Origin of the sequence: Chromohalobacter nigrandesensis (assembly GCF_023061285.1) — a bacterium.
Lineage (GTDB): Bacteria > Pseudomonadota > Gammaproteobacteria > Pseudomonadales > Halomonadaceae > Chromohalobacter > Chromohalobacter nigrandesensis.
Map to the genome: position 1 here is coordinate 1 of NZ_JAKGAM010000013.1, position 113,578 is coordinate 113,578.

Sequence of the window (113,578 nt, forward strand, 5' to 3'; positions counted from 1 at the left end):
AGGCACCGCGCAAGCTGGTGCAGGCCTTGAGGCCGGGCTAAATATCACATACGAGAGGGGCAAGTTCAGATTCATGGCCAAGGCCGGCTTCTGCTGGGGCGTGGGTGCCAAGGGAAAGGTGTCGGGAGAGATAGATGCAAGTCTGGTGGTGGAGTTTATCAAGTGGGTCGCTTATCAGCTTCGCCACGTGAACTATCAACGACTGGACTTTATTGGTGCAGATGCATTTCAAGCAATATCTGACATCATCTATACGGTAGTACTGACCGGAGAAAAAATAGAAAACTTCTTAGCCAGATCTACGGCCGCAATCTCTATATTAGCCCAAGAGAAATACCAAAAAATAAAAAACGATATTGAAGACAGCTTTGAACGGGGAAAGCTAACAGCGCGCATCAATAGTAATTCCAGTATTTTAAAATATGCAACTCCCGAGGCGAAAGGTGCGCTTCTCTACTTGTTGACGGAAAATGGCATAGTGGATGACCTTGACCCAAGGAATGCAACCTCGCCTATTAGTCCCGACGCTTGGCGGCTTGGAGGACTCCCTAACAGAAAACAGGCTATTATCCGAGTGTTCGAGTGGGTCCAATCGAAAGCGGAGTTCAACTGCGTGATGCAGCGGGTTACGCCAACCATCAGCGTAGTAGAAATCCCCTTCGGAGATAAAGCGGCGCGTACGGCCGAGGGTAAAGCCAGGGTCTATGGTTTTCTTGATGCAGGCGAAATTGATCGTGACTCATTGCTCGGCAATCGTTTCACAACCAGCGACTACGATAACGACCTCCAGCGGATCTATGAACAGCTTCCCGACAAAGCGCCAAAAGGTGGACGTTTAGTGAGAAATCGCGTAGATGAATATTTTAGCCAAGTGCGCCAAAGCGTGGCACCCGAATTTTACAAACCTTGCAACAATCCAACCAACATTATCTGCTCACCCGATGATAATGACATAAAATCTATTGCCTGAAAGCAACCTGCGGGAGGCGCGGCGATGCGCCTCCCGGCTGATTATCGATCAATGTTATCAACATTAACTACACATCGAGCAGTATACGTAATTGAGGTGTCATTCTTTTCAATCTTTGACGGGGCATGATAACGTTGCATAGTTAGCCCCGCTCCCCAACCATCACCGTGAGGTAATCCTCGAACAACCTTTTCGTCACCTTCATCCGGTCCCTGAGGATTATGCTCAGGTGAATTCTGGTAATAATCAGCTTGGTACCAATCAGAGACCCACTCGTACCCATTGTCCCCCATTTGGTACAACCCAATCTTGTTGGGCGGGTAAAGCTTTACTGGATAAGGAGCAAGATTACTTCTCATCCCCGTCTGGGTTGCCTTATCCACATCATCACTGGTTGGAATACTTTTGCCCTTCTCAAGTGTGCCCGTGCTAGTGCCGTAAGGTATAAATTTCCCACCCGAACGAGCCGCATATTCCCACTGCGCCTCTGTCGGCAAGGCAAAGGGAAGTGAGGTTTCCTTGGCGAGCCAGTCGCAGTAATCCTTGGCCTGATACCAGTCAACACCAGCAGGCACGTTATCCTGACGAAACTGCATCTCGAACTCGTTGGTGCTGTTGATCTTGTCTTTTCCCGTGGCCTGAGTATAGACATCGTAATCGGCGTAGGTCACCTTGGTCGGCAACATGTAGAAAGTATCCAGCGTGACCTTATGCAGCGGCTTATTGTCCTGATCGGCACTGTAGGGCAATCCTTTGTCGCTGCCTGTCAGATTGGGATCGATCGGCCCGAAATCCCCCATCTGGAAGGTACCGCCCTCGACGCGAACGAGCTCGTCTTTCGTCTTCTTGATCAGCGCATCGACCGCCTGTTGGTTGTTCGAGTCAGCCTGACCATTGTCACAGGCAGCCAAGCTAAAGGTCGATAGCACCACCAGAACGAACAGTGGTTTCATGGAAAATTCCTTTTTCAACGTTCCGACTAGCACGAAATGCTATAGAGTAGAGAGGTAGCTTCACTATCCATGACTCTACCAGAAGCAATTTTTGCATGCACACTCCACAGAGCCACTTCTAACGTCAAAGTCAAAAAAGCTTTAAATCACCCTAGTTGATCAGCACTCACTACACAGCGAAAGCCAGTTGGCCGCCTTTTTGCGTATTTTGCCCTGCACTACTTTGACCGCAGGCCGTCAGAGCAAGCGATAATATTGCCGCTAACATCAAAAAAGGTTTCATAACTACTCCACAACGTGCAATTTTCTAGATGTCAGGCCCCGAGTGATTGACTAATCGCTTGGTAAAGAGCTCTGCCCGTTTGTCCTGCTATTCTTTCATCACGGCTATCAGTGATTGATGGTGCAGTGCCTTCTGCGAGATATGGTGATTATACAGCCAACAGGCACCGTCCGAGCCGTTGACCCTGGCGGGCTGGGGCGAGCGTTTATGACTGTGTACTTCTGGCCGGCTACTTGATCATGTTCCCTACTTTCAGGGGCTAAAAGGACGGCCACACCGTCGCCCGCGCAAGCTGCACACCGATAAGGCCTATTGACCATCATCGTTGTCGCCGCTAATGCCGTAGGCGAAACATTCAGCTCCGCATTACCCGGCGATGAGTGGAAAACAGCCGACGTCGGGCGTCACCGATGGGTAGTGGAGCGCACTTTCTCATGGTTGATTGACTTCAGGCATCTGGTAACACGATAGAAGCGCCAAGCTGATACCCCTTATGCGCTGACCTTGATCGGATGCTCGTTGATCTGTTTTAACCGCTTACGAGATAGGGTTTGAACCACCCTCTTATACCGACGAGCCGACAACAGGATCGGGCATGAACTCGACAGGATCGCGCATTTTATCTGCCGTCATAGGGTCCATACTGATAAGAGCCGCTTCATCACGAATGTCTGCTCAACCGCTCGAAGGATGATAGCGGTTCTCTTCGAGGGTCGTATTCGTCACCGTCAGGAGTTTTTCATGCGTTATCAACCATTCGGCAATACCGGTTTGTTCGTCTCCGAGCTGTGCCTTGGCACCATGACCTTCGGCGGCCAGGGCGAGCTATGGGGCCAGATCGGCGATCTACAGCAAAGCGATGCCGAGCGCCTGATCGGCCGCGCACTGGATGCCGGCATCAATTTCATCGACACCGCCGATGTGTATTCCCAGGGCCATTCCGAGATCATCACCGGCCAGGCACTCAAGAATCTCGACGTCCCGCGCGACGAGATCGTCGTCGCCTCCAAGGTATTCGGCGAAACCGGCCACGGCGGCGTCAATGCCCGTGGCATGTCGCGCTATCACATCATGGAGGGCATCAAGGCCAGCCTGCAGCGACTGCAGCTCGATCATCTCGATGTCTACCAGATTCACGGCTTCGATCCCGCCACCCCCATCGAGGAAGCCGTGCGCGCGCTCGACACCCTCGTACAGCACGGCCACGTGCGCTACGTCGGGGTTTCCAACTGGGCGGCCTGGCAGATCATGAAGGCACTGGGCATCGCCGAGCGTCACGGTCTGGCGCGCTTCGAATCGCTGCAGGCGTATTACACCCTCGCCGGGCGCGATCTCGAGCGCGAGCTGATCCCCATGCTGCAGAGCGAAAATCTCGGGTTGATGGTCTGGAGCCCGCTCGCGGGCGGTTTCCTGAGCGGCAAATACACGCGCGACGGCCAGGGCGAGGCAGGCAGCCGGCGCCTCAATTTCGACTTCCCGCCGGTCGACAAGGAGCGTGCCTTCGACTGCATCGACGTGATGGGCAAGATCGCCAAGGCGCACGGCGTCTCCGTGGCCCAGATAGCGCTGGCATGGCTGTTGTATCAGCCGGCGGTGACGAGTGTCATCGTCGGGGCCAAACGCGTCGACCAGCTCGACGATAATATCGCCGCCACGCAGGTCGCATTGAGCCACGAAGAACTCTCCGAGCTCGATGCCGTCAGCGCGCTGCCCGCCGAGTATCCCGGCTGGATGTTCGAGCGCCAGGGTGACTATCGCCGTCAGCAACTGGCCAACGCCAAGCGCTGAACCGATACCTCTCACGTCCCCATCTCAGGACTAACTCACGCACTCACCTGAGTACTAAAAGCACGGCCCGCTTCCCTGAAGAGAAGCGGGCCGTGTGGTAGGTAAAGGCTGAAGCGGACCGTGTGTTACAGCCCCCTGTTTGCCTTCACACCTTCTTCGATACGCCGACCGATCTCGGCATCGATGTTCTTCCAGTACTCGAACACACGCGACAGTACCGGCTCCTCGACACCGCCTGAGACATGCCCGACCACATTGTTGACCAAGCGATCACGCGCGGCATCGTCCATGACCTTGTTGATCAGTTCATTGGCCTGACTGTAGTCATCGTCGTCCTTGCGCAGGGCATAGGGCGCGCGCACCATCTGACCGTTGGCTTCCCAGGTGGAGTCGGTGGGATAATGCTCGCCATCCGCCGCCGGACCGCCCTTGGAGTTGGGCGCGTAGACCGGGTCAGAGACCTTGTCGATGCGCATCGCCCCGTCCTTGCTGTAACTGTGCACGGGAGCCTTGGGCGCGTTGACCGGGATCTGCTTGTAGTTGACACCCAGACGCGCACGGTGTGCATCGGCGTAGGAGAACACACGCCCGATGAGCATCTTGTCCGGGCTAATACCGATGCCGGGTACGAGGTTGTTAGGCTCGAAGGCCGCCTGTTCGATCTCGGAATGGTTGTCAGTCGGGTTACGGTTCAACTGCAGCTTGCCGACCTTGATCAGCGGATAATCGTCGTGCGGCCAGACCTTGGTCAGATCGAACGGATTGATGCGGTATGTATCGGCATCCGCAAACGGCATGATCTGCATGTAGAGCGTCCAGCTCGGGTAATCGCCCTGCTGGATGGCGTTATACAGATCGCGAGTATGGTAGTCACCGTCCTCACCGGCCAATTGGTCGGCTTCTTCCTGGGTCAGGCATTCAATGCCCTGGTCGGTCTTGAAGTGGTACTTGACCCAGAATTTCTCGCCCTGAGCGTTGGCCCACATATAAGTATGGCTGGAATAGCCATTCATATGGCGCCAGGTCTTGGGAATGCCGCGATCCCCCATCAGCCAGGTCACCTGATGAGCGGACTCCGGCGACAGCGTCCAGAAATCCCACTGCATGTCATTATCGCGCAGGTTAGTATCGGCACGCCGCTTCTGGCTGCGGATGAAGTGCTGGAACTTCATCGGGTCACGGATGAAGAACACCGGCGTGTTGTTCCCCACCATGTCGTAGTTGCCTTCACTGGTGTAGAACTTGATCGAGAACCCGCGCGGATCGCGCCACGTGTCGGGGCTCCCGCGTTCACCGGCCACCGTGGAGAAACGAATCAACACATCGGTCTTGGTGCCAGGCTGGAACACGGCCGCTTTAGTGTACTTGCTGACGTCTTCAGTCACCTCGAAATGACCGAAGGCACCACTGCCCTTGGCGTGCGGTTGACGCTCGGGAATCCGCTCGCGGTTGAAGTTCGCCATCTGCTCGATGAGATAGTGATCGTGCATTACGATCGGACCGTCAGGCCCCACGGACAGCGAATGCTCGTCACTGGCCACTGGAATTCCGGCGTCTGTCGTCGTTGGCTTGCGATTGTCTTGCGTCACGATGATCTCTCCCCATCATTTTCATATGTGGCACAGCATACCGCCACGCCCTTTCCCTGGGATCGAGCCACTGGCCTTGTGATCGAACCACTGGCGCGATAGTGCAATCTGGCTAGGGAACTTCCCGTTTCCCTCTTCATGTATAGGAAATAACCGCAATGACTGTCTACCCAGATTCTGACGGCTCAGTCGACTCAGAAGCGGCTGGCAGCACCTGTCGACAGGTCACCGGATAAGGCCGATTCGCGTCAGCCCCCCGTGCGGCAAGGAATCGCCATGCATGACATTCAATCAGAATGTTTCATGCGATAGCCTGACGCAATACTGATCATCAAGAAATTTCATGGCGCTTGACGCCGTCAGTCCCGACCGCCGGCCGCGCCATGGGTGCCATGTCGTCCCCGGCAGGTTAAAATGGTATGCAGTTCCAATATCACCAGCAAAGCCCCTCGCCTATATGAACGCACCTCGCCATGCTAGCGCTCGCGAGCAGGAAGCGACGCACCTCGAGACCATCCAGTCACGTCTGACCAACGCCATCGACGATGCCGAAGCACGTCTGAGCGATTACAGACAGGACATTCAGGAGCAGAAAACATACCTGTCGGAAAATCGCGACGAGATGGATCATATCGAGAAGATATCCTCCCGCGAGTCCATCGATCAGATGGTCAGAACCGGCGATGCGTTGCTAGCGCAGAAGGGGCGTCTGGAGAAACTACAGCGTGCCCCCTATTTCGGGCGTTTCGACTTCCGCCGCGAGAGCGAGAGCGAAGCTTCGCCCATCTACATCGGCATTCATCACTTCCAGGATCACGCGACCAACCGCACGCATGTCTACGATTGGCGCGCACCGATCGCCTCGCTCTTTTACGACTATGAAACCGGGCCCGTGCGCTTCACGGCACCGGAGGGCGACATCGAAGGCCAGATTTCGCTGAAACGCCAGTTCCGCATTCAGCACGACACCATCGAGCTGATGATCGACAGTGAGGTCAACGTCGTCGACGAAGTCCTGCAGGATGAGCTGGGACGCGCATCCGACGCCAACATGAAAAACATCGTGGCGACCATTCAGCGCGATCAGAACGCCATCATCCGTAACGACGAGGCACCGGTATTGATCATTCAGGGGGTCGCGGGCTCGGGGAAGACCTCCATCGCCTTGCATCGCATCGCCTTTCTGCTCTACCGCTTCAAGGACACGTTGAGCTCCGACGACATACTGATCGTCTCGCCCAACAGCGTGTTCGCCGACTACATCTCCACGGTGCTGCCCGAACTCGGCGAGGAATCGGTCAACGAGGTCAGCATGGAGAACCTGGCCGATACGTTGCTGGAGGGTGAGTTCCGCTTCCAGGGATTCTTCGAGCAAACCCGCGCCCTGCTGGAAAAACAGACCCCTGAATTGCAGCGCCGCGTAGCCTTCAAGGCCTCCGCCGCCATGCTGGAGCATCTGGACGCCTACCTGAAGCATGTCGAGAATCAGCGTTTCGCCGCGCGAGATGTCTGGATCGAGGGACGCTTGATTCCCGCCTGGTTGATCGAGGAAGCCTTTCATCGCCATGCCAGCCTCGCCCAACGCGATCGCCTCGAACGTGTCATTCGCGATCTCGAGGCCAGTATGCTGCAGGAATATCGCTATGCCCTGACGCCTGACGATCGCCAGCAACTGCAGAAACAACTCGGCACCATGGCCAAGACGCGTCGACGCACGCTGCGTCAAACGTACAAAGGCTTCTACGAATGGCTGGGAGAACCGGCACTGTTCAAGCCCGGCAGCCACGGTCGGCTGGAATACAACGATCTTTTTCCGCTCATCTATCTCAAGATGAAACTCGAACGCATCAGCTCGCCCTATGCACGGATCAAACATCTGCTGATCGATGAAATGCAGGACTACACGCCGGTCCAGTACGCAGTGCTCAATCGCTTGTTTTCATGCAAGAAAACGATCCTCGGCGACGCGCGCCAATCCGTCGACCCCTATAGTGCCTCGAGCCTGACGCAAATTCGACAGACCTTTCCCGGCAGTATCTGCATGACCCTCAACAAGAGCTACCGCTCCAGCTACGAGATCATGCAATTCACACAGCGGATATCTCACAACCCCGATCTCGTCGCCATCGAGCGCCACGACGAAGCACCGCGCGTCCTGCGCTTCACCTCGCGCCAGCAAGAGGCGTGTGGCATCGTCGACGAAGCGCATGCATTTCTCGACTCGTCGCATCACACCCTGGCCGTGATCTGCAAGACTCAGCGTCAGGCCGCCTATTATCACGAACAGCTCGCCACTGCTGGGGTCGATGCCGTGTTGCTCGATGAACGCAGCCAAGCCCTGAGCCGCGGCATCATCGTTTGCACTGCGCACCTGGCCAAGGGATTGGAGTTCGACCGTGTCATCGTGCCGAGTGCAGAGGACAAGACGTACCACAACGATATGGACCGTAACCTGCTGTATGTGGCCTGCACCCGTGCGATGCATCGCTTGACTCTGACATACACTGGGCAGTTGTCTACCCTGATCGAAGAAGCCAGCGATACGAACAGCGCGTCATGATAGTCATAGGAGCAATAGCGGGCGACAGTATCGACGCTAGCCTCTAAGCCCGAAGTACGATTCGACGCCTTGCCGGTTTCGCTCACGGCATCTCCTCGTTATCGTTGGAAGCATGCGCCTTGCCGAACGTGGCGATGACATGGTGCAGCACCTTGCGTTGCTCGCTAGGCAGGCTACGGTAGATTTTCAGCACTTCGGCCTCGTCTCCGCAGACCGGTACGATACCCCATTCATTGGGCGTGGCATAAAGAAGTGCCCGCTCCCTCTCGTCTCCATAGCGCAATACGTGCGGTTCGATACGCAGCCACTCGGCAAGCACCTGGAGTTTATCCTGTGCTGGAATGGAGTCACCACGAAGCCAACGCCGTACCGCTTGGAATGTAATTGGCTTTCCCCAGTAGCGGAGGTTGAACTCGCGTTCGAGTACCGAGGGGCGAGGCTCATAGCCTGCGGCAACAAGGGCCTTTTGAAGGCGTTCGGCGAACATGGTTTTTTCATTCATACGCTGAATTTGAATCAATGATTCAATTCGCGTTGAATCGTAGTTCACTTTAATATTGAATTATCCATTCAGTGCGCTGATTGGACGGTTCATGATCAAGCCCTAAGCGCCCTGGTACTCTTGGGTGGACCAGCCATGATACAGGGGGAAGGTGAATCGGCTAAGCGCCTCGTGCGACGTCTCACTGAATTCAAGCAAACGGTTGCGTATCATAAACATCGGGGGGGGATGGCATTGTGACGCCAAAACGACAAGAGCAACGTCGGCTTCATGCACTGCACGAAATCGGACTTCTAGATACACCCCCGGAAGAACGCTTCGACCGCCTGACGCGTATTGCCAAGCAGCACTATCAAGTCAATACCACGCTCTTCACGCTCATCGATGCCAAGCGCCAATGGTTCAAATCCAAACAAAATCTTGGCATGGACGCGACTCCCCGGCGGCATGCCTTCTGTGATCATACTATTCAACAAAATAGTATTTATGTCGTTGAAGACGCGGCTAACGATCCTCTTTTCCATAAGAATCCGCTCGTTACCGGCACGCCTTTCATCCGCTTCTATGCCGGCATCCCCATACGCGACCCCATGGGCTTCAAGGTCGGCACCTTATGCCTCATTGACTCGGCGCCACGTGATGCGTCTCGCATGGACTTCAGCATCTTGCGCAGCCTAGCGGCGATATTGGAAGAGGAGCTCGAGCGCGAACGCCTCAACGCTGTCGATCACGAGAAAAAGCAGTGGCTGCATGAGGCCGTCAATATCGATGGTCTTACGGGCCTTCCCAACCGCCGTCTTCTCAGTGAACTGTTCCAGGATGAACTCAACGCCACAAGACACCGGCGCGGATCAGTTTCGGTATGCTTTCTCGACTTGGATGGCTTCAAGGCGATCAACGACCTTCAGGGCCACGCAGTCGGTGACGAGGTGCTCAGATGCGTTGCGGATCGACTCCGCAGCGCCGTGCGTCATCATGATGTCATCGCCCGCCTGAGTGGCGATGAGTTCGTGATCATTCTACGTGACGTCGAACATCCAAGAACCTACCGCCATATCCTCGATCAATTGCGCCACCCCATGCACCTTCAAGGGCATGTTATCGAGTTGTCCGCCAGCATGGGAATAACACGCTTTCCAAGCGATAACTCGGATAGCGACTTGCTGCTACGGCATGCCGACCAAGCCATGTATACCGCCAAGGAGACGGGAAAGAATTGTTATCATTTTTTCGATCTCGAGAGCCATCATTCCCAGCAAGAGCGCTTTGCCATCGGTGAGCAAGTGCAGCACGCCCTGGACAACGATCAGCTCGAACTTTTCTATCAACCCCAGTTACATTACAAGACCGGTATCGTATCGGGATTCGAGTGCTTGATACGCTGGCACCATCCCTCCGGCAAGCTCGTGTATCCAGGGCGTTTCCTGCCCTATATCGAGCATACCAAGCTCGATATCGAGCTTGGCAAACAGGTCATCAACCAGGCAGTATCGACCCTCGAAACGTTCCAGGTACGGGATCTTCCCTACACCATCAGCATCAATCTAAGCCCATCCCACTTTCTCAACGACGAGTTTCTCGATCATCTCAACAACACGCTAAGCCGGTATGACATGGCGTTTCGCAAGCGTCTGACACTCGAGATCCTCGAAAGCACGGCACTCGACGATGCGGGCCTCGCAGCGTCGAATATCAAGGCATGTCAGGCGCTGGGGGTGCAACTCTCCCTTGATGACTTTGGAACCGGCTATGCCTCGTTGAGCTACCTGCGCAAGTTTTCCACCAACGAAATCAAGATCGACCGCTCATTCATCCTCGGCATGCTGGACGACCCTGAGGATGAAATGATCGTCGAGGCAATCGTCGCGCTGTCCAAGAGCTTCAATCGCCGTGTGATCGCCGAGGGCATCGAAGATCGTGCCACCGAGGAGAAGCTCATTGCCATGGGCTGCGACATAGGCCAGGGCTTCTTGTACAGTCCCGCCCTGCCGCTCGATGAAGCGCTGGACTGGGCGGACTGTTACGCGCGCCCCTGACGTCGCTCAGTTGTCGCCGCCCTGCGTAGCAAAGCGCCATACCGTGCGCGATTCATAAGTGTCGCCAGGCTTGAGAATCGTCGATGGGAAATCCGCCTGGTTGGGAGAGTCCGGAAAGTGCTGGGTTTCCAGCGCGAACCCGCCGCGCTTTTCATAGACCTCGCCTCCCTTGCCGGTCAGCGTGCCATCGAGAAAATTCCCCGAGTAGAACTGCACTCCTGGCTCGGTGGTAGCGACCTCCAGCACACGACCACTATCCGGCGCGACAACGCGAGCAGCCGTTACCAGTGTGTCTGCAGCCGCTTCGTCACGCGCCAGCACGAAATTGTGATCGTAGCCCTGGCCGTACTCGAGCTGAGTATTGTCGTCATTGATGCGTGAGCCGATCGCCGTCGCCTCGCGGAAATCGAACGGCGTGCCCGCTACGTCGCGACTCTCTCCGATCGGAATCAATGTTTCCCCGACCGGCGTGAAAGTATCGGCATTGAGCATCAAACGGTGGTCGGTGATCGGCCCGCTGCCTTCGCCCTCGAGATTGAAGTAGCTGTGCTGAGTCAAATTGACCGGCGTCGCCTTGTCGGTGGTGGCGTGATAGTCGATGATCATTTTATCGTCAGTGGTCAGCGTATACCGCACGCGAGTCTCGAGCGTTCCGGGATAGCCTTCTTCGCCATCTTCACTGGTATAACACAGTTCGACGCCGACACCGGTGTCGTTCTCGAAGGAATGCGCCTGCCAAAGCCGCTTGTCGAAGCCTTGATCGCCCCCGTGGAGATGATTGGGGCCGTCGTTGGTTGCCAGCTCGTAGGCCGTACCGTCGAGCGTGAAGCGTCCCTCGGCGATACGATTGCCGTAACGCCCGATCAAGGCGCCGAAATAGGGGTTCAACTTGCGATATGCCTCGGAACGGTAGTCTTCCAGGGAATCGAAGCCCAGCACGATGTCGTCGACATTTCCCTGTGCATCCGGGGTACGCAGGGACGTGATGATGCCGCCATAGGTGATCACCTGCATGTCGATGCCATGGCCGTTGCGCAGGCGGTACGCCTCGACCTCGCGGCCATCGGGGAGTTGGCCGAAGCTTTGCTTTTCGATGGAAGGAGTCTGTGTGGTCATCTCGTCTGCCTGTGCCGTGTTTAGCGCCAGCCTATCAAGCCGTCGCTATCGAACGCCCCTTGCGTCCGGCCACCTTCATGCCCATGTCATGTATACACGCCCGCCCATCCGCGTGGGCAGCATGACACATATCAGTCATCACAGCGGGAGACATCATGGAATCACGCTATTTCACCATTCATTCTCATCCTCAGGGCCTCCCCTCCAGAGATTTTTTCGCGCTGGAGTCGCAGGCACTCCCCGACCTGGCAGCGGGCGAGGTCCGCTTGCGGAACCTCTGGCTATCGGTCGACCCCTACATGCGCGGGCGCATGGACGGCGTGACGACTTACGTTCCGCCCTTCACGCTGGGCGAGCCGCTCGAAGGCGCCGCCATCGGCGAAGTGCTCGAATCGCGCGACGAACGCTTCGCCCCCGGAGATCGCGTCGTCCATATGGGCGGCTGGCGTGATATCGCTCAGCTTCCCGGCGACAGCCTCCAGGCATTGCCCGATCTCGACGTGCCACCGCAGGCCTTCCTCGGGGTGCTGGGCATGCCGGGCATGACCGCCTGGACCGGGCTCAACCGCATTGCCCAACTCAAGGAAGGCGAGCGCGTGCTGGTCAGCGCAGCGAGCGGCGCCGTCGGCTCCCTCGCCGTGCAATTGGCCAAGGCGAAAGGCTGTCATGTCGTGGGGATCGCCGGCGCGCCGGAAAAACTCGAATGGCTGGAATCGCTCGGCGTGAGCGCGGTCAGCTATCGCGGCAAGGATGCGCAACAGCTCAGTGCCGACCTCAAGGCGGCCAGCCCCGACGGGGTCGATGTCTACTACGAGAACGTCGGCGGCGACTGCCTCGAGGCCGCGCTCGACAACATTCGCGTCGGCGCACGCATCGCGGTCTGTGGCCTGATCGACAGCTATAATGCGGAAACGCCCACACCCGGCCCCAGCAATATGTCCCAAGTGCTGATCCGTCGCGCACGGATCGAAGGGTTCATCATCCTCGACGCCGAAAACTGGGAACACTACCCCGAGTTCCTGCAAGAGATCGGCCCACTCGTGGCGCGCGGCGAGATCGACTACCGGGAAACCATCGAGGATGGCCTCGAACGCACACCCGACGCTTTCCTCAAGCTCTTCGAAGGTGGCAACACCGGCAAGATGCTGGTCCGGCTGTAAATACCGGGAGTTAATCCCCACCCAGCGTCTCGGCGATCCGCTCGCCGAGACGCCGTCCGTTTTCCAGACAATCCCCCACCGCAATGCCATCCCGCCAATTGCCGAGTAGCGAGAGCCCGGCGTGACGCTCGAGCGCCTCGTCGAGGGCGGCAATACGTTCGAGATGACCCAGCTCATACTGAGGAATCGCCTGCGGCCAGCGGCTGACGCTCTGCCACACCGGCTCACCGCTAATGCCCAGTAAATCACGCAGATCGGCGACGACCTGCGCCACCTGGGCATCGTCATCGCTGGCAGCCGCCTCGGGCTGACGACGGCCACCGAGAAATGCGGTCAGCAATACATGCTCGGAAGGCGCACGCCCGGGAAACAGCGTCGAGGAAAATAGCGCGCCCAGGGTCTGGCGATGCTCGACCCCGGGAATCAGCATGCCGAAGCCATCCAGCGGATGGGCGATATCGGCACAGCGAAACCCCAGCGACACGGCGTTGACCGGCGGATAGGCGATCTCATTCAGCGGTACGACCAACTGCGGGTCGAGGGGGGCCAGTAGCGCAGCCGCCGTGGGCGCCGGCACCGCCAACACGAGTTCGCGCGCCCGAAAATCCTGTCCCGATGCTGTCTCCACACGCCAGTATTCACCCTCGCGATACACGCTGCTCACCTCGCACTCACAGTGGATCGTCGCATCGGGCTGCGCGGTGATGTCCTCGGCCAAACGTCCGGCGAGACGCTGCAGACCGGTGGGAAAGCTCACCAGTTGACCACGCCACTCACGCGGCAGGGCAGGCGGCGCACGCCGCGCCTGACGTAACCGCACCAGCCCCCCGCGAACCAGCGAGCCATACTCGCGCTCCAACGCTACCAGTCGGGGCATCGCCGCCTGCGCCGAGAGCCGTTCGGGATCGCCGGCATAGACACCGGACACGAAGGGATCGACCAGATGATTGAGCGCGCGACGTCCCAAGCGCCGCGTGACGAAATCGGCCAGGCTTTCTTCGGCCTGCGGCGCACGCCGCCGAAACGGTTCGCACAGCAACGCGCCCATGCCGCGCGGGCCGATCAGCGAATTGATGGGCGCCTTGAGCCAATGGGACGGCAGCGTCACCGGCATGCCCCGATAGGCGATGTAACGCCGTCGTGCATCCGGGTTAGCGGGCTGCGCCTCGTCGAGCAGGCCGAGCTCTTCGAGCAGCGCATGCAGCGGCGGTTTCATCATCAGGGTGTTGGGGCCGAGCTCGATCTGCCAGTCGCCATCGCGATGAGTACGCAGGTTGCCACCGACCTGTGCCGTGCGTTCCAGCAAGGCCACACTCAGTCCGCGCCTGGCCGCTGCGCGCGCGGCCATCAGGCCACTGGCCCCACCGCCGACGACGACCACATCGCGCGTTTCTCGCGTGTCTTGCCGGTCGGAGGCCTCGGATTGTGCTTCACGCTGCATGACATCTCCCGTGACAAGGCACGCCGGCGCGTGCCATTAGGTCAAGCGCTCAGGGTGCATTCAGGTATTCAGCATAACGGGCAATGCCGCCGCCGCGCGCTTTCACGAGCGCGACGCATCGACGCAGGCATCGCGGTGTCCGTCTTCTTCGCTGCGGTCGATGATCGAAGCACCGACCATATCGCCGGTGACATTGAGCGCCGTGCAGCCCATGCCCACCAGAGCGTCGATGGCAGTCAACAGCGCCACCGTCTCGATAGGCAGACCTACTTGTGCGAACACCGTGGCGATCATGATGATACCGGCACCCGGCACGCCCGCCGTGCCGATGGACACCAGTGTACCGATCAGCACGATCTCCAGCATGCTGGTGAAATCCAGCGGCGCGCCGATCACATTGGCCGCGAACACCGCCGAAATCGCGATGCGAATCGCCGCGCCATCCATGTTGATGGTCGCTCCCAACGGCAGGCTGAAACCGTAGGTGCTCCGTGACAGCCCCATGCGTCGCGCGGCGTCCAGCGTCAGCGGCAAGGTGCCGGAGCTACTCTGGGTCGCAAACGCCGTCGCCATCGGCGTGCGCGCCTCGCGGAAGAAGGCCATCAGCTTAACGCCAAAGGCCCCCATCAAGACGCAATAGAGCAGCAGATGCACGCCCAGGGCGATATACAGCACCAGCACCATGTCGCCCAGCGACAGCAATGTCTCCATCCCCTGCTCGGCCACCGTACCGGCGACGATGGCAAACACCCCGATCGGCACGTAATGCAGCACGCCGGACATCACCTTGAGCGTGAGTTCGTTAAGCGCCTCGATCACACGGTACAGTTGCTCGGCCAGCGCCCCGTGCGACTCGGACGTACGCAGTTTCAACAGGGCGATGCCGAAGACGATGGCGGTAAAGATGATGCCCAACAGGTTCAACTCGGCGAACGCCCCGATGATGTTATCCGGCACCACGCCAAGCAGCACCTGAGCGATGCCGGGATTTTCCGGCACCGACACCTCGGCGCTGCTATCCAGCGTCATCCCGCTGCCCGGGGAAAACAGCGTGGCCACCGCCAGCCCCACGGCGATCGCCAGCGCCGAGGTACCGACATAGTAGACGAATACCTTGCGCCCAACGCGACCCATGCTGCCGGCGCTGGCTTGATTGATGCCCACCATCAGCGTGAACAGCACGATGGGCACGATCAGAAACTTCAACAGCCTCAGTAGCAAATCACCGAATGGCGCCAGCCAATCCGCGACATCCTGGCCGCCGATCAGACCCACGACGACGCCGAGCACTAGCGCAATCGTGACCCGCAGGATCAACGAGCTCTTCGTATAGGCCTGCCACAATGCTTTCACCGCTCCCTCTCCTTGTTGTTTGCCCGATACCGTGTTTTAAACCTCATGCTAGACAAAATGCCCGACACGGAGGCTGCGGCGGCGCTACATTACCATTATGCTGGTCGCATCGATTCAGCAACAGGACACAAAGGCGATGAGCGAACGCGCGATCGACTGCTGGTTAACGGACATGGATGGCGTACTGATCGGCGAGGACCGGGCTCTGCCCGGCGCGGTCGAGCTGATCGATCAATGGCGCACCAATGGCACGCCCTTTCTCGTGCTCACCAATAATTCTATCTACACGCCGCGCGATCTCAGCGCACGGCTAACGCGCCTGGGCATCGATGTCCCCGAAGACCGGCTGTGGACATCCGCCCTGGCGACCGCCGCCTTTCTGCGCGACCAGGCGCCCGGCGGCTCGGCTTTCGTGATCGGCGAAGCCGGCCTGACCACGGCGATTCACGAAGCCGGGTTCGTGATGACCGATGTCGCACCGGACTTCGTGGTGCTCGGCGAGACGCGTAGCTATTCGTTCGAAGCGATTACCCGCGCGATCCGCCTGATCAACGGCGGCGCGCGCTTCATCGCCACCAACCCCGATGTCACCGGCCCCAGCCCCGAAGGCCCGTTGCCCGCCACCGGCGCGGTCGCAGCCTTGATCACCGCCGCCACCAAGCGCGAGCCGTATTACGTCGGCAAGCCCAACCCGATGATGTTCCGTTCGGCCATGAACAAGCTCGGCACGCATTCCGAGCGTACCGGCATGATCGGCGACCGCATGGACACCGACGTCATCGCCGGCATCGAGGCCGGCCTGCACACAGTGCTGGTGATGACCGGCATCGCCACGCGAAACGAAATCGAGCGCTACCCCTTCCGCCCCCGCGAAATTCTCGACTCGGTCGCGGAACTGCTGGAGAAGTAGCGCTGGCGTAGCGAGCGGGGGATGCTATGCCCCGCGCTTATCCTCTGTCCGGGTCTCAAAGTCACTGGCATCGTGGCGCTCGTGGAGCTGGAGTTCCGGCTCCCCGAAGCTGCGATTGACCATACGGCCACGCAGCACCGCCGGACGCGCATCTATTTCCTCGGCCCAGCGCACGACATGGGTGTATTCCTGAACCTGCAGGAATTCCGCCGCATCGTAGAGCCGTCCCAGCACCAACTGTCCATACCACGCCCAAGTGGCGATATCGGCGATGCTGTACTCGTCCCCGGCCAGATAACGATTGTCCGCCAGATGGCGATTCAGCACATCGAGCTGGCGCTTGGTTTCCATGGCATAACGATCGATGGGGTACTCGAGCTTGACCGGCGCATAGCTATAGAAATGCCCGAAACCGCCGCCCAGGAACGGCGCACTCCCCATCTGCCAGAACAGCCAGTTGAGCGCCTCGGTACGCGCCACATGCTCCTTGGGCAGGAACTCTCCGAACTTCTCGGCGAGATACAGAAGGATAGAGCCCGACTCGAACACGCGTATCGGCGTGTCGCCGCTGCGATCCATCAGCGCCGGAATCTTCGAATTCGGGTTGGCTTCGACGAAGCCGCTGCCGAACTGATCGCCCTCGCCGATGTTGATCAACCACGCATCGTACTCGGCACCCTGATGGCCCAACGCCAACAGCTCCTCGAACATGATGCCCGCTTTGACACCATTGGGCGTGGCCAGCGAGTAAAGCTGGAACGGATGCTCGCCCACCGGTAGCTCTTTCTCGTGGGTCGGCCCCGCGATCGGACGATTGATGCTGGCGAACTTGCCGCCGCTTTCGCTCTTCCAGGTCCAGACACGGGGTGGGGTGTACTCGGTTTCTTGGCTCATGCAGCCTCCTGGTCTATGCGTCGGATCACGCCTCGCCAAGCAGCGGGACGTATCCAGTCGCCTGAAAAGATAGTCTGATAATCATTGGGACGCGAGGCGGACGGTTCAATGGACAATTCGATAACGCAGCCTAATCCTTTCTTAACAAATCATGACAAAGTGCTAAACCCCGGGGTAAATTATACGCTTTGCGGCCAGTGTGCCCGCGTCCCAAGAACTGACATAAGGCATCACCATGGCCGCGCCTCAGGACGAGCTTTACCCTTCCCTCGACGCTGGCACCTCCCTGTCGCCTACGTCGCCTCTCCAGGTCTCCTCCGAGCACGACCTCTCGGCCGTCAATACCAGGCCATCGCCCACACAGCGACGAAGCGCCTTGAAGGAACAACGCACGCAAGAATTGCTGGATCACTGCCGCAACGAAGCGCTAAGGCAACTGATTGGCCCTTTTGGGCTATCGCCTGCCATGTTCGATGATATCGAAGGTGGCAATGTCACTACCCAGCACAACGCCAGTCAGGATATCTACGCCAAGACATCGGAAAAATACAACCGCGACGATTACGACTACCAGAGTGCCAAGCGAAACAAGAAGCGCGACGCCGTTAAAAACGGTGACATGAATTCCGACACTTTCACGGATGCCTATACAGGAGAGAAGGCACCCACCAAACGCACCACATCGAGTGGAAAACAGGGCATGAATGCGGAACTCGATCACACCGTTCCGCTCAAACAGACGCATAAAGAAGGAGGCTGGATGCTCGATGGAGAGCATCGTCAAGCACTCGCCTCGGATGATAAAAACCTGAATTACACCACGCTCGAGAACAACCGCCGGAAAAGTGATGCGCCTGCCGAGGAAGCGCTTTCCAGTCAACACGGTTACGATGAAACACGTACACGCCCCCTCATCGATGACGCACGCACCGCCATCGACGAACACTTGCCCGACACACAAGAACGAGCCGTCTACCACGCCAAGGAACTCGGCAAGACAGGCGCCCGTGAGTTTGGAAAAATGGGGATGCGTCGCGCCATGGGCTTGCTACTGCATGAGTTGGTCAGCGGTATTTTCTCCGAAATCAAAACGGTACTTAACGACCGCAATCACCCAGATCCACTGCTGGACCGCTTGAGTGCTGCGATCAAGCGTGTGGCCACACGTGTGCAAAACAAATTCAAAGATGCGCTTGGAGAGTTCTTCAAGGGTGGGCTTCAAGGCTTTATCAGTAACCTTCTCACCTTCCTCATCAACAGCCTCATCACCACCTCCGCCAAGGTGGTCACGATTATCCGTGAAGGCATGCATCAGTTATGGGATGCATTAAAGATGATGCTCTGGCCACCCGAAGGGATGAGCCGTGAGGAGAGGCTACGCGCCATTACCAAAAGCGTTGCCGGGCTTTTCACACTAGGGGTCGGCATGCTGTGGGAAGAGTCGCTTAACGCCTTCTTGCTCAGCATTCCTCCCTTGGCGCCAATAGCAGGATTCATCTCCCCCGTCATCACCGGTTTGTTGACCGGATTGGCGACGGCACTGCTGATGTATGCCATCGACTCGCTAATCGACTGGATGCTCGACAAGGGCACTGCCTACCTGAATGGCCAAATCGAGGCCCTGGAGGGTTACCAGTCGCTAATCCAACGCACGGCCGAGCATATCGACGTCCAATTTCAGCTCTCTGCCAGCTTCAAGGCGTCATTAGACATCAACGAGGCCGTCAAACATCGGTTAAGCGATGCCGACAACGCCATGGCTAATGCCAACTTGGCCGCCGCGGACACACGCTCGGCGCAAGACGAAACGCTAGCCAGCCTCGACAGCGCCACGCGCACTCAACAAGAAGTCAACGCAAAGCTCTCCCGCCTTCTCAACCGATCCCATAAGGAAACATGAGGTGTCCAACGTCATCGCCCAGCTCGCCAAGACACAGCCGCCTAAAGAACTGCTGCAACATATCGATATCAACGACATCTATGAAAAATTCCATGAGACCTTCAAGCGTCTGGATGATTTCAAGGATATCCGCGACAAACATGAGCAACGCGGTTTCCTGGGACGTCTCTTCAATGGCAAAGAACTAAAAGATGCACAGCTCGATGCCCACGAGCTGCAGGCGGAGTTCTCCAAGACATTGGCCCAGCTGATGATGATCAGCACCATGCAGTCGCAACAACTCGTGGCACAACAAAATCAACTGGGCCAACAGCAGGGCGATTTGAAGGAAAAGGCCGAGTCACTGGCCAACCACACTCGCAAACTGGAAGAGCATCAGAACAGCATATCCCAGCAGGCAACCGAGCTACGCCAATACGTCACCAACCTCCTCAATGTTCAAGGTCTCACTGCTGAACATGGCCAGCAGCTTATCGACATCGCCGAAGAGGTCACGGCGACCAAGGATCGCCTGCTGGAAGAATTCACGGCACGCGTCCAGGAGATCGATGCTGCCTTGGTCGCTCAGCAAGAAAGCTCTCAGGCGGAAATCGACCGAGTGCATGCCGAACTACAAGAGCGTCTCGCAGTATCCGAACGCCATCAGCTTGAAAAGCAGCAGCATGCTGAAAGCCGACAGGCGCAGCGGCAAGAGGCATTGACTACACGTCTAGAGCAAATCAAGACGACGCTCGAGGAAACAACACGCGCCGACATCGCCACGCTCCGAGGGGAGATCGAGACGCAGAAGGCCGATTTCCTGTCGCGTCAGTCATCCCTGTCCGAGGCTATCTCGCAAGCTCGGCAAGAGTTGCAAGCACAGCTCGATACCGACATCGCCAAGACTCACGAGACACTCTCGCGACAAATAGACGAGCGTACGACACAAAGTGATAAAGCAATAACGCTGCTACGCACCGAATTGGGCCAGTTGCACCAGCAGCAACGCGCCGACGCCAAGGCACAGCGTCGACGCATCTATTGGCTGTGGGCCGGCATGACCTTGCTCGCTATTGCCGGTGGGATTGGCATCGCTTACCCGTACTTGCCGCTTAACTATCTTGCATAGCTACCGCCACGGCCAACGCGGGCGCCAGTGGTAGGCGCGGCAACAAGGTGGCTTGGTAAGCGTGATAAAGGTCGGGTTTGACATCGCCCTGCGCCGGGTCGATGACGAGGCGATGATCCAGCTCCTGGTACCAACCGCCACGCGCTCGGTCGATGAAGTCCCACATATGACGGTACCAGTGCTCGTAGTGCGCCTCGCCGGTACGCTGCAGCAACGCGCCGGCGGCTACCAGCGCTTCGGCATGTGTCCAGTGGCGTGTATCGGTATCCAACCAGCGCCGTGATAGTGAGCGATTGTTCTCTGTCATATCATACACGCCTTGAGTGACGGGAACATTGGCGTTGGTTAGCCATTGACGACGGTACCACCATCGGGTGAATCGTCCGGCCGCTGATGAGCGGAACGGCTACTCCCGCGTCTTGATGTCACGATAGAAGTTCTCATGCGAGCCCAACGCCATTAACGTCAGTTCAATGGTGCCGTTATCATAGGAGTACCCTAGTAGAACCAACTGCTTAGCCATTTTGAATTTATAAACACGCAGGAAGTTCAGGTCGCCCTTCTTCTGTTCGCCGAGCGTGGGATCCTCGACGAGCCGGCACACGGCCTTATCCAAATCCTGCTTCTGGTTGGCATGCAGCTTTTTGACCGCCTTCTTGAAAGTAGGCGTTTGCAGCACGCGCATGATCAATCGAACTCGTAGGCGTCAAGTTTCCCAGCGTCTCGCTCCGCTTGAGCGATTATCGCCTGGCGAACGAACTCATAAGAAAGGTCGGGATTATCTTCCATGATCTCGCCAACCTTGGCCCAGTATTCGATCTGTTTCGGCACAGAGCGATTCATCGCCTTACCCATGACTGACGCTTTGTCGATTAACGCTTGATCCAAACGTACGCTGGAAGTACTCATCGGATTGACTCCATCACTAGAGGACATTCTGTAGCAATTTACCACATTTGAGGCATGCCGCTACAAGAAGTTCCCTTCCCTCGACGAGACAAGTCAAGTCAAGTCAATCGAATGTCGCCAGCACGCGCTGATATTCCTCCCGCCACGCCTGAGCATGCAAGGAGGCATCGGCGGGAAAACGCCCCAGCTCGACGGCTAGTTCGAAGAAGCCGCGTGCCGGCATATGCGGCGCGCGGCGGCTGACGACCAGCGCGGCGATGAAGGGTCGGCCTTGAGCGGCATCCTCACGTATCAAGACCTCCAGCGCCTGGGCGACACGCTGAATGGTGCGCGGTGGCTGCAAGCCGAGCGCGTCGGCGACGTCCTGGTAGGTCATTGGCAGCCTCTCTCGCGGCGTCGCTTCGAGTACTTTACGCACGGCGGCTGCAAGCGGTAACGGATTATCGGACATGGTCTTGCTCAGGCACTCGGGGTGAATGGTTTAACTTCGCGAATATCGAATCGGGGCATTGCCACCATAGTCTGAATCATGCGTGAGGCCGGACCGTGGTACAACGGTTGTTAACGGATTAACGCTGCCACCCCGGCCCTTCTACCTCACCCGAGATGCTCATGTACCACAACTCGACTTATAACGCTTACGTCGTCGACCAGCCGCCACGCGTGGCATGAGCGATACCCGCCTCTTTCGCTCGCTACGTTTTTACAATTACCGGGTGTGGACCATCGGCGCCCTGGTCTCCAATATCGGCACCTGGATGCAGCGCATCACTCAGGCACTGCTAGGGCTATTAGCCTTAGGGTTGGGGCTGGTCACTGTCACCGGCGTGGTGACGCTATGGCAGGTCTACGCCTTCGCCCTGGGGCTGGGCTGCGTCACGGCGTTCGACGCCCCCGCTCGACAGACCTTCGTCAACGACCTGGTCGGCGACAAGCATCTGTCCAACGCGGTGGCCCTCAATTCGACCTCCTTCAACGCCGCGCGGATGATCGGCCCCGCCATCGCCGGGTTGTTGATCGCCGCCGTCGGCTGGCTCGCCAATCATGCCGGCCCACGCTGGGCGATGAGCGTCGGCGCCAGTGCCGGCGTCATCGCCGCCCTCATCGGAGGTATCATGCTGATTCAACAGCGGCGACAGCGCTTGCATCTTCGGCCTTCAGAGGCTTATCGCCAACATGAGCCGTGACATGGCCGATCCGATTATTGGCTGGCTTGCCAGTCGAGCCCCATTTGCCAAAAGTCGATTTCAAGGCGCGTCGCATCTCGAAAAACACCGGCGAGCTCGTCAAAGCGCTGCTCGGTCACGTCGGCCAGTCGTTCATCCAGCCATTCGATTTCGCTGCGCATGGCGCTCTGAAACGCGTCGCTTTCGTACATGGCGATCCAGGCATCGTAGGGATTGGCATCGCGAACTGTCGTGGAGTCGCTGTTGAGAGTATTGGCGATTTCGCCATAACCAACCAGACACGGCGCGAGTGCCACATGCATGTCGAGTAAATCGCCCCGATTGCCGACATCGAGCACGTAGCGCGTGTAGGCCATGGTGGCTCGATCTTCTGGCAACCGAGCCAAGTCATGTTCGGTGATCCCCCATTGCCGGCAGTAGTCGACATGCAGCGTCAGCTCGGTATCGATGATGGCCTTGAGACTGTCAAAGGCTTGGCGCAGATCTGCCATATTGCGGCTTTTATAGACCGCCAATGCATACGCCCGCGCGAAATGCTGAATGAACAGATAGTCCTGCTGGAGATAATAGCGAAAAGCGTCCGACTCGAGCGTACCAGCGCCCAATTGGCGCACGAAATCGTGCTGGATGTACGCCTGCCAATCGGCCGCACACGTGTTTTTTAGATCGTCGAAACTATAGCCCATGATCGTCTCCGGTCGTTGGCAAGTAGAGGATCCGGAGACTAGAAGGGGTAAGCGGGGTGTTGTCATTGGCTCGCTTGATTCCCTACGCCAGTACTCGCCTGCATATGCAGGCATTCCCCGGATCAGGTTCAACGGGTCGATGCGCTATGCACCTCTCAGCCGGTCATCCGGCACCCCGTCAAGCACGATCAACACACTAGCCAACTCGAGGTTGTTTTTTCAACAACCGTGCAGGGATGGGTTAGTACTGAGGCAAACGAGGCGAAATCACAGCAAAAGCGTTCTAATATCGCTCAGCGCCTGGGCCAAAAAGGCCGTGAAGCGTGCCGCATCGGCGCCGTTGACCGCGCGGTGGTCGTAGGACAACGACAGCGGCATCATCAGCCGCGGGGCGAACTCGGCGCCGTCCCACACCGGCTTCGTCTGCGCCTTGGAAACGCCCAGGATGGCGACTTCCGGGGCGTTGACGATGGGCGTGAAGGCAGTGCCGCCGATAGAGCCCAGGCTGGAGATGGTGAAGCAGCCACCGGTCATCTCTTCGCGCTTGAGCTTCTTCGACTGCGCCTTGCCGGCCAGTTCGACCGATTCCTTGGCCAAGTCGATCAGCGACTTCTGATCGGCGTTGCGGATCACCGGAACCATCAGGCCGTCCGGCGTGTCCACGGCGATGCCGATGTGCACGTAGTGCTTCTGCACCAGCGTTTCGCCGTCGCTCTTCAGGCTGACGTTGAACTGCGGGAACTTCTCGTCGAATTGCGTGACGTGCGGCACGTTGAGCCAACTGCGGTGCAGGTTGGTCGCGCCGGCTTTCATCAGGCGACCCATGGGCTTTTCCTTGACCTCGCCGAACTGGCTGAAGTCGATGTCCGGCACGGCCGGAATACCCGCACCGCCACTCGGCGCAGCGCCTTTTTCAGCGCCACTCGAACGCTGCTGAAGGGCGTTCTTGACGTAGCCCTGCACGTCTTCCTTCAGCACGCGCTGCTTGGGCCCAGTGGGCGTGACCTGGGCCAGGTCGACGCCCAGTTCACGCGCCAGCATGCACACCGCCGGGCCAGCGTGGACGCGGGCACCCACCGTCTTGTCGTCGCCGTGCTTGTGGCGTGCCTCGGGGCCCAGCTCACCCGCAGGTTCCTTGGCAGACGATGCTTCGGACTTGGGCGGCGCCGACTGGGTAGCGCTGGTCATTTGCTGACTGGCGTCTTTCTGACCGGCATTGGCTTTCTTGGCCGACTCCTCGTCTTCCGCAGGCGACTCGACACTTTCAGACTCGCCTTCCGCTAGCGTCTCGTCGGCGTCTTCCGCGTCGCCCCCTTCATCGGCATCCTCGTCCGCGATCTCCATCGTGCCGATCAGGTCGCCCTCGGAGACGCTATCGCCTTCCTTGACCGAGAGCTCGACGACCTTGCCCTTGTAGGGGCTGGGCACGTCCATGGAGGCCTTGTCGGACTCCAGCGTGATCAACGTGTCTTCCACGTCGACTTCGTCGCCTTCGCTAATGGCCAGTTCGATGACCGGCACGTTTTCGCTGCCGCCGATGTCCGGTACCCGTATCATTTCCTTACGCACTGTAGCGCTCCTCGTCCTTTAATCCGCTTTCACGTCACGTGGGCTCATACTCAGACGCGCTTCAGCTATCAAGCGGGTTAGGCGCGGCAGGATCGATGCCGTACAGCGTCATGGCATCGGTAACAACGTGCGGCGCTATCTCGCCACGTTCGGACAATGCCCAAAGCGTCAAGACAACCACGTGATAGCGGTCCACTTCGAAGAACCGGCGCAACGCCTCGCGCGTGTCGGAACGTCCGAAACCATCGGTCCCCAGCACATGAAAATCGCTCGGCACCCAGGCGCGGATCTGATCGGCATACAGGCGGATGGAATCGGTGGCCGCGACGACAGGGCCTTGACGATCGGCCAACTGGCGCTTCACCCAAGGCGCTTCCTGACGCTCGCCTGGGACCAGGAAACGTCGGCGATCATAGTCGAGTGCCTCGCGACGCAGTTCGTTGAAGCTGGTGACACTCCATACATCCGCAGCCACACCATGTGTGTCGTGCAGTATCTCGGCCGCTGCCTCGACCTCGCGAAGAATCGCGCCGCTGCCCAGCAACTGAACCCGAAGCTTACCGTCCTCGGCCTCTCCCGGATTCAACAGGTACATGCCGCGCACGATGCCCTTCTCGCAGTCGTCGGGCATGGCCGGGTGCGGGTAGTTCTCGTTCATCACCGTCAGGTAGAAGAAGATGTCCTTGCCTCGCTCATACATCTCCTGCAGGCCATGGCGCACGATGACCGCAACTTCATGGGCGTAGGCAGGATCGTAAGTACGGCAGTTGGGAATAACCGAAGCGAACAGATGGCTGTGACCATCCTGATGCTGCAGCCCCTCACCGTTGATCGTGGTTCGCCCCGCCGTGCCGCCTACCATGAAGCCCCGGCACATCATGTCGCCGGCGGCCCAGGCAAGATCGCCGACACGCTGGAAGCCGAACATCGCGTAAAAGAAGTAGAAGGGAATCAACATCGTGCCGTGGTTCGCATGCGACGTCGCCGCCGCGATCCACGACGACATGGCGCCGGACTCCGTGATGCCTTCCTCGAGGATCTGACCGGCCTGATCCTCGCGATAAAACATGATCTGCCCGGCATCGACCGGCTCGTATTTCTGGCCTTCCGGCGCATAGATGCCAAGCTGGCGAAACATCCCCTCCATACCGAATGTCCGCGCCTCGTCGGGAACGATCGGTACGATTCTCTCGCGTAGTGGCTTGTACTTGGTCAAGCCACTCAGCACGCGTACGAAGGCCATGGTGGTCGAGACCTCGCGCTCCCCCGTACCCTTCAGTTGAGCAGCGAAGGGTTTGTCCTCAAGCGCGGGAATCGGCAGCGTCTCGTGTTCGGTGCGCCGAGCGGGCTGAAAGCCATACAGACGCTCGCGACATCCCTGTAGATAACGCATCTCGGGCGAGTCCGGCGCCGGGCGGTAATAAGGCATGCCGCCGTCCTGCAATTGCTCGTCGGTAATCGGCACCTGAAAACGATCACGTAGCTGCTTCAAGCCCTCAGCCGTCATGGTCTTGATGTTATGAGCTTCCATGTCCGCCTCACCGTGCTCGCTGCCCATACCATAGCCCTTCACGGTATGTGCCAGAATCACCGTGGGTCGGCCATTGTCGGTCTCCATCACGGCACGATAGGCAGCATAGACCTTCCCCGGATCGTGTCCGCCGCGGATGAGCCCCTGGATTTCCTCGTCCGATAGAGAGGCGACCTGCTCCGCCAGCTCATCGTACTTGCCAAAGAAATGCTCGCGCGTGTAGGCCCCACCTTGCGCCTTGAAGTTCTGGTATTCGCCATCGACGGCTTCGTCCATGCGTCGCTGTAGAAGGCCGCTGTGATCGTCACTCAGCAAGCGGTCCCAGGTGCTTCCCCAGACGACCTTGAAAACATTCCAGCCGGCGCCACGGAAGGTCCGCTCCAGCTCGCTCATCACACTACCGTTGCCACGCACCGGCCCATCAAGGCGCTGCAGATTGCAGTTGATGACGAAGATCAGATTATCCAAACGCTCCCGGCTCGCCACGTTGAGCGCGCCCAACGTTTCCGGCTCATCGCATTCGCCATCGCCGAGAAATGCCCAAACCTTGCGTTGCTGAAGAGGCTGCAGCCCACGGTTATCCATGTACTTCATCAAACGCGCCTGATAGATCGCCTGAATCGGCCCCAAGCCCATCGATACCGTCGAGAACTGCCAATAATCCGGCATCAGGTAAGGGTGTGGGTAGGACGACAATCCCCCGCCTCCAACCTCCTGGCGAAAGCGATCCAGTTGGTCCTCGGTCAGACGCCCCTCGAGAAAGGAGCGTGCATAGATACCCGGCGTGATGTGCCCCTGGAAATAGATCAGGTCACCGGCAAAGTCTTCCGACGCGGCGCGAAAGAAGTGATTGAAGCCGACTTCGTAGAGCGTACAGCTCGACATGTAACTAGCCAGATGACCACCGAGGCTCTTATCCTTGGCATTGGCGCGCACCACCATGGCGACACTGTTCCAACGGACTGCCGAGCGAATCTTGCGCTCCAGCACCAAGTCTCCGGGATATTCTGGCTCTTCCCGAGGCGCAAGGGTGTTACGGTGGTGGGTTGCGAAACCACCCTCGAGCGACACCCCGCTTTTACCGGCCGCTTCAAGCAACCGGCTTATCATAAAACGTGTTCGATCCTGGCCTTCACAATGAGTCAACGATGACAAAGCATCCAGCCATTCACGTGTTTCAATAGGATCCGAATCGACAATGTTGCTGACAACGTCACTCATAATGTCGCGCCTCTTTCAAAAAAATAAAATCGATGAAACTGTATAAGAGGCTGGCCGCCTACTCCTTGAAGACCCTAATGTTGTACCCGGATGCTGACAACGCAGTAGAATTGGAAACACTTTCCCGGATTTGAACCTATGAACCTCGATTACCTCAAAGTCTTCGTCGCTATTGCCAGGCAGGGTTCGATCCTGGCAGCCTCAAGGGCATTGGCCATGCCCAAATCGACGGTGGCGCGTCATCTCGATCAGTTGGAAAGTCAGCTATCCCATCAGTTGGTCTTGCGGAATACTCGACACTTACGCCTGACCGCTGAGGGCCAGCGTCTATATCATCTGGCAAAAGACATCATCGGTGATTTAGAGGAAGTCGAGCATGAAATGAAGGACCGTCATGGCCGGTTGAGTGGCAAGATTACTGTCGCCATTCCTTCCGAGTTCGGTGTCAAATGGCTCAATGAAAGTATCGCCGATTTTGTGGCCGACCACCCGGACATCGCCATCGACTGCATCACCAGCATGGCGCCTCTCGATCCTGTCAGAAGGGATGTGGATGTCTCGATCTGCTACCACCGTGGCAAGCTATCCGATAGCGGCATGGTGGTTCGCCCACTGGTCAGCATGCGCAGTGCAGTAGTGGCAGCGCCATCGGTCATTGCTCGTCATGGCCGGCCCGCTTCGGTGCAGGCGCTCAGCCACTTGCCCTGTATCTCGACGCTGACGGCGCTACAGTCGAACCCCTGGCACTTCATCGATGCGGAAGGTCGAACCATCGCGCTGGACGTACCGACTCGCTATCGCGTTGATAGTAGTCTGATGCTCATCGCCGGTGCCCGCGCCGGTATTGGGTACGCCATTATTCCTTATGAATTTTGCCAGGAAAGTATCGAGTCAGGCGATCTCATCGAGTTGGCGCTCGACCTGAAGCCGGCACCACTGGAAATCGTTGCGATACACCCAGACCGGAAAAGTATTTCGACACGAACGCGTGCATTCGTCGACATCGTGGAGAAGCAATTGCTGGCACGCTAAATCCTCTAATGTCCTGCAACATAAAAACCATAACATCACCCTTTATACGCGAGTCGTTTAATGAAAAATCGTTCATCCCAACCAAAAGAATTATCTTTTCATCATCCCATACCGGCGACAATAGCAGCCGTCATTCGGGATGGTCATGTCTTGTTAGTACGTCGCAGAAACCCACCGGATGCTAACCACTGGGGATTCCCAGGTGGAAAAATAGATTTTGGTGAAACGGTTGAAAGCGCAGCATTACGTGAGCTTTACGAAGAAACGGGCGTACAGGCAAACGTTGCAGAAACTTTTACTGCCGTGAATGTATTTGATCATGATGACGCCGGAGAAACTAAACAGCACTTTGTGCTTATAGCGGTCTTGTGCCAATGGATTTCTGGCGAACCCATCGCCGGCGATGATGCTCTGGAGGCACGCTGGATGCCGATAGAAGGTCTAAAGAACCAGGAGTTGGCGTTAAGCCTTGATGTGGTTGAAGTGGCCCAGATGGCTGCCAAGCTAAACCATGCTTTCTCATGAGATAGAACGATTTTTCCTCTCGTGATCCGGCGGGAGAAGGCGCCAACTTTGCGTAATACAGCGATAGTCCAACCCACCACGTCATTCGCGTCTATCTTACGAAGACTGCCTTTCCTTGCTCACGGAGCCTGTATGGACCTCAAAAGCGGATATCCTTTCTGGGCGGTCAAGAACGGACTGCTACAGGCCTTTCCCAAGCTCGACCAGGACATGACCTGCGAGGTCGCCATCATCGGGGGCGGTATCACCAGCGCCTTGATCGCCGATGAATTGGCTCAGCATGGACATGATGTCATCGTGCTGGAACGCCGCGATGTGGGCTGGGGCAGTTCGGCGGCCAGCACCGCGCTGATTCAATACGAGATCGACACCCACATGACCGATCTCGCCGCACGCTACGGCGAGGCCGATGCCGTGCTGGCCTATCGCGCTTGCGCACAGGCCATTGAACGCCTCAAGACATTAGCCGACGCCCTCGGCGATACCGATTTCGCCATGCAAAGCAGCCTGTATTACGCCAGCGACGAAAGCGACGTCGAGAGCCTGCGCCGCGAATGGAAGATGCGCCGTCGGTACGGCTTTGCCGCTGATTGGCTAACGCAAGAAGCCATCTCGGAACGCTTCGGCTTCAGCGCTCCCGGCGCGATCCTGACGCATCTCGCCGCGCGCCTCGACCCTTACCGTATGGCCTACAAGCTGCTGGACCGCGTGCTCGGTGCCGGCGGACGGGTATATGACCGCACCGAAGTCGACAACGTCACGCCGCACGCACACGGCGTCACGCTCACCACTACCAGCGGCCACTCACTCGCCTGTCAGCATCTCATCGTCGCTGCGGGCTATGAAGCGCAAACCTGGCTCGATGACAACGTCGCCATCAACCGCAGCAGTTATGCCTTTATCACCGACCCCATCGCAGCAGACGTGCTGGGCGAACTCGCCTCGACACTGGTCTGGGAATCTGCGCGCCCTTACCTCTACATGCGCACCACCGGCGATGGCCGGCTGATGGTCGGCGGCGAGGACGACGATATCGATATCCCCGCCAAGCGTGATCAGCGCGTGGACCAGAAAGCCGAAACCTTGATCAAACAAGTGGAAGCGCTATTCCCTCATCTCTCGCTCAACCCCACGTTTTCCTGGGGCGGCACCTTCGCCGAAACCGATGACGGCCTGCCCTTCTTCGGCCCTCACCCGCAATACGGTGATCGCATCCACTTCGCCATGGCCTACGGTGGCAACGGCATCAGCTACAGCATGATCGGCGCCGACCTGCTACGTGCCCTGATCGAAGGCCGAGAGCACTCGCTGGCCGAGCTATTCTCCTTCCGGCGCGTGGGAGATTGACAAGCATCGAGCCACTAAAAATTACCGATCGGTCACTAACTGGCCATCAAGCCTCTCGTGGCGTTATAAATTACCGCTCAGTAATTATAATGCTGAAAGTCACGATATATGACGCTACACTTACCGAACGGTAATTCTAGATCAGGAACGTAAATGGCCCACTCCACCCCATCCAAAACATTTGGCGACCGCATTCGTCACAGCGAAGACCTCGGCAAGCTGGTACGCCAGGCGCGTGCCGAACAATCATTGCTACAGCTCGACTTGGCCGGACTGGCCGGCACCGGAAACCGCTTCATCGTTGACCTGGAGCGGGGTAAACCGACGCTGCAGCTCCAGAAAGTTCTGGATGTACTCGATCTCATGGGTCTCGAAGTCATCGTGCAGCGTAAGGGGACACATCAACATGGCGAGTGATGAAGTCCTGGATGTCTATCATGATGATTGCCTGGTAGGCAGGCTATACAACGCGCAGCCGCTGCGTTTCGAGTACGAGCCGCCATGGCAGGCATCTCCACAGGCTGTCAGTCTCTCCCCCTCGCTTCCACTGACCCGCCGTATCCATATCGGTGATGAGGTTGTCGCGTACTTCGAAAACCTCCTGCCAGAAGGCGATCTCCGGCATCATCTGGAAATCCGACACCACACCAGCACCCTCTTCGGGCTCTTGAAAGCCATCGGTGGCGATACGGCCAGCGGCTTTACCCTGATTCCTTCAGGCGAGGCATTGGCGACGCCCCGTTATCACCCTCTCCGCTGGAGTGCGCTGGCCGAGCACCTTCATCACCGAGAACGAGGCCCGCTACTTTCACAGCAAGGCGAGGGCGCTCGCATCTCGTTGGCCGGCGCTCAGGACAAGTTGCTGTTGATGCTAATGGAAGACGGCAGCCCCGCCATACCCGAAGGATCGGCGCCGTCCAGCCACATCCTCAAACCGGACATTCGCCGCCTGAGCGGTATCTGGGCGTCCGCCCTCAACGAGACGTTCTGCATGCAACTGGCGGCCAAGCTCGAACTCGAGGTGGCAGAAGCCAGCTACCAGCTGGAGACCCGTGCCTGCCTCGTTCGTCGCTACGACCGTGCTCCCGATGGTCGAGGAGGACTGCGAAGGCTGCATCAACTGGACCTCTGCCAGCTCAGTGGCGCCCCGTCGAGTATCAAGTACGAAAGCGATGGCGGCCCCGGGTTGGCGCGCTGCCGAGAGCTACTGCAACAGGCCGGTGTTCCTGCCAGGGACTTCCAACGACTCATCGGTTGGTTTTTCTTCAACCTGCTGATCGGTAACAACGATAGCCACGCCAAGAATCTCTCCCTCTTGCAGGCTGACGAAGGTCCGCGATTGGCACCGTTTTACGACTTGATGAGCACGACGCTCTATAGCGGCTTATCACGCCATTTCGCTTTCCAGGTTGCCGGTGAGAACAGGCCCGGCAGCATCGAGAAATCACATTTGGAATCTCTCGCCAGATCGTTGCGCTTCCAGCCACGTTACTTCATCAGGCAGGGACTCCAGCTGGCCGAGCGAATGCCCGCCGCCCTGGAGGCAACCCGTGCAAGCCTCGAGAAAGTCGTCCAACCCGGCACGGAACAGGTATTGCTAGAAAGACTCCATCAGCGACTGACGAGCAACTGTCGCAAACTCCCCGCCCACTGGTCGGCCGGCTAGAGTTGAGAGGCGTTCACTAATGGCCCAGCGCAGTTGCCAATGGGACTGGATAGTTGCCAGCTCGGCGATCATTCGATGATCGAGGCGAAGTAGTCGTTCATCCGCTTGAGTGATCGCTTGAGCAGTGGCGCCGATTTGCCACGACGCATCAACGACTCTTCTCCGGCGTAGCTGTAGGTGATCGCTTGTGCGGCTAGCCAGCGCAACGGCTCGGCCTCCCAGCGTTTGATCAACTGCCGATGACTCGCATTGGTAAAGGCCCACGGCATCCGCACCAGCTTAGTATCGCGGCCCAAGATCATGTCCGCCAATGTACGCCCGAACAAATGCGAGGCGGCCACGCCTTCGCCGGCATAGCCGCCGGCCGTGGCAAGACCGCTGGCGCGGTCGAAAATCGCATGTGGGCGGAAGTTGCGCGACAGGCCCAGCGAGCCGCCCCAGCCGTAGTCGATCCTGACACCTTCCAGCGCAGGCAGAAGATCGACCAGCAGATCCCGCCGCATACGAATCGCCTCGTCGCCGATCGCCTGGTCGGCCTTGGGCCTGGCACCGAGACGATAGTTGCCGCGCGCGCCGAAAACGATGCGCCCGTCGGCGGTGCGATGGCCATAATTGATCAGACGGCTAGCGTCGGAGAAGGCGAGGCGCTCGGACATACCGACCGCTTCCCACGTGGTGTCTGAAAGCGGCTCGGTGGCGATCACCAGACTCTGCACCGGAATCACGTGGCGTTTAAAGTCATGAAAGCGATCGGCGTAGCCTTCGGTGGCACAGACGACCGTCGGCGCCTCGACGCTCCCCTCGTGAGTGCTCACTACGTTGCGACCTAACTCAGTGGCACGGCTTTGCTCGTGAATCGTGACGCCGAGACGCTCGACGAGCTCAGCCAAGCCCGCTACCAGCTTGGCCGGGTTCAGCGTGGCGACTTGACGATGGTAGATGCCGCCGTAACCGTCGCGAAAGTGGGCCTTCTCCGCCAATTGCTCGGCCTCGAGCCAGTGGCAGTCCTCCTCGCTATGGCCGAGTTCATGGAGGTGGTGGAGGTAATCGCGCTGGATGGCGATCTGATCCCGATAGCGCGCGGCGGCGTAGAGCGCGCCGTCCTTGTTGAAATCGGCGGCGATCCCCTCGCGTGCGAGCACCCGGCCGATCTCGTCGACGTTATCGGCGACCACACCACAACACTCGCGCCGCTCTTGCAGTGGCAAGCCACCGATATGCCGCTCCAGGCCGGCCAGATTGCCTACCACCCAACCACCGTTGCGCCCGGAGGCGCCATGGCCGACGCGTTCCGCCTCGAGCACGACGATCTCCAGCTCGGGGGAAAGCCGCTTCAGGTAATAGGCAGTCCACAGCCCGGTGAAGCCGGCACCGACGATGGCGACATCGGCCTGTACATTACCGGCCAGGTGCGGGCGCGATGTCGGCTGCTCGGCAAGCGTAGAGGCCCAGAAATTGCAACGCGCATCGTCGTGCATGGCGTACTTTCTAGAATCAGTCATCACATATACCCCAATACCAGGTAGCCTGCGGCGGCAATACAACCCGCCAGGGCCGCATAAGGCAGTTGGGTAAAGGCATGCTGGAACGGTGTGCAGCCACTGGCTTGAGCGGTCAGCACCGTGGCATCGGAGTAGAAGCACGCGTGGCTGCCGAAGGTGCTGGCGGAAAGCGTGGCGCCGATCACCAGGGTCATGTCGGCCCCGAGATTCTGGCCCAGCACGGCGACGATCGGCAGGATGATCACGAACACGCCCCAGTTGGAGCCGGTGGCGAAGGAAACGAAGCCCATCACGGTAAAGATGATGAACGGCAGCATTTGCGCGCTGACCAACGGCTCGACCGTGGTGATGACATAGTCGGCGAGGCCCAGCGACGTATTCACCTCATTGAACAGGAAGGCCGCGACCAGCACCGCCAGAGCATCCAGCATCGACTTGAAGCCTTCGAGTATATTGTCGAACGTCTCGCTGGGTGAAAGCTTCTTGAACCCGATGAAGGCCACGATCATCCCGGCCAGGGTAACGAAGATGCCCATCAGGAAATCGAGATCGAACCACCAGGTAAAGAAGGCTAGCGAGGCCATGGGCAACAGGAAGGACCAGATACTGCCTTTCGAGTTGGTTCCCGCTTCGAGGTGGGCGATTTCAGCGTCGATGTGTTCGGCACCGGGAGGCACGCACTGCCCCTGCCCTTCGGCACGCTGCTCGGCCTTCTTCATGGGGCCGAAAGCGGGAATCCAGCGAAAGATGAACATCGGCACCAGGATCACGGCGACCCAAGGATAGAACATGAACGGAATGGCCTGGATGTAGGTCCACACACCCTGACCGTCCTCCGCCACGCCGTTGCTCTCGAGCAGCGCGCCGAAGAAGACTGCCCAGGTCGATATCGGAATCAGCACACTGATGGGCGCCGCAGTGGAGTCGATGACATAGGCCAGCATTTCCCGGGATGTCTTGAAGCGGTCGGTGACCTTGCGCATCGAGGTGCCGACGGCCAAGGAGTTCAGGTAGTCGTCGACGAACAGGATGATGCCCATTACCCAGCACCCCAGCAGTGCGCGAGGCTTGTTGGTGGTATAGCGCATCAGCTTGTTCGCAAAGGCCCGGGAGGAGCCGGACTTGAGCAGCAGCGCGATGATACTCCCCATCAAGCCACAGACCATGATGACCCAGGCGACGTCCTCGTCGGTCATGACCGTAAGCAAGTCATCGGTGAGGCTGCTCAAGGCATTGCCTGGGTCGATCATCAAGGTTCCGATGAAGGCCCCCAGTACCAGGGGTTCGAGAGCGCGGCGGGTCCACAGCGCGAGTATCAGGACGATTGCCGTGGGCAGCAGGACCAGCGGGGTGTCATATTCCATCGTGTCTCACCTCAGCGGAGTTGTTGTTGTGCCTTCGTGGATGACGGGAAGCCGAATTGTCGGGCGCAAAAGCGCCGCTATTTCAGTTTTTCGAGTAATTGCTACTTCAGTTTTTCGAGCAACTGGTAGTACCACATGCCGGTGGCAAGCAACGCATTGCCCAAGCGATCGTTGAGTGGAACGCGGACGTGGCGAACATGGGCAAAGGCATCGAACTCCTCGAGGCTGCCGGCGACCGCGTTGGCCATGATCTCGCCGACGATGTGTGAAGTGGCAATGCCATGGCCCGAGTAGCCCTGGGCGTAGTAGACGTTGTCGGAAAGCTTGCCGAGCTGCGGGACACGGTTGATGACGATGCCCGCCATGCCCTGCCACTGGAAATCGATGGCGATGTTCTTGAGTTGTGGAAAGGTGCCTTCCAGGCGTGGGCGCAACTCCGAGGCGATGTCTTGTGAATCGCGCCCGGAATAGTTGGCGCCACCGCCGAAAAGCAGACGTTTATCAGCGGTCAGCCGGTAGTAGTCGAGTACGAAGCGGGTGTCGTAGACGGCCAGATCCTCCGGGTCGATGGCCTGGACCTGCGCAGGCGACAGCGGCGTGGTGGTCACGATGCCCAACGCCGCCGGAAACAGCTTGCCCTTGAGCTGCTTGCGCTCGAGCCGATGATAGGCGTTGCCGGCGAGGATCACGCTGTCCGCCCTGACGCGGCCATGCTCGCCGATCACGGCGGGCTGTTCGCCATGCTGGATGTCGACGACCGGCGAGTGCTCGAAGATCAGTGCGCCCAAGGTTGCCGCGGCACGTGCCTCGCCGAGGCACAGGTTCAGCGGATGCAGGTGCATGTTGTAGTCGTTGCGGATCGCGCCGTGGTAGAGCGTGGTACCGACGACACCGCGAACCGCCTCGGCATCGAGCCACTGCACATGCTCGCCGATCGCATGACGCTGCGATTCCTCGTAGTCCTGGCGCAGCGCCTTCACGTGGCTCGGTTTGTAGGCCGCCTGCAGATGGCCTTGCTTGAGATCGCAGGCAATAGCGTATTTCGCTACTCGCTCGCGGATGATCTGATGCCCGCGCCAGCGCAGATTCCAGACGAATTCCTTGGCGCCCTCGCCCAGCGTACGCCGCATCTGTTTGGCCATGGCATCCTGGCCGGAGAGGCTACCGGTGACCTGGCCGCCGTTGCGCCCGCTGGCGCCCCAGCCGATCTTGTTGGCCTCGACGATGGCGACGCGATAACCGCGCTCGGCCAGTTCGACCGCGGTGGCCACACCGGTGAAGCCGCCGCCGACGATGGCCACGTCGACCCGGTGCTCGCCCTCCAGACGCGGATAGTCAGACTCCTCGGCGACCGACGCGGTGTAATAGGAAGCGCAGCGTTCCTGGGGCATGTCTTCTCCTTAGAGCCGGGTGAGATACGTCTGGCGGTCGATGTCGGTGACCATGGCCAGCAGGCGCTGGGCCTCGTGCCGTTTCACCTTGGCGTAGAGATCGCGGTACTCGGTACCGAGGATGTCGGCCATGGCCGGCGAGGCAGCGAAGCGCTCGATGGCGGCGAGCCAATCATGGCTCAGACACTCGGGACGCTGTGGTGAATCGGCTTCATCCTCGATGGCGGGCGGCGGGGCGATGCGTTGCTCCAAGCCATGTAGAACGCCACCGAGCAGCGCCGCCGCCACCAAGTAAGGATTGGCATCGGCGCCGGCCACACGATACTCCAGGCGAGCGCCGGGGCCGCACCACTCCGGCACGCGCACCGCCGCGCCGCGGTGGTCGCGCCCCCAACTGCACTCGATCGGTGCGAAATTATCGGGCTGGAAGCGCCGGTAGGAATTGGCGTGAGGAGCGAAGATCGCCTGGGCGTCGAGCAGACTATGCATCACGCCGCCCATGGCGGCTTCGAGATGCCCAGCGCCGTTATCTTCATCGAGAATGTTGGTGCCATCATCGTCGATCACGCTGACGTGCAGGTGCATGCCGGAGCCGGCCTGCTCGGTGTAGGGCTTGGCCATGAAGGTGCTGGACAGACCGTGGCACTTGGCGGCCTGGGCAACGAGGCGCTTGAAGTAAAGCGCATCGTCGGCGGCAGCCAAAGCATCCGGGCGATGCCACAGATTGACCTCGAATTGGCCGGGGCCGAACTCGGCAATCAGCGTATCGGCGGGGACCTGCTGGGCGTCGGCGAAGGCACGAATGGTCTCGAGCACCTCACCCAGCGATTCCATGGCGTCCATTTCATAGAGCTGCAAGCCCTTGGGCACGCCACCGGGACACAGCGAGGCGGGTGGCATCGGCTTCAGTGCCTGCCGCTCATCGGCGTCGAGCAGGTAGAACTCCAGCTCGATGGCGATCACCGGCGTCCAGCCGTGCTGGCGAAAGCGCTCGACCACGGCGGCCAGGATGGCGCGCGGATCCATGAAACTCGGCGCCCCATCCAGATCGTGCAGGGTGGTGAGAATTTGGTGGCCATTGGCCCATGGTAGTGGCGACAAGGTGCGTTCATCGGCGTGGCAGACGCCATCCGGGTCGCCGATGGACTGCGATAGCCCGGTGAGGGCGTCGTTGTCCTCGCCCCAGATATCCAGCGACTGCGTCGAAAGCGGCAAGCGGACCTGCCCGGCCAGCACCTTGTCGAACTGGGCGGCGGGCACCCATTTGCCACGCGGAATTCCATTCATGTCGACACAGAGCACGTCGACCCGCTTGCTGACAGCGTCTAGCCGAGAGCGCTCGGGACCGGGAGCGCGTTGCGAAGATGATTGCGTCATGGATCGATCTCGATAGTGTATTGTTCTGAGAATAGTGTGATCACACGCGTGTGATCACACTAGCAGAGGCCTGCCAGGCTCACAAGGCACGCATGGCAGTCGTGATCGCCCAACTGCGTTAAGATAGGTCGTAGAGCCTCGCCGGCACCGTCGCCCCTGTAATAAGCGAAATGACAATGGCAAACGGCATGACCACGGAACGAACCGCCCATCGCGATGCGTTTTCACCCGATACCGCCTCGACGCGCCTGCACCGGGCTCTCCGCGTGCGGTTATGCGAAGGGGACTTCACGCCGGGTGAAGTGATCTCGATCCGGCGTATCGCTACAGAATACGGCACCGGCACCATGCCAGCCCGCGAGGCGATACGCTGGCTGGTGACCGAAGGCGCGCTGATATTCTCCGACAGCCGCAAGATCATCGTGCCCGAGCTGAGCCATGACCGGTTTCATGAAATCCTGTTCGCCAGAAAGAATCTGGAAACCGAGGTGTCGCGCCAAGCCTTCGACAAGATCGGCGCCACCGACATCGAAGCACTGGAACGAATTGATGAGCAGATCAACACCGCCATCGCCCAGGGCGACCTGGTCAGCTACATGCGAGGCAATTACCAGTTTCACTTCCATATCTACCGCCTGAGTCACTCGCAGGTACTGCTGCCATTGGTCGAGATACTCTGGCTGCAATACGGCCCCAGCATGCGCTACATCTGCACGCGCTGGGGGGCATCGAGCATCGCCGACGATTATCATCGCGAAGTGACCCAGGCGCTCAGACGCGGCGACCTCTCGGCGTTCTGCCAAGCGATCGCCGCAGATATCGAACAGGGCATGCTGCTGCTGGAATGACGGCGGCTCACACGGCAAGCGCGCCCTGAAACGGTAATGCGCGGCAACCGGATGGCTTACATCACCCCCTCTTCTCCCGCCGACACCGGGCCGAGCAGTAGACGACATTCTCCCAGTCCCGCGTCCACTTCTTGCGCCAGGTGAAGGGGCGTTGGCACACCGGGCAGATCTTGGTGGGAAGGTGAGGTTTGCGATGCGGCATCAAGGCGTCTCCTGAAGCCCACCCCGGATCAGCACGGCAAATGCTTGTGACGCATCAGCTTCACTGCAATGACCGCGCACCATGGCCGCCGAGAGCGCGTCTCCCGCGCCGATCAAGCCGACGCAACGGCGTTCGAGCTCAGTATCCTCAAGCGCGCAGTAGGGTCTCATCGCAGCCGCGAACAGTTGAACATAGCCATCGAGCAGTTCCTGATAGACCGCCTCTTTCTCTTCGCTTCCCGCCAGCGCGGCGCCAATGGCATGCCACTCGCCGCTAGTGTCGGCATGACAATGCACGTGAGCAGCCGCGAGCAGTGACGCAGTTTCCTCGAAGCTCCGGCCATCGGTCGTCAGCGTTTCACGAAGCGCCTCCGATTGCTGGCGATCGATCAGCCTGTATAGCGCGATCAGAAGCTTCGAGCGCGTCCCGAAGTGATCATAAGCGACCGGCTTGGAGACGCCGGCACGCGCTGCCAGATAGCCCAGCGTCAGTCGATCCGCGCCCTCTTCCCGCACGATCTGCAACGCCGTATCGAGTAATTGATGCCGCCGCTCGGGCCCGGAGAGCCGCCGGGCGCCCGTTTTCTGTCCTGTCTCGCTTGCACTGCGCTTCACGTTCTCTCCTCTCTCTTCCAACTCTTCCAAGCTCTCCGGCAAATTGAAAACCTACCACGAGTAGGTTATGGTTCAAAAACCTACCTTTAGTAGGTTAACTCTCGATCTGGAGAAACAAGCATGACACTCGACCCCATCCTGCTCATTGGAGGCGCCGGTATCGTCGGCCGCCACGCGGCCCGCTTCCTGCGCGAAACGTATCCGGAACTTCCCCTGCTGATCGGCGGACGCGATCTCACCAGAGCCCAGCAAGCGGCCGCCGGTATCGGCAACGCCGAGGGCGTGGCGGTGGACCTCTCCGCGCAAGACCTCGGCCTCGGCGCACGCCCGGTCAGCGCCATCGCGATTTTTTTCACCGACACCACCACTGCCGCGCTTCAATTCGCGCAACGTCGGGGCGTGCCCTATCTCAGCGTATCCCCCGCCATGATCGAAATCGGCCCCGACATCGCCGCCTATATGCACCGACCTAATGCTGCACCGATAGTGCTGGGTACCGAATGGCTGGTGGGAGCGACGACGATTCCCACGCTCGAGTTCGCCAAGACATTCCGTCGCATCGACACGCTTCGCATCGGCGCCTTGATAGACGAGCAGGACGAAGGTGGCCCGGCCTCCTTCGATGACCTGGAACGTCAGACGCAGGCCCTTCCCGCCGTCCAGGCACGCCGCAACGGTGCCTGGGTCTGGCGCAGCGGCGACGATCTCGAGACCCGTTTCCGCGCAGCCGATGGGACGATGCTGCAAGCGACCGGACTATCCCCTCACGATGTGTTCGGCCTCGCCACCGTGACCGGTGCATCCAACGTCGAATTCAACCTGGCCATCGGTGTCAGCTCGAGCCGCCGCCGTGGCGAGTCGATGTCCACCGAGATCATCATCGAACTCGAAGGCGAGGATCAGGCAGCGCAACCGTTACGCTCACGCCACGCGGTGACCCATCCCGAAGGGCAGATGCCGCTGACGGGGCTCGGGGTCGCGCTACTCCTCGAGAGGCTCGTCGGTCTCGATGGCAAACCAGCCACGCCACCCGGGCTCTACTTTCCGTATCAGCTACTGGATCCCGCCGTCTACTTCGAGCGCTTCGAGCAGGCCGGTGGGCAGGTAGTGGAGCTCGACGTGCGGTAACGCCATGGACTCACCGGCACTGTTCACCGAGGACATGGTGGAATTCGCCACGGAAGCCGCCGACCGCGTGCGCCGCGACCATGGGCTATTCCGCGAGGACCACGTACGAGGCGCGTTCGAGCAGTTGGATATCGTGCATCGGTGAGATGGGTAGACAGCCGACGGGTCCGATGCACCATGGGATGCTCCGCAGACTTATCAGGTCGCGGAAAATCGCGCCAGAGCCTGATTCAGCTGGAGTCCGTCCTCGCGTCGCTTCTGTGCTGAACGCCGAGCCAAGTTCTGCAGCTTGCGTTTGACGCCGGGCAGTTCACGGGCTTGAGGCAGTCCAATCATAGCGAAGTCCGGCTGTTCATTTTCAACGGAAAGCGCGGTTCCTGGGCCAGCATCGGCAGAATATCGACCAGCAACTGGACGCGATCGGTGTAGCGTTTATCCCAAGTGCTCATCAAGGTCCCTCGGCAGCGTGATCTGATAAGTCGGATGCAGACGGCCGCCGGGCATCAGAACGCGTTTGCCGCTGCCGAGACCCACCCTGTCCAACGGGACTCTGCGCAGCCAAGCATGCTGATACCGATCCGCCAAGGCGAGGAACAGACGCTTGGCCTTGATGCTGCGGCAATGGCGCAACAATCCCGCGACGCGCTTCGGTCTCAGTGTCGCCAGACTCTGCATAAGCGCATCGGCTTCGTAGACCAGCGCCGCACCGGAAGGACCATCACACAGTTCCAGTATCGCCCGCTCCGGTGTAGAACAGACGAATGGCTCCGCACCGGCGAGCATTTCATTCCATTCCAACCCCTGTTCGCGAAGGGTGTCACTCTGCATCTCTACAGTGAAATGGGGTAGCTGCCAATCGAAGGGTGGCTTACCACAGAACACAAACCGCTCTAGCAACGCCAACTCATCAAGCCAACCTGGCGGCCGAACTGGCCCATAAAGTGTCACCGTGGCGGCTTCGCCCAGACGTAGATAATGTTCATGCCCATGCATTGCCAGCGCGAAACGCCCACCAACATACAACGGCAGGCCCTCTCGCTGTTGCAGGCTCCTCATCACGCCTTGCCACTGCAGCCGTCCGCCCTTTCGCTGGTAGACACCGCGCGCCGGTGACGCCAGCCAACCGCTGGCGACATAACGCGCCACCAGGCTTCTCGAATAGCCATGTGCCTGCAACCAGCGGCTGGAGACCAGCTCAGAGTCTCCCAGACTCGCTAGCAAGCGGTTTATTTTTTGGTTTTTTTGCTCACTCATAGTGAATAAAATACGCCTTTAACAAACTTTGTCCAGTGGACGTGAGGTTTACTAAAAACATTTTATGCTCACTTTTAGTGAGCATAATCACCATTTTTTAAACCTCGGGCGCGACCACGCACGAGGCGCGTTCGAGCATCTCGACTGGGTGCATCAGTGAATCACCCCAGCAGCAGGTCGCCCTCGATGGGTATGAACTGGCTCGCGGCGTTGATAAGGGAATTGGCGGTGAGTTGGGGCACGCCGTAAACCTCGACACGCTTGCCATGCACCTCGCGGATCTTCTGCGCCAGCAGATCGAAGTCGCCATCGCCGGAGACTAGTACCACCACATCCGCCTGTGCCGCGTATTCGATGGCATCCAACGTGATACCCACATCCCAGTCGCCTTTGGCGGAGCCATCCGCACGCTGGATAAACGGCTTGAGCTTAACTTCGAAGCCGATTGATCGGAGGATATTCTGGAACTCACGCTGCTTGGCGTCGCCTTTGTCGGTGGCATAGCAGCGCGCGGCCAGCACCTCCCGGTTCGCCGTTATCTTCGCCCAGAACCGACGGTAATCGAAGTGTTTGCCGTAGGCGTCACGCACGGTGTAATAGACGTTCTGGGTATCCACGAAAATGGCGACGCGTGTCATGGCAAGGAGATCCCCGGCAGGCATTGAAGCGCAAGCCCCGGAAGGCCAACGTTGGCTTGAATCATGATACCGTGCGACTACTGCTTAACAAACTCGAGCTAGACTCGTGCCGGTAATTCGACCCCGTTCGATTGTCCAAGTCTCGTCCTGGCTCAGGAGAATACCTGTGGATTACCAGCTCTATATCGCCAACAAGAACTACTCCTCCTGGTCCATGCGCCCCTGGGTGCTGATGACAGCCTGCGACATCGCGTTCGAAGAGATATTGACGCCCTTCGCAGGCACCGCAATCCAGCATGCGTTCAGGGAATTTTCGCCCACCGGCAAGGTGCCCTGTCTCAAGCACAACGATGTGCTGGTCTGGGACTCCCTGGCGATCGTCGAGTATCTGGCAGAAGCGCACCCGGGCGTATGGCCGGCGGATAAGCAGGCACGGGCCTGGGCACGCTCGGCTTGCGCAGAAATGCACTCGGGCTTCATGGCCCTGCGCGACGAATGCTCGATGAACTGTGGCTTGCGGATCGAACTGGGCACGCCGAGCCCGGCGCTGGAGAAAGACCTGACGCGGCTGGCGGAATTATGGGCGGAAGGCCTTGATCGCTTCGGTGGGCCCTGGCTCGCCGGTGAGGCGTTCGGTGCCGTCGATGCGTTCTACGCGCCCGTGGCGGTTCGCTATCGCACCTACGGCCTAACTCTCTCGGCTCAGGCCAGCGACTATGCGGAGCACTTGCTCGAGCACCCGGCGGTTCGCTCATGGGTCGAGCAAGGCATCCAGGAGCCATGGCGCGATGAAGCGCACGAACAAGACTGTCTGCGCGGGCGCCGTATCTTGGCCGATTTACGTCAGGTCTGAAGCGATGTGTGCCTTCTATTCGCTACCTACGCTAGTGGTACTGGCGCACCACGCCCGACGCTGACGGCCGTCGGCGTCACCTGGCTTTATGGTTGCGATTTTGAAATCAAGGTAATAGCGACGCTACCGGAATCAGCTACCGGTTGAACTGAAACCGCAAGATCAACACAAAGGTGTTGGGCTTCATTCATGTGCAATGCAGTCCCGGGATGACCGTCTTCCATGCGTCGGACCGTACTCAGTGATGTGCCAATACGCTGCGCCAGGCCCTCCTGCGTCAACCGACGCATGCGACGAGCCATTGAGAGATCATGATCGAGATTATTCAAGGCACGCGCCACGGGGGCGGCATCGCGACTGGCGTAACGACATCGAAGGCTTCGATGATTCAAGCGGGCGCCGTATCATCGGCGAGCATGTTCATGATCAGCCGGATCATCGTCTCCTTGTTGGCGGGGTCGGACTCCGCCACCAGCAGCGTCAGCGCGGCCAAACCGACATCGTTGATCACGGGCTCTCCGGTCGATGACAGCAGGCGGTCATTACGGTGCAGGAAGTCGACGAACAGAAACGCCGCACTGCGTTTGTTGCCATCGGCGAACGGGTGATTCTTGATCACGAAATAGAGCAGATGCGCGGCTTTCGACTCGATACTCGGATAGGCCGACTCGCCGAAGACGGACTGATCGAGATTGCCTAGCAGTGAGGCCAAACCATCGCCTCGATCTCGCGCAAACAGGTCGGTGGCCTCTCCCCGTCCTATCAATTCGGCTTTCAACTCGCCCAGCGCGGCTCTCGCTATTTCCAACGAAGGAAGCTGGCCGCCCTCCTGAACGTCGGGATCGCTCAGCAGCCCTTCGTCATAGCGCTGCAACAGCAGAAACGTCTGCGCATAACGCGCGACGATATCTACTAACCCACGACTGCCCGACACATCCAGCGCCGGGCTATGCGCCGCCTTGCGCACCAGCGCCATTGCCGCCTCCAGCTCGCGCGCATTGGCTTCGAAGCGCTGTTGATGCAGCGTCCAGCCCTGGATGAGGTGCTCCCGAAGGACGCGTGTGGCCCACTGGCGAAAGCGGACCGCCCGCCGTGAATTGACGCGATAGCCGACAGAGATGATGGCATCGAGGTTGTAGTGCAGCCTCGCACGCTTGACCTTTCTATCCCCTTCAGTCTGAACTTGTAAGAATTCCTTACAAGTTCCCTCCTCCACCAACTCTTCCTCAGCGTAGATATTTTTCAAGTGGATCGTGATGTTCTGCGGCTTGACGTCGAACACCTCAGCCATCTGCCGCTGCGTCAGCCATACGGTCTCGCGCCCTTCGTCCAGACGCACGTCGACCGCCTTATCGGCATCCTCGTAAATCAGGATTTGTGATTGTTCGCTCATGTCGGCCAGGTCCCGGTGCGTTTACCAGCATTGACCATAGCACGAGACTCGTACCTATTCGGCCTTCGCCTTCCTGGAGGGGATAAAGTGCAGCACGCCCACAACAACCGAGCCCACCAAAAAGCCAATCACCGCAGAGCACAGCGTATTGAAGCTCCAGCCCAGCACGCCGCCCAGGCCACCGGTCGCCTCGCCGATACCCTGCTCGAGATGGTGTACCCACGCATAGGGCGCATTGAGCCAGCCCGTGCCATCGGCGCCCAGATTGACCAGCAGGATATGCCCGCCCACCCAGAGCATGGCGACAGTGCCCACGACCGAGATGACCGTTAGCACCTTGGGCATGGCAGTCACCAGACTCCGGCCCAGCGTCTGAATGCCCGAGCTATCCCGCTGGGCGAGCTTCAGGCCGAGATCATCCATCCTGATCAACAGCGCCACCACGCCATACACCAGAAGGGTGATGAAGAACGCGACCACCACCAGGCTCGCCAGCTGTGACCAGAACCCCTGATGGGAGACGGCGGAAAGCGCAATCACCATGATTTCGGCGGACAGAATCAGGTCGGTCCGAATGGCGCTACTGACGATCTTTTTCTCGGCCTCCGGCCCCTTTTCGACCGACGGCTTTTCATCATCATGCCCCCCGGAGAGCTTGTGCCAAACCTTCTCCGCGCCCTCAAAGGCCAGGTAGGTACCACCCCCCATCAAGATGATCGGCAATAGCCCAGGCAAGAAGTGATTCAGCAGCAAGGCCACCGGCAGGATAAAAATCAGCTTGTTGCGGATCGACCCCAGCGCGATCTTCTTCACGATCGAGAGTTCACGCTCCGCTGTCACCCCCTGCAAGTACTGCGGCGTCACCGCCGTATCATCGACCACCACCCCGGCCGCCTTTGCTGTCGCACGCCCAGCGGCGGCACTCACATCATCCAGTGATGCTGCGGACAACTTCGCCAACGCGGCAATGTCATCCAGTAATCCGATCAAGCCGCCAATCATGGAAGCCTCCTGCATAAATGAAAGTGAAGATAGTAAAGCACATGGCTGCTGCCGGGGATCTCAGGAACGTTAATACCGCATGAGCCTAGCGTTAGGGAAGAAAGTTCATAATGCACGGTGGGAGGTGGTGAGGCAGGTAGTGAATATCGCGATGCTGAAAACTCAAATCCGGCAACATCTCACGTTTCTGACACACAGAAACACCAAAGCCCGCCGAAGCGGGCTTTGGTGCTCGAAGCCTTGCGGCTCGAAAGCGTAGGCTAACCCGGAGGTTATGCAGCCTGAACGCTTGAAGCCTGAAGGCCTTTCTTGCCCTGAGTCACGTCAAACGAGACTTGTTGACCATCCTGCAGGGATTTGAAGCCGTCAGCTTGAATTTCGGAGAAATGGACGAACAGATCGTCACCACCTTCGGCGGGAGAAATGAAGCCAAAACCTTTAGCGTCGTTAAACCACTTAACTGTACCAGTTGCCATGTTCGAATTCCTTAGCGCGAAAGCGCTTTTACTACGGTTGCCGGGTGCTACCCCAGATGAAGTGGGCAAAACAAGGGGATATAACCAGGCTACCGAATGATTCGATTACAACTGACATATGCGACTTGCTAACCAACTGAATGCATCATGTCATGTTGGTTCGGGAGCGTCAATGGGGGAAGTCGCTATAAAGCCCAGCAAGGCGGTATGGCGAGCGGCACCGTGCTCGGCGAGCGCTCGGTGACACCCTATCTGTGACCATCCCGTATCGTGCTATGCGCGGCGCGCGTCTGCGCAAGGTATCGCCTTTGCTGAATCGCCACACAACCGTTCATCCACGCCACTGGCGACTGCGCCGTGAACGGCCAGAGCTTGGCTCAAGATGCGGGAGTGGAATTAACGGATATTCGCGTGACGGTGAGAGACTGGGCTAGTGCCTGTGCGTTAGTACGTGAAGGGATGGGGATCGCCGTGGTGCCAGAATCCATGTTACCCGCAGATAGAAAGGGATTGCGCGTGCTGCCGTTTGCACCATCGATAGACCGGAGGTTTGGACTGGTTGCACCAAACTCGCTAGCGACCAACCTACCCTTGAACACGTTCTGGCAGCATGTGGCAAAAGCCACCAAGCAAGAGTAAGCCGGTCTTGAGGTATTAACCCGTTGCGCACAGGGCCCAACACAACGAAACGTCCGCCCGATGCCTCAACCATTGAGCCTGATCTCGAAGCCGATCGAGCGGAGGATATTCTGGAACTAGCGCTTTTCATCGACGCCATGATCCTTCAGGCATATCGATGTCGCGTTGCGCCTCCGCCAGCGCCTGCCGTAACCCCTCCCGATCAAACGGTATGCAATAAGCCGGCTTGGCGCGTTCGAAGCGCCAGCTTTCCGTCAGCGAGCCGGCGTCGAGCACATCGAAGCCGAACTGGCGTACCAAGGTCGCGACGCTCTCCTTGGCCGCATCATCATTACCCGCTATCGGTAGAGCGCGCCGGTTTCCCGACGGCAACCTCTGCCCACCCTTCTCCAGATCAGATGCCAGGATAGCGTTGAATACCTTCACGATGCGGGAATTTGGCAAATGCTTTGCCAATAGCCCACTCGTCGTTGCCCGGCGTTCATCCAGCGCCGGGATTGGCCCGTCCCGGTCCGGATAATAATTGTTGGCATCCATCACGATCTTATCGCGTAGAAGCTCGGCCGGGATACTGGCGTACTGGCGCAAGGGGATGGCAATCAATATGATTCCGCTGAAGTCGCTGGCCTCTTGCACAGTTCCAATCTTTGCTCCGATACATTGCGGAATTTTGCTGAGCGTATCTGGCCCCCGCGAGTTGCTAATCATGACGTCGTGACCTACCGCAATCGCGAGGCGTGTCACCGCGCGTCCTATAGAGCCCGCACCTATAATACCGATTCGCATGTCCCTCTCCCGTACGCTTGAAGATAAGCTGTACTTTATACTTCCACCTACACGTGATAAATATATTTATATCGACTTAACTATAAACTGAGAATTGATAATGCTAGACCGACTAACGAGCATGGCTATCTTCGTGCGGGTCGCCGATCTCGGCTCCTTTACGGCCACCGCCGCGGAGTTTGGTCTGTCGACGCAGATGGTTTCCAAGCACGTTATAGCCCTAGAGCAACGACTTGGGGCACGCCTGTTACACCGCACCACACGCCGGCAGAACTTGACTGAGATCGGACGCATTTATCATGAGCGCAGCCAGGCGATCCTCGCAGAAGTCGAAGCAGCCGAAACGCTGACGGAACAGGCCCGGACCACCCCACGAGGTTGTCTCAGGGTCAACGCGCCCGTCACATTTGGCAGTCAAGGACTAGTTGGCCTCCTTACTCGCTATCTCCGCGAATATCCGGAAGTAGAAATCGACCTCACCTTGTCGGATCGTGTGGTCGACCCTATCGAGGAAGGTTACGACGCCGTTATCCGGCTTGGCCCCGTCAGCGACAGCACCACATTAGTGGCACGTCCACTTACTCCCTACAGGCTCATCGCTTGTGCCTCACCTGCCTATTTAAAAGAGCGTGGTGAACCTGAGACACCAGCAGATCTCGCCAAACATGAGTGCCTGGGGTTCTCCTATTGGTCCGGCACATTGGGTAGCCAGTGGTGTTTCAGTCGCGACGGCTACGCCTATCACGCACCCGTGAGCGGACGTTTACATATCAACGACTGGAAGGGGCTGCTTAATGCAGCATTGGAAGGGTTTGGCATTACATTGGGCTACGAAACTGCGTTGGCCGAGGAGTTATCTGCTGGACGCCTGATACGTCTTCTACCCGACTACGACGGACCAATGCGGCCAATGTACCTCCTTTACGCCGCTGACCAGCGCATGACACCTAAGCTGCGTCATTTCATAGATGATGTAGTAAAGGAGTTCGCTTGAACGCCTAAAAAGCTTTCCATGTTCGGCCGGCCAACAACTACCCCACCGACCGTTTCGCCACCTACCCAGCGGACGAAGGGATCGGCCCGAGGGGCCACCGCCTACACGGCGTAACCCGCACTGGCTCGATACAACAAAAAAGCTCGCCTGATGGCGGGCTGTATGAGGCCTGATACGTACTTCGCGGTTCGTACCTATTCGGTCTGCACCTTCCTGGAGGGGATGAAGTGCAGCACGCCCACAACGACCGAGCCCACCAGAAAGCCGATCACTGCAGAGCACAGCGTATTGAAGCTCCAGCCCAGCATCCCGCCCAGGCCACCGGTTGCCTCGCCAATGCCCTGTTCGAGATGGTGTACCATTCATATACCGGTGGCATATTAGCGCGCGGTCAGCACCTCCCGATTCGCCGTCCCCTCTCCCCCAGAACCGGCGGTAATCGAAGTGTTTGCCGTAGGCTTCGCGCACGGTGTAGTAGACGTTCTGGGTATCCACGAAGATAGCGACGCGCTTGGCTTCAGGGCAGGGGCTGGATGGTTCGCTGGATTTCATCAACGAAAAGGTCACCGTTCAGCGACTTGCTGGCAGGGGCCCACGCAATACGGCAGGTTATTGAAGCCGAGGCATGTCAGGCTTCAATGGGCTACGCTGCCGCCTCTTGGATCATTTTGCGCAGACCAGCGACGATATCGCTATTGGCTGGCTGGCTGCCGGCTTCGTCAAGGGCGGCCTCAAGAAAAGCATCGTAGTCCTTACCAGCTTCTTCTTGAATTTGCCTTCCTCGACTAGTGATTACGGTATAGACCCCACGCTTGTCATCAGGACACATGTCACGGATCGTGTACTGGTTGCGTTCCATGCGTTCGACCAAGCGTGTAACGGAACTCTGGTTCAGCCCCAGGCGGTTGGCCAACTCTTGCATGCGAAGCTCCGAGTCCGGCGCCATGGACAACAGTTGCAAAGCGCGATACTCGGTCAGGCCAAGACCATGCTCACGTTGTAGCGCCTTCGCCACCTGGTTTTCGACCGACTCGAAGATATTCCTCACCTGCTGCCAAACTACCGATTTCGGTGGCATCTTTGTCCTCTTCCTAAGCTGTCAAATTTTTCGTTATCCTGTTAACTAAATTACTTGTACATGCATACACTACCTGAATTCTTGCCTGCAGGCCAGTCTGAGGCTCTGTGCTTGTAAGCGATTTACATCGATACACGTGCGAAATATCTTAGTTTTTCTCCTTTCGTTGCCTGGTCGCCCCGCATCACACAGCGATCAACGCGATATCACTTAATTAGATATGAATATACACCCATGCCGCCATGGCTTGAGAGGGGTGGAAATATAGCCTTCAATTTATTTGCATGCGCAAGCATATTGACAGCAAGCTGCGGCCATCTTACTCTCGATAGTACTTGCACGTGCAAGCACATGTACCGTCAGCTTACCGATCCACGTGGCACGCCAACCGCTGCCACAAGCCTAAGCCGAAGAAGCCATACCTTGATAATTTAAATATGTATGCACAAACATTAGGAAAGCGCATGTCTACGCAAATCACTATCTATACCGATTACGTTTGCCCTTATTGCCTACTGGCAGAGCATATCGTCGAGGACGTGATCCAGGGGCGGGACGTCGAAATCAATTGGCGCCCCTACGAGCTGCGTCCCGAGCCGGTGCCCACCCTGCGCGTTGAAGACCCGTATTTGCCACAGGTCTGGAAACAATCGGTTTACCCGATGGCCGAGCGTCTCGGCGTTCCGATCAAACTGCCAGCTATTTCACCCCAGCCACGCACCGACAAGGCCTTCGAAGTTTTCGCGATGGCGGATGAGCAAGGGCTTGGCCACACATTTTCGATGGCAGCGCTGAAAGCGTTCTTCCAGGAAGAAATGGATATAGGCAACCCGGAGATTCTGGCCGATTTGGGAGCCGAGGTGGGCCTCGAGCGCGAGTCCGTACTGAACGTACTGGCCAAGGGTACGTACCGGGAGCGTCACCGCGAGGCCCTGCGTCATGCCCGGGAGGACATGGTCATCACGTCCGTACCCACCATTGTGGTGGGCAAGCAAGTGTTCCGTGGCGTGCCGTCACCGGGAGAACTACGCCGGGCCCTCGACCAGGTCACGACCGAGACCGATCACGAGCAGCACCAGCCTGATGCCGAGGCCGCACACAACGCCGCACGCTAGGCCCACGACAACGGGGCCAAACCCAACGTTCAACTTGAATGTTCAACAACCGTAGGAGTAAACATCATGATCAGCTGGCTATACCTCGGCGTCGCCGTTCTTTTTGAAATCGCCGTCGCCTTCTCAGCAGGAAACGCACAGGGATTCACCCGCCTATGGTGGACGATCGCAACGCTTGTGAGCGGGGCCATTGCCACCTTCTTCCTCAGCCTCGCGCTTCTCGAGTTCGACGTCGGCGTTGGCTACTCCATCTGGACCTCCGTTGCCGGGGTCGGAATCGTCATCCTGGGTGCGATTTTCTTCCAGGAACGGCTCAACCTGAGAAAGCTCTCGGGCATTGCCATGGTCATCGGCGGTGTCATCGGGCTTCGACTGAGCGGCGCAGCGTAAGGACAAATCAAGCAATCATCGCAGTAGCGATACCTATGAACCCAGCACCAGATCAAAGGAAATCGACATGACTAATACGTCTATCAACCAAGCCAGCAACGGGCGTGCATGGATCGCGCTACTGCTCGCCGGCGCCTTCGAAATCGTTTATGCCCTGAGTGTCGCCGGTAGCGAGGCCTTCACTGTTCTGAACTGGTCGATCTCGGCGATCGTGTTCTTCCTGCTCACGCTGTACGCGCTCAGTGTTGCCCTGAAGACGATCGATGTGGGGATTGGCTACGCCGTATGGGCGGGCATCGGCGCGGTAGGTTCGGCTGTGTTCGGCAGCGTGCTGTTCGAACAATCCCTCACGCTGGGCCAGGCATTCTGGCTGGCAGTCATCATCGCGGGCGTCATCTGGCTGAAACTGGCCAGTAGCGAAAAGCTGCAAGCCGACGAATCAGGCCTCATAGCATCTTGAAAGATGCGCAATCACGCCCGGAGGGGCAAGCCGCCGTCATCCGCTTGCCCTTTCAGAACCACTCCATCGGAGACATTGATGTCCACTAGCCCAACTGATCGCTTCTCGCAGCTCATGGAGGATGTTGTTGCCTACTCCACTGAGCATGTCCGTAGTGGCGGCATACCCTTCACGGCCTTTGTCGTTGATGCCTCCGGAACGGTTCTGGGACGTGGCGTAAACCGCGTTCTTGAACATCACGACCCGACCGCCCATGCGGAGGTCGAGGCAATCAGAGACGCGTGTCGTAACGTCGGCGCCAGCCAATTGCGCGGGACGACGCTCTTGGCATCGGGAGAGCCCTGCGCCATGTGCTACCTGAACGCCCTTTTCGCTGGTATCGACGATGTGATCTACGCGGTCGATCGGCACAGTGCCGCCGAGGCGGGCTTCGATTACCGAGATTCGTACCAACTGCTGGCACATTTCCCCGACCAGTGGCCCATAAAGGTACACAAGCACGCCACCACTCAAGCCCTAGAACCGTTCAACCTTTGGAGAAGAAAAAGGAGCTCCCTGTGAATACCCCGATGAATCCGGCCCAGGCCGGTAACAATCCTGCCGCCCTGTTCCGCCCCGATGATAGATCATGACCGAGACTACTCAAGACACGCGCCACGGAGGGCGGCATCGCGACTGACGTAACGACATCGAAGGCTTCGGTACTTCAGGCGGGCGCCGTGTCACCGGCGAGCATGTTCATGATCAGCCGGATCATCGTCTCCTTGTTGGCGGGGTCGGATTCCGCCACCAGCTGCGTCAGCCATACGGTCTCATGAAAGCGCGGCTCAGTGCATGACGACCATCACCACCAGCACTACCGTCAGCAGTAACAGGTACACCCCGGCATGAATGCGATCGGGAATGCGCCCGATCCATCGCGATGCCAGGCGAATGCCGAGCCATGATCCCACCGCCAGCACCAGCAAGGCGCGCAGATCCACATACCCCGCGTACCAGGCGCCCAGGGCGGTATCGCTGGCCGACAGCAGCACATAGGTCGCGGTGCCACTCACCGCCATCGGCAGCGACAACGGATTGGCCATCGCCGTAGCCGCCGTCATGCTGGCCCCTCTGCGGCGCATCAGCGGCACGGTCATCACGCTGCCGCCCACACCCAGCAAGGCGGCGACTGTGCCGATGAAGGTACCGGTCATCGCCGTCACCAGGCGGCCCATGGGACGTATATCCCCGCTCGCCTGACGCAGGAAACCGGACCGCAGGATGGCATCCGCAATCGTTATCCCCAGATAGCCGATGAACGCCCAGCGCACCCAGTCTCCACTCAACGCCACTGCTACTGCCGCACCGAGCACGGCACCGATGGCGATATAACCCACCATCGGACGCACCAGATGCCATTGCACGGTCCGCCGTCGGTGGTGACGCCATGTCGATAGAGATGCAGCGAAGATCATCAGTGCAGTCGAAGTGGCTACCGCGATATGCATAGCCGCCTGCCCGGCCACGCTATCCGACCCATGGACGGCAATCAGCAAGGTATACATCAAGGGAACCACGACGAAGCCACCACCGAAACCAAATAGCACGGTAGTCACACCGGCCAACCCACCGCAGAAAAACAATACGCTATACACCGGAACTCTCCTGATGGAACTCAACGACAGGAACGATATTCCGATAAGGGGTGGCCGACATTCGCCAGCTAGCCAATAATCATTTTATTTCGGCCATACTGACTCTAAATGCGCAATATTCCTCTGGCGGACGTGGATCACGTCGTGCGGCCCATCGTGGCCATCGGCACCGACTACAGCCCCGGCACCCTGCTCGACTTTCACAGCCATCGCCGTGCCCAGTTTCTCTACGCCATGACGGGGTTGATGGAAGTCGACACCGATGACGGCACCTGGATGGTACCGCCCTACAGCGGTGTCTGGTTGCCGGCGGGCAAGCGCCACCGGGTGCGGATGAACGGCGTCAGTACCCGCAGCCTGTATATCGAACCACTAGCGGCGCCACGCCCCTCCCGCAACTGCGAGGTGCTGGTCGTGACGCCGCTGCTGCATCACCTGCTGCTGGCCTCTGCCAACATGCCCGCGCTCTATGACGAGAGCGGTCGCGATGGCGCCCTCGCCCAACTCCTGCTGCATGAGTTACAAATGGCACCGTCGCTGCCGCTGTTTGCTCCTCTGCCCCACGATCCCCAACTGGCCAGCCTGTGTAAGGAGTTTCTCGCCCAGCCGAGTATCCGTAGCCTGCCCGCGGAGTGGGCGCGGCAACTGCACCGCAGCCAGCGCACCTTCAATCGCCTGTTTCGCCAACAGACCGGTATGTCATTCGGCGTATGGCGCCAGCAGGCCTGCCTGATGGCCGCCGTTCCCAGACTGCTATCGGGAAGCTCCGTTACCCGAACCGCGCTGGAACTCGGCTACGACAGCCCCGGCGCCTTCTCCAGCATGTTTCGCAAGGTGCTTGGCCAATCCCCGACCGCCTTTGCCCGCGCAGCTGCTCGCCAGGAGGAGCCGCCCAACCATTGCTGATGCGGGATTATAGACGGGAACCAGATGATCGCGGACATGCGGAATCTAACGAGAGCCGAACTATCCGAGATCTCCAGATAGTGGGCATTGCTTCAGTTCCTGAAACCGCAATAGCGTCTGACGACGACTCGCCGACGTGATGCCATAGCAGTTCACCGATCCAACAGCAGATCGCCTTCGATGGGTATGAGAAGCACCAGCCCTGGAAGGCGGCGCCGGTTTAAACACATGATACGCACTTCTCGGCTCGCACCTATTGGGAATGCACCTTCCTGGAGGGGATGAGGTACAGCACACCCACGACCACCACCACGGCCGCCTTCGCCGTCGCACGCCCAGCGGCGGCACTTACATCATCACCTGGCTTGCCTAGCGGCTGCTGGAAACTCGACTGATGCACCCGTAGCCGCCCGCCTGGCTGAAAGGCCAAAAACAAAACCCCGGCTCGTTAACCATCCCTAGATCGGTTGGCATCCAACCTTCAGAGGCATCTGACGAGCCGGGGTCAGCGTAGCAGCGGCGTGATATTCATGGTCTAGCAGGTGACTGGAATACCTAGCAATTTATGACAACCCGAACCAGTACTTTACGGGAACAAACATTACCTCTGCCATACCATCGGTCAGCTAGCGGCCAGAAGCGGACGTTTGTTCATTGCGTCCATGGGGCTGTATGCATGGTATTGATGTGAATGAGAGCCGGCGCCGGTGGTCATTTCCGACCTCTTAGGTAGCACTGAAAGTGGCCCCTCGCTCTTGGTTCGCAACGAGGAGGCCGAGATGAATGCTTGCGCCCCATAGGATTGAGTGCAAGGCCGCTCAAACGGCCACGATGATCGATCTCTATTGACAAAGCCAGAATCCACTTTATCATAAAGATGCGCTCCTCAGCTCTCGCGCGCGATCATACCTACAGCGCTTCTCGGTATGTGTCTGATCTCATTGATATTTATATTGGTGTGTAGGACAGGTTAGTGAAGAGGGGGGATGCGCACTATTTTTTCGCAGTCTTCCTATAAATACTTTCCAGTCTAAGTTGTTGACAGAGCTTCTGCCTGATTAAGCCTTTTTTTCTCCAGCTTTCATTGTAGATGACTTTCTCGTCAAGTCTAATATAGACGACGCAATCTCCTTTGTCAGAGAAGTGGACGTTGCGATACACCGCAAGAACTTTTCTATTTACAATAACTCTTTCTCCCACTAGCTCAACTGCGCCTGGAAGAGTTTGAATCTGGTGTGGTGTCTTGGAAAGTAGCTCCTTTGCATGCGGCAGAGCTATCAAGCTGTCGCGAATGTGAGATTGAGCTCGCGTGACTCTTGTTAGGTGTCGCCAGGCATAATTCGTAATGGCGACTTTTCCTAGGCAGCAATTGATTACTCCCTTTGTTTTTTTAAATCTTATTCTAGCCCAGTGGCGTGCCTCAGTTGTGGTGGTAACCGAGGGTACCGTAAAGCTACCTGCCCTAGCGATGGGTAGACGTTGCTTGTTCAGCAGTCGCTCTATTTCAAATCTTGATGCTGGGGTGAGAAGATGGTTTTCTGACACAGATAGTGTCTCAATCGGAGTTTTTTTGTCTACAAGCTTCCAATATATTTTTATTTCCGGATCGAGGCGAACCCAGATCAAGATAACTGGCTGATTCGTTGCTTTCCACTTTTTCAGATGTGCCTGATCAATGTTTTGTAATCGCCAGCGATTTTTTGTTGGTGTCCAGCGACCAAAGCTTGGCCCAGTTTTTACCTGCACTGCCACTTGAGTGTGAGACGGGCTAGGGAAGTCTGTCGAGTACTTTAATTGAAGATCGAGAGCGCCCATGCCCTCGCCTCGCATTGTCTCTCGGGTCGTCTCCCCATTAAATATCAGAGACAAAGCACTTGCGGCCATACTCTCTCCGGCGTTTCCTTGGTCAAATTCAAGAATATTCATGGAGTTCGTTCCGATTAAAAATAGCTGGTGGATGCAGTTTCTGATTACAATACAATCAATGTGTCAATAATGGAGCTTCATGGTCTGCGCCCTCAGTTCGCTCATCACTTCAATGGGACACTTGAAGTCAAAGCGCTTTCGCGGACGCATGTTAATCTCAAGCGCGACCTCATCCAGTTCTTGCTGGCTATAGACCGATAGGTCCGTCCCTTTGAGCCAGTAATGCTGTATGAGCCCATTGATATTTTCGTTGGCACCTCTTTGCCACGGGCTATGCGGGTCACAAAAATAGATGGCAACACCTGTATTCTGGGTGATCTGGGCGTGCTGCGTCATCTCGCGCCCTTGGTCATATGTCATGCTCTCCCGAGCAGCCAGCGGCATACGGTTCAGCGCAGCGCTAAAGCCTTCCACGGCAGAGGTGGCGATCGCATAGGGCATCTTTGCCAGAATCAGGTAGCCGCTTTTCAACTCGACGATGGCGCCGACAACCGATGCATTGCCCTCGCCTTTGACCAGGTCGCCTTCCCAGTACCCGGGGAATTCACGTTTTTCCACCTCGGGAGGACGGAGGTAAATACTGACCATATCAGGGATCTGGTTGCGCCGGTCAACTTGCCGCAAGCTCTTTTCGTAGCTCGCCGACGGGCAACGCATAGGTAGCGCTGTAGATCGTTTCACGGCATACGTAGGAGTCTCGGAGGTCAGGGATATTCATATGCTTGAGCTTGCCGCTGATCTGCTCGGAGGCAAGCTTTGACGCAGCATGTGCTGAATCAAGGCGAACCGAGGGCTTCCAGGAAGCAGCTTGCGCCCTGGCCGACAAACTGTCCGGCGATCCTGGCAACGCTGTTGTGCGTGTGGCACACAGTATCTGCCATCAGGCGAGCCATTATGACGTATCTATCGACTGATCGTCGGCGGAGACCGCTCGAACAGAGCCGCCACCTTCCTGATGCTCAAGTCTTGCGCGAGGTAGACCTGGATCGTCGCCCGTTCTTCGATACAGAGTTCAGAATATAACATGGGTACAACACCTTCCCGATTCGGTCAGGTGTTGCACTCAGAATTTGCGGCCAAGGGCTTTGAGATTGAGCCGAAAAACAAAGACCCTATGGCGTTTCCTCCAGATACTCGCGCGCAGGCCGTCTTTCAAGCCAAACACTCAGTCCCGGCGCATCTGCCATGGCATTTACAAGAGCTGTTGCTGCTTCAGCCCTCCACGCCAAGTTTCCCGGTTCCTGAAAGCTCCTACGCAGTTCCCTGACCGTCACTAGAGCTTCTTCAGCCCATGCCCGGAACTCATCTAGCCCCCAATAAGCGACCCTCATGAGATGTGGCTGCGCTCCAGGCATGGCCTTCTTGGCTGGTGTCACAAGCACAGGCTGAATAATTCGTGCATCTACGGCATCCTTCACATGATCTCGGATCCAATCCGGGTGTGAAGCCGCCTGTCGCACCTTAGTCGCGTCAATTACGGCTGTACTTGGGTTAGCATTGGCATGATCCTCAAAAACGATAACCACATCACCAACTTGCCACCAGGGATCGGGGGAAGCATCAGTCTCGCGCTTGCCCGCCACAAAACCGAGATGTTCGCCTAGCAGCACCTGCGCCTGCTCAAATGAGGCACCATCTTGGAGTCCGTCACGAATCTTCTTCTCTTGCGCCGAAAACGCGCGGTTATGGACCGTACCTAGCTTCTGTAGGTAGGCCTCAAGACGCTCTACCTGTAGCTGGATAACTGTATCATCTTGTTCATCGGCTGTTGGCGGTTCATCGCGCCCATGCGCCAGTTCGACGAGCCAAGGAATACCCGCTGCCGCGTCTTTCGCCTTTTTGAACTGCTCTCTTGCCTGCACACCTAAGTCGGCATATTTTTGTGCGGATGCAAGTTCGGCTGCACTTCCTGCAAGGTAATGCCATAGTGCTCGATAACCCCGAAGCTCACTATTGTTTAGCCCACCAAGCACTTCTCGAGCAGCCTCATATGCTTCCGGGTAGTCCTGCCCCCACATTGCCTGCTGCCAGACTATCTCATGCTTCACGATTGAGGATAACTCACCCATTGCGGGAAAAGGCTCCTGAACTGCATTGCCCCTGGCTTCTAGAATAATTTCATTTGCCTCTTCCCATTCCGACTCATGCTCAAGGAATATTTCGAAGTTTTCCTTGATGGTTTCCGCGCTGACTTCGCTCGACTGCTCCACCCCAAACTCAAGCTCAGCTTGCAATTCAGGATGAAAATGCTTCCGTCTGCGTCGATCCGTTAGGTAGGCTGGAAGGTCCTCCCCCGTGACCACAACCGCTGAATAATCATTGAGGCCTCGAGTACACCTGCCGACCGCTTGGAGCACACGGGTTTGAACCCTTTCATTAAATAGAAGATTGGCTCCCATTCGAGTCATGAGGAACCGCTCCTGAAGGTTAGTTGCTCTCGGCAAACCTTCGACAAACAACAGACGACAGTCGTGATTCGGAAAGTCGATTCCATCGTAGCGGTTAGCTATCACTGCTACCGCACCTTCTTTATCTACGAAACCTGAACGGCTAGACTCAAGATCTTCCGCAGTAAAAACTGGGAATTTCAGCATAGAGCCCACATCTTCTCGAATGTTCTCTGCAGCCTCATTGGTTGGTGTTAACACGAGGCTTCGACCTGCTTTTCTCATTAGAGAACGACGTAAATCTAGGGTTTCATCCTCTGCCAAAGATCTTTCCGGAAAGATGAAAAATCGACGACCTATCCCTTGGCGATCCCACCCTTCAGGAATAGGTAAGCGAGTGATATTTGTGCGCCCTGTGAGCCGCTCTAGGTCTCCGCCTGCCCCCAAAGTGGCGGACATGAAAATTCTCTGCTTTGCCCCTGCGAACGGACGGTGCGTCCATGTCGGAGGTATTAGTGGCCTAATCATCACTTCTGAACATGTGACATACAACTGGCAAGCCGCGAGATTATCCTCGAGCATGCTCCACGCGTAACGCTGATCGCTTTCACGTATATTCTGAGATATAACTGACTGCAATTCTTGGGCGATTTCTGCCAATTTATAGCTTGGGATCTTATCGACCCATGTCATATCCTCAAAGCCAATTCTCTCCCCAATCATGCGGGCATAGCTGACCTCTGACAACTTCCCCTTAAGAACTCCAGCGACAGCATAGAACAAACCCTCATCTTCACCAGAACGACGAATATTAACCGTCCACTGGCTCGCAATATAATTCTCCGACGCATGAGCATCGTCGACGAGTACAATATCCGGATCCTCAAAAAACGGGTTAGTGTTGAACAGGCTGCTGTAGGTAGTAACCGCCACTTTGTTTCCATCTAAGTAGGCGGCTTTCGCACTTGGTGTGTAGTTCTTTACAGAGCCAGTAAAGGCCTGCACAGACAACCCATACTTATCGTCCGCTTCATCAGCCACTTGACTCACAAGCTGTCTGGTAGGACAAAGATAGACTACGCGCTCGCCGTACTTTCTCCGTCGCCATTCAGCGAGCAAAAGCCCAACGAGAGTTTTTCCACTACCAGTTGGCAACTGAAGAGCTACGTCTGATGCGCCTAGCGCTTCGGTTACGTATGTTCGGAGAACCTGTCCTTGATGATCATATAGGCTCGGATGCTTGCGGCGAGGAAGATCTCGAAATAGCCGATCCGGACTCTCAGGGACAGGAACGTGTGCGGAAGGTTTTTTAAACGCCATAAATCCTCATCATAGCTAATATTAAAGATCTACACCAACGTATTCCAAGCGCCGACAGTGGCGTGTTCGGCTCAGTTGTAATGTAATGCCAAGAATTTTAAAAAATAGAAATCATCATGTGTTCATGGTGGCCCCCACACAACAAAATCAGATGCTGACCATCTGCTCTGACATGACCGCTTTGGGTCGAAAGCGGACTTTCACCTTACCCAGCCACACTACTGTGCGGAATATCATCCTTTCCCTGCGACTCGCTACGCGTTGTTCTCCTTGTACTTCCTATCGGCCGCTAGCTTTGGGGGTTAACCCTACTTAGCCTTTCTCGGTAACGTTTTGCAATAGGACTTAACCTACAGATTTGGGAAATCACAGATCGGGGCAACGCTCATCAGCCCGCTCGGCCACTCATCGCGCAGAAGGGGGCCAAACCATCGCGACGGCTACTCGGCTATTCCCCGACTTCCCCAGTCACCCAGCGGGCGAAGGCTTCGGCCTGAGGATCCGTCTCCTGAACGGCATAGATCACCAAGCGCAGGTGCCGGCCTTCGTCGACGATCAGGCTGGTGTGCTCGAAGCCGATCTTGCCTAGCCCATTTAGGTCGAGCGCGCGTACACCCTGGCAAGGTGCGTCCACGTCGTGGCGGTGCCACCACTGGCGAAACTCGGGAGAGTGCGCGGTGAGTTCCTTCACCAAGTTGCCGATGGCGGGGTCGCCATCCGCCCGCGCGTAGTCACGTCGGAAGCTGGAGAGTATGCGTGGCGCCTGGGTCTGCCAGTCGGCAATGACCCGGCGCAGCTCGGCGTCGGTGAACAGCATCCATAGCAGATTGCGATACTCGGCTGGCTGACGGTCGAAGCCGAATACCCTCGCCGCTGCATCATTCCACGCCAGTACGTCCCAACGCAGGTTCAGCACGTAGCTGGGACGTGTCGTCAGGTCGTCCATCAGGCGTTTCACCAGAGGCGGCACCTGACACCAGGTCTTGCCCGGCTCGACCGGTGGCCGCTGATGAGTCAGCAGGAATAGATGGTGCCGCTCCGCCGCGTCCAGTTGTAATGCTCGGGACAGGCTATCGAGAAAGGCCGACGACACGCCGATCTCGCGCCCCTGCTCCAACCAGGTGTACCAGGTCACCCCCACTCCCGAGAGTGCCGCGACTTCCTCGCGCCGCAGCCCCGGCGTGCGCCGACGCGTCCCCGCCGGGAGGCCTACCGACTCGGGCGAGATCCGCTCACGGCGGGTACGTAGAAATTCGGCGAGTTCCTGGCGCGTGCGGTCTAGCGTACGCTCCTGAGCCATGCTGTTGCCTCGAGTAATAGCATAAAGGGTTAAATTGTAACCCTCTAAAGCCAGCCGCACACTCCGCGTACTCCCCTGCACCGCCATTCGACATATCGAGGAAAGTACAGATGACACGCGGAACACATAGCACCACCTATCTGGTGGCCATCGGCGCCTTCGCGCTGGGCATGGCCTCTTACGTTACCGCCGGGCTGATCCCGATGATTCAGGCCGACTTCACGGTCTCCGTCTCCGTGGCGGCCCAACTGGTCACCGCCTTCACGCTGGCTTACGGGCTGGGTTCGCCATTGTGTGTCGCCCTGCTGCCCGCGCATCACCAGCGCGACGGCCTGTTTCTGATGCTGGGGTTGTTCGTGATCGCCAACGCAGCGAGCGCGCTGACGACGAGCCTCACCGCCCTGATGGCCTGGCGCGTGCTGGCCGGCATGGCGGCAGGTACCTATCTCGCCATCGGTATTGCGGCGGCCGTTGGCGTGGCACCGGCGGAGGCACGCGGCAAGACGATCTCGATCATCATGGGCGGTATGGCGAGCGGCACCGTTCTCGGCGTGCCACTCGGCCTGCTGCTGGCAGAGCGTTGGGGCTGGCAAGCCGCCCTGTGGCTGATTGCAGTGATCGGGTTGGTGGCGCTGATTGGCCTGATTTGCCGGCTACCGCCCATGCCCGCCGCCCAGGTGGTGCCGATGCGACGCAAGCTCTCCATTCTGGTTGATCGCCGGGTCATCGGCCTGCTCGGCATCTCCCTGCTGGCCGCCATCGCCAGCCTGGGCATGTACACCTTCATCGCGCCGCTGATCGGCGCCCACGGCGAGCGCTCGGTGACGCCCTATCTATGGGTGTGGGGCGTGGGTGGGGTGCTCGGCAGCTTCTTGATCGGCACGCTGGTCGACCGCTTCTCAGGCCCCAGACTCACCTTCGCCATCATGCTGCTATTAGGTATCGCGCTGATCGCCCTGCCACTGCTGCTCAGCATCAGCCCCTGGCTGGCGCTGATCCCGCTTGCGCTGTGGGGCGCCGTGGGCTGGGCACTGCAGGTCCCCCAGAACAACGAGTTGATGAAAGCCCGCGAATCCCAGGGCGACGGCAATCTTGCGGTGGCCTTGAACGAATCCGCGCTCTATCTCGGCAGCGCCCTTGGTGCCTCACTCGGTGGCCTGGCCCTGGCGCTGCAGATGCCTGTCGACCTGCTCTCCATCGTCGCCGGGCTCGTGGCGCTCTCGGGCATGGGCGTGCAGGCATGGCTATGGAAGCGAACTCATGCACGCGGCATGGCCTGCCCCGATTCGTGAACTCACCACACCCGTGGCACAGAGCGCCGCCGACTAGGCAGCGTTCAGTGCTGCCAAAGACGATCATGTAGCCGAGATAGTGCTGGTCGCGGGCCGAGGCCTTCGCCGCAGTAGCTGTTCAAGAACTGCCAGCCGGCAAACAGCCAGCGGTCGGTTCGATCAGACCGCGACGCAGTGGCAGTTCGGGGTCATAGATAGGAATCGCCCCATCGCGCGCCAGGTAGCTGGCGCCATAGTTGAAGCTGTAGCTATCGCCGTGCTGCATGACGCGACCGGCCACCACGGGTTGCGTCTCTCCCGGCAACCAGATCCAGACATAGGCCTCGCGTGGCGTCGTCAGCCTAGAAGTCATCATCGACCTCCTGCCTGCTCTGGCGAACCCGCTTCGGCAGCAGCGTCAGTCTTTCTTCGAGGCGGGCATCGTGTATCGCACCCACCCGGTCATCGAAGTCGAACAGGCGCCCCCCTACGAGTGTGGAGACTTCGAAGACGACGCCGATCTCGGTACCGGCTTCGCCCTTTTCGATGTTGCGGAGGGTCTTACGCGAGATACCTGCGCGTTCAGACAGGTCGGCAGCGGTGAGTTCACGATCCAAGCGGCCAGCCTTGATCAGCTTGCCAAGGACCGAGAGTGTCTGCTGAGTGACGCGAGAGTAGCTGCGTGGCCGCTTCATTGCCATCTCGTCAAATTGGGTATTTTAAGACTCATTAGACAGCTTGTAGGTATTCAAGTCCCCACTACGAGACAACCTGCATGAGGTAGCAAAAAAAGATGATCATCACCTGACCCAATCCCGCTATGGAGCGCTGTCGGCTGGGCACTGCAGGTGCCCCAGAGCAACGAGTTGATGAAGGCCCGCGGCGCCCAGGGCGACGGCAATCTCGCGATGGCCTTGACGAACCCGCGCTCTATCGACAGCGCCCTCGACGCCTCGCTCGGTGGGGTCGGCCTAGCGATGCAGATGCCTACCCACAGTCCTGAAGAGGGTCACTTCAAATACTGCTAGGAACCTTATTATGCAGAATAACCAGATTACAAAACACTGCTTATAAGAATAAAATCTAATAACCGTTAAAAAACATAAAGAAGGACATTACACAGAAAAAAGTTTAGGGCTTACACATCATTGAAAATTGACCAAACGACTGGGCGTTATATTCTTAATTTAGAATTCTATTTAAACCAGTCAACGTAAAGGCATGACAATGACTTACCCAATCTATTTTTATAGCGCAGCACATAGTGCAATGCTTAAGCAGTTAATTTCCTTCCACACACTACCTCTTAGTAATATAAAAGCTCTCAGTAATTCGAGATTCGAGGATAAATATCTTGACCTTATGTCTTCGAATTATGAAATGAGCGTTACAGAGCCATTCATTGACTCAATAGCCTCCTTGAACTCTGTATTAAAGGATGCCGAAAAAGAAGCCTCCAGAACATTCGGTACAGATTCAACACTTTTTATATGCTCTGGATCTACAGTTTCAAACCAAATTGCCGTTGCAGCATCTTGCAGCAGTGAAAGCAGAATAATTATACAAAAGGGCCTACATCAATCATTTCATTTCACAATCAATTCGACCCAGGTGAAGAAGAAAACCTACATTGATGATATCGAGATTGATGAGACAACTGGAAAGACATCCCTAAACGTAAAGGCAATGCTTGATGAGATCATATGCGCAGAAGAGAATGGAAATGGCTATGACGTTGCTATTATCAACAGCCAAACTTATGAAGGCATACAGCAAAAACTGGACGAGATACTTCCCCTGCTTCTTAAGCATGGCCCATCTCTCAAGAAGATAATCATCGACGAAGCTTGGGGTGCGTGGTCCAACTTCTCCACTAGTCTTTCACGGCATTGTGCGATTGATGCTGCGAAAAATCTCAGAAATAAATATGAAGTCGATTTTGTAGTCACTCACTCAGCTCACAAGTCGCTATTTGCATGCAGACAAGCAAGTTACTTACATTGCATTGGGGGTGAGGAAGCCATCGAAAAACTCAAACAAATGCGATACCGACTTCATACTACCTCACCCAACTATAGACACCTCACAAGCCTAGACCTGGCCCAGTGCCATGCTCGTATAGAAGGCAGAATGTTTTCTGACCGAGCGGAAGCCAACGCACGACTTCTTAAAAAATTAGTTAAAGAGAAGCTTACGTCTTTTTCAGTAATCAGCAGTCCCAAAGCAGACTCTATAGCACAGCAAAATTACGCGACTAGTGACGAAACCAAGGTGTGGCTGAATATTAGCGAACTGAACATCGCTGGCAGACGGTTGCGGGAAGTTCTCTACAAAGAGCACAACATATATATAAGCAGGTACACTGAAAGCTGTGCTCTATTCAACATTCATTTTGGCATCACTCAAGAAAACGTAATCACACTAATACGGGCCCTACAGAATGTTGAGGAAAAAAATAAATGGTGCATCGGCCAGCTTCGTGAGGACACTATATCAAAATACTTTGTAGTACCGTATCCCCCAGGCGTGCCGATTGTAGTGCCCGGAGAAAGAATCTCAAAGGTGAGGCTTCAGAAAATCAAGAAATGTATCGCATCTGGCGCAAGCATGAAATTACTTTGAATACAAAACAAATGGAGTAAAATATGATACCGCTAAACTTAATCAAAGAGTTTGCTTCCTGCCGTACCGATAGGGAAGCTATCGCTGATCAACAACATAGCCTTACATGGCAGGAATACCATGATAAGGTAGAAATAATGTTTAGAAATATGCACAACACTTTTAATATTTATAAAATTAGAAGCATTTGCTACATTTCACCAAACAGGAGCGAGCTTTTCATCCTTGCTGCAGCTGCGGCCACATTTAAAATACCTTTTGTCGGTATTGATTACACCCAGAAACCGGAGAACATCAAGCACATGCTCGATGTTTCAGATTGCGGCTTGATCGTTATATCCTCTTCGTTTTTCCTCGAAGAAGGAATTGACATTCGAAGCATTATCGATCTTGCCCCAATCATTGACCTTGATAATGGCCTCAAGGCAGCAACTCATTATTCTCGACTGGAAGAGCTTGACTCTACTACCGAGCCTGATATAGGCCAGAGAGCATTCAAGGCCATATCATTCACTTCCGGCACCTCAGGACCTCCCAAAGCCGCAGTTCGTTATGCTTCCTTTGATGCCAGGCGTTTCAATTATTTCAAAAGTCGATACGGGTTCAGTTCCGAAGATAAATATATGCTGGCTATGCCCATGTACCATGCTGCTGGAAATGGTTGGGCCAGACTTTTTATGAGCTTGGGCGCAACGGTCATCATTGCTAAGCCACATGATACGAAGGATATGGTCCGGCTGATAAAAAGCGAGAAAATTACAGCCAGCTCTATGACACCGCCACTGCTTTTAGAGGTCATCTCTCATGCCAACGGTCAGGAGCATATCTTTAAACAAAATTCACTGCGATTTTTGCTTGTCGGCGGAAAAAACTTCCCTATAAAGCTAAAGCTAGATGCTCTGCACATCCTTGGGCCAGTAGTCTACGAATATTATGGTACTACCGAAACTGGCGTTAACACTATCGCTGAGCCTCACGACATTATGAAGCAGCCCACTAGTGTGGGGAAACCATATAATGGCAACAAGCTTCTCATTCTTGACGAGAAGGGTCATAAGATCGCTGATGGTGAAATTGGTCGCGTTGCAATTTCGAGCTATATGAACATGGATGAGTACCACAATATACCACATGATATTGTTGAATATGGTGGAGATAAATATTTACTGACTGCTGAATCCGGGTATATCCAGGGCGGGTTGTTATACCTAATGAATCGAGCACAAAATGCTAAAGGTTTGAAAATTTATGAAACCGAAAACGCGATAAACAAACACCCCGGAGTCAGGGATTTGGCAATAGTGCCGACTGACGCCAATAACGGCAAGGTCATATGCGGAATAGTGGCTTCTAATCATGCTGATGGAATGAAGCCTGAAATTTATGATCTTGCTAAAAAGGAGATGAAAAAAAGAAAAATGAAATGCATCAAAATTCAGTTTCTCAAAAATATCCCCTATTCCCCTTCAGGAAAAGTTAGGGTGGAAGAACTGAAAAGCATGCTTACTAATGACCGTTATATCAGCAACGATCTAAAACACCCCGGAGTGATAGTGGGCATTCTATGTCTTTTGCTAACAACTTTATCATGGGGCGGCATGTTCCCTATCGCAAAGAGTGCATTATTATCAATGGACGCTGTACATATCAGCCTGATCAGATATGGCGTAGCATCCTTGATCCTCCTGATACTGCTAGCAGCAAAAGAAGGCATCTCAGCACTCAACCCCGGACGTCAGGTTCTCAAACTTTATGCTTTCGGATCGCTCGGATTTGCTGGCTTCAGTATATTGGCTTTTGCTGGCCTAGCTCATACGAAACCACAGCACGGGGCGATTATCATGGCCCTCATGCCTCTTATCTCAGTGATAATGGTTTGGGTACTAAAAAAACAAAAGCCTTCAAACTTTACATTTGGAAGCATCTTTTTTGCACTTCTCGGTGTCGTACTGGTAGTCAGTAAAGGCAGCATTACGTCATTGGCAGGAGGAGCCCTACTACCTAACTTAGTAATTTTGCTAGGTGCTTTTTGCTGGGTTACTTATACAATCGGCGCATCATATATAGAAGATTTCTCCTCGCTACGCTATACGGCCATTTCGGCAGGACTTGGCAGCATTACCATAGGGGTCATCTGCTTACTTACCAATATGGCAGGCGTCACTCATATGCCCTCCGCTTCTATTCTTGTAGAAAACATTCTGGAGTTAAGTTATTTGGTAGTGTTCGCTGGGGTAGTGGCTGTATTTTCTTGGAATCATGGCATCAAGACCGTTGGGCCGGTGAATGGAGTGTTGTTCATCAATCTGGTTCCAATTACTGCATTTGCGATAGCGTTCTTCAGCGGTGATAGCATTGTTCCTGAAGAAATATTTGGATCTGCTCTGGTGATCCTGTCCCTCATTGCAAACAATATGTATACTCGAGATTGGTTCAACTTCAAGAACAAACTGGCCTATTAAATTTTTACTAGCACGGTCTGGCCATCTCCGGATTGCTAGACCGTTTGTTTTATATTTCATTGACTGTATTTCTCAAAAACACTCGCCAGCTCCTCAATTATCAGCCTTACAGCAGTGAGTTCATAGCTTTGTTTCTTAGTGACCAACCAGATGTCTTTAGAAAATTCAGGCTCTTCAGATGATTTACAAAGCTCTGTATTTTCGATCATGAAGTCCGGCAACAATACCACTCCGTATCCCGCGATCGCAGCTGACCGCTGAACAACAGATGAATTTGACTGGAAACTAACTCTTTCCAGCCCAACCGTTTTCAACAAATGCTTTACTTCCTGCAGCTGCCACATTTCTTCATTAAATGTTATCGCAGAAACAGCCTTTCCCTCCTTCATTTCACGAATGACGACTTCTGTCCCACAAAGATAGTAATTCAACCTCCCCAGCTTTAACTTAAAAGTATTTTCTTCATCTGATTGTGTATTACTCAGGCGTATTGCTATATCGGCCTCTCGCTTTGGAATGCTGATATTGCGATCAGTCACTTGAATATCGTAGATCAGGCTACTGTATTTCTCCTGAAGACTTCTCAACCCCGGGGCGACTATTTGATAAGCCAATGATTGTATTGTTGAAATTCTTATTTTCTTTTGTATCACATCTTCCGCACTCAGATCCTCCACAAGCTGTTCAGCTGTATCGTGCATAGCCTGCACTTTCTCATATAGCTTTCGGCCATGCTTTGTGAGAACAAAGCCTTCAGAATTCCTTACAAACAACTCCTTATGAAGTGTCTCTTCCAATTTTTCTAGCCTTCTAGACACAGTCATATAACTAACATTCAGCTTTTTAGCTGCTGAGGTCATTGATTCACTGTCTGCAAGCGCATAGAAAAAACGTAGGTCATCCCAATTTAGCCTTTGCTTTATCTTCTTCAAAACTGTTTGTGAGTTACACATAATTTTAAATTTACCTCTAAGTCAGAATTGTTCATCTTTAGCGTGCCTTTCAAACTACGGGTAGCGAAAAATGACTATACCAATGACCTTGCTTGACATGGCTGGTGCCCCAAATGAAGTCGCTGACTGGAAGAAGTGTGCGCTCGTCCTGATTGATTATCAGAATGAGTATCTGGATGGTGCATTGCCCCTGAAAACTGCCGGCGAAGAGGCCCTTCAAAATGCTAAGCTTTTGCTTGACAAGGCACGGCAAGAAGGAGCACCTGTTTTCCATGTTGTTCAACATGGAAAACCTAAAGGCAAGATTTTCGATCCGCTTACCGATAAAGTTTCGATCCTGAGCCCCCTCGCCCCCTTTTCGAATGAGAAGATCATCGAAAAAGCACACCCGAACTCTTTTCATAACACCCCTCTCAAGGAGTTGTTGCTTCTAGCAAATACACAGCAGGTAGTTTTCGCTGGTTTTATGAGTCACATGTGTGTGAGTGCCAGTGTTAGAGCTTCCCTTGATCTAGGGTTCAAAAATTTTGTTTGCCATGACGCCTGCGCAACGAGAGAACTCCCAAGCCATAATGGTTCGATTATTTCTTCTGAGCTCTTGCACGACGCTGCAATGGCTGCACTCAAGGACCGATTCGCAACTATAGTTTCAACACAAGATCTCACTTCTTAATCCAGTGCATCAAAAAAGGTCTATGCAAAATAGGCCTTTTAACTGTACCACATACTGCCCTGTATTGCATTAGGCATAGTTTATAGAGATAAGCCATTGATACAAATAACTTTTACAAGGGAAAAGGTCTATTGCCTCAAGGCGGTCGACCCAGAAAACTCGGCGAATCCAAAAGCCTGCTACGCCAGCTTGTTGTAGAGTATTTACTGGCGATACTCAGCGGGCACACAGGTGCCTTTTGCCGGCGCACAGCCCTCTCCGTACATCACATGGCTATACGCAGACGCTTGGAAGAAATGGGCGTTCGGTGTAAACGTGCAGCAACGCTCCTGCCGACCCCGCATGAGCCATAACACCGTTATGGCTATCAATCAGCCCCCCCGTCTCAACGACCAGGACAGCACTATCCCAGCTCACGAACCGCCGCTGACGCGCTCTTGCCGTAATTAAGGTAGAGCGCCACTGCCCTTATGCGATCTTCATACGGATACATGAAATCCCCCCGATGTAGACCAAGTTTTCGTCCGCATCCCCAATGCGGACAACCTTCATTGGCGTTGACAACGGAAGCGGCGATCAACGACATGGGCGTGGTTCTGGGACGCTACACCCTGGCTGGAGCGAGGCGACTTGGTCACGCTCGCCAAGCAATGGTCCAGAATGCCGAAACGCCACTATCTTGTTCGTTCGCGACACCGCCCCATACATTCCTATTTTCCAGGATTTCGGCAATGGCTCCATGACGAAGTCCAGCGCGACCGAGCCGATGCAGCGATTTCACCCGGAAACCCTATCAAGCTGTCGATCATGCAAGACTCTTCCATCAATAGAAGGTGAAGAGACACGGCGGCTGCTTAGGTGGAGTGCCGCATTTGTTCCTAGGTAGGAGTCTTTCAGTCTCCTACCCAATTACCTGCCCCCCTGGGGCTTGGCCGCAAATTCTGAATGCAACACCTGACCCAACCGGTAAGGTGTTGACCCTATGTCATATTCTGAACTTTGCATTGAAGAACGTACCACTATCCAGGCCAGCCTCGCACAAGGCTTGAGCATCAGGAAGGTCGCGGCTCTGCTCGAACGATCCCCAGCGACGATCAGTCGAGAGATACGGCGCAATGGATCGTCCGATGGACGGTATCGCGCGCCACACGCGCAACAGCGTCGTCATGACCGTCGAGGCGTTTGTCGACCAAGGCGCGAACTGCTTCCAGGCAGCCCTCGATTCGCCCTGATTCAGCACATGCTTCGTCGGCGCTTGTCTCTCGAACAGATCAGCGGCAAGCTCAAGCATATGAATATCCCTGACCTTCGAGACGCCTACGTCTGCCGAGAAACCATCTACAGCGCCATCTACGCGTTGCCCGTCGGTGAGCTGAGAAAGGAAATGATCCATTGTTTGCGGCAAGGAAAAACGACCCGCAAGCCGCGTCGTGGCCAGGTTGACCGGCGCAACCAGATTCCGGATATGGTGAGCATTCACCTCCGTCCTCCAGAGGTGGAGAAACGTGAGTTTCCTGGCCACTGGGAGGGCAACCTGATCAAGGGCATGAACAATGCATCGGCTGTCGGCACCCTTGTCGAACTCAAGAGCGGTTACCTGATCCTGGCGAAGATGAACGATGCGACCGCCACCTCTGCGGTAGAAGGCTTCAGCGCTGCGCTGAATCGCATGCCGTTGGTGTCAACGCCAATGAAGGTTGGCCGCACGGAAGAGCCTGACGTATGACCAGGGACGTGAGATGACGCAGCACTCCAAGGTCACCTAGAATACCGGTGTCGCCACCATCTACTTCTGTAACCCGCACAGCCCATGGCAGAGGGGGCCAAGCGGCTGTCCGCCCCCTCAATATCAATGGCCTCATACGGCAGTACTTGCCGAAGGGAACGGATCTATCGGTCTATAACCAGCAAGAACTGGATGAGATTACGCTTGAGCTGAACATTCGCCCGCGAAAGCGCTTCGACTTCAAGTGCCCTATTGAAGTGATGAACGAGCAGATGGCGAAGTACCATGAGGCTCCATCATCGACACATTGACGGTGTTGCACTCAGAACCTGCATCCGCCAACCCCGACAAAAGCCTGGCTTTTAAGATACTAATTTACCTAATATGTCTTTTAATCTTCGTCATTATTTGTAAAGACCTTCAAGCTGAGGAAGTTTTAAAAAAAGAGACGGCGAAGAATTTTTGAAGCTACCATTTCTATTTTGTCGATATTGTGATCTAACTAATATGCAGCAATTTTCTGCACGCGTGATACCGACATAATGCAAGTTAATCTCTTGCCCGTAGCTTGGATAAGTAGGGTTTTCCCAATCATTATCAACCACCTTCTGAAAAGGAAAAGACCATTCTTCTAGGTCGAAATGGAACACCACCTTAAATTCCAGCCCCTTTGACTTATGCAGCGTCATCACTTGCACTTCGTTTTTATCCAAGGGCATGAATTGATATTTTGAATCCTCATTAACTATTACTTCTACTGCTTTATCCTCGTCTAAAGTGCGTTCCTCGCCTGCTAAATAAGCAACTTCTCTAAAGCTATCAATGACCTCTTCTGATGTTTTGCCTTCTCGCAATTGCAAAATGCTTCCCCGGATTTTTTTTAACCCTATATCACTCACCACTGTAGGAGATAATACCTTTTCTATGAGCTCCTGAGCAGTTTCAATTGCACCATACTTGAATGACAAGAGTTCTTTATAGAGATCAGCGCATTGTGTACCCATATCGTCGAGCGGGGTATTAGTGTAAGCTCTATGCTTGACAGTTAGGCCAGAAGCCAATAATTTCAGCGACTTATCCTTTCTAACAAGCAGTGCAAAATCTGATGCGGCTTCAACTCCCCAAGCCCCCTGTTCCAACCAACTCGAAATCCATTCAGAGATAGCTGCACCAATGTCAGTTAAGTTACCATTTAAATTGCGCCTAAAAATACGGATCTCATCACAGTTTACTATCTCTGCCTCAGGATGGAGTAGCTTTGTCGCATAATTATTTATTGAGGTATGGCATCTATGATTTACATCTATCTCAAAGTGCTTGAATAATTTAGCATCCTTAACAAGCTCTTCTAACAACCCAGAATCTCCTCCCCGGAACTCATATATTGATTGAGCTTTGTCACCAACAGCCGTGGCCACCAACCCCAATTCAAAAAGCTTTAAGAACAGCTGATGTTGAGCTAAAGAAGAGTCTTGATATTCGTCAATGAAAACATGCGAGTATCTAGCCTTTATATATCTACGCGCTGCATAGGACTCGTTTAGTATGTATAGCGCTAGACCTGAGAATGAAGCCATCCACAAGTAGCCTTCGTCATAAAGAGATTTGAAACCTTTGTCTCTTTCTATGCTTTCTAAATCTGGAGATTTATAGTCATCGAGAAAAAAACTCTTATGGAAAGGGCTAAGACCTTTGATTACCTCTCGATCTACGACTTTACCCTCCCAAACTCGAGGCAAGAACGGAAGGATCAATTCTTTATAGCAAAAGCTGTCAATAGTCCCAAAAAAACTTTGTTTTATATCATGTGCTCCAGACACACATCTCTTTTTAAGCTCTATGCTTGCTTTGTTGGTAAAGGTGATAGCTACTACACCTTTATGTGAGGGTAACTCAGAAGTTATGGCTGTTATTTTGTTCTGTATCACAGTTGTCTTACCGCTTCCAGGGCAAGCAGTTATAACCATATTGCCCGGATAGTTTGTTGCGGCTTTTTGCTGGGTTGTGGGGTTGAATACACTCATGCACCCTCCTTGCTGATTTCATTAATTTTTAGAAGAGGATTTGCAATGTCGCTATTATTTAGCTGACTCAAATCCCCCTTGATTTTTTTCAAAAGAACGCGCATGCGGAGTGCTTTTTTATTTTGCAAATACTTGATCGCCTTGAGGGTGCTTTGTTTTTCTAGGGCTGTCAATATCGGGAAAGAGAGTTCGTTTACCAAGTCATTCTCTAAGTCGATTTTTGATAAAAATATACCTTTCTCACTAAAAAGCGAAGATACTTCAAACCACTTTCCGTTATCAACAGTTTCTTGAGGATTTATTTCTTTTTTGCTGTTGTCGCAAGTGGCAAGGCCAGCAATTTTTAAGCACCTGTTCATTCCTGTATATTGCCAGCTCTCTTGGTTCGGAACTTTCGATATGTCGTTATCAGTTCTCATAACCCAAGGGATCTCTAATGCATTTAAAATTTTCACATAGACTTTGAAGGCTATTCCATCAACCGAAAGTATAGATAGATTCTCATAATCCAAATCGATGCCCAGATGTTCGGAGAACTCTGTGTAAAAGAGAACCTCTGATGGCCCTTCAACTAGCAGAACGCCATTTGAGAAGAAGGCTTCAGCGGGCAGTATACTCATCCGGTAGCTCATCTCCTCCCAGCCTTCGGCAATGCAGTCTGAGCACCCTTGACCCGCAGAATGAGTCTCACCATCTTTTGAAAGGAGCCTAACAATAGAGTCAGGTTTGAAGTTGACGGCTATTTGTGGAGAGTGTGATGATATTATAGTTTGCCCAGGTAGTTCATCTATAAGGTAGCTAGCTAGTTTTCTTTGTTGGTGAGGGTGTAAGTGTGCCTCTGGCTCTTCTATCACATAAAAAACAACTTCGTTATCTAAATCGTGTTCTTTGGTGCTCTTTGCCTTCCATAATGCTAGAAGTATTTGGTTATTCCTCCCATCTCCTCCAAGCATGATGTTTGACCCATTGCTGTTTGCTCCCAACTGCAGTTTGTCGATAAAATCGTTGACTTGTATCGCTCCGGTGTCCAATCTAACTTTGTAGTTAGAATGGTGATGTGCTAGTTTTTTTAACTCACGATTGATATCAGCAGTAGCTTTATCAACATATTCAAGCTGCGATACTTTTTCGTTGAGGTTGGTTAGATCTGTGCTAATTTCAGAGAGAAGTTTTTCGTCCCCCTGTTTTTCGGTTGGCTCCAGTGATTGCTGAGCAACTTTTAAAAGCTGCCGTTTCTCTCTCTTTATAAACCTATCAAGGTCTCGCTGAGACTGGATGTACTTTAGATTTATGTACTTAAGATAAAATCTGGAGACAACTTCCTCCAACTCATCAAGAGAACGTCCTATAAACACCTTGTAGCTTAAATCAGATTTTTTAGCTGTGTACCTTATAAAGGTCTCGCCATCATCGCTTACATGTCCTTTTAGGACAGATAAGACAGCATCTTCGGTTATATTGCTGAGTTTTGCAGTTACTGCTAGATGTTCACTAGCCTCTTTGTTACCTATGTGGAAGTCCAATTCCGATGGTTCAATATCTGCTTCAGATAAGCTTTTGTCTAAAAGTAGGCGCAATGCATGAAGCATATTGCTTTTACCGACATCATTAGAACCAATCAGCAATGTATTGTTTTTAAAATTGGTAACTGAGTCCTTAAAGTTTCTGAACCCTTTTAGGTGGAGCGATGAAATTTCCATTTGGCAATCCTGGCTTTTCCATTACGGATAGTGATATGGGCGCTTTGCTGGATGATGTTATATTAAGGCTAATATCTTTAATTAAAAATATCTTTTTTGAGGCTTGGCGTCAAGAGAAGAGTGGCATTGCTTTATATTGAGAGGCCTGTGTTTTTAGAGCGGCTAAAGGGACGGGCTATAATAGTAAAATTTTGAGGCTGTAAGGCCAATCACGAGGGATAGATGAGATTATGAGGAAGTAGGTTGAAGTAGATGGCCTGATCTATGGCAGCAGCCCACCATTCTTTTGGGGAAAGACTTGTTCTTTGAAGTGCCGGATCAAAGTAGTGCGAATGGATCGCTTCATTGAGCGAGACATCTCAGATTGACTATATTTTACCGCACTTCTCAATCTTTATAAACGCAATCTTTAAGACTAGCCGATGGGTGGTTGTATGACTGCTTTTTGATTTTGTCGCCAAATCCTTATGATTATATTAAAGTTTCTAAAAGTGAGATTGAAAAAGATCAAGGGAAACTCACACGACTCCAGTTTTGCTATCAGGTCCTTCAAAAACATGCTCAAGCCTGCTTGGCAGGAGCATCTCTGGGAGCCCATAGATTTAACGATAGCATTTCAAAGCAAGGCTCTCTCCACCTCTATATACTAGGGAAGTGAAGGTCTATTACACACATATTTACACAGTGTGTAATAATTGCTGTGAAGAAAAAGCCCTGAAAAAATCAGAGCATTGTGTCATACAATTACGCTCTTACATAGAATCTACTATAAAGAGCTTTTGCGGGGCGATTTCGTTACAGCCTTGTCAATATCGATAGAGGCCCCCGACTCCAGACCGGGACTCGCCTCAGCCGGGCCATCAGCGCCTCGGTCCCGATATTCCGCATCAGCCGCGTCAGGTTGTACGCCAGTACCGCCAGACTGATCTCCCCCCGGGCTTTGTCGAGTCCGCGCACCAGTAGACGACCGGCATTCCCTATCAGCGTGTCCTTGAGCGTGCCGAAGAGATGCTCGACGCCTGAGCGGCGACGTGTCATCGCCCGGGGTCGTCTGTCAGGCGTTGTCGCGACGTCTCGAAGGCGCTTTCATACTGATGGCGGGACGGTTCGCCAACGCCCCGTCGTACAGCGCGACTTGCGCGTACAGCCGGCACACGCCGAGGAGTTGGCATAGTAAAGGACTTTCTGGGACCTGTTGCGTTGCTTCAGTGGCAGCCAGTGACCAGCCGGACAGCGGTAGGCATCCCGGGCCGGTTCATAGTGAAAGGCATCGGCTTGATAGAGCTGGCCATCTCCTTGGTTGTTGACGGCCCGCCGGGGCGGGATATGGCAGGCCAGGTTACGTTCTTCGCAGCGCTGCTGCTGTTCGCCGTTGGAGTAACCGGCACCGGCCAGTAGCGAGATCCGTTCTGTCACCAGTGCCGCTTGTGCCGCCTCCGCCATGGTCTGCAACTGGCGGCTGTCATCGCCGTCCTGCACCATCTCGTGGTGCACGATCAGGGGGGTCGATATCCACCGCCGTCTGCAGGTTATACGCGGTCCGGCTTCCCTGCGGCGAGCGCATGAACCGGGCCTCGGGCTCACCGGTGACGTGATGCTGGATCCCGAGTTGTTCCATGCGCTCTCGGCGTTACGCAGGGCCTTGAGCCGTTCGAGTGAGCGGCGGCGCTGGTCATCGTCGGGCCCATCCCGGTGCGCTTCCTTGCGGTCGGTCGCGTCGAGACCGTCCAACCAGGCGTCGATACGCGCGTTCAAGACCTATTCCTCACGGGCCAGCGACTTTTGACTCACCATGCGCTTCTTGCTGGCCACGGCCCCGAACTTGCTGCCATCGATGGCCACTTCGCGGCTCTCCAGCCAACCGGCGTCACGGCAGAAGCGCACGAAGTGACGGCACAGCTGACGAAACGCCTGCGGATGCTTGCGTCGAAACTCGGCGATGGTCTTGAAGTCAGGGGTCAGCCGGCTGAGTAGCCACATCAGCTCGATATTGCGCTGACATTCGCGTTCCAGGCGGCGTGACGAGCGGATCTGCTGAAGATAGCCGTACAGGTAGAGGCGCAGCATATCCGCAGGATGGTAGCCCGGGCGCCCGGTCGCAGCGAGCCGAGCCCGCTCGAAGCCTAGGGCATCGAGATCGAGGGAGTCGACGTAGAGATCGATGACGCGAACGAGATGCGCGTCAGGGATCAGGTCATCGAGGGAAGGTGGCAGCAGATCGAGCTGCTCGCGAGACGCACCGTTGATATAGCGTGCCATGATGAAAACTGCCCATCAGGAAGCCTGATGGGCAGTGTGCCAGCTGAGGCCGTGTTTTGACACAGCCTGTGATGGCGGGCTTTTTACTTGCAGTCTTGTACGCAAAGGCTTACAACCTAAGACTCACTCCCACTCGATCGTTGCGGGCGGCTTGCTGCTGACATCATACGTCACGCGGGAGACGCCGCTGATCTCGTTGATGATGCGGTTGGAGACCTTCTCCAGGAGCTCGTACGGCAGGTGGGCCCATCTTGCGGTCATGAAGTCGATGGTTTCGACGGCGCGCAGGGCGATGACCCATTCGTAGCGGCGGCCGTCGCCGACGACGCCTACTGACTTGACCGGGAGGAAGACGGCGAAGGCTTGGCTGGTCTTGTGGTACCAGTCGAAGTTGTGCAGTTCTTCGATGAAGATGGCGTCGGCTTCGCGGAGGATGTCGGCGTACTCTTTTTTGACTTCGCCGAGGATGCGTACTCCGAGGCCCGGTCCCGGGAAGGGGTGGCGGTAGACCATGTCGTACGGCAGGCCGAGTTCCAGGCCGAGCTTGCGCACTTCGTCCTTGAACAGTTCGCGCAGTGGTTCGACCAGCTTGAGCTTCATGGTCTCGGGCAGGCCGCCGACGTTGTGGTGCGACTTGATGACGTGGGCCTTGCCGGTCTTGCTGGCCGCGGATTCGATCACGTCCGGGTAGATGGTGCCCTGGGCGAGGAAGTCGACACCCTCGATCTTGGCGGCTTCACGGTCGAACACATCGATGAAGGTGTTGCCGATGACCTTGCGCTTGGCTTCGGGGTCGGCCTCGCCTTCCAGCTTGCCGAGGAATTCGTCTTCGGCGTCGACGCGGATCACGCGCACGCCCATGTGCTGACCGAAGGTTTCCATCACCTGGTCGCCTTCTTTCTTGCGCAGCAGGCCGTTGTCGACGAACACGCAGGTCAGTTGATCGCCGATGGCCTTGTGCAGTAGCGCAGCGACCACGGAGGAGTCCACGCCACCGGAGAGGCCGAGCAGTACGTGACGGTCGGCGACTTGCTCGCGTACGCGCTCGCAGAGGTCTTCGATGATCTGCGCCGGGGTCCACAACCGCTCAGCCTGGCAGATATCCAACACGAATTGCTCGAGGATGCGTTGGCCTTGCAGGGTGTGGGTCACTTCGGGGTGGAATTGCACGCCGTAGAAGTGCTTCTCTTCCCAAGCCATGGCGGCGATGGGGCAACTCGGCGTGGAGGCGGTCACGGTGAAGGTCTCCGGCACCTGACCGACCTTGTCGCCGTGGCTCATCCACACATCGAGCAGCGCACGGCCGGTCTCGACGTCGACATGATCCTTGATGCCCGAGAGCAGCGCGTTGTCGGCGTCGATACGCACCTGCGCATAGCCGAACTCATGAGTATGCGAACCTTCGACCTTACCGCCCAACTGCTCGGCCATGGTTTGCATGCCGTAGCAGATCCCCAGTACCGGCAAGCCCATCTCGAACACGCATTGCGGCGCGCGCGGAGAGGCGAGTTCGGTGACGGATTCCGGCCCCCCGGCGAGGATGATGCCGTTGGGCGCGTACTCGCGGATCTCTTCTTCGCTGATATCGAAGGCGCGCACTTCGGAGTAGACGCCGATCTCGCGCACGCGGCGCGCGATGAGCTGGGTGTACTGGGAGCCGAAGTCGAGGATCAGGATCTTATGGGCGTGAATGTCGGTCATCTGGCCTTTCCTTTGAGAAGCAACAAGGGCCGAAAATGCGAAAGCTGGAAGCGGCGCGCGGCCACTTCCAGCTTCAAGCTTCCGGCATCAAGCTTGAGTTAGCCCGCCCGGTAGTTGGGGGCCTCTTTCGTAATCTGCACATCGTGCACGTGCGATTCGGCAAAGCCCGCGCCGGTGATCTTCACGAATTCCGGCTTGGTGCGCATCTCGTCGATGTCGTGGCAGCCGGTGTAGCCCATGGAGGCGCGCAAGCCGCCCATCAGTTGATGGACGATGGCGCTCATCGCGCCCTTGTAGGGCACGCGGCCTTCGACGCCTTCCGGCACCAGCTTCTCGACGCCGGCGTTCTTATCCTGGAAGTAACGATCGGACGAGCCCTGAGTCTGGGACATGGCGCTCATGGAGCCCATGCCGCGATAGGCCTTATAAGTACGGCCCTGATAGAGCTCGATCTCGCCCGGCGCTTCCTCGGTACCGGCCAGCAGACCACCGATCATCACCGTGCTGGCCCCGGCGGCGATGGCCTTGGAAAGGTCGCCGGAGAAGCGAATGCCGCCATCGGCGACCAGCGGGATGTCGAACGGCTTGAGCGCATCGGCCACGTCGGAGACGGCAGAGATCTGCGGCACCCCGACACCGGCGACGATGCGCGTGGTGCAGATGGAACCGGGGCCGATGCCGACCTTGACACCATCGACGCCGGCTTCGGCGAGTGCCTTGGCGGCGGCAGCGGTGGCGATGTTGCCGCCGATCACCTGCACCTGCGGATAATGTTCCTTGACCCAACGCACGCGCTCGATGACGCCCTGGGAATGGCCATGCGCGGTATCGACCACCACCACATCGACGCCCGCCTCGGCCAGCGCGGCGATGCGATCCGGCGTTTCCGGCCCGGTGCCCACGGCAGCGCCGGCAAGCAGGCGGCCATCGCTGTCCTTGGCGGCGTGCGGATAGGTGCGCGCCTTCTCGATATCGCGAACGGTGACCAAGCCACGCAGGCGGAACTGATCGTCGACCACCAGGATCTTCTCGATGCGGTGTTCCTGCAGCTTGGACTTGATGATATCCAGCGAGGTGCCGACGGGCACGGTGACCAGCTTCTCGCGCGGGGTCATGATTTCCGCGACGCTATCGCCCTTGTCCGGACGGAAGCGCATGTCGCGCCCGGTGACGATGCCCATCAGAGTGTCGCCCTCGACTACCGGGAACCCGGAATAGCCATACTCGTCGGCCATCTCGAGCAGATCGGCCAGCTTCGCCTTGGAACTGACGGTCACCGGGTCCTTGACGATCACGCTCTCGTGCTTCTTCACCTTGCGGACTTCCGTCGCCTGCGCGGCGATGGTCATGCTCTTGTGAATGATCCCGATGCCGCCTTCCTGCGCCATGGCAATCGCCAGGCGAGCTTCGGTCACGGTATCCATCGCGGAGGAAAGCACCGGAATATTGAGGTAAAGGTCACGTGTCAGGCGGGATCTGAGGCTGACATCCTTGGGCAGAACGTCGGAATAGCCGGGGACGAGTAAGACATCATCGAACGTAAGAGCTTCTTGCGCTATACGAAGCATGTGGCGACACCTGTGGGGAAAGCGTGTGCGAGGAAGATTAATCCGCCATTATAAACCCCTATTCCCGTCCTCTCAACGTTGAGGGCCTTTGTCAATGTGCGATTCGGCGGATGGCTCGCCCTGGGACGGTTCGGGTTGCGACAAACGCTGGAATTCCCGCTGCCAGCGCTCCATGAATGCCGCGCGCCGCGAGGGGTCGACGAAGGCAAGTAAAGAAGCGTTCAGCGGAATCGGATACAAGCGCTCCCCGACTTGGTCGCGCAGCCGCTGAGCCGTGTAGGGACCCATGACATCCGAGCGAACGCTGAACAGCGGCGTCTCGCCGGCGATAACACGCTGCCCTTCGCGGCCCAGCAGGAAGTCGAGAAACGCCCTGGCCGCTCCGGGGTGTGGGGCATCGCGATGAATGAACGCCATGCGCATCATGACCAACGAGTAGTCCTGAGGCACCTGTACGAAGACCTCGGGGTGCGATTGCGCCCACACCATGGCGTAGGAGCCCAGCAGGTTGTAGCCCAGCCAGTAGCGTCCCTCGCTGAGCCCTTCGAGCATGGACCGCGTATTGGCCTCGAGATTCGTATCGGTCGCGCCCATCGCGGCCACGAGATCCCAGAAGCGGGTGGTGTAGCGCGCATCCTGCTGGAACAGCGTATAACCGACGCCACTGCGTGAAGGCGAATAGGTCGTGACCTTATCGCGCAGCGTCTCGCGGTGCTGCGTGAGTAACGTATGCAGGTCGGCATGAGTCTTCGGCGGCATCACATAACGCGATAGATCCAGCCGATACGCCATGACGATGGGCTCGAAGGTGAAGCCGAAAACTTCGTCGCGCCATTTGGCCCATTCCGGCCAGGCGCGCGCCTCCGGCGACTCGAGCCGCTGGGCATAGTCTTCGTTGACTCGCGCCATCTGCCAGGGCATGGCGGAGCTGATAACGACATCGGGCGGGCTCTCCTCGTCGGCGACACGCGCATCGACTTCAAGCGTTGAGCGATCGCGGAAGTTCAACTGGATGTGTGGATGAGCCTCCTCGAAAGCGTCCAGCAAGGGCGCCGCAACCTCCCTGTCGAGCGCCGCCTCGACGACGAGAGGATTATCGGCCCAGGCGAGGCACGGTATCAGCGCGCCCAAGAACCATACGAGCGCCACACGACGAATCGGCATCATCCCTGCTCGTGTTGGGTGAGATAAGGAAAAAACAGGCGAACTCTCAGCCCACCCTTCTCCGCCGACTCGACCTGCATCCGCGCCTCGTGACGGCGCACGATCGAGTCCACGATGGCCAATCCCAGGCCGGAACCCTCGGTGTCCTGACGACCACCGCGTTCGAAGGGGTGGTGCAAGTGCGCCATCACTTCGGGCGATACACCGGGTCCGTCATCCTCGATATACAACTCCAACGTCTGCGCATGAGACACCACCCCCAGGGTAATAACACTGCCAGGCGGCGTATAACGCAGGGCATTGTCGATCAAATTGCCTAACAACTCTCGCAATGCCCATGCCTCGCCCTGGATGTATTGCGGCGATGCCGGGAGAGACGCCAGGCCGATGTCATGGGCTTGCGCGGCATCACGCTGCGCCCAGTCGAAAGCCGTTTCATGCAGCAGCGCCAGTGCGTCAATACGCGCCGTCGCGTTTGCTTCCACGGCATGACGCAGGCGCGCCATACTCAATAGCTGGCTGGCCAAACGGCTCGTGCGCTCCGCACTCCCATGGACCTCGACCAGTGCCTGTCGCCATGCATCGGGACTATCGCTTTTCAACGCCAGTTCGCTCGTGGTCTGTAACCCCGCGAGTGGCGTCTTGAGTTGATGACTGGCATCTGCAGTAAAACGCAAAAGCGCTTCCCGGCCTTGGCGCTGGCGCGTAAAAAGTGAATCCAAGGTTTCCGCCATTTCACGCATTTCTTCGGGCACACGGGTATCCAGTGGCTGCATGTCATCGGCATCACGACGCCGTAGCTGCTGACGTAATCGTCGCAGCGGTGCGAGTGCTACACGCATCGCCAAGAGCATCAAGACCCCCGCCAGCAAGACCATGATCACGAAGCGGGTGACCGCGTGCTCGAAGAGCACTTCCGTCAACGATTCACGCCCCGTCATGGTGTGGCCGACCCAAATTTGCACCGGATCTTGCGTCTCCCAGCCAGCGGAATCGAGCTCCCGTCCATAAAGACGCCACTGGGTACCGTGATACGCGTCATTCAGCCATATCGGTTGCGACGACGCGCGCCGTCGCCACTCAGGCGCAATATCCAGATCCAGGTTACCCGATACCGTCTGACCGTCAGCATCCAGCACGGCGTAGAATACCCGCTCCTGGTGGCGCGTCGCCAGAATCTGCAACGCTGCCGAAGGGATCTCCACCACCGGCTGCCCCGCCTCCCACTGCACGGCCTCGGCGATGGTCAGAGCAGCGGCTTCTAGCTGGCTATCATAGGCACGCTCGGCCGCACGTTGCGAGCTGAAATAGGCTTCGGCCAACAGCAACACGCCAAGCGCACTGACGGTCGCCAATAGCCAGATCGCCAACCGAGATTTGAGCGTGCCCTCTACCTCGATCACGAGGACACTTCCTCGAGCCGGTAGCCGAGGCCGCGAAACGTGCGGATGCGCAACCCGCTGCCCTCGAGTCTTTTACGCAAGCGGCTGATGTAGACTTCCAGCGCATTGGGACCTACATCGCCATAACCGAACAGACGATTTTCCAGCGCCTCACGCGGCGTGATGCTGCCGGCATGCAGCATCAATCCTTCCAACAAAAGCAGTTCGCGACGCGGCAAATCTAGAACCTGCTCATACAGCGTGGCGACGCCCGAGGTGGCATCGAACGTGAGCGCCCCGAACGCCAGACGATTATCGACACGTTGCTGGCTGCGGCGCAGCAAGGCACGCACTCTAGCCTCCAGCTCGGCGAGCGAGAATGGCTTGGCGAGATAATCATCCGCGCCTAGATCCAACCCTTCCACTCGGTCGTCGATGCCATCGCGGGCCGTCAGTATCAAGACTGGCGTGGTATCGCCACGCTGGCGTAGCTCGGCCAGCAACGTCAGGCCGTTGCCATCGGGCAACCCCAAATCCAGCAAAACCAAGTCGAAATGGCCGCTCTGCAAGGCTTCGCGTGCCTGCGCATGGTGCGTGAACACTTCAACAATGTTGCCTAGCGGGGTGAGCGCTTGATCCAGGGAACGCGCAATCAGGGGGTCATCTTCGATGACGAGCAGTCGCATACGACCAATGTCTCATGTAGATAAACGTTAGGTGACAGGTTGATGAAAGGTTGCCTGCCTAGCATCGGTATTCGTCATCCGTGGCGATGACATCAGCACCACTCTCGTTATTCCTAATGCAGCGCAAAACAAGAGAACAGGAGTTCGCCATGAAGATCAACAAAGGGCTTTCCACGTACGCCGGCATGCTGGCGCTGGCGGGCGGTCTCTTGGCCGCCGGCAACGCTCAGGCACAGTCCGAGGCGACAGAGTGCATCGCCCCCGCCAAGCCGGGCGGCGGCTACGACCTCACCTGTCGCCTGGCCGCCAACGGCCTGGAAAAGACCAGCATGATCGACAAGCCCATGGCCGTAAGTTACATGCCAGGGGGCATCGGCGCCGTCGCATATAACCACGTCAATGGCGTGCGTGACGACGATCCCAACCTCATCGTCGCTGCCAGCACCGGCGCGGCCGTGAACCTGGCGCTGGGCAAGTTCGGCCAATACGATGCCGACGACGTGCGCTGGCTGGGCGCGCTGGGCGCCGACTATGGCGCCATCGTCGTCAATGCCGACGCGCCCTGGCAGTCCCTCGACGAGTTGATGGAAGACCTCAAGGCCAACCCGGGCGATGTCGCCTTCGGGGCGGGCGGCACCGTGGGCAGCCAGGACTGGATGAAGGCCGCGCTCACCGCCAAGGCCGCCGATCTCTCGCCGCGCAATCTCAAGTACGTCTCCTTCGAGGGCGGCGGCGAAGCCCTGGCGGCGCTGCTGGGCGACCACATCCAGGTCTTCACGGGCGATCTCTCCGAGCTCAAGTCACAGTTGGAAAGCGGCAAGATCCGTGTGCTCGCCTCGCTGTCCGAAGAGCGTATGGATGGTCCTTACGCTGACATTCCCACCGCCAAGGAACAGGGCTATGACGTGCAATGGCCCATCTGGCGCGGCTATTACATGGGGCCCAACGTCAGCGACGAAGCCTACCAGAAGTGGGTGGAACGCATGAAAGAGCTATCCGAGTCGCAGAAATTCGCCAAATTGCGTGAAGAGCGTGGTCTATTTCCAATGTCGCGCTTCGGCTACGACTTCAATGACTATGTGCTGGAGCAGGTCGACCAGTTCGAATCCCTGGCCAAAGAAGTAGGTCTGAAGCAATGAAACTCGCCGCCGACCGGTTGTTGGGCATCGTCCTGATCGGTCTGGCGGCGTTCGTCGCCGTTCAGGCCATCAATCTGGAAGTGCCCTTCAGCTACGACCCCGTAGGCCCCAAAGCCTTTCCGCTCGGTCTTGCCATCCTTCTGGCAGCGTTGGCCAGCGTGCTGGTCGTGAAACCCGGCACCAACGAGGCGTGGCCCGGTCGCCAGCTCGGCATGAAGTTGCTGCTGGTACTGGCCACGCTCCTGGTCTATGCCCTGCTCTTCACCAAGCTCGGCTTCATCATCACCTCACTGTTGGCCGTCACCAGCCTGGCTCGCATCTTTGGTACGTCATGGGGTAAGGCGCTACTTACCGGAGTCCTCATGGCCGTCGTCAGCTATTTCCTTTTTGCGCACGCACTGGGGATCTCGCTACCCAGCGGTTACTGGCTCGAGCCTTTGTTATAACGGAGCGCCCTCATGTTTGATTTCCTGATCCATGGCTTCGACGTCGCGCTGAGCCCGCTGAACCTCGGCTTGGCTTTGCTCGGCGCGCTTCTCGGTACGCTCTTCGGGGCGCTGCCCGGCATCGGTCCCATCAATGGTATTGCGATTCTGATGCCATTGGCCTATACACTCGGCCTGCCCGCCGAGTCGGCATTGATCCTGCTCGCCGCCATCTACACGGGGGCCGAGTACGGCGGGCGCATGTCGAGCATTCTGCTCAACGTGCCCGGCGATGCCGGGGCCGTGATGACCACACTCGACGGCCACCCGCTGGCCAAGAAGGGGCTGGCCGGGCCGGCGCTGGGCTTATCGGCGGTCAGCTCGTTCGTCGGCGCGACCATCGCCATCATCGGCCTGACGCTCTTCGCGCCATTGCTGGCGGAAGTCGCCGTGATGTTCGGGCCCGCCGAATTCTTCGCACTGATGGTGTTCGCCTTCGCCTCCATGGCCGTGATGATGGGCAAGGACCCCATCAAAACCGCCATCGGGGCCGTCCTGGGGATCTTGATCGGCACCGTGGGCGTCGATTCGAGCACCGGCGTGCTGCGCTATACCTTCGACCTGCCCGAGTTATACGACGGCATCGATTTCGTGGTCATGATCATCGGCCTGTTCGCGATCAGCGAGATTCTCCTGATGCTGGAAAACGCCAATCGCAAGGATGGCAACGACGGCCTCCCGCCGCTGGGACGCGTCTTCGTCAGCCTCAAGGAAGTGATGGCCTGCAAGTGGACGATGGGCCGCTCGGGTTTGATCGGTTTCATCATCGGCATCCTGCCCGGCACCGGCGCCTCGGTGGCCGGCGCGGTCGCCTATACCACTGAGAAGCGCCTGAGCGACAAGGACAATTCATTCGGGACGGGCAACATGCGCGGCCTGGCGGCGCCGGAGGCAGCCAACAACGCCTCGGCGGCGGGCTCTTTCGTGCCCATGCTGACGTTGGGGATTCCCGGCTCCGGCACGACGGCGGTGCTCCTCGGCGCGTTGATGCTCTACAACATCACCCCCGGCCCCATGATGTTCAGTGAACGTCCCGAAGTCGCCGGTGGCCTGATCGCCTCGCTGTATATCGGCAATATCGTCTTGCTGGCGCTCAACCTGCCATTGGCCGGCGTATTTGCCCGCGTGCTGACGATTCCACGCTGGGTACTGGTACCAGGCATCGCGATTCTAGCCTTCGTCGGCGTTTTCCAGCTTCATTCCAATCTTGCGGCCATCTACCTGATGCTCATTATTGGCGTATTCGGCTACTTGCTGCGCAAGCTGGGCTTCTCGCTGGCACCCGTCATCCTGGGCTATGTCCTCGGGGGATTGATGGAGCAAAACCTGCGGCGCGCGCTGTCCATCAGCGGCGGCGACCTCGGCATCCTGTGGCAATCCGGCATTTCGCTAGGCCTCTGGATCGCCGCACTCGCCCTGCTGCTTCTGCCCTGGCTGCTGCCCAAGCTGTGGCAAGCCAAGACCAGCAAGGCCTGAAACTCCGGGATCTGACACGGCAAAGCAACAAGCCCACGCATCAGACATCGAGATGCGTGGGCTTCTTCTTTTGCAGACTGAACGCGCCAACTTCGATGAACTGGTCGCTCGCGCGATGGCACAACCCGGCCGAACCGCTATGCGCCCGGTCATCGAGAAAGAGTTGCTGCACCTCGACATCCTGTTCGCACTCGAACGGGAACGGCTCCCACGATTCCGGTCTGTAGCTTGAGAGAATTTATTCTCGATGGCATAGCATGCTTGGGTTGCCAAGAAAGCGCACCGCACGAGGGTCGCGTGTGTAGGCCACGTTGATCCGGGTCCACGGCGAATGCCCGCCGTCAGGCAGGAAGACATCGCCCGGCGACAGGCTGATCCCCGCGCACTGAGCACGTTCGACGAGACGGCTGGACGAGTCCACGGCCGGATGGCGTAGCCACAGGAACATACCCCCGGCCGGTTCGGCGAAGACCTCCCAGCCCGCCGCCCCGACCAGTTCGAGGGCCGAGGCCATCTGCCCCGAGAGCTTGAGGCGCAGGCGCTCGGTTAGCTTTCGGTAACTGCCGTTCTCCAGCATGGTCGTCACCACCTGCTCGGCAAAGCGCGACGAGGCGATGCTGGTTAGCATCTTGACGTCCACCAACTGCTTGATCAGCCCCGGCCCGGCGACGATGAACCCCACGCGCAGCGAACAGGACAGGCTCTTCGAGAAGCTACCGAGATAGATAACCCGCCGCAGGCCATCGAGCGCCGCCAGTCTAATGGTGGGGTCACGCTGGAAGTCCGCGTAGATGTCGTCCTCGACGATCCGGAAGTCGTGCTTCTCGGCGAGTTGCAAAACGCGATGCGCCACGGTCGGCGCCAGCGTCGTGCCCGTCGGGTTCTGGAACACGCTATTGGTGAAAAGCAGCTTGGGCCGGTGCGTCTTCAGCAGGGCTTCCATCCGCTCGACATCGGGCCCTCCACTCAGCCGTGGCACGCCGATCACCTTGACCCGCTGCAGCCGCAACAGGCCGAACAGGTTGTAATAGCCCGGTGATTCCACGAAGACCGTGTCGCCGGGGTTGAGCATCAGCCGCACGAGCAGGTCGAGCGCATGACTGCCACCACCGGTCAGCAGGATCTGGTTAGCATCGGCCTCAATGTCCAGCAACCGCAACCGCTCCTCGATAAGCGAGCGCAACTCCGGCGTACCCAGCGGCGTGCTGTAGTCGAAAAGGCCCGAGCGGTCCTGCCGGGTCACCTGGCGGATGGCATGGGCCAGGTCATCGCCTTCGCGCCAGTCGGTGGGCAACCACCCGCAGCCAAGCTTCAAGCTATCCTCGCGGGTCTGGAACAAGCGCCACATCTCGTCGGTGACGTCTTCCAGGTTTTCCGCGCCGTTATCCTCCCTGGCGAGCACCCGCGCCGCGCTATCGGCCACATAGAACCCCGCCCCCGGCCTGGAGCGCACCAGGCCCTGTGCCACTAGCCGTTCATAGGCTTCGATGGCGGTATTGCGGCTGACTCCCAAATCGCGCGCCAGTCGCCGGATCGAAGGCAGGCGGCTACCTGCGCCGTGCCGGGCTACCCAGTCGCGTACGCCGTCGGTCACCTGGACCACCACCGGCAGGCTCGAGTCTTGATCGATTTCCAGCTTCACCGCAGCGATACCCCCGGGTAGCGACCGTTCCGCAATAATCGCGAACAGTGCATGGATTATTCGCCGGCATTGTACCTTACCGGCCCGATGTGCCGGTGCCAGGCTGGGCGCCCCTCTACCGACACTGGCAGCCATCGCATGAAAGGATCGTCTCCCCTTCGCCTCGCGCTCGCACTTTGCACGATCACGACCGCGGTCAACCTGCAGGCGCCGCTCTACGATGCCCTGGCCGCGCGGGACGGATTGGGCGTCGGCGCTACCAGCGTGGCCTTCGCCTGCTACGTGTTAGGCATCATGCCGGTCCTGCTGGCACTGAACGGCCTACCGGAACGCCTCGGACGACGGCCCCTGATTCTCGCCGCGCTATGCTTGTGCCTGGTTGCAACGTCAATGACACTGCTCGCCCCGGGACTGGTCACACTGGGCATTGCACGCTTCTTGATGGGCCTTGGCACCGCGCTGACCTCGGCCGTCGCGCCCGCCTACATGCTCGAGCTGTTCCACGACCGCGACAAGCGTGTGGCGGCGAACTGGGTCACGGGCAGCACTTCGCTGGGTTTTGGACTCGGGGCCGCAGTAACCAGCCTCTTCGTCCTGTATACCCCCAGCCTGACTCCACCCAGTCTCTGGCTGTATCTGGGTGCCGCGAGTCTGGCCCTGTTGCTGGTGATCGGCCTGCCCGACGATGCACCGCGCCAACGTCATGCCGCCATGCTCCGGCTGCCGGCTTATCCGGCCGGCGCACTCCCGTTCGGACTGGCGATCCTGCTGGCCTGGGCCACGGTCGGGCTGGTTATCGCCATCCTGCCCTCGACGCTGGCCCGGCACGGGCTCGCCGCCTGGTCGGGATTCGCCACCTTCGGTATATGCAGTTGCGGCGTGCTGTTCCAGCCCTGGGCGCGGCAGCTTTCACCCCATGCCTCGACCCAACTGGGTCTGATCATCTTGCCGTTGGCGTATGCGCTGATCGCCTGGGGGTCGCTCAATGGCGTGCTGGCTGCGGTACTCATCGGCACTCTCGCCGCCAGCAGCGCCTGCTATGGCTTCGTCTACCTAGGCGGCTTGAGCGGTGTCCTCGCCGTCGCCGGCGAGCGGCAATCAAGCGCCAGCGCCGGATTCTTCCTGCTCGCCTATGTCGGCTTCAGCCTGCCCGTCGTCACCACCGGTGCGCTGATCGATAGCGTCGGGCATGCGATTGCCTTACCGCTTTTCGGCGGCGCGCTATGCGTCGGAGCGCTCGTGGTGAGCTGGCTATTGAGAACTGCCTCCGCGCAAAGCGCTGAGGCACAATTGTAGCTGGCCCTTGTGGAAGCCTGGCCTTGTGGGAGGGAATTCATTCCCGATAGCGGCGCCACCGTTGCCCGTTGCCCGTTGCCCGTTGCCCGTTGCCCGTTGCCCGTTGCCACAATGCTAAACTGTCTCTTTTCCAAACTTACCCGATTTTGCGAGGCCTGCGATGGACGACACTGGCACCCCCACCGCCCTCAGCGTCAGTGAACTCAACCGCCAGGCCCGTTTGATGCTGGAGCGGGGCTTCGGCGAGTGTTGGGTGGAGGGCGAGATTTCGGGCGTGGCGCGGCCGGCGTCGGGGCATATCTACTTCACGCTCAAGGACGATCGTGCACAGTTGCGTTGTGCGTTCTTCCGCAACCGGGCGCGGTTGATGCGTGCGACACTCAAGGATGGCGACCGGCTGCGGGTGCGCGGACGCGTGTCGGTGTTCGAGCCGCGTGGCGATTATCAACTGATCGTCGAGGCAGTGCAGGCATCGGGGGAAGGTGAGTTGCTGGCGGCGTTCGAGCGCCTCAAGACCAAGCTTTCCGCCGAGGGAGTCTTCGCCAACGCGCGGACGCTGCCGAATCCGCCGCGCCATCTGGCGATTATCACCTCGCCCACCGGCGCGGCGATTCGTGACGTGCTGGCGGTGTTGCGACGCCGCTGGCCGGCGCTGGAGGTGACGATCCTGCCGGTGCCGGTCCAAGGCCGCGAGGCGCCGCCGGCGATCATCCGCGCCATCGCCCAGGCCAATCAACGCGCCCAGACGCCGCAAGACAGCGTCGATGCCCTACTCATCACGCGCGGCGGCGGCAGTCTGGAGGATCTGTGGGCGTTCAATGACGAGCATCTGGCGCGGGCGATCCATCATTCCCGGTTGCCGGTGATGTCGGCGGTAGGCCATGAAGTGGATGTCACGTTGGCAGATTTCGCCGTCGACGAACGCGCACCCACGCCCTCCGCCGCCGCCGAGCATCTGGTCCCCGATTGGCGCGAACGCCAATCGCAACTGCAAGCCGTCGAACGCCGCCTGACCCGCGTCATGCAGACGCGCTTGGAACGTGACGGCCAACGTCTCGATCATACGCAGGCGCGGCTGCGCCACCCCGGGGAACGCCTGGCCGAGCAACGTCGCCGCTTGGAAAGCTGGGAAACGCGCCTGCGCCTGGCCATGCGCCAACGCCTCGACCGTGAGCATCAACGCCACGACAACCTCACGCGCCGCGTAGAGCGCCAGGACCCACGCCTTGCCATCGCGTCGCTACAGCAACGCCTGACGACCCTGGAACGTCAGCTACATGCCGCGCTGCCGCGCCGACTCGATCAATCTCGGGAACGGCTCGAAGCCCTGGCACGCGAACTCAACGCCGTCAGCCCGCTGGCGGTATTGGGGCGCGGTTATGCGATTCTCGAAGATGACGAGCGCCGCGTCGTGCGCAATGCACACGACACAAAGCCCGGCCAGGCCCTCACCGCACGGCTCGGCGAGGGGCGTTTGAAACTCGAAGTAAAGCGGCGTTTCAAGCGCTGAATAGACGCCTCAACGCTGCATGCGGCGCGGTTGGGCGTCGTCGTTCTGCGCCGCTTGCGGCTGGGTGCTGGGCTTGAAGCTGCTGGGTTCCAGGTCGTGCCGGGCCAGCAGCTTGTAGAAGTCGGTGCGGTTGCGCCCGGCGATGCGCGCGGCCTGGGTGACGTTACCTTCAGTGATCTTGAGCACCTTGACGAGATAGCTGCGCTCGAAGCCCGCGCGTGCCTCGTTGAACGACGGCAAAGCGTTTTCCTCGGCCGCCAGCGCTTGCGCCACCAGCGCCTCGGGGATGATCGGCGAGCTGGTCAGCGCCACGCACTGCTCGACGACGTTGACCAGTTGGCGCACGTTGCCCGGCCAAGCGCTGGAGGCCAGCAGGTTGAGCGCTTCCGACGAGAAGCCTTTGACGAAGGGCTTGTGGCGCTCGGCGGCTTGCCCCACCAGGTACTTGGCCAGTAGCGGCACGTCTTCGGCGCGTTCCTTGAGTGCCGGCAGCTTGAGGTTGACGACGTTGAGGCGGTAGTAGAGATCCTCGCGGAAGTCGCCCTCGTGCATGGCACGGTCGAGATCGCGGTGCGTGGCGGAAATGATACGCACGTCGATGGGCACCGAGGTGGTCGAGCCCAGCGGGCGAATCTGACGTTCCTGCAGCGCGCGCAGCAGCTTGACCTGCAAGGTCAGCGGCATGTCGCCGATCTCGTCGAGAAACAAACTGCCGCCGTCGGCGGCGAGAAACAGCCCCTCGTGCTGGCTGACCGCGCCGGTAAAGGCGCCCTTGGCGTGGCCGAACAGCTCGCTTTCCAGCAGTTGCTCGGGCAGTGCGCCGCAGTTGATCGCCACGAAGGGTTTATCGGCGCGGCCACTGGCATGGTGGATGGCGTTGGCGAGCAGTTCCTTGCCCGAGCCAGAAGCGCCGGTGATCAGCACGCTGACATCGGACGCCGCTACCATGCGCGCCTGCTCGAGAATACGCTCCATCTGCGGGCTGCGGGTGATGATCTCGGCGCGCCAGGCATCGTCGCCGGCGCCATGCGTGCCCGGCGTCTGCGACAGGGCTTCCTCGATGGCGGCGAACAGCTCGTCGCGATCCACCGGCTTGGTGAGAAAGCTGAACACGCCCTGGCGCGTGGCGCTCACCGCATCGGGGATCGAGCCATGCGCGGTCAGAATGATCACCGGCATGCCCGGCGCGCGACGCTGCAGTTCGCGAAACAGCGCCATGCCGTCCATTTCATCCATGCGCAAGTCGGAAAGCACCAGGTCGGGGCGGTCCTCGGTGAGACACTCCAACGCTTGCCGCCCACTTTCGGCGGTGGTTACACGGTAACCTCGGCTTTCCAGGCGCATGCCCAAAAGCTTGAGGAGGCTGGGGTCGTCATCGACCAGCAGAAGATGGGCGGCGGCGTGCTTCACGAATCTCTCCTTGGTAACCGTCGCGCTGTCATGGCGATTGCTCATGGCGCGAGTTGATGCTCTGTTCGATGGCCGTCAGGGCGTCGAGTTTTTCGGCGAGGTTATCGCGCTCGCGTCCCAACGCCTGGCGACGCGATTCGCTCTTGGCGAGATCGCTGGCCAAATCGCGGCGTGTCTCGAGCTCGTTGAGCCATTGCCGCAGCAGTGGCTGCAAGCGGCTCGGCGCCGCCGAGAGTTCGGCTTTGTAAAGCTCGGACGCCTGTTCCCAGCCGTCGCGATCGCCCCATGCCAGTACTGTGGCACGGGCCAGCTTGAGATGCGGCATGTCGCCCCGGAGGCGCGTCAGCATGGAGCCTCGCCACTCGCTGTCACCGCGCTGCGAGGCGAGTCCGAAGGCAATCCAGTCATCCACCAGGCAAACGTTGTCGGCCAGCTTGGGGATGTCGTCATTGCAGGAAGTGACCGGGGCCGCCGGTGCAGACGTCTCTTGCGTCATCCACTGGCACCCGGTCAACAGCGAGCCGGCGCATAACGCCGCCAGCAGCATCCGAATGTTCATGTGTCGTTCCTTGCGTTTAGCGCCGGCGTCATAGTGGTCGGCGTCGTTATGGAAGCGTCGTCGCCATCGGTTCCTTCCTCCGGCGGCGTCACCTCGGGCAGTGTCAGTCGGAAACAGACCGGAAAGGTGTCATCCTCGACCAACTCCAAGCGTCCATTTTGAACCTTGGCGCAATCAGCGGCCACCGACAAGCCGATGCCCGACCCCTTGAGGGCACCCTGGCGCCGCATGCGGCCCTGATAAAACGCTTCGAATAGACGCGCGCGGTCGTTTTCATCGATGGGCTCGCCGGTGTTGGCGACGTCGACCACCAGCCATGACGCATATTGCTGGGCACGCAGCGCCAAGTGGCCGCCATCCTCACCGTAGGCGATGGCATTGGAGATCAGGTTGTCGAGAACGCTGGCGGTACGCTCGCGGTCGGCCTGCCAAGGCAACGGCTGCCGAGGCCAGTCGACATGCATGCCCTTCTTGTCGAGCGCCAAACGATGCTTGGCGAGCACTTCCTGGATCACCGTGACCAGGTCGAAACGCGTCACCTTGAGTCCCCGACTGTGCTGCAACAGATTATAGTCGAGCAGTTGCTCGATCAGGGCCTGGAGTTCCTGACCGCTGACATCGATCAATCCCACGATTTCACGCTGACGCTCGCTAAGTTCGCCGACCACGCCGTCGGAAAGCAGTGCCGTGCCCTCGCGCACGCTGGCTAGCGGCGTCTTCAGCTCGTGGGACATATGCCGCAGAAACTGCTGCTTCTGCGCCTCGAGTTCGGTAAGACGCCCGGATAGCCAGGTCAGCCGCTCGCCGAGCCTGACCATCTCCGCCGGCCCCTGGATATGCTGCGGCGAGGCCGGTTCCATGCCGCTTCCCAGACTGAAGATCCGCCGCTCGAGCTGGCGAATGGGGCGAATGATCAGCCAGGTGAAGATCAGCATCAGCCCCAGGCTGACCGAGACCAGCGCGGCGGTCTGCATCCACAACTGCCCACGCACGGTGCTGGCACGCTCGCGAATGTTCTCGATACGTTCGTCGATCAACTGATTGGTGGCATGGCGCACATTGTCGGTCCGCTGGGAGAAGTCACCGAACGCCGCCAACTGCTCGCGGAACTCATCGATGGGCGTATCCGGCAACGCCTCGAGCTCGCTGAGTTGCTCACGCAGACGCGGGATATCCGGATCGTCGGGCAGCAAGGGGGCATGCTCATCGAGCAGTTCCGCGTAGCGTTGGGCCTTCTCGGTATAGATGCTGAGCAACCCTTCCTGCTCGAGCACCGCGTACTGACGTGCGCTGCGCTCCATTTCCAATGCCAGGTTGCTCAAGGTGCGGGCACGGCGGGTTTGCTCCACCGCTTGACGCGCGCTGATATCGGCCAACGACGAGAGCTCGGAGAGGGCCTGGCCGGCCTGAAACATGAGCACGGCAATTGGCAGCATCACCATTACAAAGGCGAGCATTACCAACTGCAGTAACGAACGAGGACGCCAGCGGCGAGAGACCTGAGTGGTCATGAGCGCAATTCTATGCAGAAAAAGGGTGGATGCCATGTCGTCTTACCCGCACAGAATAACAGAGTTGCGTTCACATGCCGGTTTTCGCATCGCCGCACCGATCGAAAGCGAGGAGTAAGTCCCATCAAGACCATGAACACCCGGTGCATCCGTTAGCCACACCATGGCGGCCCATAAGACGCGCAAAAAAATGGGCCGGAAAGACCGGCCCAAGGTACGCAGGGAACTGAAGGGTCAAATGAACACTCTCGAACATCCACCTGGCTGAATTCTCGAGAGTGATCGAGGGGCTCGAAAGCCCACGAAGCCATGAGGTCCATACATTGCCAGGAAAAGGCCCCATGTTGACGGCATAGCCGCCACTTCGTTTCGTTTGCCGCGGCGCCAAAAGCAGCGCGGCGAATTTGGCCCCCGAAGGGGTGGCATCCTTGCCTGGGCATCCTTGCCCTTTTGGTACCATTCCGTGCCCGTAGGCGGTACCCGTCTCATCGCAACCTAAGTCACACATCGCGTGGAGCAAACGCTGATCGATCTAGCCGGGACATTAAGCACAGGGTTGTGATCGAAACGCCCTGGCTTGATCGATCGAGAAACGGCTCGAGCCGTATTGAACCGTTTCCCGTTGCTCACCCTATATATTGCGATAGCCGTGCCACTTTTTTAAAAGTCATTTAAAAACATCAATTTAAAAACATTCCCGGCAGGCCAAAAACCTGCGACAGGCTATTACAGCGAGAATCGAGGGAATTTCGACGCCGATAACGTCGCCATCTGACAACGCTCTTTTGTCCATAAAGATAAAATTCAGTTAAAACAAATAGTTACAGAGTCTCTTTTTGGAGACACCCCATCGAGTGGAAGCGACACTGCATGCCGCCGCACGGACGAGTCTCGATGCCGCCTTGATACTGATCGGCGGCACAGGGCAGGCACTCAACCGAGGGGTTTGAGCAACACCTTGGATTGGCGTGCATGGTTATAGGAGTCGCGCCGCAGGTGCGGCAACGCCTCCAGGCCGTCGAGTCGAAAGCCTCGCTCGAGGAACCAGTGGGCGGTGTGGGTGGTAAGGGCGAACAAGGCGCTATAGCCGCGCCGACGGGATTCACGCTCGACCTCAGCAAGCAACAGGTCACCGCGCGCGCCACCGCGATAATCGCCGTGCACGGCGACGCAGGCCAGTTCGCCCATGTCCGCCTCGGGATAGGCATGCATGGCACTGCAACCGATGATCATGCCGTCGCGCTCGATCACCCAGTAGTCGTCGATCTGATGTTCGAGCCGCTCCCGCGAGCGCGCCACGAGCATGCCGCGCTCTTCCAGCGGGCGCAGCAATTCGAGCAGACCGCCCACGTCTTCCAGCGTCGCGCGGCGCAACTGCTCGTAACGGTGCTGGGTGATCATGGTGCCCACCCCATCGCGAGTGAACAGCTCACCGAGCAGCGCATCGCGGTCGTGCCAGGTCAGCAGATGGGTGCGCGCCACGCCGTGCCGGGCCGCTTCACACGCCGCACCCAAATGCCGCGCCAGCTCGCTACCCGGCGCGGCCTGACGCCGTAACGGCTCGGCCTCCCGCGGGGTGAGCTGGCGCTGCAGCATGCCACTGGCATCGTGCAGCCCCGCCGCGTCACCGAGCAGAATCAACTTGTCGGCGCGAAGCCCCATGGCGACGTGCTGGGCAACATCGGCCGCATCGAGATCGAACACCTCGCCGGTGCTCGAATAACCCAACGGCGGCACCACGACCAGCGCTTCCTGTCCCAGCAGTCCGGCGATGGCATCGCTGCGCACCCGGCGCACCTCGCCACTGTGGTGAAAATCGACGCCATCGCGCACGCCCAGCGGTTTAGCGGTCACCAGATTGCCGGAGACCACCGTCAGCTCGACGCCATGCAGCGGGGTGTTGGGCAACCCCAGCGAGAGGCGTGCCTCGATCTTGAGGCGCAACTCGGCGGCGATGCGTTCGACATTGCGCATGATCGCCTCGTCGGCCACCCAACGCCCCTCGATCCGGCGCGGCTCGATTCCCGACTCGCTCAGCGCCTCGCCCACCTGTGGGCGAATGCCGAAGACCATCACCAGGCGCACGCCCAGGGTATGCAGCAGCGCCAGGTCCTGAAGCAGCGGCTCCCATCGCTCGGATGCCAATGCCTCGCCTTCGATGAGCACCACGAAAGTACGACCGCGATGCGCATTGATATACGGAGACGAATTACGAAACCAATCGGCGAAGGGAAAGCGAGTATCCAAGGCCGCACTCCGGCAGCAGGTGAACGGGAAATCCTGACTATAACAGAGCGACGAAAACGGCGGCACCACTGTCGTGGCGCCGCCGTTTTGGGCATCGGGCTTCAGGCTTCAGGCTTCAGGCTTCAGGCTTCAGCAGCATTCTAGCGCGCGGCTCACAGCTCGCAGCTCGTGGCCCGTCGCTCGTGGCCCGTCGATCGTGGCTCGTCAGCCGAAGAAACCCTTGAACATGAAGAAGAACATGATCGACAGCAATGCCCCGGCGGGCAAAGTAACCACCCAGGACAGCACGATGGTGCCCAGCACGCGCAGGTTGAGCGCCGTGATCCCGCGGGCCAGGCCGACCCCGAGCACCGCACCGACCAGCGTGTGCGTCGTGGAGACCGGCAGACCGGTTCCCGAGGCCAACACCACGGTGGTCGCCGCCGCCAAGGTCGCTGCGAACCCGCGACTCGGCGTCAGTTCGGTGATCCCGGTGCCCACCGTGGCGATGACCCGATGGCCATAGGTGACCAAGCCGACGACGATACCGCCGCCACCCAGCACCAGCACCCACCAGGGCAGCGCCGCAGCGCCGCTTACATCGCCGCTGGACTCAACGACGCTGATGACCGCCGCCAGCGGCCCCACGGCGTTGGCGACATCGTTGGAGCCATGCGCGAATGCCATGGCGCAGGCGGTGAACATCATCAGCACGCCGAATACGCGTTCGACACTGTTGAAATCGAACGCCGAGCCGCCACGCTTGCGTTTGATGCGATCGACGCGATTTTCCATCAGGATGCCGATGACCATCACCACGATACCGATGGCGATCGCGATCAATAGACTCTGGCCAAAACTAAATTCCAACCCCACATGGGAAAGCCCCTTGACTAGGGTAACCATCGCCACGATGAAGCCGACCATGAAGATATAACCGGGCACGTAGCGCTTGGCCGCGGCGAAGGGGTCGTGGTTCTCGAAGATCAGAAACTGCACCGACTTGAACAACGCGAAGGCGATCGACCCCGCCAGCAAGGGCGACACCACCCAGCTCGCCGCGATCTGACCGACCTTGGGCCAGCCGACGGAGTCGACGCCCAACCCGGCGATGGCGAAACCGACGATGGCGCCGACAATGGAATGCGTGGTGGACACCGGCCAGCCACGCATGGAGGCGATGAAAAGCCACACGCCCGCCGCCAGCAACGACGCCAGCATGCCATAGACCAGCAACTGCGGGTCATCGGACAGCAAGCTCGGGTCGATGATGCCCTTGCGGATGGTGTTGGTGACCTGTCCCCCGGCCAGCCACGCGCCGAGGAACTCGAAGATCACGGCGATGATGATCGCCTGACGAATGGTAATGGCCTTGGAGCCCACGGAGGTCCCCATGGCATTGGCCACATCGTTGGCCCCTACCCCCCAGGCCATGAAAAAACCGAAAATGCAGGCGAGAATGATGAAGACATCGCCGTACTGCGCAATGATGGACATAGGCAAGTTCTATCTGGCTGGCGTGAGACGGAAAATCACACGGCCCGCGTTTTCAGCGGGCCGTGAGAATTTGGAGACGACTGCCGACGCGTTCGGCGCGATCGGACAGTTCACCGATCCATTCGATGATCTTATAAAGGAAGATTACATCGACCGGCGGCAACTCGGCCTCCAGCTGGAAGAGCTGGCGACGAATAAGCACCTGTTGGTCGTCGGCCTGATGCTCGAGGTTATGAAGCTCGCGGATAAAGTCCTGCATGAGATCGCCGACATTACGCCCGAAGCCGGAATCGAGAAGCTCCTGGAGCTCTTCGAGCGCTTTGCGCGCCTGGCCCACGGTGGCGATCGCGGTTTCGAGATAGGCGCGCATCGAGGGTGCCAGCGACTCCGGCACCTGCATCTGGCGGCCCAGCATGATGCCGGTAATATCGCGCGCCTTGTTGGCGATCTTATCCTGTACGCTGATCAACTCAAGCAGGTCGGAACGCGAGACCGGCAGGAACATGCTGTTGGGAAGGTTAAGACGCAGTTCGGTCTTGAGGGTATCGGCTTCATGCTCGAGCTCGGTGATCGCTTCTCGATGCGTGGCGGCGTCGTCCCAGTTGCCCGCCTGCGTGGCATCGAAAAACGGCAGCAGTCGCTCGGCGCATTCGCTTGTCTTGACGATATGCGCGAGCAAGGGCTCAAAAGGCGAGCGCCCGAACAATGCCGAAAACGGATTGGAAGTCACCATAATGTCAGATTCGATGCGTTGGGAATGGCGGCGTCAGTATAGTGACTGCACCCCTTCTCGTCATGGAAAATTCATCATCTTGTCATCAACGTACTGTCATCAACACACAAGGTCAGGCATGGCTCAGGAAATCGAACTCAAGCTCGCCCTCGGCGCTAGCGGCCCGCATGCGCTGCGCCAGCACCCGCGACTCGCGAATCACAGCCCGCAGCGTGCGTGGCTCGCCAACACCTACTACGACACGCCAGAGCGCGCCCTGGAGCGCGCGCGTATCGCCTTGCGCATTCGCCGCACGCCCGACGGCTACCTGCAGACACTCAAGACGGCGGGCAGCGGCCAGGGCGGCCTGCACGCACGCGGTGAATGGGAATGGCCGATCGATGGCGACGAACTGGACATTGACGGCATCCGCCAGCATGCGCCGGACACCATCGACGAAGCGGACCTCGACCGACTCGCCCCGCGTTTCACCACCGACTTCACCCGCGAGCGCTGGGAGGTCACCGAAGCGGACGCCATCATCGAGGTCGCGCTGGATATCGGCACCATTCATGCCGGCGAGCGACAGGTCGCGATCCGCGAACTGGAACTCGAACTCAAGGAAGGCAGCGCCGATGCGCTGTGGCAACTGGCCGCCTCTCTAGCCGACGGCGTGGCACTTCGCCCCGCCAACGCCAGCAAGGCCCAGCGCGGCGCCGCCCTGCATGACGGCTGGACGCTTCCCGACAATACCGAAGACGCCCAGAGCCACTGGAACGCGGCGCTCGAGGCGCTGGATGCCTGGCAGGACACGGGGCATGCGGACTATCGTCATCAGGCCGACCGCCATCTAGAGACGCTCGGTGGCGATGCCGCCCAACGCTTGGCGAGCGCCTTGCGTCACGCCGACGACGCGCGCCCCGATACCTGGCTCACGCCCGAGATGAGCCGCGACTGGCTCGCCGCCTGGCACTACGCCACCGCCTGACGTAACGCAGGAGACCGTCCCTTGACGCTGCCTTTCGAACCCGCCGACAGCGGCCTACGCAAGACGCTGTTCCACATCATCTTCGAGTCCGACACAAAGGCCGCGAAGATCTTCGACATCGTCCTCATCACGCTGATCCTAATCAGCGTAGCGGTGGTGTTCGTGGACAGCGTGCCGAGCCTTCACGCCCGCTACGGCAAGGCGTTTTACCTGCTCGAATGGGGCTTCACGCTGCTCTTCACGTTGGAGCTGGCGGTACGGCTTTATTGCCTGGAACGCCCGCTGCGCTATCTGAAGAGTTTCTATGGCATCGTCGACCTGCTCTCCATCCTGCCTACCTGGCTCAGCCTGCTGATACCCGGCGCCCAGTCGCTGCTGGTGGTGCGCGTGCTGCGTGCGCTACGCGTCTTCCGTGTGCTGCGCTTGATGGCATTCGTCGGTGAAGGCCGCATGCTGACGCAGGCGCTCTCGCGCAGTTACCGCAAGATCATGCTGTTTCTGTTCACGGTGCTGCTGGTCGTCACCGTCTTCGGCGCCCTGATCTACATGATCGAGCCGCCCGAAGCCGGGTTCACCAGCATGCCGCGGGCCATGTACTGGGGCGTCGTCACGCTGACGACGGTGGGCTACGGCGACATCGCTCCCATCACTCCGCTCGGCCAGTTCATCTCGGCGTGCATGATGATCCTGGGGTACTCGATCATCGCCGTGCCCACCGGTGTCTTCTCGGCGGAGGTGATCCGCTCGATCCAGGCAGAACGCTACTCCGAAGAAGCCTGCCCCGGCTGCGGCCACGAAGGGCACGAGCGCGACGCCAAGTATTGCCGTAAGTGCGGCACCTGGCTCGACGAAGATACCCAGGATCCGCACCAGCGAGACGATGACAACGTCTCGCCGGATGCTCCCTGAAACGAAGGTTTATCGCGAGATGGGCAAGCGCGTGCTTACTGGAACGGCGCGACGTCCCCGCGTCCCTCACGTACGACGGTAGGCGGCATCTCGCGCAGATCGACCACCGTGGTCGGGTCCAGGTGGCAGGCGCCACCGTCGATGACAGCCTCGAGATGCGCGCCGAAGCGCTCGCGGATCTCCTCAGGGTCGGTCATCGGCAGATCGTCGTCGACGGGGATCAGCGTCACGCTCATCAACGGCTCGCCCAACGCTGCGAGTATCGCATGGCTGATGCGGTGATCCGGTACGCGAACCCCGATGGAGCGCCGCTTGGGATGCAAGAGCAGACGCGGCACTTCGTTGGTGGCGTTGAGAATGAAGGTATACGGCCCCGGCGTATGCGCCTTGAGCAGACGAAACACGTCGTTATCGACCTTGGCGTAAGTACCGATCTGAGACAGGTCGGAACACACCAGCGTGAAGTTGTGCTTGTCATCCAGCGAGCGCAGCCACTTGATCTTCTCGATGGCCTTCTTCTCGCCCAAGCAGCATCCGAGCGCATAGCCGGAATCGGTCGGATAGGCGATCACGCCGCCACCGCGCAGGATCTCCAGCGTCTGATCGATGAGCCGTTTCTGCGGGTTGTCGGGATGAATCTGAAAGAACTGGGTCATGCCTGCCTCCTTGGGCCGGAAGAACGAACCGGAAGTACCGAGGACCGAACGTGCTAAAAGCGAAGGCACTGGGCCGCACGACGTGCCTCATGCCCAGCATTAACCTTACGCGGCGAATCTCGCAAGCCTCGGATGACACCACACCGGCGTTACCGAACAACGCGGCGGCGCGCTCATCACGCCCGGCGCCAGCGGCCCACCCGGATAGTGAAAATCGCTGCCCTGCGACCCCATGAGATCGCGCGCTTCGAGCTGGCGGGCCAGATCGCGCCCCACATCGGCGTTCTGATGGCCGCTGATCAATTCGGCGGCTTCACCACCGGCCTCACGGAAGCTATCCAGCAATTGGCTGCGCTTGCGATGCGTGAGGCGATAGCGCAGCGGATGCGCGAGTACCGCGATGCCCTGACTATCGCGAATCCATTCAACCACCTCGCTGAGATACGGCCAATGAGTCTTCACGTCACCGGGTTTGCCCGCGCCCAGATACTTCTTGAAGGCCGTCGGCATGTCCGGCACCAAACCCGCCGCCACCAGGGCCTTGGCGAAATCCGGTCGTCCCAGGGGCCGCTCGCTACCAGCCTGTTCGCGGGCGCGCACCAAGGCGTCATCGAGGCCGATTTTCTCGAGGCGCTTGGCGATTTCCTCGGCGCGTGCCACACGGGCCTGCGCCTGCGCCTCGAGACCGGGCACCAGGGCGCCACTAGCCCCTTCGGGCAACAATGCCACCACGTGAATGCCGATACCGCGCCACAAGGTGGATAACTCACTGCCCGCCAGGCAACGCATACCCAAGCTTTCCGCATGCCGCTGGGCCTCGGCGACGCCGGCCACGGTGTCGTGATCGGTCAGGGAAAATCGCGTGACGCCTTTGGCGTGACAGGCGTCGGTCAACGCTTGTGGCGATAGCGCGCCATCGGAGGCGGTGGAATGCATGTGCAGGTCGAGGCCAAGATCGGCATCGAAGGTATCGGGCAGGGGCGGCAAGGGTTGGCTCATGGGCATGACGCGGTGCGGCGTCTTTGTCAGAATAGGCTCGCTATAGTGCTCGCTTGCGCTGCGCTGGGTCAATTCCCGTGCCGCGCCGACACCTCACAGGATGCTCGCCGATGAAAATGTTCTTGGATTTCCTGCCCATCGTATTGTTTTTTGCGGTGTATCACTTCAGCGGCGATATCCTCCTCGCCACCCTGGTGCTGATCCCCGCCACGCTGCTGCAGGTCGCCTTCATGTGGTGGCGCTACCGTCGTGTGGAAAAGATGCAGCTGGTGACTCTGGTGCTGGTCGTCGTCATGGGCGGGGCGACCGTGCTGTTTCATAACGCGGCGTTCATCCAATGGAAGCCGACCGTGGTCAACTGGCTGTTCGCCTTCGCCTTTCTGATCGCCCCGCTGTTCGGTGGCAAGACCCTCGTCGAGCGCATGATGGGCAAGGCCCTCACACTTCCCGCCGCCACCTGGCGCCGCCTCAATCTCGCCTGGGCGTTCTTCTTCATTGCACTGGGCGCGATCAATGTGTATGTCTTCAAGACCTACGACGAGGCCACTTGGGTCAACTTCAAGCTGTTCGGCATGCTGGGGCTGACCCTGTTGTTCGTGATCGGCCAGGGCATTTACCTGGCCCGTCACATGCCTCGTGATACGCTTTCGCAAAACGACCACCAGAAGGATGACGTCTGATGCTTTACTCGATCGTCAGCGATGATGTGCAAGACAGCCTCGAACGCCGCAAGACGGCGCGCCCCGATCATCTGGCGCGTCTCCAAAAGCTCCGCGACGAAGGACGCCTGGTGCTGGCCGGCCCCAACCCCGCCGTGGAGGCCAACGACCCCGGCGAAGGCGGCTTCAGCGGCAGCGTGGTGATCGCCGAGTTCGATAGTCTACAAGATGCCCAGGCCTGGGCCGACGCCGACCCCTACGTGATCGCCGGCGTCTACGCCAAGGTCACGGTCAAGCCGTTCAAGAAGGTCTTGCCGTAACGCGTTTATCCACACCTTTAAGCACGCGAGGCTTTGTGCACACCAGGTGTGGATAACACTGTTAAGAGGCGGCGGACGCCTTCCTCGATAGCGGTCGTCACGCCGCCTAGCCAATTTCGATTAATTTTTAACCAGTTTTCACGCCTTTGCCGAGTGCCATGTCGCCCCCTCCGTCTCCCTTGCCGCCGCTGACCGCGCTAAGCGCACCCGACCTGGAATGGCGCGCCGATGATATCGGCGATGCGCCCTATTCCAGCGTCCATGACGATGTGTATTTCTCGCGTCACGATGGCCGCGCCGAGACCACGCATGTCTTCATCGACGGCAACCGACTACCCGAGCGCTTCGCCGCGTGGCGAGAAACACGCCCTTTCGTGATCGGCGAAACCGGTTTCGGCACCGGCCTCAACATGCTTTGTGCCTGGATGTGTTTCGAGCGGCATGCGCCCGTCGAAGCGCGCCTGCACCTGGTCTCCACCGAGAAGTATCCTCTACCGCGCGACGCCCTGGCGCGAGCACTGGCGATCTGGCCCGATCTCACCGCGCATGCCCGCCCGCTGATCGACCAATGGCCTGAACCGCTCAGCGGCGTCCACCGACTGTGGCTTTCCGAGCGCGTCACGCTGGATCTGCACTTCGGCGACGCCGCCGAGCGCCTGTCGCGTCTCGACGGCCGTGTGGACGCCTGGTTCCTGGATGGCTTCTCGCCGGCCAACAATCCCGACATGTGGCAAGCGGCGCTTTACGAGGCCATGGCCACCGTCAGTCGCCCGGGGGCGAGCTTCGCCACCTTCACCTGCGCAGGCGTGGTCAAGCGCGGCCTGCGCGCCGCCGGTTTCGCCTGGCGCAAGGCGCCGGGGTACGGACGCAAACGCGAGATGCTGTGCGGCGAGATTGCCGAGCCGCCGCACGATACGCGCCGCGCGGCAACGCCGTGGTACACGCCACCCGAGGCATTGCCCGCGCGACATGTGGTGGTCATCGGCGCGGGGCTCGCCGGCACCAGCGTGGCCGCCGCCCTGGCGCGACGCGGTGTACGCGTCACGCTGCTCGAACGTGATGGCCCCGGCGCCGGAGCATCCGGCAATCGCCAGGGGGCGCTTTACGTCAAGTTGGCCGCCGAGACCAATCCGCAAAGCCGCGTCTACCTCGCCGGCTTGCTGCATACCCGGCGCTGGCTGGCCACGCTCGACCCCAAGTGTGACCAACTGTGGAGCGACTGTGGCGTGCTGCAACTCGCCCCTGACGCCAAGGAAGCCAGACGTCAGCAGCGCTTTCTAGAGCACCACAAACTGCCCGAGAGTGTGGTCAAAGGGGTCGATCAAGCTGCCGCAAGCCATGCTGCCAACACGCCGCTTAACGCCTCGGGACTAGCATATCCCCAGGCTGGCTGGGTGCGTCCCGATGCGCTCTGCCGCCACCTGGCCGCCCACCCGGGGATCACCTTCCATCAAGGCGAGGCTCGCACACTCGAGCGCGACGCGGACGACGCCGGATGGCGCATCGCACTGGCCGACGGCACGGCACTCGAGGCCGATCAGGTGGTTGTCGCCACCGCCCACGAGGCGTCGAAGCTGACACCCTTGGCCGGGCTCCCGCTCCAACCCATTCGTGGCCAGCTCACCCATCTGTCGGTACCGCCCGGCGCACCAACGCTGGCCCGCGTGGTCTGCGCGGGGGGCTATGTGTCCCCGGCCCTGGACGGCGTGCTCAGCCTGGGCGCGACCTTCGACCCCGGCGATACCGATACCACGCCGCGTGCGGCCGACCATGCCCGCAACCTGGCCGAATTCGAGGCCACCCTGCCCGCCTTCGCCGAGGCACTACGCGCGGCCGGCGCCACGCTCGATCCCGCCGCCTGCGAGGCACGCGTCAGTCTGCGCGCCGCCAGCCCGGATAAGTCGCCCTACGCCGGCCCGGTGCCGGTGCGCGAGGCCTGGCTCGACGATTACGCCGTACTCGCCAACGATGCGCGTCGCGTCCCCGACACACCGGGGCAACATCATCCCGGCCTGTGGGTCAGTGCCGCGCATGGCTCGCGAGGACTGGCCAGCGCGCCGCTATGTGCCGAGGTCATCGCCTCGCGGCTGTGCGACGAACCCTTGCCGCTGGAGCGCGAGCTCGCCGACCATCTTCATCCTGGGCGGCGATTGATTGCCGATATCATCCGTGGAAACGCTACACTGCCGGCATCACCCATGCGCGACGAGCCGCCGACGTCACCGAACACCACCGAGACACCATGAGCCAGATTTCCCCAGCGACCCGTGAACGGGCCGCCAGCCTGCGCCAGCAGTTGGAAGACGCCAACCATCAGTACTACGTCGAGGACGATCCGCAGATTACCGACGCGGAATACGACACCCTGCTGCGCGAGCTGCAATCACTGGAGGCCAAGCATCCCGAGCTGGTCACGCCCGACTCGCCCACTCAGCGTGTCGGCGCACCCCCGGCGGAACGCTTCGAGGAAGTGACCCACGCCGTGCCCATGCTGTCGCTGGATAACGCCTTCGACGAAGCGGAGCTTGCGGCCTTCGTCAAACGCGTCGCGGACAAGCTCGAACGCGACGGCGAGACGCTCGCATTCTGCTGCGAACCCAAACTCGACGGCCTGGCCGTGGCGCTGGTCTATGAAAACGGCCAACTGGTCCAGGGCGCCACACGCGGCGACGGACGCACCGGCGAGGACGTAACACTCAATCTGCGCACGGTGCGCTCCATTCCGCTCAAGCTACGCGGCGACGCAGTACCCTCACTGATCGAGGTACGTGGCGAGGTCTACATGCGCCACTCCGGATTCGAAGCGCTCAACGAACGCACCCGCGAGAACGGCGACAAGGTCTTCGCCAATCCGCGCAACGCCGCCGCCGGCAGCCTGCGCCAGCTTGATTCCAAGATTGCGGCTCAGCGCCCGCTGGAATTCTGCGCCTACCAGGTCGCCCGGCTCGAGGGCGATGACGATGCCCGCTCGCATTCCGATTATCTCAAGTGCCTGCGCAACCTGGGTTTTCGCACCAGTCCGCTGCTCGATCTTGTTCAAGGCGAACGCGGCGTGATCGACTTTTGCCACCGCCTCGGCGAGCAACGCGACGGCCTCGACTACGACATCGACGGCGCCGTGCTCAAGGTGGATAGCCTACGCGATCAGCGTGAGCTGGGCTTCGTCGCTCGCGCCCCGCGCTGGGCCATCGCTTACAAGTACCCCGCCCAGGAGCAGATCACGACGCTCAACGACGTGGCTTTTCAGGTCGGCCGCGTCGGCACGCTGACGCCGGTGGCCAAGCTGGCGCCGGTTCAGGTCGCCGGGGTCACCGTCTCCAATGCCACACTGCACAACATGGACGAGGTCGCACGCCTCGGCGTACGCATCGGCGATACCGTGATCGTGCGCCGCGCCGGTGACGTCATCCCGCAGGTCGTCGGTGTCGTCGAGGCTCAGCGCCCGGCCGAAACCCGCGCCATCGAGATGCCGACCGAGTGCCCGGTCTGCGGCTCGCAGATCGAGCGCGCCGAGGGCGAAGTCGCGGCCCGCTGCTCGGGAGGCCTGTATTGCCCCGCGCAGCGCAAGGAGGCATTGAAGCACTTCGCCAGCCGCCGGGCACTGGATATCGACGGCCTGGGCGAAAAGCTGATCGACCTGCTGGTCGAGCGCGAGTGGGTCAAGACACCGGCGGACCTGTTCCGGTTCAAGGCCGACGAGCTCGCCGAATTGCCCCGGCTGGCGGAAAAGTCCGCCAACAATCTGGTCAATGCGCTGGAAACCGCCAAGCGCACCACGCTGGCGCGTTTCATCTACGCCATCGGCATTCGCGAAGTGGGCGAGGCCACCGCCGCCAACCTGGCGCGTCACTTCGGCACGTTACAGGCACTGCGCGAGGCCACGCTGGAAGCATTGGAAGCGGTCGAGGACGTGGGTCCCGTGGTCGCCCGGCATATTCATACCTTCTTCCGCCAGGTCCACAATCAAGAGACTCTGGACGACCTGATCAACGTCGGCGTCACGTGGGACGAGCAAACCATTATTGAGCGCCCCCAGCCCCTCGCCGGGCAGACCTGGGTGCTCACCGGCACCCTCGAAGGCATGACCCGCGATGACGGCAAGGCGCGCCTGCAGGCGCTGGGCGCCAAGGTCTCGGGCAGTGTTTCCAAGAAGACCGCCGCGCTCGTCGCCGGCGAGGCGGCGGGCAGCAAGCTCGACAAGGCACGCGAGCTCGATGTGGAAGTGCTCGACGAAGACACCTTCCTGCAACGACTCGCCGAGTGGGAAAACGCGGAGGAAAACCAATGAGCGGACGTTTCATCGAAGTGCCCTACCGCATGCTGCCGGCCGACACGCTGGATACCTTGCTGGAGGGCTTCGTCACCCGCGAAGGCTACGACACCACCGATGAAGGCGAAGGCATGCCGGCCTGGGTACGCGAACTCAAGCGCCAGCTCGAGCGCGGTGAATTACTGATCGCCCATGACCTGCAGACGGAGACCACCGAAGTCATGACGCTGGCCCAATGGCATGCGTTCGGACGTCAGCTAGCCGATGACGAGGAAGAAGGCTAGATGTGTAGCCCCATCCAGTTGGTAAATGACTCTGGCTTTGGTGCGGTGCCTTCTGCGAGATATGGTGATTGTAAAAGCCACCCGTACCGCTTCAGCGTATATTCCAAGCCTTCTCCGCAGGCAGCTAGAGCGGTGCCTTAGTGGCTGACAGTGCCCTTTGCCTAGCATCAGTGTTTCAGGCGAGATCAAAGCGTGTGGCGAATATGCTCATACAGGCTTCTCGATCATCGGCCGTCAGCATATTCATAGGGAAGCCCAGCTTACGAGCAGGTTTCTCCGGGTTGTCATCGTGTCGGCGATAGTGGACCACAATGACCTTCTTTTTCTGCTCTATGCGCTGAATTTCGCTATCGAGAATAGTCCGAGTGCGGGCCAGCGGTGCCGGACTGAAGGCGATATGATCGTCAGCGAAGCGAATAACAGGTGAAAAGTAAAACCAGCACCCCATACCCAGCATAAGAGCCCCCAGGCCAACCGGTGCGACCGGGACCGCGGGGGAAGTGAGAATCATGAACAACCCGAGAGGCAAGGCGATTACGCCAAAACCAATTAACAGACGCGATTGTTTCTTGGCGAAGAAGGCTTGTTCCTGTGATGCGACTGACACGACGTTTTTCTCCATGCAATGGGTGAATATTACTACAGTTATTTTTCAGCGAGAGCGCGCCTTTTGTCGAGCGAGGCCTCATCGGTATGACGATTGGCCCGACGGGCGCCATAAATAGTCACGAGTCCCAATGGTATGAAACATAGGGAGCCGATGATAACGAGCACGAAGCCAGCTTTACGTTTGCCTGCCAGCATGATCAGCGTGCCAAGCAAAGCGACTATCCACGAAGCGCCAGTAAGATAAATCAGAAAATTCGGTACTGTCTCATTTGGCCCCATATACAGGCCATTTATCAGGCCCAGCCACCAGAGAAAATTGATTACCAAGCCCCAAAAAACAATCTTCATAACTCCTCCTGTCAACAATAGTGATCATTTCCGGCATTATGTCGCTCGATTCGAGCTATCTTAGAAATACCCCCTAAAACAGAAGTATAGAATCACCAACACTTCCGCCCAGCCGAGCAGAAAGCAAAACAGCGGCCAGAGGATTTCCTTTGCGGTCAGCGGGCGCTCGTTGTGGCGATTGCGCACGTAGGGGTCGTTCGGTGCGACCTGGCACTTTTCCTCGACCCACTCCGGCCAGCGCGGCACGCGGCAGGTGCATTTGGCGATGATGCGACCGGTGCCGGCCCACATGACCATGGGGGCAAAAATCAGTTGAACCGCACGGCTGTCGGCGAGAACCTGAGTGGCCTGAATCAGCGAATGGATAAAGCTCTCGCGCTTGCCCTCCAAATCCAGCAGGCGCTGATCGACCTGGTAGGCCTGAATATGACCGTCGGGCTCTTCCATATAGCGGCGTACCAGCTCCCAGATTTCCAGTACGCCCTTCATGCCTTTGAGGCCTTCGTATTTGAAGAAGACCAAGTGATAAAGCATGTTGCCGTTGCGATCTCGTACGTATCCGCGAATCTCCTCGCGTGACATACCCCGACGATCCTGGGACTTCGTCGCTTCGCTAGTGTAAAACTGAATATCGTCCCAGTTCATGGTGACGACGCCCATATCCTGCGACCAGGCGTAGACCTTGCGATCACGGCGATTGAAGCGCATGGGGTAGTGGGTTTTGCGGAACATGTCCCAACGCACAAGCGTATTCAAACCAGGCAATGCTATAAAAAAGAAAGTTACAACTGCCAACCATATAAATATATGCACAATCAGAGGAAGGCGCTCGCTAAAACCAAAAAGAACATAAACAAGAGCCCCTATACCTACTAAAATCGGCCCCAAACTCATAAGGCCAAAAAATGATGCAACACCTCTCAAGCGATTGCCGGAATCGACGACCTCCATATAAGAGGAGTTGACTGATATTGCCGAATCATTGAATCGTGGAAATGCACCGCTTTCTGATGAGTGCTTACTATCTAAGGATTGTGCCTTGCCTCCAAATCCTCTTGATCGGGACATGGTGCTGGAAAATCCCCAATTGGCCTTTATTATTAGGTTGTAAAGATCCTTGATCACCGTCGATCGCATATCACACATCCTTGTGGGTTATTGCTTCAAGACGCTTTAGTTCAATTTCCAGCCTAGCAGTACCGAGCCCTGGATCGCCCCGCTCACCAAAAATGCACTCGGCCAGCCACTCCTGTAAGTCGTTTTCTGTAAACCATAAGATGCTTACTGCTGCTGCAAGCGCAATAATGCCGAGTACCAGTCCAGTCCACCACAGTGTTATCGCTAAAGTGGCGAGCAGCCCAGTACCACCGGCCAAACCAAGGCGTGCTCCCAGCTTCAGGAAAAACTTGCTGGACCCGGCCAGCAGATGATCCGACGCCACAAACACCTTGCGCCCATGCTCCAGCGTCTTGCCCACCAGTTCGGCGGCGCCGCCGGCCAGGGCGAGCCCCATACCCAGTAAGCGTCCCTGGGCGCGGAGCCCCGCATCCAGAATGCCGTTCATCTTGCTGAGCTGATCGTTCAGGCTGACATACGCTAATGCCACCCCGACGATGCCTGCCGAGAACTCCAACCTTTCCCGTCCCGTCAGACTAAGAGCGCTGTGCGATGACGTCTCGTTCATCAACTCATCGAGTGGGCCGACGTCGATCCGGCGCATATCAAAGGTGGCGGCGGGCTGGCCGTTGGCCGGAATGAGCGAACGTGTCTCTACCTGCACTTTCCGCTGAAACTGATTCAGCTCGCTCTCGCCCCAGTCGGGATGGATCAATCGAAGCGGCTCGCGCATGCGCGGCAGGGCTTCCTCGATCGTCATGCTGGCACGTGTGACCTGAATCGAGCGGCCGGAGATCATACCCAACGTCACCAGCAACGGCGTTGGGGTCTGGTCGCCCCCCACGGCACTTTGCAGCGGCCCCAGCAGGTGGCCGAGCATGCGGGCGGGCGAGGCCACTTCATCGGGATACTCTTCCGTCAGCCCCAGATAGGCGGCAATCAATGGCCCCCAGGGCAGGGTAGCGGGGTTGTTGCCCGATTCGCCGACATTGGCGTCGCTGGCGGCCATGACCTGTTCAACCAGCGCTTGCTGATTGAGGCACATGCCTCGCAACAGCAGGTTGTCGTCGGTAATATCCGCTGCCGACAGCCACGCCACGTATTGCTTGAACGCCGGGGCGTAGCTCTGGGTGCCCAGCAGCACGAAGGAGATGACGGAGACAAAGGTGATACCCGATTCGACGTTAGCGTCATCGAACCGGCTGTTGAGGTAGATCAGCAGCGGATTGCCTGTCAACCAGCTCACGTAGGCAGTGACCAGCGGTTTCATGGTGTCCTGGTCAAAGCTCGACAACTGCGTGCGGTAAGTATTTTCCATCCAGTCGTCGGGTTCGCCGGGGCGGAGCTTGTCGCCATACTTGCCCCAGGCATCGTCGGCGGCATCCTTGAGTTCATCCTCGCTGATGTCTCGAATCGTCTCCCGCCGAAAGGCCTCGACCTCCTGCCGGAAAGCGGGGTCCTCTTTCTGCCGGCGCTCGAAGTTGGCCTTGATGCTGTTCTCAAACCCCGGATGTCCGCCGGTCTTATCCGCGCCGTAGTAGGTTTCCTTGAGCTGGTTTTCTACGATCTCGTCGGCGCGTTGCTGCCGCGCCCGCTCCCGAAACCCGTCACGCAGGGCATTGACGACACCCGCCGTGACGAAGGGGCGTTTGATCGCTTCCTGTTCGTTGAACTCTTGCTCACGTGCCTCGAGTAGCGCGGCGAGGTCACTGGTGACACCGACCGGGTCGTCGAGCACGAACAGCGCCGGCGCCATGCCACTTGGCTCCGCCTGACGCTGCGACCACTCGACGAAACCCTCGACATCGTCGCGCATGCCGTTGATCGGGGCGAGGCTGTGCGTCAGCGCACTCACTTCCGTACTCTGCGTCGCTGCGCTGCCTGTGTCACTCGATTGCCGTCGAATCCAGGGGAAATGGGCCTCGGCCACGTGATCCCCGAGTTCACTGAGCGGACGGGCATATTGAGCCGAGCCGCCTTTCCATTGCGTCATGGAAAGCTGGCGCATGGCGTCACGCCGACCGTTCTCGTTGGTGGCATGTTCCTTCCACACGCGCTTGGTCCAGCGGTCATCCGAGAATGCTAAATAGAGCGCTTCGGCATCCTGGGCCGAGGGGACCGTGATACAGCGCCCCGGATAGATATGATCGGGATTGGCACGACACGGAAATTCATCGTCCTCGACCGGGGCATTGATGTCGGCATCCAGCGGCCCCGGCGCGTCGGGGTCGAGTGCCATCAGCTCGTCATGGCCGACATCGATGTAAAGGCTGAGAAACCCTTCGTCGGTCACGTAGTACCCCTGCCAGCGCCCACGGGCCGCGTTGAAGACATACAGAAAGCCTTCTCGCAGCAGCCTCAGCGTGTAGTGCTGATCTCCCGACAGCGCGATCTGCGATACGGCATCATCCTGCAGGTCCGCCGGCAGTTCGGGGGCCTTGATGCTGACGTCATCGCTGCGGGCGACGGCATACCGCACGGGCAGGATAGGCAGACCGCCACCGCCACAGAAGCTGCAATCGGGGCGTCCGCCATCGGCGCTACTCATGTCCACTCCTTCAGTTCTGAAATAAGGGGATTCCATTCGGCGTCGCTCAACCGATCCAGACGACCCGCAACGTCGGGAAAGCGTCGAGTGACCAGATTCAACAGCCGATGAACCAGGTCCTGGGTGGCAAGGTCCGGTAGATGTCGCGCAGCCCTTTCTGCGAGACATTGTTGATCGTCGACCGACAAACCGAATGACGCTTCTGCATAGCGCATGGTGTCATCCAGCCACTGCCAGTGCGCCGCGTCCTGCGGCCAGTCGGGGGCTATCGTCGCCAGCCGCCGCAGGCACCGGTTCAAGGCGGCGAAGCGATCGATGCTCGACCATTGGGCGCGGGTCAGTTCCATCCAGTCGATGGATATCGTAATGTCAGGGCGTTTCAGGGTATAAGATCGGCCCTGGACATCGAACCAGGACCATTGATCGAGAGGGCCCATCAAGCGTGCCAATTGTTTGGGCGTCAATAGCCACGTCAGGTGACGGAAGACGAGGGGGTCGTAATAGCGGAACCAGTGATATCGCCGATCCCCAGGACGCCGTTGCAACAGCTGGCGACGCAGGTGATAAGCCGTATCGTCGACATTCGCTTTTCCTGCCATCAACGCCGAGAAAAATAGCGCGCCGCGCTTGCGATAGCGCCTTGCGCGATCGATCAGGTCGTCGTATCTCTCATCGGGCAATGCGTCCAGGTCGACCAGTTGCGGTAAGCGATGCGGCCGCGCCGGGGCGGGTGACGTTTCCAAGGCACGCACAGGCAGGTCGTCCCAGTCTCGGGCCTGCACCACTAACGGATTGATCAGCGCGTAGTCGAACTGATGCAGCGCCTCTGCCGTTAGCCTCGCGTCATTCATGTGAACCCGGGATGGCTCGATCAACACCGACATGAATCAGCCTCCGATGGGTGTGCTACCGGAAGACGACTTGTCGGCGCCCGCGAACTGTTTTTCACACTCATCCTCCGGCAACTCGGGCATGGGAGCCTCCAGGCTCGTCGGTCCGCCA

98 protein-coding genes, 5 pseudogenes and 1 riboswitch are annotated in these 113,578 nt (G+C 58.1%); of the genes and pseudogenes, 43 read left to right on the forward strand and 60 right to left on the reverse strand.

The window, feature by feature from the left end; all coding sequences use genetic code 11:
* Positions 1-970: hypothetical protein (locus L1073_RS13910; RefSeq protein ID WP_246900204.1), on the forward strand; the 970-nt coding region annotated here is incomplete at its 5' end.
* Positions 971-1,011: 41 nt separating this feature from the next.
* On the opposite strand, the gene L1073_RS13915 is transcribed toward L1073_RS13910, so the two are convergent.
* Together L1073_RS13915 and L1073_RS17375 are read right to left on the reverse strand one after the other, a co-directional pair.
* On the reverse strand, positions 1,012-1,923 hold the full coding sequence (locus L1073_RS13915) for a formylglycine-generating enzyme family protein (RefSeq protein WP_246900205.1): 912 nt from the start codon (positions 1,921-1,923) through the stop codon (positions 1,012-1,014).
* Positions 1,924-2,230: 307 nt separating this feature from the next.
* Positions 2,231-2,365, reverse strand: a pseudogene (locus L1073_RS17375) (IS481 family transposase); the annotation flags it as partial.
* A gap of 582 nt (positions 2,366-2,947) precedes the next feature.
* Here L1073_RS17375 and L1073_RS13920 point away from each other — a divergent pair.
* Positions 2,948-3,994, forward strand: coding sequence for an aldo/keto reductase (locus L1073_RS13920; RefSeq protein WP_246900207.1), 1,047 nt, complete (start codon positions 2,948-2,950; stop codon positions 3,992-3,994).
* A gap of 125 nt (positions 3,995-4,119) precedes the next feature.
* On the opposite strand, the gene L1073_RS13925 is transcribed toward L1073_RS13920, so the two are convergent.
* Positions 4,120-5,583, reverse strand: coding sequence for a catalase (locus L1073_RS13925; RefSeq protein WP_246900209.1), 1,464 nt, complete (start codon positions 5,581-5,583; stop codon positions 4,120-4,122).
* A gap of 457 nt (positions 5,584-6,040) precedes the next feature.
* On the opposite strand from L1073_RS13925, the gene L1073_RS13930 reads away from it, so the two are divergent.
* Entirely contained in the window at positions 6,041-8,143 is a 2,103-nt protein-coding gene (locus L1073_RS13930; RefSeq protein WP_246900211.1) for a HelD family protein, read from the forward strand.
* Positions 8,144-8,225: 82 nt separating this feature from the next.
* Here the strand turns inward: L1073_RS13930 and L1073_RS13935 are convergent, their stop codons facing one another.
* Positions 8,226-8,693, reverse strand: a complete 468-nt coding sequence (locus tag L1073_RS13935; protein WP_343322512.1) for a transcriptional regulator — start codon at positions 8,691-8,693, stop codon at positions 8,226-8,228.
* A gap of 188 nt (positions 8,694-8,881) precedes the next feature.
* Between L1073_RS13935 and L1073_RS13940 the strand changes: the two genes are divergently transcribed.
* On the forward strand, positions 8,882-10,681 hold the full coding sequence (locus tag L1073_RS13940; RefSeq protein WP_246900213.1) for a sensor domain-containing phosphodiesterase: 1,800 nt from the start codon (positions 8,882-8,884) through the stop codon (positions 10,679-10,681).
* A 6-nt stretch (positions 10,682-10,687) separates the two neighbouring features.
* Here the strand turns inward: L1073_RS13940 and L1073_RS13945 are convergent, their stop codons facing one another.
* Positions 10,688-11,797, reverse strand: a complete 1,110-nt coding sequence (locus L1073_RS13945) for an aldose epimerase family protein (RefSeq protein WP_246900214.1) — start codon at positions 11,795-11,797, stop codon at positions 10,688-10,690.
* Positions 11,798-11,952: 155 nt separating this feature from the next.
* Between L1073_RS13945 and L1073_RS13950 the strand changes: the two genes are divergently transcribed.
* The gene (locus tag L1073_RS13950; RefSeq protein WP_246900216.1) at positions 11,953-12,957 is read left to right on the forward strand and encodes an NADP-dependent oxidoreductase; all 1,005 of its coding nucleotides are present in this window, start codon (positions 11,953-11,955) and stop codon (positions 12,955-12,957) included.
* 10 nt (positions 12,958-12,967) lie between these two features.
* On the opposite strand, the gene hemG is transcribed toward L1073_RS13950, so the two are convergent.
* On the reverse strand, positions 12,968-14,398 hold the full coding sequence (hemG, locus tag L1073_RS13955; RefSeq protein WP_246900218.1) for a protoporphyrinogen oxidase: 1,431 nt from the start codon (positions 14,396-14,398) through the stop codon (positions 12,968-12,970).
* 102 nt (positions 14,399-14,500) lie between these two features.
* Positions 14,501-15,751 (reverse strand): dicarboxylate/amino acid:cation symporter, encoded by a 1,251-nt coding sequence (locus tag L1073_RS13960; protein ID WP_246900219.1) that lies wholly within the window; start codon positions 15,749-15,751, stop codon positions 14,501-14,503.
* 136 nt (positions 15,752-15,887) lie between these two features.
* Here L1073_RS13960 and L1073_RS13965 point away from each other — a divergent pair, with 136 nt between their 5' ends.
* Entirely contained in the window at positions 15,888-16,661 is a 774-nt protein-coding gene (locus L1073_RS13965) for an HAD-IIA family hydrolase (protein ID WP_246900221.1), read from the forward strand.
* 24 nt (positions 16,662-16,685) lie between these two features.
* Here L1073_RS13965 and yghU read toward each other — a convergent pair whose 3' ends face one another.
* Positions 16,686-17,555 carry a glutathione-dependent disulfide-bond oxidoreductase gene (yghU, locus tag L1073_RS13970; RefSeq protein ID WP_246900223.1) on the reverse strand — a complete coding sequence of 290 codons (870 nt, stop codon included), beginning with the start codon at positions 17,553-17,555 and terminating at the stop codon, positions 16,686-16,688.
* A gap of 376 nt (positions 17,556-17,931) precedes the next feature.
* Here yghU and L1073_RS13975 point away from each other — a divergent pair, with 376 nt between their 5' ends.
* On the forward strand, positions 17,932-19,455 hold the full coding sequence (locus tag L1073_RS13975; RefSeq protein WP_246900225.1) for a hypothetical protein: 1,524 nt from the start codon (positions 17,932-17,934) through the stop codon (positions 19,453-19,455).
* 1 nt (position 19,456) lies between these two features.
* On the forward strand, positions 19,457-20,563 hold the full coding sequence (locus tag L1073_RS13980; protein WP_246900226.1) for a hypothetical protein: 1,107 nt from the start codon (positions 19,457-19,459) through the stop codon (positions 20,561-20,563).
* Here the strand turns inward: L1073_RS13980 and L1073_RS13985 are convergent.
* The 4 genes from L1073_RS13985 to L1073_RS14000 all read right to left on the reverse strand — a co-directional run bounded on the left by L1073_RS13985 (position 20,547) and on the right by L1073_RS14000 (position 21,923).
* Positions 20,547-20,870, reverse strand: coding sequence for an AGE family epimerase/isomerase (locus L1073_RS13985; RefSeq protein ID WP_246900228.1), 324 nt, complete (start codon positions 20,868-20,870; stop codon positions 20,547-20,549). The genes L1073_RS13980 and L1073_RS13985 overlap by 17 nt on opposite strands.
* Before the next feature lie 99 nt (positions 20,871-20,969).
* Complete coding sequence (locus tag L1073_RS13990) at positions 20,970-21,248, reverse strand: type II toxin-antitoxin system RelE/ParE family toxin (RefSeq protein WP_246900230.1); 279 nt, start codon at positions 21,246-21,248, stop codon at positions 20,970-20,972.
* A gap of 2 nt (positions 21,249-21,250) precedes the next feature.
* Complete coding sequence (locus L1073_RS13995) at positions 21,251-21,472, reverse strand: ParD-like family protein (protein WP_246900232.1); 222 nt, start codon at positions 21,470-21,472, stop codon at positions 21,251-21,253.
* Between the two features lie 103 nt (positions 21,473-21,575).
* Complete coding sequence (locus tag L1073_RS14000; RefSeq protein ID WP_246900234.1) at positions 21,576-21,923, reverse strand: hypothetical protein; 348 nt, start codon at positions 21,921-21,923, stop codon at positions 21,576-21,578.
* Positions 21,924-22,140: 217 nt separating this feature from the next.
* On the opposite strand from L1073_RS14000, the gene L1073_RS14005 reads away from it, so the two are divergent.
* The gene (locus L1073_RS14005; RefSeq protein WP_246900236.1) at positions 22,141-22,659 is read left to right on the forward strand and encodes an MFS transporter; all 519 of its coding nucleotides are present in this window, start codon (positions 22,141-22,143) and stop codon (positions 22,657-22,659) included.
* Positions 22,660-22,673: 14 nt separating this feature from the next.
* On the opposite strand, the gene tenA is transcribed toward L1073_RS14005, so the two are convergent.
* From tenA to aceE, 3 genes and pseudogenes are all read right to left on the reverse strand, one after another.
* Positions 22,674-23,345 carry a thiaminase II gene (tenA, locus tag L1073_RS14010; protein ID WP_246900238.1) on the reverse strand — a complete coding sequence of 224 codons (672 nt, stop codon included), beginning with the start codon at positions 23,343-23,345 and terminating at the stop codon, positions 22,674-22,676.
* Positions 23,346-23,406: 61 nt separating this feature from the next.
* Positions 23,407-23,533, reverse strand: a riboswitch (TPP riboswitch).
* 79 nt (positions 23,534-23,612) lie between these two features.
* A pseudogene (locus L1073_RS14015) lies at positions 23,613-24,911 on the reverse strand (2-oxo acid dehydrogenase subunit E2); the annotation flags it as partial.
* A gap of 64 nt (positions 24,912-24,975) precedes the next feature.
* A complete protein-coding gene (gene aceE / locus L1073_RS14020; protein WP_246900240.1) occupies positions 24,976-27,666 on the reverse strand; it encodes a pyruvate dehydrogenase (acetyl-transferring), homodimeric type in 2,691 nt (896 codons plus the stop codon).
* Positions 27,667-27,804: 138 nt separating this feature from the next.
* On the opposite strand from aceE, the gene L1073_RS14025 reads away from it, so the two are divergent.
* From L1073_RS14025 to L1073_RS14045, 5 genes are all read left to right on the forward strand, one after another.
* Positions 27,805-28,698: a LysR family transcriptional regulator gene (locus L1073_RS14025; protein ID WP_246900242.1), complete on the forward strand. Its 894-nt coding sequence runs from the start codon at positions 27,805-27,807 to the stop codon at positions 28,696-28,698.
* A gap of 60 nt (positions 28,699-28,758) precedes the next feature.
* Positions 28,759-29,223, forward strand: coding sequence for an NUDIX hydrolase (locus tag L1073_RS14030; RefSeq protein ID WP_246900244.1), 465 nt, complete (start codon positions 28,759-28,761; stop codon positions 29,221-29,223).
* Positions 29,224-29,355: 132 nt separating this feature from the next.
* Entirely contained in the window at positions 29,356-30,570 is a 1,215-nt protein-coding gene (locus L1073_RS14035; RefSeq protein ID WP_246900245.1) for an NAD(P)/FAD-dependent oxidoreductase, read from the forward strand.
* Between the two features lie 153 nt (positions 30,571-30,723).
* Complete coding sequence (locus tag L1073_RS14040; protein WP_246900247.1) at positions 30,724-30,987, forward strand: helix-turn-helix transcriptional regulator; 264 nt, start codon at positions 30,724-30,726, stop codon at positions 30,985-30,987.
* Positions 30,977-32,236, forward strand: a complete 1,260-nt coding sequence (locus tag L1073_RS14045; RefSeq protein WP_246900249.1) for a type II toxin-antitoxin system HipA family toxin — start codon at positions 30,977-30,979, stop codon at positions 32,234-32,236. The genes L1073_RS14040 and L1073_RS14045 overlap by 11 nt, the downstream gene beginning before the upstream one ends.
* A 68-nt stretch (positions 32,237-32,304) precedes the next feature.
* Here L1073_RS14045 and L1073_RS14050 read toward each other — a convergent pair whose 3' ends face one another.
* The 4 genes from L1073_RS14050 to L1073_RS14065 form a co-directional block, all read right to left on the reverse strand.
* The gene (locus L1073_RS14050; RefSeq protein ID WP_246900250.1) at positions 32,305-33,738 is read right to left on the reverse strand and encodes an NAD(P)/FAD-dependent oxidoreductase; all 1,434 of its coding nucleotides are present in this window, start codon (positions 33,736-33,738) and stop codon (positions 32,305-32,307) included.
* Positions 33,738-35,102: a Na+/H+ antiporter NhaC family protein gene (locus L1073_RS14055; protein WP_246900252.1), complete on the reverse strand. Its 1,365-nt coding sequence runs from the start codon at positions 35,100-35,102 to the stop codon at positions 33,738-33,740. The genes L1073_RS14050 and L1073_RS14055 overlap by 1 nt, the downstream gene beginning before the upstream one ends.
* Before the next feature lie 101 nt (positions 35,103-35,203).
* Positions 35,204-36,493, reverse strand: coding sequence for an NAD(P)/FAD-dependent oxidoreductase (locus L1073_RS14060; RefSeq protein ID WP_246900254.1), 1,290 nt, complete (start codon positions 36,491-36,493; stop codon positions 35,204-35,206).
* A gap of 9 nt (positions 36,494-36,502) precedes the next feature.
* Complete coding sequence (locus L1073_RS14065; protein WP_246900256.1) at positions 36,503-37,870, reverse strand: glutamine synthetase family protein; 1,368 nt, start codon at positions 37,868-37,870, stop codon at positions 36,503-36,505.
* Between the two features lie 188 nt (positions 37,871-38,058).
* Between L1073_RS14065 and L1073_RS14070 the strand changes: the two genes are divergently transcribed.
* On the forward strand, positions 38,059-38,718 hold the full coding sequence (locus tag L1073_RS14070; protein ID WP_246900258.1) for a GntR family transcriptional regulator: 660 nt from the start codon (positions 38,059-38,061) through the stop codon (positions 38,716-38,718).
* A 61-nt stretch (positions 38,719-38,779) separates the two neighbouring features.
* Here the strand turns inward: L1073_RS14070 and L1073_RS14075 are convergent, their stop codons facing one another.
* Entirely contained in the window at positions 38,780-38,920 is a 141-nt protein-coding gene (locus L1073_RS14075; protein WP_246900260.1) for a DUF2256 domain-containing protein, read from the reverse strand.
* Complete coding sequence (locus L1073_RS14080; protein ID WP_246900262.1) at positions 38,920-39,534, reverse strand: TetR/AcrR family transcriptional regulator; 615 nt, start codon at positions 39,532-39,534, stop codon at positions 38,920-38,922. The genes L1073_RS14075 and L1073_RS14080 overlap by 1 nt, the downstream gene beginning before the upstream one ends.
* A gap of 120 nt (positions 39,535-39,654) precedes the next feature.
* Between L1073_RS14080 and L1073_RS14085 the strand changes: the two genes are divergently transcribed.
* Positions 39,655-40,662, forward strand: coding sequence for an NAD(P)-dependent oxidoreductase (locus L1073_RS14085; RefSeq protein ID WP_246900264.1), 1,008 nt, complete (start codon positions 39,655-39,657; stop codon positions 40,660-40,662).
* Between the two features lie 4 nt (positions 40,663-40,666).
* A complete protein-coding gene (locus L1073_RS14090) occupies positions 40,667-40,807 on the forward strand; it encodes a hypothetical protein (RefSeq protein ID WP_246900265.1) in 141 nt (46 codons plus the stop codon).
* 287 nt (positions 40,808-41,094) lie between these two features.
* On the opposite strand, the gene L1073_RS14095 is transcribed toward L1073_RS14090, so the two are convergent.
* Together L1073_RS14095 and L1073_RS14100 are read right to left on the reverse strand one after the other, a co-directional pair.
* The gene (locus tag L1073_RS14095) at positions 41,095-41,916 is read right to left on the reverse strand and encodes a type IV toxin-antitoxin system AbiEi family antitoxin domain-containing protein (protein WP_246900267.1); all 822 of its coding nucleotides are present in this window, start codon (positions 41,914-41,916) and stop codon (positions 41,095-41,097) included.
* Positions 41,917-42,077: 161 nt separating this feature from the next.
* Entirely contained in the window at positions 42,078-42,554 is a 477-nt protein-coding gene (locus tag L1073_RS14100; RefSeq protein ID WP_246900269.1) for a LabA-like NYN domain-containing protein, read from the reverse strand.
* 166 nt (positions 42,555-42,720) lie between these two features.
* Here L1073_RS14100 and L1073_RS14105 point away from each other — a divergent pair, with 166 nt between their 5' ends.
* Entirely contained in the window at positions 42,721-43,407 is a 687-nt protein-coding gene (locus L1073_RS14105) for a glutathione S-transferase family protein (RefSeq protein ID WP_246900271.1), read from the forward strand.
* A 388-nt stretch (positions 43,408-43,795) separates the two neighbouring features.
* On the opposite strand, the gene L1073_RS14110 is transcribed toward L1073_RS14105, so the two are convergent.
* The 3 genes from L1073_RS14110 to L1073_RS14120 all read right to left on the reverse strand — a co-directional run bounded on the left by L1073_RS14110 (position 43,796) and on the right by L1073_RS14120 (position 46,278).
* Positions 43,796-44,800 carry a virulence RhuM family protein/type II toxin-antitoxin system death-on-curing family toxin gene (locus L1073_RS14110; RefSeq protein WP_246900273.1) on the reverse strand — a complete coding sequence of 335 codons (1,005 nt, stop codon included), beginning with the start codon at positions 44,798-44,800 and terminating at the stop codon, positions 43,796-43,798.
* 54 nt (positions 44,801-44,854) lie between these two features.
* On the reverse strand, positions 44,855-45,802 hold the full coding sequence (locus L1073_RS14115) for a DUF808 domain-containing protein (RefSeq protein WP_246900275.1): 948 nt from the start codon (positions 45,800-45,802) through the stop codon (positions 44,855-44,857).
* Between the two features lie 272 nt (positions 45,803-46,074).
* Entirely contained in the window at positions 46,075-46,278 is a 204-nt protein-coding gene (locus tag L1073_RS14120; protein ID WP_246900276.1) for a cold-shock protein, read from the reverse strand.
* 315 nt (positions 46,279-46,593) lie between these two features.
* Between L1073_RS14120 and L1073_RS17380 the strand changes: the two genes are divergently transcribed.
* Positions 46,594-46,917 (forward strand): LysR family transcriptional regulator substrate-binding protein, encoded by a 324-nt coding sequence (locus tag L1073_RS17380; RefSeq protein WP_486187680.1) that lies wholly within the window; start codon positions 46,594-46,596, stop codon positions 46,915-46,917.
* 126 nt (positions 46,918-47,043) lie between these two features.
* Here L1073_RS17380 and L1073_RS14125 read toward each other — a convergent pair whose 3' ends face one another.
* Positions 47,044-47,703, reverse strand: a complete 660-nt coding sequence (locus L1073_RS14125; RefSeq protein ID WP_246900278.1) for an NADPH-dependent F420 reductase — start codon at positions 47,701-47,703, stop codon at positions 47,044-47,046.
* A 121-nt stretch (positions 47,704-47,824) separates the two neighbouring features.
* On the opposite strand from L1073_RS14125, the gene L1073_RS14130 reads away from it, so the two are divergent.
* Complete coding sequence (locus tag L1073_RS14130) at positions 47,825-48,697, forward strand: LysR family transcriptional regulator (protein ID WP_246900279.1); 873 nt, start codon at positions 47,825-47,827, stop codon at positions 48,695-48,697.
* Positions 48,698-48,891: 194 nt separating this feature from the next.
* On the opposite strand, the gene L1073_RS14135 is transcribed toward L1073_RS14130, so the two are convergent.
* Positions 48,892-49,059 (reverse strand): hypothetical protein, encoded by a 168-nt coding sequence (locus tag L1073_RS14135; protein ID WP_246900280.1) that lies wholly within the window; start codon positions 49,057-49,059, stop codon positions 48,892-48,894.
* A gap of 281 nt (positions 49,060-49,340) precedes the next feature.
* Positions 49,341-49,775 carry a MarR family winged helix-turn-helix transcriptional regulator gene (locus L1073_RS14145; protein ID WP_246900282.1) on the reverse strand — a complete coding sequence of 145 codons (435 nt, stop codon included), beginning with the start codon at positions 49,773-49,775 and terminating at the stop codon, positions 49,341-49,343.
* A gap of 464 nt (positions 49,776-50,239) precedes the next feature.
* Here L1073_RS14145 and L1073_RS14150 point away from each other — a divergent pair, with 464 nt between their 5' ends.
* From L1073_RS14150 to L1073_RS14165, 4 genes are all read left to right on the forward strand, one after another.
* On the forward strand, positions 50,240-50,890 hold the full coding sequence (locus L1073_RS14150) for a DsbA family oxidoreductase (protein WP_246900284.1): 651 nt from the start codon (positions 50,240-50,242) through the stop codon (positions 50,888-50,890).
* Between the two features lie 66 nt (positions 50,891-50,956).
* The gene (locus L1073_RS14155; protein ID WP_246900286.1) at positions 50,957-51,280 is read left to right on the forward strand and encodes a DMT family transporter; all 324 of its coding nucleotides are present in this window, start codon (positions 50,957-50,959) and stop codon (positions 51,278-51,280) included.
* A 67-nt stretch (positions 51,281-51,347) separates the two neighbouring features.
* Positions 51,348-51,740, forward strand: a complete 393-nt coding sequence (locus L1073_RS14160) for a DMT family transporter (protein WP_246900287.1) — start codon at positions 51,348-51,350, stop codon at positions 51,738-51,740.
* A gap of 78 nt (positions 51,741-51,818) precedes the next feature.
* Positions 51,819-52,301 (forward strand): nucleoside deaminase, encoded by a 483-nt coding sequence (locus L1073_RS14165; RefSeq protein WP_246900289.1) that lies wholly within the window; start codon positions 51,819-51,821, stop codon positions 52,299-52,301.
* Positions 52,302-52,567: 266 nt separating this feature from the next.
* Here L1073_RS14165 and L1073_RS14170 read toward each other — a convergent pair whose 3' ends face one another.
* Positions 52,568-53,377: a sulfite exporter TauE/SafE family protein gene (locus L1073_RS14170; protein ID WP_246900290.1), complete on the reverse strand. Its 810-nt coding sequence runs from the start codon at positions 53,375-53,377 to the stop codon at positions 52,568-52,570.
* Between the two features lie 108 nt (positions 53,378-53,485).
* Here L1073_RS14170 and L1073_RS14175 point away from each other — a divergent pair, with 108 nt between their 5' ends.
* Positions 53,486-54,283 (forward strand): AraC family transcriptional regulator, encoded by a 798-nt coding sequence (locus tag L1073_RS14175; protein WP_246900291.1) that lies wholly within the window; start codon positions 53,486-53,488, stop codon positions 54,281-54,283.
* 993 nt (positions 54,284-55,276) lie between these two features.
* Here L1073_RS14175 and L1073_RS14180 read toward each other — a convergent pair.
* From L1073_RS14180 to L1073_RS14195, 4 genes and pseudogenes are all read right to left on the reverse strand, one after another.
* Positions 55,277-56,209 (reverse strand): DUF4365 domain-containing protein, encoded by a 933-nt coding sequence (locus L1073_RS14180; RefSeq protein WP_246900293.1) that lies wholly within the window; start codon positions 56,207-56,209, stop codon positions 55,277-55,279.
* 63 nt (positions 56,210-56,272) lie between these two features.
* A pseudogene (locus L1073_RS14185) lies at positions 56,273-57,235 on the reverse strand (IS30 family transposase).
* Between the two features lie 86 nt (positions 57,236-57,321).
* Positions 57,322-59,916, reverse strand: coding sequence for a DEAD/DEAH box helicase (locus L1073_RS14190; RefSeq protein WP_246900294.1), 2,595 nt, complete (start codon positions 59,914-59,916; stop codon positions 57,322-57,324).
* A gap of 448 nt (positions 59,917-60,364) precedes the next feature.
* Positions 60,365-61,216, reverse strand: coding sequence for a helix-turn-helix transcriptional regulator (locus tag L1073_RS14195; RefSeq protein ID WP_246900296.1), 852 nt, complete (start codon positions 61,214-61,216; stop codon positions 60,365-60,367).
* 110 nt (positions 61,217-61,326) lie between these two features.
* On the opposite strand from L1073_RS14195, the gene L1073_RS14200 reads away from it, so the two are divergent.
* Positions 61,327-62,508 carry an MFS transporter gene (locus tag L1073_RS14200; RefSeq protein WP_246900297.1) on the forward strand — a complete coding sequence of 394 codons (1,182 nt, stop codon included), beginning with the start codon at positions 61,327-61,329 and terminating at the stop codon, positions 62,506-62,508.
* A 118-nt stretch (positions 62,509-62,626) separates the two neighbouring features.
* Here L1073_RS14200 and L1073_RS14205 read toward each other — a convergent pair whose 3' ends face one another.
* On the reverse strand, positions 62,627-62,863 hold the full coding sequence (locus L1073_RS14205; RefSeq protein WP_246900298.1) for a hypothetical protein: 237 nt from the start codon (positions 62,861-62,863) through the stop codon (positions 62,627-62,629).
* Positions 62,850-63,182: a helix-turn-helix transcriptional regulator gene (locus L1073_RS14210; RefSeq protein WP_246900299.1), complete on the reverse strand. Its 333-nt coding sequence runs from the start codon at positions 63,180-63,182 to the stop codon at positions 62,850-62,852. Before L1073_RS14210 ends, L1073_RS14205 begins: the two co-directional genes overlap by 14 nt.
* A gap of 526 nt (positions 63,183-63,708) precedes the next feature.
* Here L1073_RS14210 and L1073_RS14215 point away from each other — a divergent pair.
* Together L1073_RS14215 and L1073_RS14220 are read left to right on the forward strand one after the other, a co-directional pair.
* The gene (locus tag L1073_RS14215; protein WP_246900301.1) at positions 63,709-65,109 is read left to right on the forward strand and encodes an Orn/Lys/Arg family decarboxylase; all 1,401 of its coding nucleotides are present in this window, start codon (positions 63,709-63,711) and stop codon (positions 65,107-65,109) included.
* A 23-nt stretch (positions 65,110-65,132) separates the two neighbouring features.
* Positions 65,133-67,571 carry an AMP-binding protein gene (locus tag L1073_RS14220; protein WP_246900302.1) on the forward strand — a complete coding sequence of 813 codons (2,439 nt, stop codon included), beginning with the start codon at positions 65,133-65,135 and terminating at the stop codon, positions 67,569-67,571.
* Between the two features lie 56 nt (positions 67,572-67,627).
* On the opposite strand, the gene L1073_RS14225 is transcribed toward L1073_RS14220, so the two are convergent.
* Entirely contained in the window at positions 67,628-68,524 is an 897-nt protein-coding gene (locus tag L1073_RS14225; RefSeq protein WP_246900304.1) for a LysR family transcriptional regulator, read from the reverse strand.
* Positions 68,525-68,606: 82 nt separating this feature from the next.
* Between L1073_RS14225 and L1073_RS14230 the strand changes: the two genes are divergently transcribed.
* Both L1073_RS14230 and L1073_RS14235 read left to right on the forward strand, forming a co-directional pair.
* On the forward strand, positions 68,607-69,197 hold the full coding sequence (locus L1073_RS14230) for a cysteine hydrolase family protein (RefSeq protein WP_246900305.1): 591 nt from the start codon (positions 68,607-68,609) through the stop codon (positions 69,195-69,197).
* A gap of 982 nt (positions 69,198-70,179) precedes the next feature.
* Positions 70,180-71,234, forward strand: a pseudogene (locus L1073_RS14235) (IS30 family transposase).
* 93 nt (positions 71,235-71,327) lie between these two features.
* On the opposite strand, the gene L1073_RS14240 reads toward L1073_RS14235, so the two are convergent.
* Positions 71,328-72,947, reverse strand: coding sequence for a UvrD-helicase domain-containing protein (locus L1073_RS14240; protein ID WP_246900307.1), 1,620 nt, complete (start codon positions 72,945-72,947; stop codon positions 71,328-71,330).
* Complete coding sequence (locus L1073_RS14245; RefSeq protein WP_246900308.1) at positions 72,944-74,647, reverse strand: ATP-dependent nuclease; 1,704 nt, start codon at positions 74,645-74,647, stop codon at positions 72,944-72,946. The genes L1073_RS14240 and L1073_RS14245 overlap by 4 nt, the downstream gene beginning before the upstream one ends.
* Here L1073_RS14245 and L1073_RS14250 point away from each other — a divergent pair.
* Positions 74,635-74,787, forward strand: coding sequence for a hypothetical protein (locus L1073_RS14250; protein ID WP_246900310.1), 153 nt, complete (start codon positions 74,635-74,637; stop codon positions 74,785-74,787). The genes L1073_RS14245 and L1073_RS14250 overlap by 13 nt on opposite strands.
* 655 nt (positions 74,788-75,442) lie before the next feature.
* Here L1073_RS14250 and L1073_RS14255 read toward each other — a convergent pair.
* The 6 genes and pseudogenes from L1073_RS14255 to L1073_RS14280 form a co-directional block, all read right to left on the reverse strand.
* Positions 75,443-76,906, reverse strand: a pseudogene (locus tag L1073_RS14255) (IS1182 family transposase).
* A gap of 123 nt (positions 76,907-77,029) precedes the next feature.
* Entirely contained in the window at positions 77,030-78,607 is a 1,578-nt protein-coding gene (guaA, locus tag L1073_RS14260) for a glutamine-hydrolyzing GMP synthase (RefSeq protein ID WP_246900311.1), read from the reverse strand.
* A 98-nt stretch (positions 78,608-78,705) separates the two neighbouring features.
* Entirely contained in the window at positions 78,706-80,175 is a 1,470-nt protein-coding gene (gene guaB, locus L1073_RS14265; RefSeq protein ID WP_246900313.1) for an IMP dehydrogenase, read from the reverse strand.
* A 72-nt stretch (positions 80,176-80,247) separates the two neighbouring features.
* Positions 80,248-81,339 carry an ABC transporter substrate-binding protein gene (locus L1073_RS14270; protein WP_246900315.1) on the reverse strand — a complete coding sequence of 364 codons (1,092 nt, stop codon included), beginning with the start codon at positions 81,337-81,339 and terminating at the stop codon, positions 80,248-80,250.
* Positions 81,339-82,742, reverse strand: a complete 1,404-nt coding sequence (locus tag L1073_RS14275) for a sensor histidine kinase (RefSeq protein WP_246900317.1) — start codon at positions 82,740-82,742, stop codon at positions 81,339-81,341. The genes L1073_RS14270 and L1073_RS14275 overlap by 1 nt, the downstream gene beginning before the upstream one ends.
* Positions 82,739-83,407: a response regulator gene (locus L1073_RS14280; protein ID WP_246900319.1), complete on the reverse strand. Its 669-nt coding sequence runs from the start codon at positions 83,405-83,407 to the stop codon at positions 82,739-82,741. The genes L1073_RS14275 and L1073_RS14280 overlap by 4 nt, the downstream gene beginning before the upstream one ends.
* A 149-nt stretch (positions 83,408-83,556) precedes the next feature.
* Between L1073_RS14280 and L1073_RS14285 the strand changes: the two genes are divergently transcribed.
* Genes L1073_RS14285 through L1073_RS14295 form a run of 3 tightly spaced genes read left to right on the forward strand, consistent with a single transcriptional unit; the run spans position 83,557 to position 86,507 of the window.
* A complete protein-coding gene (locus tag L1073_RS14285; RefSeq protein ID WP_246900320.1) occupies positions 83,557-84,546 on the forward strand; it encodes a Bug family tripartite tricarboxylate transporter substrate binding protein in 990 nt (329 codons plus the stop codon).
* Positions 84,543-84,992, forward strand: a complete 450-nt coding sequence (locus tag L1073_RS14290) for a tripartite tricarboxylate transporter TctB family protein (RefSeq protein WP_246900322.1) — start codon at positions 84,543-84,545, stop codon at positions 84,990-84,992. The genes L1073_RS14285 and L1073_RS14290 overlap by 4 nt, the downstream gene beginning before the upstream one ends.
* A gap of 12 nt (positions 84,993-85,004) precedes the next feature.
* On the forward strand, positions 85,005-86,507 hold the full coding sequence (locus L1073_RS14295) for a tripartite tricarboxylate transporter permease (protein ID WP_246900324.1): 1,503 nt from the start codon (positions 85,005-85,007) through the stop codon (positions 86,505-86,507).
* 40 nt (positions 86,508-86,547) lie between these two features.
* On the opposite strand, the gene L1073_RS17270 is transcribed toward L1073_RS14295, so the two are convergent.
* Entirely contained in the window at positions 86,548-86,679 is a 132-nt protein-coding gene (locus L1073_RS17270; protein WP_281506101.1) for a hypothetical protein, read from the reverse strand.
* 66 nt (positions 86,680-86,745) lie between these two features.
* Positions 86,746-88,149, reverse strand: a complete 1,404-nt coding sequence (locus L1073_RS14300; RefSeq protein ID WP_246900364.1) for an aminotransferase-like domain-containing protein — start codon at positions 88,147-88,149, stop codon at positions 86,746-86,748.
* A gap of 138 nt (positions 88,150-88,287) precedes the next feature.
* Here L1073_RS14300 and L1073_RS14305 point away from each other — a divergent pair, with 138 nt between their 5' ends.
* Both L1073_RS14305 and xseA read left to right on the forward strand, forming a co-directional pair.
* Positions 88,288-89,445, forward strand: coding sequence for an MFS transporter (locus L1073_RS14305; protein WP_246900326.1), 1,158 nt, complete (start codon positions 88,288-88,290; stop codon positions 89,443-89,445).
* Between the two features lie 160 nt (positions 89,446-89,605).
* Positions 89,606-90,955 carry an exodeoxyribonuclease VII large subunit gene (gene xseA / locus L1073_RS14310; RefSeq protein ID WP_246900328.1) on the forward strand — a complete coding sequence of 450 codons (1,350 nt, stop codon included), beginning with the start codon at positions 89,606-89,608 and terminating at the stop codon, positions 90,953-90,955.
* 9 nt (positions 90,956-90,964) lie between these two features.
* On the opposite strand, the gene glrR is transcribed toward xseA, so the two are convergent.
* The 6 genes from glrR to L1073_RS14340 form a co-directional block, all read right to left on the reverse strand.
* The gene (gene glrR, locus L1073_RS14315) at positions 90,965-92,365 is read right to left on the reverse strand and encodes a two-component system response regulator GlrR (protein ID WP_246900330.1); all 1,401 of its coding nucleotides are present in this window, start codon (positions 92,363-92,365) and stop codon (positions 90,965-90,967) included.
* A 28-nt stretch (positions 92,366-92,393) separates the two neighbouring features.
* Positions 92,394-92,924 carry a hypothetical protein gene (locus L1073_RS14320; protein ID WP_246900332.1) on the reverse strand — a complete coding sequence of 177 codons (531 nt, stop codon included), beginning with the start codon at positions 92,922-92,924 and terminating at the stop codon, positions 92,394-92,396.
* On the reverse strand, positions 92,921-94,435 hold the full coding sequence (locus L1073_RS14325) for a sensor histidine kinase (RefSeq protein ID WP_246900333.1): 1,515 nt from the start codon (positions 94,433-94,435) through the stop codon (positions 92,921-92,923). The genes L1073_RS14320 and L1073_RS14325 overlap by 4 nt, the downstream gene beginning before the upstream one ends.
* Before the next feature lie 933 nt (positions 94,436-95,368).
* Positions 95,369-96,682 (reverse strand): amino-acid N-acetyltransferase, encoded by a 1,314-nt coding sequence (gene argA, locus L1073_RS14330; RefSeq protein ID WP_246900336.1) that lies wholly within the window; start codon positions 96,680-96,682, stop codon positions 95,369-95,371.
* A 204-nt stretch (positions 96,683-96,886) separates the two neighbouring features.
* On the reverse strand, positions 96,887-98,158 hold the full coding sequence (locus L1073_RS14335; RefSeq protein ID WP_246900338.1) for an inorganic phosphate transporter: 1,272 nt from the start codon (positions 98,156-98,158) through the stop codon (positions 96,887-96,889).
* 52 nt (positions 98,159-98,210) lie between these two features.
* Positions 98,211-98,891: a TIGR00153 family protein gene (locus L1073_RS14340; protein ID WP_246900340.1), complete on the reverse strand. Its 681-nt coding sequence runs from the start codon at positions 98,889-98,891 to the stop codon at positions 98,211-98,213.
* Between the two features lie 118 nt (positions 98,892-99,009).
* Between L1073_RS14340 and L1073_RS14345 the strand changes: the two genes are divergently transcribed.
* Together L1073_RS14345 and L1073_RS14350 are read left to right on the forward strand one after the other, a co-directional pair.
* Positions 99,010-99,858, forward strand: a complete 849-nt coding sequence (locus L1073_RS14345; RefSeq protein ID WP_246900342.1) for a CYTH domain-containing protein — start codon at positions 99,010-99,012, stop codon at positions 99,856-99,858.
* A 21-nt stretch (positions 99,859-99,879) separates the two neighbouring features.
* A complete protein-coding gene (locus L1073_RS14350) occupies positions 99,880-100,767 on the forward strand; it encodes an ion transporter (protein WP_246900343.1) in 888 nt (295 codons plus the stop codon).
* 35 nt (positions 100,768-100,802) lie between these two features.
* On the opposite strand, the gene L1073_RS14355 is transcribed toward L1073_RS14350, so the two are convergent.
* Both L1073_RS14355 and L1073_RS14360 read right to left on the reverse strand, forming a co-directional pair.
* Positions 100,803-101,423 carry an L-threonylcarbamoyladenylate synthase gene (locus tag L1073_RS14355; RefSeq protein WP_246900345.1) on the reverse strand — a complete coding sequence of 207 codons (621 nt, stop codon included), beginning with the start codon at positions 101,421-101,423 and terminating at the stop codon, positions 100,803-100,805.
* Between the two features lie 105 nt (positions 101,424-101,528).
* Positions 101,529-102,422, reverse strand: a complete 894-nt coding sequence (locus L1073_RS14360) for a PHP domain-containing protein (RefSeq protein ID WP_246900347.1) — start codon at positions 102,420-102,422, stop codon at positions 101,529-101,531.
* A gap of 110 nt (positions 102,423-102,532) precedes the next feature.
* On the opposite strand from L1073_RS14360, the gene L1073_RS14365 reads away from it, so the two are divergent.
* The 5 genes from L1073_RS14365 (at position 102,533) to L1073_RS14385 (ending at position 107,955) form a co-directional block, all read left to right on the forward strand.
* Positions 102,533-103,102 (forward strand): septation protein A, encoded by a 570-nt coding sequence (locus L1073_RS14365; RefSeq protein ID WP_246900349.1) that lies wholly within the window; start codon positions 102,533-102,535, stop codon positions 103,100-103,102.
* On the forward strand, positions 103,102-103,401 hold the full coding sequence (locus L1073_RS14370; protein ID WP_246900351.1) for a YciI family protein: 300 nt from the start codon (positions 103,102-103,104) through the stop codon (positions 103,399-103,401). The genes L1073_RS14365 and L1073_RS14370 overlap by 1 nt, the downstream gene beginning before the upstream one ends.
* 158 nt (positions 103,402-103,559) lie before the next feature.
* On the forward strand, positions 103,560-105,647 hold the full coding sequence (mnmC, locus tag L1073_RS14375) for a bifunctional tRNA (5-methylaminomethyl-2-thiouridine)(34)-methyltransferase MnmC2/FAD-dependent 5-carboxymethylaminomethyl-2-thiouridine(34) oxidoreductase MnmC1 (RefSeq protein WP_246900353.1): 2,088 nt from the start codon (positions 103,560-103,562) through the stop codon (positions 105,645-105,647).
* Entirely contained in the window at positions 105,644-107,689 is a 2,046-nt protein-coding gene (ligA, locus tag L1073_RS14380; protein ID WP_246900354.1) for an NAD-dependent DNA ligase LigA, read from the forward strand. Before mnmC ends, ligA begins: the two co-directional genes overlap by 4 nt.
* Complete coding sequence (locus tag L1073_RS14385; RefSeq protein ID WP_246900356.1) at positions 107,686-107,955, forward strand: YheU family protein; 270 nt, start codon at positions 107,686-107,688, stop codon at positions 107,953-107,955. The genes ligA and L1073_RS14385 overlap by 4 nt, the downstream gene beginning before the upstream one ends.
* Before the next feature lie 175 nt (positions 107,956-108,130).
* Here the strand turns inward: L1073_RS14385 and L1073_RS14390 are convergent, their stop codons facing one another.
* The 5 genes from L1073_RS14390 to L1073_RS14410 are packed head-to-tail and all read right to left on the reverse strand — an operon-like array spanning position 108,131 to position 113,460.
* Complete coding sequence (locus L1073_RS14390; RefSeq protein WP_246900357.1) at positions 108,131-108,562, reverse strand: hypothetical protein; 432 nt, start codon at positions 108,560-108,562, stop codon at positions 108,131-108,133.
* Positions 108,563-108,600: 38 nt separating this feature from the next.
* Complete coding sequence (locus L1073_RS14395) at positions 108,601-108,912, reverse strand: hypothetical protein (protein WP_246900358.1); 312 nt, start codon at positions 108,910-108,912, stop codon at positions 108,601-108,603.
* 60 nt (positions 108,913-108,972) lie between these two features.
* Positions 108,973-110,049: a DUF6708 domain-containing protein gene (locus tag L1073_RS14400; RefSeq protein WP_246900359.1), complete on the reverse strand. Its 1,077-nt coding sequence runs from the start codon at positions 110,047-110,049 to the stop codon at positions 108,973-108,975.
* Position 110,050: 1 nt separating this feature from the next.
* A complete protein-coding gene (locus tag L1073_RS14405) occupies positions 110,051-112,576 on the reverse strand; it encodes a T6SS effector BTH_I2691 family protein (protein WP_246900360.1) in 2,526 nt (841 codons plus the stop codon).
* Positions 112,573-113,460, reverse strand: coding sequence for a DUF4123 domain-containing protein (locus L1073_RS14410; RefSeq protein ID WP_246900361.1), 888 nt, complete (start codon positions 113,458-113,460; stop codon positions 112,573-112,575). Before L1073_RS14410 ends, L1073_RS14405 begins: the two co-directional genes overlap by 4 nt.
* Positions 113,461-113,578: the final 118 nt, after the last annotated feature.

What these genes read in the sequence shown, in the direction of transcription:
- L1073_RS14030 (WP_246900244.1), top strand. Translation starts at nt 28,759, where the DNA reads ATGAAAAATCGTTCATCCCAACCAAAAGAATTATCTTTTCATCATCCC.
- L1073_RS14060 (WP_246900254.1), bottom strand. Translation starts at nt 36,493, where the DNA reads ATGCCCCAGGAACGCTGCGCTTCCTATTACACCGCGTCGGTCGCCGAG.
- L1073_RS13950 (WP_246900216.1), top strand. Translation starts at nt 11,953, where the DNA reads ATGGAATCACGCTATTTCACCATTCATTCTCATCCTCAGGGCCTCCCC.
- L1073_RS14230 (WP_246900305.1), top strand. Translation starts at nt 68,607, where the DNA reads ATGACCTTGCTTGACATGGCTGGTGCCCCAAATGAAGTCGCTGACTGG.
- xseA (WP_246900328.1), top strand. Translation starts at nt 89,606, where the DNA reads ATGGACGACACTGGCACCCCCACCGCCCTCAGCGTCAGTGAACTCAAC.
- ligA (WP_246900354.1), top strand. Translation starts at nt 105,644, where the DNA reads ATGAGCCAGATTTCCCCAGCGACCCGTGAACGGGCCGCCAGCCTGCGC.
- L1073_RS14285 (WP_246900320.1), top strand. Translation starts at nt 83,557, where the DNA reads ATGAAGATCAACAAAGGGCTTTCCACGTACGCCGGCATGCTGGCGCTG.
- L1073_RS14340 (WP_246900340.1), bottom strand. Translation starts at nt 98,891, where the DNA reads ATGGTGACTTCCAATCCGTTTTCGGCATTGTTCGGGCGCTCGCCTTTT.
- L1073_RS13945 (WP_246900214.1), bottom strand. Translation starts at nt 11,797, where the DNA reads ATGACCACACAGACTCCTTCCATCGAAAAGCAAAGCTTCGGCCAACTC.
- L1073_RS14345 (WP_246900342.1), top strand. Translation starts at nt 99,010, where the DNA reads ATGGCTCAGGAAATCGAACTCAAGCTCGCCCTCGGCGCTAGCGGCCCG.
- guaB (WP_246900313.1), bottom strand. Translation starts at nt 80,175, where the DNA reads ATGCTTCGTATAGCGCAAGAAGCTCTTACGTTCGATGATGTCTTACTC.
- L1073_RS14365 (WP_246900349.1), top strand. Translation starts at nt 102,533, where the DNA reads ATGAAAATGTTCTTGGATTTCCTGCCCATCGTATTGTTTTTTGCGGTG.
- L1073_RS13965 (WP_246900221.1), top strand. Translation starts at nt 15,888, where the DNA reads ATGAGCGAACGCGCGATCGACTGCTGGTTAACGGACATGGATGGCGTA.
- aceE (WP_246900240.1), bottom strand. Translation starts at nt 27,666, where the DNA reads ATGAGTGACGTTGTCAGCAACATTGTCGATTCGGATCCTATTGAAACA.
- L1073_RS14305 (WP_246900326.1), top strand. Translation starts at nt 88,288, where the DNA reads ATGAAAGGATCGTCTCCCCTTCGCCTCGCGCTCGCACTTTGCACGATC.
- L1073_RS14005 (WP_246900236.1), top strand. Translation starts at nt 22,141, where the DNA reads ATGAGCGATACCCGCCTCTTTCGCTCGCTACGTTTTTACAATTACCGG.
- L1073_RS14220 (WP_246900302.1), top strand. Translation starts at nt 65,133, where the DNA reads ATGATACCGCTAAACTTAATCAAAGAGTTTGCTTCCTGCCGTACCGAT.
- hemG (WP_246900218.1), bottom strand. Translation starts at nt 14,398, where the DNA reads ATGCAGCGTGAAGCACAATCCGAGGCCTCCGACCGGCAAGACACGCGA.
- L1073_RS14325 (WP_246900333.1), bottom strand. Translation starts at nt 94,435, where the DNA reads ATGACCACTCAGGTCTCTCGCCGCTGGCGTCCTCGTTCGTTACTGCAG.
- L1073_RS14290 (WP_246900322.1), top strand. Translation starts at nt 84,543, where the DNA reads ATGAAACTCGCCGCCGACCGGTTGTTGGGCATCGTCCTGATCGGTCTG.
- L1073_RS14295 (WP_246900324.1), top strand. Translation starts at nt 85,005, where the DNA reads ATGTTTGATTTCCTGATCCATGGCTTCGACGTCGCGCTGAGCCCGCTG.
- L1073_RS14180 (WP_246900293.1), bottom strand. Translation starts at nt 56,209, where the DNA reads ATGAATATTCTTGAATTTGACCAAGGAAACGCCGGAGAGAGTATGGCC.
- L1073_RS14040 (WP_246900247.1), top strand. Translation starts at nt 30,724, where the DNA reads ATGGCCCACTCCACCCCATCCAAAACATTTGGCGACCGCATTCGTCAC.
- L1073_RS14145 (WP_246900282.1), bottom strand. Translation starts at nt 49,775, where the DNA reads ATGCCACCGAAATCGGTAGTTTGGCAGCAGGTGAGGAATATCTTCGAG.
- L1073_RS14225 (WP_246900304.1), bottom strand. Translation starts at nt 68,524, where the DNA reads ATGTGTAACTCACAAACAGTTTTGAAGAAGATAAAGCAAAGGCTAAAT.
- L1073_RS14205 (WP_246900298.1), bottom strand. Translation starts at nt 62,863, where the DNA reads ATGATGACTTCTAGGCTGACGACGCCACGCGAGGCCTATGTCTGGATC.
- L1073_RS14075 (WP_246900260.1), bottom strand. Translation starts at nt 38,920, where the DNA reads ATGCCGCATCGCAAACCTCACCTTCCCACCAAGATCTGCCCGGTGTGC.
- L1073_RS14155 (WP_246900286.1), top strand. Translation starts at nt 50,957, where the DNA reads ATGATCAGCTGGCTATACCTCGGCGTCGCCGTTCTTTTTGAAATCGCC.
- L1073_RS14100 (WP_246900269.1), bottom strand. Translation starts at nt 42,554, where the DNA reads ATGACACGCGTCGCCATTTTCGTGGATACCCAGAACGTCTATTACACC.
- L1073_RS14035 (WP_246900245.1), top strand. Translation starts at nt 29,356, where the DNA reads ATGGACCTCAAAAGCGGATATCCTTTCTGGGCGGTCAAGAACGGACTG.
- L1073_RS14000 (WP_246900234.1), bottom strand. Translation starts at nt 21,923, where the DNA reads ATGTCCGATAATCCGTTACCGCTTGCAGCCGCCGTGCGTAAAGTACTC.
- L1073_RS14280 (WP_246900319.1), bottom strand. Translation starts at nt 83,407, where the DNA reads ATGCGACTGCTCGTCATCGAAGATGACCCCCTGATTGCGCGTTCCCTG.
- L1073_RS14395 (WP_246900358.1), bottom strand. Translation starts at nt 108,912, where the DNA reads ATGAAGATTGTTTTTTGGGGCTTGGTAATCAATTTTCTCTGGTGGCTG.
- L1073_RS14055 (WP_246900252.1), bottom strand. Translation starts at nt 35,102, where the DNA reads ATGGAATATGACACCCCGCTGGTCCTGCTGCCCACGGCAATCGTCCTG.
- L1073_RS14240 (WP_246900307.1), bottom strand. Translation starts at nt 72,947, where the DNA reads ATGAGTGTATTCAACCCCACAACCCAGCAAAAAGCCGCAACAAACTAT.
- L1073_RS14090 (WP_246900265.1), top strand. Translation starts at nt 40,667, where the DNA reads ATGGACTCACCGGCACTGTTCACCGAGGACATGGTGGAATTCGCCACG.
- L1073_RS14410 (WP_246900361.1), bottom strand. Translation starts at nt 113,460, where the DNA reads ATGTCGGTGTTGATCGAGCCATCCCGGGTTCACATGAATGACGCGAGG.
- L1073_RS14360 (WP_246900347.1), bottom strand. Translation starts at nt 102,422, where the DNA reads ATGAGCCAACCCTTGCCGCCCCTGCCCGATACCTTCGATGCCGATCTT.
- mnmC (WP_246900353.1), top strand. Translation starts at nt 103,560, where the DNA reads ATGTCGCCCCCTCCGTCTCCCTTGCCGCCGCTGACCGCGCTAAGCGCA.
- L1073_RS14025 (WP_246900242.1), top strand. Translation starts at nt 27,805, where the DNA reads ATGAACCTCGATTACCTCAAAGTCTTCGTCGCTATTGCCAGGCAGGGT.
- L1073_RS14215 (WP_246900301.1), top strand. Translation starts at nt 63,709, where the DNA reads ATGACAATGACTTACCCAATCTATTTTTATAGCGCAGCACATAGTGCA.
- L1073_RS14210 (WP_246900299.1), bottom strand. Translation starts at nt 63,182, where the DNA reads ATGAAGCGGCCACGCAGCTACTCTCGCGTCACTCAGCAGACACTCTCG.
- L1073_RS14045 (WP_246900249.1), top strand. Translation starts at nt 30,977, where the DNA reads ATGGCGAGTGATGAAGTCCTGGATGTCTATCATGATGATTGCCTGGTA.
- L1073_RS14335 (WP_246900338.1), bottom strand. Translation starts at nt 98,158, where the DNA reads ATGTCCATCATTGCGCAGTACGGCGATGTCTTCATCATTCTCGCCTGC.
- L1073_RS14110 (WP_246900273.1), bottom strand. Translation starts at nt 44,800, where the DNA reads ATGAGCGAACAATCACAAATCCTGATTTACGAGGATGCCGATAAGGCG.
- L1073_RS14115 (WP_246900275.1), bottom strand. Translation starts at nt 45,802, where the DNA reads ATGATTGGCGGCTTGATCGGATTACTGGATGACATTGCCGCGTTGGCG.
- L1073_RS14095 (WP_246900267.1), bottom strand. Translation starts at nt 41,916, where the DNA reads ATGAGTGAGCAAAAAAACCAAAAAATAAACCGCTTGCTAGCGAGTCTG.
- L1073_RS14065 (WP_246900256.1), bottom strand. Translation starts at nt 37,870, where the DNA reads ATGACGCAATCATCTTCGCAACGCGCTCCCGGTCCCGAGCGCTCTCGG.
- L1073_RS13930 (WP_246900211.1), top strand. Translation starts at nt 6,041, where the DNA reads ATGAACGCACCTCGCCATGCTAGCGCTCGCGAGCAGGAAGCGACGCAC.
- L1073_RS13920 (WP_246900207.1), top strand. Translation starts at nt 2,948, where the DNA reads ATGCGTTATCAACCATTCGGCAATACCGGTTTGTTCGTCTCCGAGCTG.
- L1073_RS14270 (WP_246900315.1), bottom strand. Translation starts at nt 81,339, where the DNA reads ATGCCGATTCGTCGTGTGGCGCTCGTATGGTTCTTGGGCGCGCTGATA.
- L1073_RS14355 (WP_246900345.1), bottom strand. Translation starts at nt 101,423, where the DNA reads ATGACCCAGTTCTTTCAGATTCATCCCGACAACCCGCAGAAACGGCTC.
- L1073_RS14175 (WP_246900291.1), top strand. Translation starts at nt 53,486, where the DNA reads ATGCGCAATATTCCTCTGGCGGACGTGGATCACGTCGTGCGGCCCATC.
- L1073_RS14050 (WP_246900250.1), bottom strand. Translation starts at nt 33,738, where the DNA reads ATGACTGATTCTAGAAAGTACGCCATGCACGACGATGCGCGTTGCAAT.
- L1073_RS14165 (WP_246900289.1), top strand. Translation starts at nt 51,819, where the DNA reads ATGTCCACTAGCCCAACTGATCGCTTCTCGCAGCTCATGGAGGATGTT.
- L1073_RS14070 (WP_246900258.1), top strand. Translation starts at nt 38,059, where the DNA reads ATGACCACGGAACGAACCGCCCATCGCGATGCGTTTTCACCCGATACC.
- L1073_RS14195 (WP_246900296.1), bottom strand. Translation starts at nt 61,216, where the DNA reads ATGGCTCAGGAGCGTACGCTAGACCGCACGCGCCAGGAACTCGCCGAA.
- L1073_RS14190 (WP_246900294.1), bottom strand. Translation starts at nt 59,916, where the DNA reads ATGGCGTTTAAAAAACCTTCCGCACACGTTCCTGTCCCTGAGAGTCCG.
- L1073_RS14320 (WP_246900332.1), bottom strand. Translation starts at nt 92,924, where the DNA reads ATGAACATTCGGATGCTGCTGGCGGCGTTATGCGCCGGCTCGCTGTTG.
- L1073_RS14125 (WP_246900278.1), bottom strand. Translation starts at nt 47,703, where the DNA reads ATGCGAATCGGTATTATAGGTGCGGGCTCTATAGGACGCGCGGTGACA.
- L1073_RS14250 (WP_246900310.1), top strand. Translation starts at nt 74,635, where the DNA reads ATGAAATTTCCATTTGGCAATCCTGGCTTTTCCATTACGGATAGTGAT.
- guaA (WP_246900311.1), bottom strand. Translation starts at nt 78,607, where the DNA reads ATGACCGACATTCACGCCCATAAGATCCTGATCCTCGACTTCGGCTCC.
- L1073_RS14135 (WP_246900280.1), bottom strand. Translation starts at nt 49,059, where the DNA reads ATGGTACACCATCTCGAACAGGGCATTGGCGAGGCAACCGGTGGCCTG.
- L1073_RS14160 (WP_246900287.1), top strand. Translation starts at nt 51,348, where the DNA reads ATGACTAATACGTCTATCAACCAAGCCAGCAACGGGCGTGCATGGATC.
- L1073_RS14245 (WP_246900308.1), bottom strand. Translation starts at nt 74,647, where the DNA reads ATGGAAATTTCATCGCTCCACCTAAAAGGGTTCAGAAACTTTAAGGAC.
- L1073_RS13995 (WP_246900232.1), bottom strand. Translation starts at nt 21,472, where the DNA reads ATGAGTACTTCCAGCGTACGTTTGGATCAAGCGTTAATCGACAAAGCG.
- L1073_RS14085 (WP_246900264.1), top strand. Translation starts at nt 39,655, where the DNA reads ATGACACTCGACCCCATCCTGCTCATTGGAGGCGCCGGTATCGTCGGC.
- L1073_RS14385 (WP_246900356.1), top strand. Translation starts at nt 107,686, where the DNA reads ATGAGCGGACGTTTCATCGAAGTGCCCTACCGCATGCTGCCGGCCGAC.
- L1073_RS14130 (WP_246900279.1), top strand. Translation starts at nt 47,825, where the DNA reads ATGGCTATCTTCGTGCGGGTCGCCGATCTCGGCTCCTTTACGGCCACC.
- L1073_RS14120 (WP_246900276.1), bottom strand. Translation starts at nt 46,278, where the DNA reads ATGGCAACTGGTACAGTTAAGTGGTTTAACGACGCTAAAGGTTTTGGC.
- L1073_RS14200 (WP_246900297.1), top strand. Translation starts at nt 61,327, where the DNA reads ATGACACGCGGAACACATAGCACCACCTATCTGGTGGCCATCGGCGCC.
- L1073_RS13985 (WP_246900228.1), bottom strand. Translation starts at nt 20,870, where the DNA reads ATGACAGAGAACAATCGCTCACTATCACGGCGCTGGTTGGATACCGAT.
- L1073_RS13990 (WP_246900230.1), bottom strand. Translation starts at nt 21,248, where the DNA reads ATGCGCGTGCTGCAAACGCCTACTTTCAAGAAGGCGGTCAAAAAGCTG.
- L1073_RS14150 (WP_246900284.1), top strand. Translation starts at nt 50,240, where the DNA reads ATGTCTACGCAAATCACTATCTATACCGATTACGTTTGCCCTTATTGC.
- L1073_RS14400 (WP_246900359.1), bottom strand. Translation starts at nt 110,049, where the DNA reads ATGCGATCGACGGTGATCAAGGATCTTTACAACCTAATAATAAAGGCC.
- L1073_RS14370 (WP_246900351.1), top strand. Translation starts at nt 103,102, where the DNA reads ATGCTTTACTCGATCGTCAGCGATGATGTGCAAGACAGCCTCGAACGC.
- L1073_RS13915 (WP_246900205.1), bottom strand. Translation starts at nt 1,923, where the DNA reads ATGAAACCACTGTTCGTTCTGGTGGTGCTATCGACCTTTAGCTTGGCT.
- tenA (WP_246900238.1), bottom strand. Translation starts at nt 23,345, where the DNA reads ATGGGCTATAGTTTCGACGATCTAAAAAACACGTGTGCGGCCGATTGG.
- L1073_RS14405 (WP_246900360.1), bottom strand. Translation starts at nt 112,576, where the DNA reads ATGAGTAGCGCCGATGGCGGACGCCCCGATTGCAGCTTCTGTGGCGGT.
- yghU (WP_246900223.1), bottom strand. Translation starts at nt 17,555, where the DNA reads ATGAGCCAAGAAACCGAGTACACCCCACCCCGTGTCTGGACCTGGAAG.